General features: G+C 57.3%; 116 protein-coding genes (2 of these 116 cut by a window edge). 55 read left to right on the top strand and 61 right to left on the bottom strand.

The features are described from left to right. Window positions 1-284 carry the 5' end (the start) of a DUF2865 domain-containing protein gene (locus tag FHS21_RS11940; protein ID WP_183661958.1) on the bottom strand. 928 nt of this gene lie to the left of the window's left edge, so the window shows 284 of its 1212 coding nt (coding positions 1-284); it begins with the start codon at window positions 282-284; its stop codon lies off the left edge, out of view. A gap of 492 nt (window positions 285-776) precedes the next feature. Between FHS21_RS11940 and FHS21_RS11935 the strand changes: the two genes are divergently transcribed. The 6 genes from FHS21_RS11935 to FHS21_RS11910 all read left to right on the top strand — a co-directional run bounded on the left by FHS21_RS11935 (window position 777) and on the right by FHS21_RS11910 (window position 6025). Continuing rightward, complete coding sequence (locus FHS21_RS11935) at window positions 777-1151, top strand: SH3 domain-containing protein (RefSeq protein ID WP_246410986.1); 375 nt, start codon at window positions 777-779, stop codon at window positions 1149-1151. A gap of 163 nt (window positions 1152-1314) precedes the next feature. Beyond that, complete coding sequence (locus FHS21_RS11930) at window positions 1315-1689, top strand: YciI family protein (protein WP_112529135.1); 375 nt, start codon at window positions 1315-1317, stop codon at window positions 1687-1689. Then, on the top strand, window positions 1686-2927 hold the full coding sequence (locus FHS21_RS11925; protein ID WP_183661957.1) for an RNA polymerase sigma factor: 1242 nt from the start codon (window positions 1686-1688) through the stop codon (window positions 2925-2927). Before FHS21_RS11930 ends, FHS21_RS11925 begins: the two co-directional genes overlap by 4 nt. A gap of 104 nt (window positions 2928-3031) precedes the next feature. After that, window positions 3032-3463 (top strand): YybH family protein, encoded by a 432-nt coding sequence (locus FHS21_RS11920; protein ID WP_112529131.1) that lies wholly within the window; start codon window positions 3032-3034, stop codon window positions 3461-3463. A 264-nt stretch (window positions 3464-3727) separates the two neighbouring features. Continuing rightward, a complete protein-coding gene (locus FHS21_RS11915) occupies window positions 3728-4873 on the top strand; it encodes an alpha-D-ribose 1-methylphosphonate 5-triphosphate diphosphatase (protein ID WP_112529129.1) in 1146 nt (381 codons plus the stop codon). Between the two features lie 12 nt (window positions 4874-4885). Further along, window positions 4886-6025: an alpha-D-ribose 1-methylphosphonate 5-triphosphate diphosphatase gene (locus tag FHS21_RS11910; RefSeq protein WP_112529127.1), complete on the top strand. Its 1140-nt coding sequence runs from the start codon at window positions 4886-4888 to the stop codon at window positions 6023-6025. 13 nt (window positions 6026-6038) lie between these two features. Here FHS21_RS11910 and FHS21_RS11905 read toward each other — a convergent pair whose 3' ends face one another. From FHS21_RS11905 to FHS21_RS11875, 7 genes are all read right to left on the bottom strand, one after another. After that, a complete protein-coding gene (locus tag FHS21_RS11905; RefSeq protein WP_183661956.1) occupies window positions 6039-6659 on the bottom strand; it encodes a DapH/DapD/GlmU-related protein in 621 nt (206 codons plus the stop codon). A gap of 93 nt (window positions 6660-6752) precedes the next feature. Next, window positions 6753-8381 (bottom strand): MFS transporter, encoded by a 1629-nt coding sequence (locus tag FHS21_RS11900; RefSeq protein WP_112529123.1) that lies wholly within the window; start codon window positions 8379-8381, stop codon window positions 6753-6755. A 589-nt stretch (window positions 8382-8970) separates the two neighbouring features. Next, on the bottom strand, window positions 8971-9786 hold the full coding sequence (locus FHS21_RS11895; RefSeq protein WP_183661955.1) for a formylmethanofuran dehydrogenase subunit C: 816 nt from the start codon (window positions 9784-9786) through the stop codon (window positions 8971-8973). After that, complete coding sequence (fhcD, locus tag FHS21_RS11890) at window positions 9783-10691, bottom strand: formylmethanofuran--tetrahydromethanopterin N-formyltransferase (RefSeq protein WP_112529178.1); 909 nt, start codon at window positions 10689-10691, stop codon at window positions 9783-9785. The genes FHS21_RS11895 and fhcD overlap by 4 nt, the downstream gene beginning before the upstream one ends. Window positions 10692-10696: 5 nt before the next feature. Beyond that, complete coding sequence (locus FHS21_RS11885; protein ID WP_183661954.1) at window positions 10697-12325, bottom strand: formylmethanofuran dehydrogenase subunit A; 1629 nt, start codon at window positions 12323-12325, stop codon at window positions 10697-10699. Next, the gene (locus FHS21_RS11880; RefSeq protein ID WP_112529117.1) at window positions 12319-13413 is read right to left on the bottom strand and encodes a molybdopterin-binding domain-containing protein; all 1095 of its coding nucleotides are present in this window, start codon (window positions 13411-13413) and stop codon (window positions 12319-12321) included. Before FHS21_RS11880 ends, FHS21_RS11885 begins: the two co-directional genes overlap by 7 nt. Before the next feature lie 228 nt (window positions 13414-13641). Continuing rightward, on the bottom strand, window positions 13642-14031 hold the full coding sequence (locus tag FHS21_RS11875) for a 4a-hydroxytetrahydrobiopterin dehydratase (RefSeq protein WP_112529115.1): 390 nt from the start codon (window positions 14029-14031) through the stop codon (window positions 13642-13644). Window positions 14032-14131: 100 nt separating this feature from the next. On the opposite strand from FHS21_RS11875, the gene FHS21_RS11870 reads away from it, so the two are divergent. The 7 genes from FHS21_RS11870 (at window position 14132) to fae (ending at window position 20565) form a co-directional block, all read left to right on the top strand. Then, the gene (locus FHS21_RS11870) at window positions 14132-15097 is read left to right on the top strand and encodes a beta-ribofuranosylaminobenzene 5'-phosphate synthase family protein (RefSeq protein ID WP_112529113.1); all 966 of its coding nucleotides are present in this window, start codon (window positions 14132-14134) and stop codon (window positions 15095-15097) included. A gap of 34 nt (window positions 15098-15131) precedes the next feature. Then, window positions 15132-16028, top strand: a complete 897-nt coding sequence (locus tag FHS21_RS11865) for an NAD(P)-dependent methylenetetrahydromethanopterin dehydrogenase (RefSeq protein ID WP_112529111.1) — start codon at window positions 15132-15134, stop codon at window positions 16026-16028. Beyond that, window positions 15994-17133 (top strand): ATP-grasp domain-containing protein, encoded by a 1140-nt coding sequence (locus FHS21_RS11860; protein ID WP_162701899.1) that lies wholly within the window; start codon window positions 15994-15996, stop codon window positions 17131-17133. The genes FHS21_RS11865 and FHS21_RS11860 overlap by 35 nt, the downstream gene beginning before the upstream one ends. Then, window positions 17130-18083 (top strand): methenyltetrahydromethanopterin cyclohydrolase, encoded by a 954-nt coding sequence (gene mch / locus FHS21_RS11855; protein ID WP_112529109.1) that lies wholly within the window; start codon window positions 17130-17132, stop codon window positions 18081-18083. Before FHS21_RS11860 ends, mch begins: the two co-directional genes overlap by 4 nt. A gap of 47 nt (window positions 18084-18130) precedes the next feature. Beyond that, window positions 18131-19045, top strand: a complete 915-nt coding sequence (locus tag FHS21_RS11850; protein WP_112529107.1) for an ATP-grasp domain-containing protein — start codon at window positions 18131-18133, stop codon at window positions 19043-19045. Continuing rightward, window positions 19042-19905 (top strand): triphosphoribosyl-dephospho-CoA synthase, encoded by an 864-nt coding sequence (locus FHS21_RS11845; protein ID WP_112529105.1) that lies wholly within the window; start codon window positions 19042-19044, stop codon window positions 19903-19905. The genes FHS21_RS11850 and FHS21_RS11845 overlap by 4 nt, the downstream gene beginning before the upstream one ends. A 153-nt stretch (window positions 19906-20058) precedes the next feature. Further along, entirely contained in the window at window positions 20059-20565 is a 507-nt protein-coding gene (gene fae, locus FHS21_RS11840; RefSeq protein WP_112529174.1) for a formaldehyde-activating enzyme, read from the top strand. A gap of 120 nt (window positions 20566-20685) precedes the next feature. Here fae and FHS21_RS11835 read toward each other — a convergent pair whose 3' ends face one another. Beyond that, window positions 20686-21393: a HisA/HisF-related TIM barrel protein gene (locus FHS21_RS11835; RefSeq protein ID WP_162701898.1), complete on the bottom strand. Its 708-nt coding sequence runs from the start codon at window positions 21391-21393 to the stop codon at window positions 20686-20688. 27 nt (window positions 21394-21420) lie between these two features. Here FHS21_RS11835 and FHS21_RS11830 point away from each other — a divergent pair, with 27 nt between their 5' ends. Then, window positions 21421-22485 (top strand): hydantoinase/oxoprolinase family protein, encoded by a 1065-nt coding sequence (locus FHS21_RS11830; RefSeq protein WP_112529170.1) that lies wholly within the window; start codon window positions 21421-21423, stop codon window positions 22483-22485. 125 nt (window positions 22486-22610) lie between these two features. On the opposite strand, the gene FHS21_RS11825 is transcribed toward FHS21_RS11830, so the two are convergent. The 5 genes from FHS21_RS11825 to FHS21_RS11805 are packed head-to-tail and all read right to left on the bottom strand — an operon-like array spanning window position 22611 to window position 26958. Continuing rightward, entirely contained in the window at window positions 22611-23216 is a 606-nt protein-coding gene (locus tag FHS21_RS11825) for a DUF447 domain-containing protein (RefSeq protein ID WP_112529103.1), read from the bottom strand. Beyond that, entirely contained in the window at window positions 23213-24613 is a 1401-nt protein-coding gene (locus tag FHS21_RS11820; protein WP_112529101.1) for a DUF6513 domain-containing protein, read from the bottom strand. Before FHS21_RS11820 ends, FHS21_RS11825 begins: the two co-directional genes overlap by 4 nt. Next, entirely contained in the window at window positions 24606-25157 is a 552-nt protein-coding gene (locus tag FHS21_RS11815; RefSeq protein WP_112529099.1) for a flavoprotein, read from the bottom strand. Before FHS21_RS11815 ends, FHS21_RS11820 begins: the two co-directional genes overlap by 8 nt. Next, window positions 25154-25789 (bottom strand): amino acid kinase family protein, encoded by a 636-nt coding sequence (locus FHS21_RS11810; RefSeq protein ID WP_112529097.1) that lies wholly within the window; start codon window positions 25787-25789, stop codon window positions 25154-25156. Before FHS21_RS11810 ends, FHS21_RS11815 begins: the two co-directional genes overlap by 4 nt. Beyond that, window positions 25786-26958 (bottom strand): (5-formylfuran-3-yl)methyl phosphate synthase, encoded by a 1173-nt coding sequence (locus FHS21_RS11805; RefSeq protein WP_112551384.1) that lies wholly within the window; start codon window positions 26956-26958, stop codon window positions 25786-25788. The genes FHS21_RS11810 and FHS21_RS11805 overlap by 4 nt, the downstream gene beginning before the upstream one ends. A gap of 274 nt (window positions 26959-27232) precedes the next feature. Between FHS21_RS11805 and pedA1 the strand changes: the two genes are divergently transcribed. The 6 genes from pedA1 to FHS21_RS11775 are packed head-to-tail and all read left to right on the top strand — an operon-like array spanning window position 27233 to window position 32224. Beyond that, entirely contained in the window at window positions 27233-28351 is a 1119-nt protein-coding gene (gene pedA1 / locus FHS21_RS11800; protein WP_512699168.1) for a lanthanide ABC transporter ABC transporter substrate-binding protein PedA1, read from the top strand. A 24-nt stretch (window positions 28352-28375) separates the two neighbouring features. After that, window positions 28376-29353, top strand: a complete 978-nt coding sequence (locus FHS21_RS11795) for a YVTN family beta-propeller repeat protein (protein ID WP_162701897.1) — start codon at window positions 28376-28378, stop codon at window positions 29351-29353. A gap of 30 nt (window positions 29354-29383) precedes the next feature. Further along, window positions 29384-29884 carry a cupredoxin domain-containing protein gene (locus FHS21_RS11790; protein WP_112529091.1) on the top strand — a complete coding sequence of 167 codons (501 nt, stop codon included), beginning with the start codon at window positions 29384-29386 and terminating at the stop codon, window positions 29882-29884. 53 nt (window positions 29885-29937) lie between these two features. Next, window positions 29938-30744: a lanthanide ABC transporter ATP-binding protein PedB/LutE gene (gene pedB, locus FHS21_RS11785; protein ID WP_224506305.1), complete on the top strand. Its 807-nt coding sequence runs from the start codon at window positions 29938-29940 to the stop codon at window positions 30742-30744. Continuing rightward, window positions 30741-31595, top strand: coding sequence for a lanthanide ABC transporter permease protein PedC (gene pedC, locus FHS21_RS11780; protein ID WP_112529089.1), 855 nt, complete (start codon window positions 30741-30743; stop codon window positions 31593-31595). Before pedB ends, pedC begins: the two co-directional genes overlap by 4 nt. Then, entirely contained in the window at window positions 31592-32224 is a 633-nt protein-coding gene (locus FHS21_RS11775; protein WP_112529087.1) for a hypothetical protein, read from the top strand. Before pedC ends, FHS21_RS11775 begins: the two co-directional genes overlap by 4 nt. A 150-nt stretch (window positions 32225-32374) precedes the next feature. On the opposite strand, the gene pqqE is transcribed toward FHS21_RS11775, so the two are convergent. From pqqE to FHS21_RS11735, 9 genes are all read right to left on the bottom strand, one after another. Further along, entirely contained in the window at window positions 32375-33508 is a 1134-nt protein-coding gene (gene pqqE / locus FHS21_RS11770) for a pyrroloquinoline quinone biosynthesis protein PqqE (protein WP_112529085.1), read from the bottom strand. Continuing rightward, on the bottom strand, window positions 33505-33804 hold the full coding sequence (gene pqqD / locus FHS21_RS11765; protein ID WP_183661952.1) for a pyrroloquinoline quinone biosynthesis peptide chaperone PqqD: 300 nt from the start codon (window positions 33802-33804) through the stop codon (window positions 33505-33507). Before pqqD ends, pqqE begins: the two co-directional genes overlap by 4 nt. After that, window positions 33801-34556, bottom strand: coding sequence for a pyrroloquinoline-quinone synthase PqqC (gene pqqC, locus FHS21_RS11760; protein WP_112529081.1), 756 nt, complete (start codon window positions 34554-34556; stop codon window positions 33801-33803). Before pqqC ends, pqqD begins: the two co-directional genes overlap by 4 nt. After that, window positions 34553-35488, bottom strand: coding sequence for a pyrroloquinoline quinone biosynthesis protein PqqB (gene pqqB, locus FHS21_RS11755; RefSeq protein WP_112529079.1), 936 nt, complete (start codon window positions 35486-35488; stop codon window positions 34553-34555). Before pqqB ends, pqqC begins: the two co-directional genes overlap by 4 nt. 97 nt (window positions 35489-35585) lie before the next feature. After that, window positions 35586-35681, bottom strand: a complete 96-nt coding sequence (locus FHS21_RS31810) for a pyrroloquinoline quinone precursor peptide PqqA (protein ID WP_100002498.1) — start codon at window positions 35679-35681, stop codon at window positions 35586-35588. 75 nt (window positions 35682-35756) lie between these two features. Then, entirely contained in the window at window positions 35757-36278 is a 522-nt protein-coding gene (locus FHS21_RS11750) for a PQQ-dependent catabolism-associated CXXCW motif protein (RefSeq protein WP_246410985.1), read from the bottom strand. Between the two features lie 50 nt (window positions 36279-36328). Further along, the gene (locus tag FHS21_RS11745) at window positions 36329-37192 is read right to left on the bottom strand and encodes a substrate-binding domain-containing protein (protein WP_376772097.1); all 864 of its coding nucleotides are present in this window, start codon (window positions 37190-37192) and stop codon (window positions 36329-36331) included. Next, window positions 37193-37717: a c-type cytochrome, methanol metabolism-related gene (locus FHS21_RS11740; RefSeq protein ID WP_112529075.1), complete on the bottom strand. Its 525-nt coding sequence runs from the start codon at window positions 37715-37717 to the stop codon at window positions 37193-37195. It abuts the gene before it with no gap. 176 nt (window positions 37718-37893) lie between these two features. Next, entirely contained in the window at window positions 37894-39669 is a 1776-nt protein-coding gene (locus FHS21_RS11735; protein ID WP_162701903.1) for a methanol/ethanol family PQQ-dependent dehydrogenase, read from the bottom strand. Window positions 39670-40169: 500 nt separating this feature from the next. On the opposite strand from FHS21_RS11735, the gene FHS21_RS11730 reads away from it, so the two are divergent. Further along, window positions 40170-40520 carry a hypothetical protein gene (locus tag FHS21_RS11730; RefSeq protein WP_112529071.1) on the top strand — a complete coding sequence of 117 codons (351 nt, stop codon included), beginning with the start codon at window positions 40170-40172 and terminating at the stop codon, window positions 40518-40520. Between the two features lie 156 nt (window positions 40521-40676). Here FHS21_RS11730 and FHS21_RS11725 read toward each other — a convergent pair whose 3' ends face one another. The 5 genes from FHS21_RS11725 to FHS21_RS11705 form a co-directional block, all read right to left on the bottom strand. Continuing rightward, window positions 40677-41531 carry a quinoprotein dehydrogenase-associated SoxYZ-like carrier gene (locus FHS21_RS11725; RefSeq protein ID WP_112551383.1) on the bottom strand — a complete coding sequence of 285 codons (855 nt, stop codon included), beginning with the start codon at window positions 41529-41531 and terminating at the stop codon, window positions 40677-40679. Window positions 41532-41611: 80 nt separating this feature from the next. After that, on the bottom strand, window positions 41612-42571 hold the full coding sequence (locus FHS21_RS11720; RefSeq protein ID WP_112529067.1) for a quinoprotein relay system zinc metallohydrolase 2: 960 nt from the start codon (window positions 42569-42571) through the stop codon (window positions 41612-41614). After that, window positions 42568-43326, bottom strand: a complete 759-nt coding sequence (locus FHS21_RS11715) for an ABC transporter ATP-binding protein (protein WP_112529065.1) — start codon at window positions 43324-43326, stop codon at window positions 42568-42570. The genes FHS21_RS11720 and FHS21_RS11715 overlap by 4 nt, the downstream gene beginning before the upstream one ends. Beyond that, a complete protein-coding gene (locus FHS21_RS11710) occupies window positions 43286-44020 on the bottom strand; it encodes an ABC transporter permease (RefSeq protein WP_112529161.1) in 735 nt (244 codons plus the stop codon). The genes FHS21_RS11715 and FHS21_RS11710 overlap by 41 nt, the downstream gene beginning before the upstream one ends. Window positions 44021-44104: 84 nt before the next feature. Further along, window positions 44105-45088 carry an ABC transporter substrate-binding protein gene (locus FHS21_RS11705; RefSeq protein ID WP_312879865.1) on the bottom strand — a complete coding sequence of 328 codons (984 nt, stop codon included), beginning with the start codon at window positions 45086-45088 and terminating at the stop codon, window positions 44105-44107. A 564-nt stretch (window positions 45089-45652) separates the two neighbouring features. On the opposite strand from FHS21_RS11705, the gene FHS21_RS11700 reads away from it, so the two are divergent. After that, a complete protein-coding gene (locus FHS21_RS11700) occupies window positions 45653-46039 on the top strand; it encodes a c-type cytochrome (RefSeq protein ID WP_112529061.1) in 387 nt (128 codons plus the stop codon). 45 nt (window positions 46040-46084) lie between these two features. On the opposite strand, the gene FHS21_RS11695 is transcribed toward FHS21_RS11700, so the two are convergent. The 9 genes from FHS21_RS11695 to FHS21_RS11655 are packed head-to-tail and all read right to left on the bottom strand — an operon-like array spanning window position 46085 to window position 55257. Continuing rightward, entirely contained in the window at window positions 46085-46642 is a 558-nt protein-coding gene (locus tag FHS21_RS11695; RefSeq protein WP_112529059.1) for a thioredoxin family protein, read from the bottom strand. A gap of 16 nt (window positions 46643-46658) precedes the next feature. After that, window positions 46659-47348 (bottom strand): ribulose-phosphate 3-epimerase, encoded by a 690-nt coding sequence (gene rpe, locus FHS21_RS11690; protein ID WP_112529057.1) that lies wholly within the window; start codon window positions 47346-47348, stop codon window positions 46659-46661. Then, window positions 47345-48283: a CbbX protein gene (gene cbbX, locus FHS21_RS11685; protein ID WP_112529055.1), complete on the bottom strand. Its 939-nt coding sequence runs from the start codon at window positions 48281-48283 to the stop codon at window positions 47345-47347. Before cbbX ends, rpe begins: the two co-directional genes overlap by 4 nt. Continuing rightward, window positions 48276-48695: a ribulose bisphosphate carboxylase small subunit gene (locus FHS21_RS11680; RefSeq protein ID WP_112529053.1), complete on the bottom strand. Its 420-nt coding sequence runs from the start codon at window positions 48693-48695 to the stop codon at window positions 48276-48278. The genes cbbX and FHS21_RS11680 overlap by 8 nt, the downstream gene beginning before the upstream one ends. 10 nt (window positions 48696-48705) lie before the next feature. Then, window positions 48706-50166 carry a form I ribulose bisphosphate carboxylase large subunit gene (locus tag FHS21_RS11675; RefSeq protein WP_112529051.1) on the bottom strand — a complete coding sequence of 487 codons (1461 nt, stop codon included), beginning with the start codon at window positions 50164-50166 and terminating at the stop codon, window positions 48706-48708. A 30-nt stretch (window positions 50167-50196) separates the two neighbouring features. Then, window positions 50197-51276, bottom strand: a complete 1080-nt coding sequence (fba, locus tag FHS21_RS11670; RefSeq protein ID WP_112529049.1) for a class II fructose-bisphosphate aldolase — start codon at window positions 51274-51276, stop codon at window positions 50197-50199. A gap of 19 nt (window positions 51277-51295) precedes the next feature. Then, the gene (gene tkt / locus FHS21_RS11665) at window positions 51296-53308 is read right to left on the bottom strand and encodes a transketolase (RefSeq protein ID WP_112529047.1); all 2013 of its coding nucleotides are present in this window, start codon (window positions 53306-53308) and stop codon (window positions 51296-51298) included. Between the two features lie 11 nt (window positions 53309-53319). Then, window positions 53320-54192: a phosphoribulokinase gene (locus FHS21_RS11660; protein WP_112529045.1), complete on the bottom strand. Its 873-nt coding sequence runs from the start codon at window positions 54190-54192 to the stop codon at window positions 53320-53322. A 15-nt stretch (window positions 54193-54207) separates the two neighbouring features. Beyond that, on the bottom strand, window positions 54208-55257 hold the full coding sequence (locus FHS21_RS11655) for a class 1 fructose-bisphosphatase (RefSeq protein WP_112529043.1): 1050 nt from the start codon (window positions 55255-55257) through the stop codon (window positions 54208-54210). Window positions 55258-55373: 116 nt separating this feature from the next. Here FHS21_RS11655 and FHS21_RS11650 point away from each other — a divergent pair, with 116 nt between their 5' ends. From FHS21_RS11650 to FHS21_RS11610, 9 genes are all read left to right on the top strand, one after another. Beyond that, window positions 55374-56312: a LysR family transcriptional regulator gene (locus tag FHS21_RS11650; RefSeq protein WP_112529041.1), complete on the top strand. Its 939-nt coding sequence runs from the start codon at window positions 55374-55376 to the stop codon at window positions 56310-56312. Window positions 56313-56444: 132 nt separating this feature from the next. Continuing rightward, window positions 56445-56966 carry a FecR domain-containing protein gene (locus tag FHS21_RS11645; protein WP_376772100.1) on the top strand — a complete coding sequence of 174 codons (522 nt, stop codon included), beginning with the start codon at window positions 56445-56447 and terminating at the stop codon, window positions 56964-56966. A gap of 6 nt (window positions 56967-56972) precedes the next feature. After that, a complete protein-coding gene (locus FHS21_RS11640; RefSeq protein ID WP_112529037.1) occupies window positions 56973-58838 on the top strand; it encodes a CHASE2 domain-containing protein in 1866 nt (621 codons plus the stop codon). Window positions 58839-58908: 70 nt separating this feature from the next. Beyond that, on the top strand, window positions 58909-59262 hold the full coding sequence (locus tag FHS21_RS11635) for a DUF1428 domain-containing protein (RefSeq protein WP_112529035.1): 354 nt from the start codon (window positions 58909-58911) through the stop codon (window positions 59260-59262). A gap of 222 nt (window positions 59263-59484) precedes the next feature. Beyond that, complete coding sequence (locus FHS21_RS11630; protein ID WP_112529033.1) at window positions 59485-60303, top strand: cytochrome c oxidase subunit II; 819 nt, start codon at window positions 59485-59487, stop codon at window positions 60301-60303. A gap of 49 nt (window positions 60304-60352) precedes the next feature. After that, window positions 60353-62131 (top strand): cytochrome c oxidase subunit I, encoded by a 1779-nt coding sequence (gene ctaD, locus FHS21_RS11625; protein ID WP_112529031.1) that lies wholly within the window; start codon window positions 60353-60355, stop codon window positions 62129-62131. After that, window positions 62128-62832, top strand: coding sequence for a cytochrome c oxidase subunit 3 (locus FHS21_RS11620; protein WP_112529029.1), 705 nt, complete (start codon window positions 62128-62130; stop codon window positions 62830-62832). Before ctaD ends, FHS21_RS11620 begins: the two co-directional genes overlap by 4 nt. A 10-nt stretch (window positions 62833-62842) precedes the next feature. Further along, a complete protein-coding gene (locus FHS21_RS11615; RefSeq protein WP_112529027.1) occupies window positions 62843-63565 on the top strand; it encodes a heme-copper oxidase subunit III family protein in 723 nt (240 codons plus the stop codon). Window positions 63566-63576: 11 nt separating this feature from the next. After that, on the top strand, window positions 63577-63924 hold the full coding sequence (locus tag FHS21_RS11610; protein ID WP_112529025.1) for a cytochrome C oxidase subunit IV family protein: 348 nt from the start codon (window positions 63577-63579) through the stop codon (window positions 63922-63924). A gap of 52 nt (window positions 63925-63976) precedes the next feature. On the opposite strand, the gene FHS21_RS11605 is transcribed toward FHS21_RS11610, so the two are convergent. After that, window positions 63977-64819 carry a DUF2189 domain-containing protein gene (locus tag FHS21_RS11605; RefSeq protein WP_112529023.1) on the bottom strand — a complete coding sequence of 281 codons (843 nt, stop codon included), beginning with the start codon at window positions 64817-64819 and terminating at the stop codon, window positions 63977-63979. Window positions 64820-64980: 161 nt separating this feature from the next. Continuing rightward, complete coding sequence (otsB, locus tag FHS21_RS11600; protein ID WP_112529021.1) at window positions 64981-65751, bottom strand: trehalose-phosphatase; 771 nt, start codon at window positions 65749-65751, stop codon at window positions 64981-64983. A 151-nt stretch (window positions 65752-65902) separates the two neighbouring features. Here otsB and FHS21_RS11595 point away from each other — a divergent pair, with 151 nt between their 5' ends. Next, window positions 65903-67303: an alpha,alpha-trehalose-phosphate synthase (UDP-forming) gene (locus tag FHS21_RS11595; RefSeq protein WP_112529157.1), complete on the top strand. Its 1401-nt coding sequence runs from the start codon at window positions 65903-65905 to the stop codon at window positions 67301-67303. Window positions 67304-67308: 5 nt separating this feature from the next. Further along, complete coding sequence (gene treY, locus FHS21_RS11590) at window positions 67309-69963, top strand: malto-oligosyltrehalose synthase (RefSeq protein ID WP_210283491.1); 2655 nt, start codon at window positions 67309-67311, stop codon at window positions 69961-69963. 3 nt (window positions 69964-69966) lie between these two features. Here treY and FHS21_RS11585 read toward each other — a convergent pair whose 3' ends face one another. Then, window positions 69967-71712: a cation:proton antiporter domain-containing protein gene (locus tag FHS21_RS11585; RefSeq protein ID WP_112529017.1), complete on the bottom strand. Its 1746-nt coding sequence runs from the start codon at window positions 71710-71712 to the stop codon at window positions 69967-69969. Window positions 71713-72086: 374 nt separating this feature from the next. Here FHS21_RS11585 and FHS21_RS11580 point away from each other — a divergent pair, with 374 nt between their 5' ends. From FHS21_RS11580 to FHS21_RS11545, 8 genes are all read left to right on the top strand, one after another. Beyond that, window positions 72087-72836: a GntR family transcriptional regulator gene (locus FHS21_RS11580; protein WP_183661945.1), complete on the top strand. Its 750-nt coding sequence runs from the start codon at window positions 72087-72089 to the stop codon at window positions 72834-72836. Between the two features lie 70 nt (window positions 72837-72906). Continuing rightward, window positions 72907-74445 carry a putative N-acetylmannosamine-6-phosphate 2-epimerase gene (locus FHS21_RS11575; protein WP_112529013.1) on the top strand — a complete coding sequence of 513 codons (1539 nt, stop codon included), beginning with the start codon at window positions 72907-72909 and terminating at the stop codon, window positions 74443-74445. 3 nt (window positions 74446-74448) lie between these two features. Continuing rightward, the gene (locus tag FHS21_RS11570) at window positions 74449-75774 is read left to right on the top strand and encodes an ABC transporter substrate-binding protein (protein WP_183661943.1); all 1326 of its coding nucleotides are present in this window, start codon (window positions 74449-74451) and stop codon (window positions 75772-75774) included. Between the two features lie 231 nt (window positions 75775-76005). Then, window positions 76006-76881, top strand: coding sequence for a carbohydrate ABC transporter permease (locus tag FHS21_RS11565; RefSeq protein WP_112529009.1), 876 nt, complete (start codon window positions 76006-76008; stop codon window positions 76879-76881). Beyond that, complete coding sequence (locus tag FHS21_RS11560) at window positions 76878-77699, top strand: carbohydrate ABC transporter permease (protein ID WP_112529007.1); 822 nt, start codon at window positions 76878-76880, stop codon at window positions 77697-77699. The genes FHS21_RS11565 and FHS21_RS11560 overlap by 4 nt, the downstream gene beginning before the upstream one ends. Before the next feature lie 259 nt (window positions 77700-77958). After that, on the top strand, window positions 77959-79131 hold the full coding sequence (pobA, locus tag FHS21_RS11555) for a 4-hydroxybenzoate 3-monooxygenase (RefSeq protein WP_112529005.1): 1173 nt from the start codon (window positions 77959-77961) through the stop codon (window positions 79129-79131). A gap of 109 nt (window positions 79132-79240) precedes the next feature. Then, window positions 79241-80350 (top strand): calcium:cation antiporter, encoded by a 1110-nt coding sequence (locus FHS21_RS11550; protein WP_112529003.1) that lies wholly within the window; start codon window positions 79241-79243, stop codon window positions 80348-80350. A gap of 112 nt (window positions 80351-80462) precedes the next feature. Further along, window positions 80463-80879, top strand: coding sequence for a hypothetical protein (locus FHS21_RS11545; protein ID WP_112529001.1), 417 nt, complete (start codon window positions 80463-80465; stop codon window positions 80877-80879). 43 nt (window positions 80880-80922) lie between these two features. Here FHS21_RS11545 and FHS21_RS11540 read toward each other — a convergent pair whose 3' ends face one another. The 6 genes from FHS21_RS11540 to FHS21_RS11515 all read right to left on the bottom strand — a co-directional run bounded on the left by FHS21_RS11540 (window position 80923) and on the right by FHS21_RS11515 (window position 86275). After that, window positions 80923-81711, bottom strand: a complete 789-nt coding sequence (locus tag FHS21_RS11540; RefSeq protein WP_112528999.1) for a DUF481 domain-containing protein — start codon at window positions 81709-81711, stop codon at window positions 80923-80925. A 26-nt stretch (window positions 81712-81737) separates the two neighbouring features. Beyond that, window positions 81738-82667, bottom strand: coding sequence for a DUF2950 domain-containing protein (locus FHS21_RS11535; protein WP_183661941.1), 930 nt, complete (start codon window positions 82665-82667; stop codon window positions 81738-81740). A gap of 42 nt (window positions 82668-82709) precedes the next feature. Next, window positions 82710-84185, bottom strand: coding sequence for a DUF3300 domain-containing protein (locus FHS21_RS11530; RefSeq protein WP_112528995.1), 1476 nt, complete (start codon window positions 84183-84185; stop codon window positions 82710-82712). Between the two features lie 76 nt (window positions 84186-84261). Next, a complete protein-coding gene (locus FHS21_RS11525) occupies window positions 84262-84567 on the bottom strand; it encodes a hypothetical protein (RefSeq protein ID WP_246410984.1) in 306 nt (101 codons plus the stop codon). Window positions 84568-84617: 50 nt separating this feature from the next. After that, a complete protein-coding gene (locus FHS21_RS11520; protein WP_112528993.1) occupies window positions 84618-85307 on the bottom strand; it encodes a L,D-transpeptidase in 690 nt (229 codons plus the stop codon). Continuing rightward, window positions 85304-86275, bottom strand: a complete 972-nt coding sequence (locus FHS21_RS11515; protein ID WP_246410983.1) for an ABC transporter substrate-binding protein — start codon at window positions 86273-86275, stop codon at window positions 85304-85306. The genes FHS21_RS11520 and FHS21_RS11515 overlap by 4 nt, the downstream gene beginning before the upstream one ends. Before the next feature lie 136 nt (window positions 86276-86411). Between FHS21_RS11515 and FHS21_RS11510 the strand changes: the two genes are divergently transcribed. The 4 genes from FHS21_RS11510 to FHS21_RS11495 all read left to right on the top strand — a co-directional run bounded on the left by FHS21_RS11510 (window position 86412) and on the right by FHS21_RS11495 (window position 89242). Continuing rightward, window positions 86412-87044, top strand: a complete 633-nt coding sequence (locus FHS21_RS11510; RefSeq protein ID WP_112529153.1) for a response regulator — start codon at window positions 86412-86414, stop codon at window positions 87042-87044. Window positions 87045-87118: 74 nt separating this feature from the next. Beyond that, on the top strand, window positions 87119-88402 hold the full coding sequence (locus FHS21_RS11505) for an alpha/beta hydrolase (protein ID WP_112529151.1): 1284 nt from the start codon (window positions 87119-87121) through the stop codon (window positions 88400-88402). Between the two features lie 7 nt (window positions 88403-88409). Beyond that, window positions 88410-88916, top strand: a complete 507-nt coding sequence (locus FHS21_RS11500; RefSeq protein ID WP_112528989.1) for a hypothetical protein — start codon at window positions 88410-88412, stop codon at window positions 88914-88916. Next, window positions 88868-89242 (top strand): hypothetical protein, encoded by a 375-nt coding sequence (locus tag FHS21_RS11495; RefSeq protein WP_112528987.1) that lies wholly within the window; start codon window positions 88868-88870, stop codon window positions 89240-89242. The genes FHS21_RS11500 and FHS21_RS11495 overlap by 49 nt, the downstream gene beginning before the upstream one ends. A gap of 34 nt (window positions 89243-89276) precedes the next feature. Here FHS21_RS11495 and FHS21_RS11490 read toward each other — a convergent pair whose 3' ends face one another. Further along, entirely contained in the window at window positions 89277-89531 is a 255-nt protein-coding gene (locus FHS21_RS11490) for a hypothetical protein (protein ID WP_112528985.1), read from the bottom strand. A 313-nt stretch (window positions 89532-89844) separates the two neighbouring features. Between FHS21_RS11490 and FHS21_RS11485 the strand changes: the two genes are divergently transcribed. Then, complete coding sequence (locus tag FHS21_RS11485; RefSeq protein WP_112528983.1) at window positions 89845-90129, top strand: hypothetical protein; 285 nt, start codon at window positions 89845-89847, stop codon at window positions 90127-90129. Between the two features lie 34 nt (window positions 90130-90163). Here the strand turns inward: FHS21_RS11485 and FHS21_RS11480 are convergent, their stop codons facing one another. Together FHS21_RS11480 and FHS21_RS11475 are read right to left on the bottom strand one after the other, a co-directional pair. Then, window positions 90164-91906 (bottom strand): tetratricopeptide repeat protein, encoded by a 1743-nt coding sequence (locus FHS21_RS11480; RefSeq protein ID WP_112528981.1) that lies wholly within the window; start codon window positions 91904-91906, stop codon window positions 90164-90166. A gap of 152 nt (window positions 91907-92058) precedes the next feature. Continuing rightward, window positions 92059-92289, bottom strand: a complete 231-nt coding sequence (locus FHS21_RS11475; RefSeq protein ID WP_376772095.1) for a hypothetical protein — start codon at window positions 92287-92289, stop codon at window positions 92059-92061. A 310-nt stretch (window positions 92290-92599) separates the two neighbouring features. Between FHS21_RS11475 and FHS21_RS11470 the strand changes: the two genes are divergently transcribed. The 5 genes from FHS21_RS11470 (at window position 92600) to FHS21_RS11450 (ending at window position 96988) form a co-directional block, all read left to right on the top strand. Beyond that, window positions 92600-93112 carry a YidH family protein gene (locus FHS21_RS11470; protein ID WP_312879864.1) on the top strand — a complete coding sequence of 171 codons (513 nt, stop codon included), beginning with the start codon at window positions 92600-92602 and terminating at the stop codon, window positions 93110-93112. Window positions 93113-93141: 29 nt separating this feature from the next. Then, the gene (locus FHS21_RS11465; RefSeq protein ID WP_112528977.1) at window positions 93142-94725 is read left to right on the top strand and encodes an arylsulfatase; all 1584 of its coding nucleotides are present in this window, start codon (window positions 93142-93144) and stop codon (window positions 94723-94725) included. Window positions 94726-94791: 66 nt separating this feature from the next. Continuing rightward, on the top strand, window positions 94792-95658 hold the full coding sequence (locus tag FHS21_RS11460) for a bile acid:sodium symporter family protein (RefSeq protein ID WP_183661938.1): 867 nt from the start codon (window positions 94792-94794) through the stop codon (window positions 95656-95658). After that, entirely contained in the window at window positions 95655-96626 is a 972-nt protein-coding gene (locus tag FHS21_RS11455; protein ID WP_246410981.1) for a formylglycine-generating enzyme family protein, read from the top strand. The genes FHS21_RS11460 and FHS21_RS11455 overlap by 4 nt, the downstream gene beginning before the upstream one ends. A gap of 8 nt (window positions 96627-96634) precedes the next feature. Beyond that, window positions 96635-96988 (top strand): DUF1622 domain-containing protein, encoded by a 354-nt coding sequence (locus tag FHS21_RS11450; RefSeq protein WP_112528973.1) that lies wholly within the window; start codon window positions 96635-96637, stop codon window positions 96986-96988. Here the strand turns inward: FHS21_RS11450 and FHS21_RS11445 are convergent. The 4 genes from FHS21_RS11445 to FHS21_RS11430 form a co-directional block, all read right to left on the bottom strand. After that, window positions 96985-98697 (bottom strand): cache domain-containing sensor histidine kinase, encoded by a 1713-nt coding sequence (locus FHS21_RS11445; protein WP_158482173.1) that lies wholly within the window; start codon window positions 98695-98697, stop codon window positions 96985-96987. The genes FHS21_RS11450 and FHS21_RS11445 overlap by 4 nt on opposite strands. A 202-nt stretch (window positions 98698-98899) precedes the next feature. Then, window positions 98900-99661 (bottom strand): bestrophin-like domain, encoded by a 762-nt coding sequence (locus FHS21_RS11440; RefSeq protein ID WP_183661936.1) that lies wholly within the window; start codon window positions 99659-99661, stop codon window positions 98900-98902. A 40-nt stretch (window positions 99662-99701) separates the two neighbouring features. Then, complete coding sequence (locus FHS21_RS11435) at window positions 99702-102848, bottom strand: efflux RND transporter permease subunit (RefSeq protein WP_112528967.1); 3147 nt, start codon at window positions 102846-102848, stop codon at window positions 99702-99704. Further along, complete coding sequence (locus FHS21_RS11430) at window positions 102845-104047, bottom strand: efflux RND transporter periplasmic adaptor subunit (protein ID WP_112551379.1); 1203 nt, start codon at window positions 104045-104047, stop codon at window positions 102845-102847. Before FHS21_RS11430 ends, FHS21_RS11435 begins: the two co-directional genes overlap by 4 nt. Window positions 104048-104145: 98 nt before the next feature. Here FHS21_RS11430 and FHS21_RS31315 point away from each other — a divergent pair, with 98 nt between their 5' ends. After that, window positions 104146-104361: a cysteine rich repeat-containing protein gene (locus FHS21_RS31315; protein WP_112528963.1), complete on the top strand. Its 216-nt coding sequence runs from the start codon at window positions 104146-104148 to the stop codon at window positions 104359-104361. Between the two features lie 16 nt (window positions 104362-104377). Here FHS21_RS31315 and FHS21_RS11420 read toward each other — a convergent pair whose 3' ends face one another. The 8 genes from FHS21_RS11420 to FHS21_RS11385 form a co-directional block, all read right to left on the bottom strand. Then, window positions 104378-105307, bottom strand: a complete 930-nt coding sequence (locus FHS21_RS11420; RefSeq protein ID WP_112528961.1) for a dihydrodipicolinate synthase family protein — start codon at window positions 105305-105307, stop codon at window positions 104378-104380. Between the two features lie 9 nt (window positions 105308-105316). Continuing rightward, entirely contained in the window at window positions 105317-106273 is a 957-nt protein-coding gene (locus FHS21_RS11415) for an ABC transporter ATP-binding protein (protein WP_112528959.1), read from the bottom strand. Continuing rightward, window positions 106270-107292 carry an ABC transporter ATP-binding protein gene (locus FHS21_RS11410; RefSeq protein ID WP_112528957.1) on the bottom strand — a complete coding sequence of 341 codons (1023 nt, stop codon included), beginning with the start codon at window positions 107290-107292 and terminating at the stop codon, window positions 106270-106272. The genes FHS21_RS11415 and FHS21_RS11410 overlap by 4 nt, the downstream gene beginning before the upstream one ends. 8 nt (window positions 107293-107300) lie before the next feature. Further along, complete coding sequence (locus FHS21_RS11405; RefSeq protein WP_112528955.1) at window positions 107301-108218, bottom strand: dihydrodipicolinate synthase family protein; 918 nt, start codon at window positions 108216-108218, stop codon at window positions 107301-107303. An 18-nt stretch (window positions 108219-108236) separates the two neighbouring features. Further along, on the bottom strand, window positions 108237-109112 hold the full coding sequence (locus tag FHS21_RS11400) for an ABC transporter permease (RefSeq protein ID WP_112528953.1): 876 nt from the start codon (window positions 109110-109112) through the stop codon (window positions 108237-108239). Window position 109113: 1 nt separating this feature from the next. Then, window positions 109114-110073 carry an ABC transporter permease gene (locus tag FHS21_RS11395; protein ID WP_112528951.1) on the bottom strand — a complete coding sequence of 320 codons (960 nt, stop codon included), beginning with the start codon at window positions 110071-110073 and terminating at the stop codon, window positions 109114-109116. Window positions 110074-110135: 62 nt separating this feature from the next. Continuing rightward, window positions 110136-111716, bottom strand: a complete 1581-nt coding sequence (locus tag FHS21_RS11390) for an ABC transporter substrate-binding protein (RefSeq protein ID WP_112528949.1) — start codon at window positions 111714-111716, stop codon at window positions 110136-110138. Next, window positions 111713-112444 carry a FadR/GntR family transcriptional regulator gene (locus FHS21_RS11385; RefSeq protein ID WP_112528947.1) on the bottom strand — a complete coding sequence of 244 codons (732 nt, stop codon included), beginning with the start codon at window positions 112442-112444 and terminating at the stop codon, window positions 111713-111715. Before FHS21_RS11385 ends, FHS21_RS11390 begins: the two co-directional genes overlap by 4 nt. A 225-nt stretch (window positions 112445-112669) precedes the next feature. On the opposite strand from FHS21_RS11385, the gene FHS21_RS11380 reads away from it, so the two are divergent. The 3 genes in view from FHS21_RS11380 to FHS21_RS11370 are tightly spaced (at most 14 nt apart) and all read left to right on the top strand, a layout consistent with a single transcriptional unit that may run on beyond the window. Then, window positions 112670-113737: an ABC transporter ATP-binding protein gene (locus tag FHS21_RS11380; protein ID WP_112528945.1), complete on the top strand. Its 1068-nt coding sequence runs from the start codon at window positions 112670-112672 to the stop codon at window positions 113735-113737. A gap of 14 nt (window positions 113738-113751) precedes the next feature. Next, window positions 113752-114798 carry an extracellular solute-binding protein gene (locus FHS21_RS11375; protein ID WP_112528943.1) on the top strand — a complete coding sequence of 349 codons (1047 nt, stop codon included), beginning with the start codon at window positions 113752-113754 and terminating at the stop codon, window positions 114796-114798. 6 nt (window positions 114799-114804) lie between these two features. Continuing rightward, window positions 114805-114900 carry the 5' portion of an ABC transporter permease gene (locus FHS21_RS11370; RefSeq protein ID WP_112529145.1) on the top strand. Its footprint extends 1638 nt past the window's final position, so the window shows 96 of its 1734 coding nt (coding positions 1-96); the start codon lies at window positions 114805-114807; its stop codon lies off the right edge, out of view.

Below are 114900 nucleotides of genomic sequence, written 5' to 3'. Positions count from 1 at the left end.
TAGCGCTTGCACAGTTCAGGATCCCCACGGGAAAACAGGAAACCTCCGCAGCCTTCCCTGCCTGCTTTCGCCCGCATCTGTTGGAGCTGTAGCGCTTGTCGCTGCACCAGAGGGCTGTTCTTCTGTGAAACACTTCTGCCGCTTGAGGCGGCCGCCAATTGCTGCTGCAAGGTCGCGCATGCCGTAGCGGCGGCGTGGGCGGTTGTGAGGGATGTCGGAACAAGCGCCGATATCAACCCGGTCGCAACTAAAAGTTGAAAGAAAGGAAACAGCCGCGTTGCCATCTGCAGCTCCTGAGATGCCGCCAACTTTGAAGAAAGCTTGATCGCGTTAAATGTCGGAAAAAACGAATGCTTGGCGGAGTTGCCAGATCGCAATACTCCCGAATTTGGCGAAGCTTCCTATTTGAGAATAACTCATTCTTGCACTCAACGTAATCCCAATTATTTATTTATCGTATTAATATTAATGACGGTTTTGTGAAGTACGGAAATTTCTTGCGCCAGTAACTTGTCTAACCATCAACCACTCTCTCAGAATTCATTCGTCAAGTTCTACTCTTTGAGACCCGTGAAATCGGACCCCATTACGTAATGGATAGCTGGCTATGATTCACGCGCACTCTTTACATTTTTTGATATAACGAGAAATTCTCGGAGAATTCATTTGAGACATGCGGTAACCTTTACCATTATCTGAGAAGCCTCTCGACAACACTTCGGGAATCGCATTTGTTGCTGGTTGAGGGTGAGTGATGCAAAACGGGAAGTGACCCAATGTCTAACAAGCTTTTATCAGCCATTTTGATTAGTATCGGGCTGTTTGCTTGGCCAGCATCGGCCTTGGCCGACGTCGGCTATACAACCGGAAATGTTAATCTGCGCACCGGACCAGGAACCCGTTACGCTCGTGTCGGGACCTTATCTGAAGGGACGCGCATCAATGTTCTGGGGTGTCAGCCGAGTTGGTGCCACGTCGCAACTCAAGGCGTCCGTGGATGGCTTTCTGCCAACTATGTCCAGCGGACAAGGGTTATCGTACAACGCCCAGTGGTCATTCGCCCTACTGTCGTTGTAAGACCCCCATATCATTATGGTCATGGTTATCGCCTCGTCCGAAACCGAATCGTCCGCGGCCCAACTGCAAAATAGCACCCGGATTCCCTTGCAGGTAATTGTGTGACGGAATGGCGGGATGGCCCCTTGGTGCTGGTCCCGCCATGGTGCTGCAACCATTTCCGAGAATGCATAATTTTCTAGACCCGATGTCGGGATTGGCCATAGTGGATCGTCTTCAAATGAGAAGGAACGATCCATGCTTTACGCCATACTTTGCTATAACCCCGAAGACGTTGTCAGTTCCTGGACCAAGGAAGAAGATGACGCCGTTATGGCGCGCCTCGCAGTCGTCCAGGAAAAGCTTACCAAGCAGGGACGTCTTGGCCCTGTCGCAAGGCTTCTTCCGACGACTGCTGCGACCACCCTTCGCAAAGGTCGCGAGGACCCTATTGTCATAGATGGCCCATTTGCTGAAACAAAAGAGCAACTTCTCGGGTTTTACATTGTCGATTGTCAATCGCTGGACGAGGCACTTGAAACGGCGCGAGACCTTGCGCGCGCAAACCCGGGCACTGGCTCCTACGAGATAAGGCCGGTCGGTATCTTCAGGCCAGGATCGAGTTTTCCATGAACGACACGAACTGGATCGATGCAACCCTCGTTGCGGCCCGCCCGCAGGCAGTTGGTGCATTGCTTCGCTACTTCCGCAATCTCGATACGGCGGAAGAGGCATTTCAGGAGGCCTGCCTTCGCGCGCTGAAAAGCTGGGGAAAGAACGGTCCGCCGCGAGATCCCACTGCGTGGTTGATCTTTGTAGGGCGCAACAGTGCGATCGACGTCGTCCGGCGGCAGGTAAAGCAACAGCTTCTGCAACCCGAGGAGCTTCTGTCGGACCTGGAAGATGCGGAAACCGCTATCGTCGAGAAGATAGACGGTTCCGACTATCGCGACGATATTCTGCGCCTGCTGTTCATTTGCTGTCATCCGGATCTTCCCCCAACGCAGCAAATCCCCTTGGCGCTTCGGATCGTGTCAGGCCTGTCTGTCCGGCAGATCGCCCGCGCCTTTCTCGTCGGCGAGAGTGCAATGGAGCAGCGGATAACACGCGCAAAGAGTCGTATTGGAGCTGGCGAAATACCATTCGAAACGCCTGGGCCGATCGAACGGGTCGAACGGCTCGCAGCAGTCGCAGCCATGGTCTACCTGATCTTCAACGAAGGCTATTCGACAGGTAGCACCGAGGCACAAGCACGATCGCCACTATGTGACGAAGCAATCCGCCTTGCGCGATTGCTCCTGCGAATCTTCCCGACTGAGCCGGAGATTATGGGATTGACTGCACTTCTCCTGCTGCAAAGTGCCCGTTCTGGCGCCCGCTTCGATAAGGACGGCTCCGTGATACTGCTGGAGAACCAGGATCGTGATCTCTGGAACCGCAGCATGATCAATGAGGGGTTAGCACTGATCGACAAGGCAATGCGCCACAGAGCGCCCGGTGCCTATCAGATTCAGGCGGCAATCGCTGCGCTGCATGCACGGGCCAAGCGCGCAGAGGATACGGATTGGGCCGAGATCGATCTGCTTTATGCAGCACTCGAGAGGCTGACACCCTCACCCGTAATCACACTCAATCGTGCCGTTGCCGTCGCGAAGGTGCGAGGTCCCGCCGAAGCATTGGCGCTGATCGAGCCTCTGGAGGACAGGCTCTCCGGTTATTTTCATTTCTTCGGTGTCAAAGGTGGCCTGCTGATGAAGATAGGCCGCACCAGCGAAGCTCGCGAGGCGTTTAATCGCGCAATCTCTCTCGCCAATACGGCTGCAGAAGCCGCCCACATCCGAATGCATCTTGATCGGCTTGCGCAAGACTGACTCCACCAACTGAACTGATTCTATCAACTGAATTGATTTCGCAGCCGTGTCGGATCGGCGGTTGTTCATTCGTCCTTTGTTTAGAGGTAACGAAGGAGAACAAAATGACCACTCACGACGAGAAAAACGCAGTCGCAACTGTAATAGAGGACTGGTCGAAAGCAATCGGGAACAAGAATGCCGCGCAAGTCTTGTCTCATCTTGCCGATGATGTTGTACAGTTCTCGCTCGCTCCACCACTGCGATATCAGGGCAAGGAGGCCGAAGACCTGCAAGGCTGGTTCGATACGTGGGAAGGACCAATCGGCATTGAATCGCGCGACATGGCGATTACAGCCGGCAACGATATTGCTTTCGCAACGAGTCTCGTCCACATGACGGGCCGGAAAACCGACGGCGAGAAGCCGGACCTCTGGTTTCGCCAGACGGTTGGTTTGATTAAACAGGACGGCACATGGAAAATCGCGCATGAACACGCCTCCGTGCCCTTCTACATGGATGGAAGTTTCAGGGCTGCCGTCGATCTGAAGCTATAGTCCCACCCGTATTACCCGGGAGTTCGCGCGATACAGGAAGTCCATTCCTGTATCGCGCGAACTCACCTGTGCTTAAGCAATACTTCGCCCGTAGTTTCGGTGACTTTGTCACGTCCCTGTCATGAAAAGCGGGATAAGAACCACATCGGATTCCCCCAAAGACGCATTGTCACAAGGACGCAATCTTTAGATCGCCAACTTTGATTGGCGCGTGCGGCGTCATTGCCGCCATTCCTGGCTACCGCATTTCGAAGGAAGCACACGATGAACGAATTGATTCTTACGGGCGCCCGCGTCGTTCTTGACGATGCAATCATCAATGGTTCGGTGCAAATCGTCGACGGCACGATAGCCAGCATAGACATGGAACGTTCGGCCGTGCCGGGTTCGATTGACGTCGCCGGCGATTATATTCTGCCTGGTCTCGTCGATGCCCACACCGATCACCTTGAAAAACATGTGTTTCCTCGCGCTCACGTCAAATGGGATATGCTGCGGGCGGTCATGGCACATGATGCTCAAATCATCGGCGGCGGTGTCACAACGGTTTTTGATTCGCTGTGCGTCGGCGCCACCATCAAGAATCCCGAACGCCGCGAGATACTTGGACCGATGATCGACGCGCTCGAATATGCCGGAGCAAAGGGCATGATGCGGGCTGAGCATCTTGTGCATCTACGTTGCGAGATCACCGACAACATGACGCCGGCGCTGATTGCTGAAAACATCGACCGGGACATTGTGCGTGTGATCTCGATCATGGAGCACATTCCGGGTAAACGTCAAAGCCATGATGTATCGAACTATCTCGACCGGCGAATGAAGGAAACAGGCAAGGATCGAGCGGCTGTCGAAGAAGAAACGCGGGAGTTGCTGGAAAGCCTCGAAGCAAGTTCAAGTGAAGTGCGGCACCTTGTCGTCGAATTTGCCAAGACGCGCGGTCTGCCCATGTTCAGTCATGACGATCTGACTGTCGAGCATATCCGCATGGCGCATGCCGAAGGGGTGCGTGTGGCGGAATTCCCGGTCAGCATCGAGGCTGCGCGTGAGGCGCGGGCCCAATCCATGTTGATTGTGGCGGGTGCACCGAATGTGCTGCGTGGCGGGTCACAGTCGGGCAACGTGGCCGTAACAGAACTGCTTGCCGAGGGACTGGTAGACATCCTGACCTCGGATTATGTGCCGCGTTCCATGCTGGATTGCGCCTTTTTGCTGGCAAACCGGCCGGAATTCGACACTGACCTGCCTTCGGCTGTCCGCATGATGACCAGCGTTCCGGCGCGGGTTTGCGGTCTTGACGACCGCGGTGAAATCCTTCCGGGCTTGCGCGCAGACCTTATTCGGGTACACCTAGCGGAGAATATCCCCGTCATCCGCTCGGTGTGGCGGCAAGGGCTGCTCGTCAACTAAAATGGAAAAATCATGACCGAAATGCTCGTCACCAACGCCCGGCTGGTTCTGGCGGATAGCATCCTTGACGGGGCCATAGGCGTTCGAGATGGCCTGATCCAGGACATCGGAGAAGGGCCAAGCTCCATTGCCGATGCCGTTGATTTTGAAGGCGATTTTCTCATTCCCGGCTTCGTCGAGCTCCACACGGACAACCTCGAAAAGCATCTGCAGCCCCGCCCCGGGGTCATGTGGCCCTCAAGTGCCGCATCGGTGGTTGCGCACGATGTGCAGATTGCCGGCGCTGGAATTACCACAGTATTCGATGCTGTCGCAGTCGGCGAATATTCTGCCGCAAGTGCACGCCGCCAGATGATCACAACTACAGTGGAAACTGTTGCTAATCCGCGTGTAAGAGAAGTACTTCGCAGCGAGCATCTGCTGCATTTGCGCTGCGAGCTGGCGGATCCGGCTGTGCTCGATATTTACAAGCCGATTGCGGACAATCCTTACGTCAAGCTCGTCTCATTGATGGATCATACACCCGGTCAGCGGCAATGGGCAGATCTTGCCAAATGGCGGCAATTCAATCGCGACAAGAAGTGGACCGATCTCGAATTCGACCAGATGGTCGCAGATCGAATCGCGGCGCAATCTCAATATGTTAACCGCTATCGAACCGCCGTGATCGACCTTGCTCGCGAGCACGGCAGCGTGCTGGCCAGCCACGATGACACAACGCCGGAGCACGTCGACGAAGCCATGAACGACGGCATCTCCATTTCCGAGTTTCCGACAAGTATAGATGCTGCAGCCCATGCCCACCGGCACGGTATGAAAGTCGTCATGGGTGCACCGAATGTGGTTCGTGGCGGGTCGCATTCAGGCAATGTCTCGGCAATCGATCTGGTGCAACAGGATCTTCTTGACGGGCTCTCTTCCGACTATGTTCCCTCGAGCCTGATGCAATCGGTGTTTTTGCTCAATCAGAGTGCCGGAATCGATCTTGCCAAGGCGGTATCGTTCGTTTCAGCCAATCCAGCCCGTATGGTGGGTCTGGATGACCGTGGCGTTATTGAGATAGGCAAACGGGCCGATTTCAGCAGAGTCCGACTGATAGATGGCGTCCCGGTCATACTAAGCGTATGGCGAGAAGGAAGGCGCGTCTCCTGACGCGCCAGTATTCTCAAGTACTATACTTCTCGACAAAGGCCTCGGCGCTCAGGGCACGCATATCGGGAAGCGTTTCTCCAAGCTTTTCGTGACTCCAGTCCCACCAAGCGAGAGAGATCAACTTTTCCGCAAGTATTTCCGGATGGCGGCGCTTGATGAATTTTGCCGGCACGCCAGCAACAATCTTATATGGCTCGACATCCTTGGTTACCACCGCGGAAGAACCAACGACGGCCCCATCTCCGATGGTAATACCCGGCATGATAACTGCTCCGTGACCGATCCACACATCGTTGCCAATAATCACCTTGTGATCGCGACGCCATTGAAAGAATTCATCGTCGTCGCCAAGATCAAAACCAAACTGGCGTGAGCGATAACTGTAATGATGCTGACTGGCGCGCCACGTTGCATGGTTTCCCGGATTGATGCGGGTAAATGCCGCGATGGAACAGAACTTGCCGATCTTCGCGTAAATAATCGAGCCATCATGCACGATGTAGCTGTAGTCGCCGAACTCCGTTTCGGCGATGGCCGTGCGCGCGCCAACCTCGGTATATTGCCCCAGCGTGCTATCCCGCACGGTAGCCGTCGGGTGAATTGTCGGGGCAATCCCCAGCATCTTTTCGCTCATCTTCAACGCCTCTTGTTTGCATATGAATCGTTTGGCGGCTTTCTAAGCCCCGCATGCAACAACAATATGAATGTATTGAGCAATTTAACGTTATCAGGACAGATCAATCGGTGTTTTGTGCGCGGCGATATCGTGCGGCAGGATGGTTTGGCGCTCGATCATGCGATGCACGCGCGGTTCCGACAGACCGCGATGCAACGCGCGGATCCGGTCGCCGATGGCGGCGTCAGCCTGGGTTCGCCGCTGGTTGTGACGCACATACTCGACCCAGGTCGGCGTGTGGTAACTTTCGGTCCAGATTTCAGGGTTCTCCAGATCGCGCATCAGCGCCCAATGCCCTGCCCCATCGCGAATGCGGACCCGCCGCCGCGCCGCCATAACCTCAAGGAAATCAGGGACATCGTCCTCGGCGATAACATAATTTATCATGATAACGATGGGGCCGCTGCGCGGTTTCAGGTCGAGTTTCAGCAGCGGCTCGCTGAACCGATTGAGCGGATCGAGATTGAGCGTTTTAAACTCAGGCAAAGCATAGCGCAGGCCAATTGCCGCGCCGAACAACATGACTATACTTGAAGCGAGCAGTGCCCTGTCTGCGCCATACTCGCCCGCTGCAACACCCCATAGCCAGCTGCCGCCGGCGATGCCGCCAAAGGTAGTCGTCTGATAAAGCGACAAGGCGCGACCGACGACCCAGCGCGGCGTCGAGAGCTGGACCGTCACGTTGAACAGCGAAAGCGCAAGCACCCAGCATGCACCGGAAAGCAGCAATGCGACATTGGTCGGCCAGACATTGCTGCTGACTGCGGTGAGACCGGCACTCACTGCGAAGCCAATAAAAGCAATGCGAACAATGGCTTCGCTCGACAAATATTCCCGCAGACGCGCGCTGATCAATGCACCGGCGATCGCGCCGATGCCGAAGGAGCCGAGCATGACGCCGTAAACCAGCGGGCCGCCATGAACGAGATCACGCGCCACCAATGGTAAAAGAGCGAGAACGGCGCTGGCGGAGAGGCCGAAAATGAAGCTGCGAAAAATCACTTTTCCGATGTTCGGGGACATCGCGACGTAGCGCAAACCGGCGGAAATCGCCCGCCCCAAAGTCTCGCGCGGCAAGGGATTGGCGTCGTATTTCGGCTGCCAGCGGAACAATGCATAAATCAATGGCAAATAACTTATAGTATTGACTGCGAACGCCGCCGCGGCGCCCGCTATAGCCACAATCACACCGCCGATAGCCGGGCCAACGCTGCGGGTAATATTGAAGCCCATGCTGTTCAATGCGACCGCATTCGGCAAATCATCGCGCGGTACCATATCCCCCACCGACGCCTGCCATGAAGGGTTGTTCAGCGCCGTTCCGCACCCGATCAAGAAAGTGAAGCAAAGCAGCAACCATGGCGTGATCAGGTTGAAGTGAGAAAACAAGGTTAGAAAAACCGATACGCCGAGCATGAAACACTGCGCGACAAGCATCACCCGGCGACGGTTGAAATTGTCGGCAAGAGCGCCGGATACCAACGAAAACAACATGATAGGCAGTGCCGTCGAAGCCTGAACCAGCGCGACCATATCGACTGAATCGGAGATGGTTGTCATCATCCAGGCCGCGCCGACTGACTGGATCAGGGAACCGAAATTGGAGGAAAGACTCGCGAGCCAGACAGTTCTGAAAATATCATGTCTGAATGGCGCGAGTGGCGATGCCCGGTCTGTCACCTCGTCAACTTTCTTCTTTGGAAGACATTGAGCGTTACTATCCCGTTATAAGCGAGACTCCACCGATTGCCAGCCGTCGAATTCCTCCCTCCCGCCGATTTGCGGGTTTCTCACAACTTCATACAATTAGATTAAACGCGCCGGTTGAGATTCTTGCAGCAGATTCGAGGTTTCTTGTATGAGATTCCGGCATTCGTGCATGAGAATCGCAAGAAGACGCGCGATATCTGCCCCCAAAAACACCTTTCAAAACCTCGAGAATGGCAGTTTCCAGCAATCCGGCGGCAGATTAATTGAACGAGCGTTTCTTTAATTTTTTTATTGGGGTCTGCAGGCCAATTTTTACGTGGCGGGTGGGCTTGGCAACACCGCCATGTGCGTGGTTCGCCCTTCGACAGGCTCAGGATGCTCACCATGAGGGAGGTGGGTTGGTTGCAAGTATCCTGAAAGGATGGAGATACCTCAAACGTGTCGATACCTAAAGGTGTCGATACCTAAACGTTGGCGATTGTCATTGCTATCAACTCACCTCCCTCATGGTGAGCCTGTCGAACCACGCACTGCTCCACTACCAATCGAGATTGCTTTTTTACCTGCCGCGCCGGAACAGAATCTCGCCCTTGCCGGACACGGCAACGTCGCCGCCAAATTTGCCCGGTGTTGTTCCGAGCAGCGGCTTGTCCATGATTTTCTCCTGGATAAGAAACTGGTCGAACACGCCCGAAAAAGCGATGTCGGTTTCACCGCAGTCAACAAAGGTCGGGGCAAGATTTTCCGGACGGCGGTCCAGGAACAGGGAGCCGCGTTTCATCAGGTAGCCTGGCATCGCACCGACGCGGCCGGCGACGACAATCGACCCGGCGATCATGCGGTAGCCGGCATAGTCACCACAACCTTTGAGGATGGCAATGATACCGCGACGCAGTCTCTCACCTGCATAATTCCCGGCCTTGCCGCGAACGATCAGCAAGCCGCCTTCCATGCCGGTGATTTCACCAGCGAGCGGCCCGCCGAGATAGTCTCCGGCATTGCCCTTGATCTCAAGCCGGCCATCGACCATACCCGAACCCGCATGGTTGCCGGCGCTACCGTCAATGAGCAGAGAACCGCCGGACATTTTCCTGCCCGCCTCAAGACCGACATCGCCAGTGACGCGAATGGCACCACCGCTCAACCCGGTACCGACCTTGTCGAAGCGCGCGCTGCCACCCTCGAAAACGATGCTCTGCGCATCTTTGCCTGTGACCTTGAACATATCGCCCACCAGGGCGGGATCGCGGGTAGTTCCGATACGCAGCTTGGCGATCTGCACATCCGTCAACCCGGCCAGCCCGGCCGGTGTCAAGGCCGACAGGTCGAGGCGTTCTTCCGGTTCGGCAAGCAGCGAGAAGGTCAGCGCTTTCATGGCAGCAGATCCTTCAGGTGGTAGTGGAACTTGCCGAGCTTGCCGCCATAATTACCGGCGCTGATCCGAACCGCACCTCGCTTGGGGCCAAGTTCGATGACCGCCTTCAGACCTGCGCGCATGGCAGCCGTCACAGCGTCGTTGTTCTCGCCATCGATGACGATCTCCAGCACTGCATTAACCTCCGGCGTTAGCGCAGAGTTGACGAGGCCGCGCAGGGTCGGCGCAAAAGCATCATTGGTCGAGGCCATCATGCCCTTATACTTGCCGCCGACTTTCGAGCCCGACCGGACGACACCTCCCGGGAACGGCATGATCGCGCCGGGAACTTTTTCAATGGCGGCTACGGCGCGTTCCGCTGCGCGCAGGGCCTTGGCGTTATCGGCAGCAAGGAGCAGAAGATTGCCGCCGCCAACGGCAAGCTTGGTCAGCCCCGTTGTCGCCTCGCACAGGAACTCGCCATCCATCACCGGCACACGCCAATAGTGCTTGCCGCCAAACTTCTTCGATATCTGCCAACCGTCGCCGAAGTAGCGCAGCGCATTGCCGAGATCGAGCGGCGCCGTTCCTTCAAGATCGGCAAAGCAGGCGCTACCGGGCGATGTCAGCACACATTGGCCGAGGCGGTTTTTCAACTGCTTCTGCAACTCGTCCGTGCCCATGGCAAAAATCATGACACGGCAACCCGGCCGGCCATCCGGGGTTTTCGATGCCGGCAGATCCCTGTCGATTGCCGCCTCGCAGCCGCAGCCGATGACCGAGGTGGCATAGCCAGTCATGGTGATGGCGGCTTGCCGCGCCCATTTCAATGTGGGCGCCGTGATGATGATCGCAGTGGCGCGCATGCCGAAGGCTTCGGCAAAAGTATCGTCGATAACGACGCCATTGCGGTTCAGTTGATGCATCTCGTTCATGAAACCACCTCCGCAAACGGGTCCGGACGCTGGATAGCGGAATCCGGGAAGGTGAACCAGTCGAGCGAGAGTCCATAGCGCTCTTCGTGGTAGGCTTGCATGCGCTTCACCATCGCCTTGTCCGGTGGCGGATTGAGCCGCAGGGTCTTGCCCCAGCGATAATGGGTGACCTTGCCGTTCTTGACGACGAGATCGCCATTCTTGAAAACCAGCGCCGCTTCGCGGAACATTTTTGCGATGTCCCTACCCTTGCGATAGACCGCTATATCGGCAATGCCCCCTGCCCCGAGGTGACCGCGATCCTTGAGGCCGAGGAGCTTGGCGGGAGCTGCGCGGGTCATGATGGCGATCTCTTCCAGCGTATATTCGCGGCGCACCGAGGCGAGCGTCGTCAGCCCGAGCGCCGTTGCATTGAGCTCCGTGGATTTCGCATCGCGGGCATTGCTGCTCATCAAAAGTTCGAAGAGTTCCGGATAGGCGGTGAAGGGCGCACCGTTCGGATGATCGGTGGTGAAGTACACGCGCCATGGATCGGTGATGAGCAGGAAAAGCTCGAGGCCTACCGCCCATTGCAGCGAGCCGTAATAGTCCTGCTTGTAGCGATAGGGCACGATGCCGCCGCCGCCATTGCCGTCGCCATCCAGAATCACGGTCTTTTTCGGGCTGGCATTACCGATCGCGGAAAACTGCCGCATCACGTCCGACGAGATGGTCACCGTCTGGCCGAACATCACCTGGCCAATGTCGATTGTGACATCCGGATTAGCGTTGACGGCTTCCGCCAGCCGCGCCGCTTCCGACGAGAATTTACGCTTGCCCTCGGTGCCATAGCCATAGAACTGCAGATGGGCGAGATGCAGCGGCACACCTTCCGTGGCGGCGATTGTTGCGGCGGCCGTATCGGCACTGCCGGCAATGCCGAGATTATTGGCGTGCACATGCAAGGGATGCGGAACGTCAAGCCGCGTCACCGATGCCTGCAGCGACTTGACGATCTTGCGCGAGCTGACGCCATATTCCGGCACGGTATCATCGAGCGAGAACGAGCGGACATTCTCCTTGAAGGCCGCCGCCGCACCGGCATTGATGACCTTTACACCGAGGGCGCGGGTCGATCCGATGACCCAGGCGACATAATCGTCGAGCATCGCCTTGGATTTGCTATCGCGGAGGAGCGACAGGGTAAAATCATCATTGCCGAGGATCGCAAGCGTCGCCTTGTCGATGATCGGGATGTCGGCGAGTTCGAGATGCGTATGCAAAGCGGTATACGGCGCCATCGCCGGCTCGACAACGGTCGTGAAGCCCATCTGCGCGTAGAGCGTGCCAGTCTGGAAGGTCGACCAGCCGGCATTCGACAGTGGCGTATTGGCCGGGCGCGGCAGGTGCGAGCGGTGATGTTCGGGCAAGAGCAGACGCGCGGTGTTCACATTGCCGCCGCCGATATGCGAATGGATATCGATGGCTCCAGCCATGACGATGCAGCCGGAGACATCGTGCGTCTCATCCGCCGTCGCACCCTTCGGCGCATCGACGAGCAGGCCGTCCCTGATCCAGACGTCGCGCTTTGCGGTTGCGCCGTTGACGGGATCGACGACCTCTCCGCCGGTAAGACGGATCAGCATGGCAGAGCCTTCTTGCCCGGAAGAGCTTCCGCGAGTTGACCTATGATGCTCGAGACGCTCGGCAGTTGCGAAGGCTGGGCGGCCTGCACCGCCCTGAATGTGCCGGTCCGGCTTGAGTACGAAACGCCATCATGATCAATGCCGGCCTTGCCGACGGAAATCGTGATTTTGGCGCCCGACGTTGGAGCATTGGTTTTGCTCAGCGATATCAGCGGGATCTTTCCCCCCCGAGGGGGAGTTTCGCCGCCTCTCGTCGACATCCAGACATGAAGGTCCGCTTCCTTGTCGCGGATCATGCGCTGGATGTCCCATCGCCCGGGGTCATAGCTTGGGAGGCTATTCGAGAAACCTGTTCGGGGCGGAAAGCCCGTCATCCATAGCGAGGTGAGCGCGGTGCCCCACGCGTCGTCATCGGCGGGCAGAAACACACTGCTGGCGCGGCCGGTCTTGTTGAGGTCGGCGATCAAGCCCTGCAGCATGACGAGGCCGGCGGTTTCGCCCGACGTGCCCGAGAAGACGAACACCGGGAATTGCGCCGTGGTCAGGGCCTTCTTGAAACGGTCGATATTGGTCAAGGAGGCAGCAATGCGCTGGCCCTGCAGCCCGGCGCGAAGCACGCCAAGCGCGGCAGGAAGGGACAGAACCTCTCCGCGCAGTGATATCGCTTTCAACTTGCGGGCGAGCTTGCCAGCTTCGGCCGTTTCGGTTCCATCGATATGGAACCAGCTGCGCTTTTGCCTGTCGCCGAGATCCGGCTGCGAATCCGCCCAGGCCCGCAGGAGTTCGTGATGGGCGACGGGAATTTCGCCGACGATGACGATCAGGCTCGAACGGCGGCGCGCTTCTCCCGGCGTCGTGAACATGCCGCCGTGATCGGTGAACAACGCAACCTCTTTGGCAAGCAAATCGCCTGCGGCATGATCGTAAGCGCCACCTAACCTTTCGGCGAGCGCTATGGCACTGCGCGTACCATGCACATCCGCATCGAGGGTGAAAACTGGACAGCGGCTGGACGCCAGAAGCTTTGCAGCATTCCGAACAGCATCCGTCAAAGGTACCGGCTGGCTGCCAATCCATGCAACCGACATATTCCGCAACTTTCTGGTGCCTGCCTGAACTTAGCGACCTTTTTTTCGAATGTGAACCCCAGGAATGCGCCGATATTCACGCCATGACGGTCTGCAAACGGCATTTTCTGCGATCCGGTGCTCACGTACCTTCAAGTACGCTTCGCTCCGGTTCTCGAAAACCACCGTTTTCGCCTCGTCAGGATCGCGAATCTCGTCACATCCCGTCGGTGTGTAAAATATTTGAGATCAATCGTCGTACTTAACGTAGGCGAAGCGCTGGTCGGTTTGCGGCGTTCCTTCCAGCGATCCCGCCTCCTTGCCCGGTTGCCAGTGAACGACACTCTCGATTTTTTCTGCGAGCTCGAAATCCTTGTCGGTAATGCCCTTGGCAGCATGGTTCTGAAGCAGGACCTCGACCCATGCGTAGGAGGCCTTCAGATCCGGATGATGCCAGGCGGCTTCGGCGAGGTGGCCAACGGTGTTGATCACCATCAGGGTCGACTTCCAGCCATGGGTCTTGTACTTGCGGCGAATCCAGCCGTTCTCATAGCGCCAGTGCGGCAAATCCGCCTTGAGCTTTTCGTTGATTTCGCTTTCGGAATATACCTTTTCCTTGGGCTTCTTCTCGTCGGTCATGGCCGATACTCCACTTCTTCATTCATGATGCTTGCACCTCGGTCGAAAGACGATATCATAGTGCAGGGCCCGATTTTTGAGATTGTGTAAAGAATAGCAAATGTCGGAATCCGTCACCATTAAAGTCCCGGCGCGCCTTCATCTCGGCTTTCTCGATATACCGCGTTCTGGCAGCGACCGCTTCGGCAGCGTCGGCTTGCCTGTGCAGGATATCGCGACAGTCCTGACGATTTCCCGTTCGGCCGAGACACAGGTTCAAGGTGACGAACAGGCGCGCATCGAACAGCATGCCCTGACACTGTGCAATCATCTCGGCATCAAGGCGCAACACCGTATCAATGTGCAGCGAGCGATCCCGCGGCATATAGGCCTCGGTTCCGGCACACAGATCGCGCTGGCTGTCGCGGCTGCCATCCGCACGCTGCATGGTCTGCCGCTCGACGCTGTCAACGACGCAGTCCTGCTCGGACGCGGCTCTCGTTCCGGCATCGGTATTGCTGCATTCGAAGAAGGTGGCGTGATCGTCGATGCGGGCAAAGGCGCTGGCAGCGCGGCACCCACCGTCATTTCGCGCATACCTTTTCCCGAAGCCTGGCGCATCATCCTCGTCTTCGATGCCTCGACGCAAGGCATCCATGGCGAGGCCGAGATCGAAGCCTTCCGGACATTACCGCCGTTCCCGGTCGAAACCTCGGCTGCAATCTGCCGCCATGTGCTGATGGGTATCATGCCGGCGCTGTTCGAACAGGATCTCTCATCGTTCGGCCGCGCTGTGGAAGCGATCCAGGCCGAGATCGGCAACTATTTTGCACCGGCGCAGGGCGGCGTCTTCACCAGCAAGCATGTCGAAGCCGCCATACGGCAGCTGGCACAGGCAGGTGCTGTGGGTATCGGCCAGAGCTCATGGGGACCGACGGGTTTCGCCTTTGCCGCCTCGCAGACGGAGGCGACGCGCATTGTCGATGCGATCGGTGGGCGGTCGCCCGGCACCACCATCCAGATCGTTGCCGGCCGAAACGCGGGTGCGGATATCACGCACACCACATTAAACTTCGCAACAGCTTAAGTTCAGGGCCCATTATCAACAAGGAGCGGAAACAGTGAGCCGCAAAACCATCCTTCACATGCTGACACCACTTCGGCAAATGAGCCCGTTCGACGTCAATATGGCGCTCGATGCAGGCTACGACGCCGTAGTCCCCTATACGGATGTCACCCTTGCCGATGTCGGCAATCTCGTCCAGGACGCGATTTTTTCGCGCCCGCCGGATGCGGGTGTTGCGACAGGCATTTTCCTTGCGGGCAAGGATGCGCCGACGGCGCTCGACATGCTCGATGCGGCGAAGAAAGCCATGGTGCCACCCTTTGAAATATCGGTTTTCGCCGATCCGGCAGGCTCGTTCACCACGGCGGCGGCGATGGTCGCCAAGGTCGAAAAGGCGCTGATAAAGCACCATGACCGCGAATTGAACGGAACCTCGGTGGCAGTCTTCGGCGCGACGGGTGTCGTCGGCTATTGCACAGCGGTCATCGCGGCCGAACAGGGTGCGCGGGTGACGATCGTGGGGCACGATGGCATTGAGCGCGTGCAGGAGATTGCGGCATCGATCAAGCAGCGGTTTGGCGTAACAGTCGAGCCTGCCGACGGCTCGACGGAAGCGAAAAAGGCTGCAATCGTGGAGGGCACGGAAGTCGTGCTGGCGGCGGCAAAGGCCGGCATTCAGGTGATTTCGCGAGCGCAGCTCGGCTCTGCGGGCGGGCTTCTCGTCGCCGCTGATGTGAATGCCGTCCCGCCGGCGGGTATCGAGGGCTTGAAAGTCAATGCCAATGGCGAGCCGCTCGATGCGACACAGGCCGTCGGCATTGGTCCACTCTCCATCGGCAACGTCAAATACAAGACGCAAGCCGGTTTGTTCGAACAGATGATCAAGGCGAAAAAGCCGGTCATCTTTGATTTTCGGGATGCATTCACCCTTGCTCGCGACCTCGCCAAATAATCCCGCGATCCTGATCGCCGCGATTTCCGGACGCTCTCTGGCAGCGGCAGCGCGGCGTGCGGGTTTCCGGCCACTGGTCGCCGACCTTTTCAACGATGCCGATACGCTGGCACTGGCGGAGCGCGCATTGAAACTTTCCGGCAGCCTGCAGAGCGGGATCGACGAGGAGCGGATCACCCGGGCGCTGGCTGAACTTGCAGGCGACGACCAGCCGGTGGCTGTGATCTATGGCTCAGGCTTCGAGCGCAGGCCAGAGATGATCGAGGCGATTTCATGCCAGTTCCAGATCGCGGGTAATACTGCGAAAACGGTCCGCCTGGTGAAGGATCCGGCCGGACTGGCGCGACTATGTTCCGAGCTCTTGATACCGCATCCCGATATTCGCTTCGATGCTCCGGAACATCCGCAAGACTGGCTGACCAAGCTCGCCGGCGGTGCAGGTGGGTCGCATGTAAAGCCCGCCAATGGCAATGCGTCCGGATACGAACATTATTTCCAGCGCTTCATTCCGGGCAGGAACCTTTCCGCGCTCTTTCTCGCCGACAGGCAGGAGGCGCACATTGTGGGCTTCAGCCGGCAATGGTCGTCTCCTTCGGAGCACACGCCATTTCGCTATGGCGGCGCGGTGCGACTGCGGCGCTACGACAAAAACAAGGCAGCCCGGATCGAGGAATGGCTGACGGCTTTGACGAAGCGCACCAACCTTGCCGGCCTCAACAGCGCGGATTTTATCGATGGCGATGCCGGCCTGCATCTGATCGAGATCAATCCGCGCCCGGGCGCGACACTTGATATTTTCGATAGCGACCAGACCCCGCTGCTGCGCGAACACTTACGCGCCGTCATGGGATCCAACGTAACCTTGCCCGCCTATAGGGGCTCGACCGCTTCGGCGATCGCTTACACGGCGAAAGCAATCAGCGCCTTTCCGAAAATCGATTGGCCGGCGCTGACGGCGGATCATCAGATGTCAGGAACAACACTTGAAGCAGGCGACCCTGTCTGCACGGTTTTTGCCACGGCTCCTTCCGCTGCAGCAGCGATGCGCGCCGTGAAGAGCCGCGTCAAGGAGCTCGCAGTTAACTGGAGGGGGGATTTTCCATGAGGGACGGTCATGCCTATCTGAACAGAAACGCGCAACGCATAGCCGACAGCATGATCGAGGATGCGGACCGGCTCGGCGTCAGTCACAGTCGCGGAAGCCTCGGCGAGCATTTGATCGATGCGGGCGCAAACAGTCCAGGCGGCATCGAAGCCGCCCTGCGTATCGTCGAAATCTGCCTCGGCGGGCTTGGAACCGTTTCGGCAGGGCTGAGCGCGGGCAAGTGGCCCTATTCTGTCAATGTCCGCTCGTCGCAACCGGTTCTCGCCTGCCTTGCCAGCCAGTATGCCGGGTGGAATCTCTCGCACGAAAAGTACTTCGCCATGGGTTCCGGTCCCGTGCGTGCGCTGGCACGGGTGGAGCCGCTTTTCGAGGAAATCGCCTACCGCGAACCCGAGGCTCAATCATCCGTGATCGTGCTTGAGACCTCGACCCCGCCGCCGGCTGCAATCATCGACAAAGTTTCGAAGGCGACAGGGCTTGCGCCTGACAGGCTGACTTTCATCTATGCTCCGACGCAAAGCCTGACGGGCGCAGTGCAGATTGTCGGGCGCGTGCTCGAAGTCGCGCTGCACAAGGCGCACGACCTCAAATTCCCGCTGGCCGATATTGTCGATGGTGCAGGCCGCGCGCCGATCCCCGCGCCGCATCCTGACTTCCTGCAAGCCATGGGCCGGACCAATGATGCCATCATCTACGGCGGAACCGTCCAGCTGTTCGTCAAGGGCAGCGCTGAAGCGGCGCGCAACCTGGCGGAGCAACTGCCGAGCCATACGTCTCGCGACCACGGCCAGCCATTTGCCGATATTTTCAAGAAGTTCAAAGGGGATTTCTATGCCATCGATCCGCGTCTGTTCAGCCCCGCCGAGGTGATCGTTACAGCGATCGAAACCGGTGATACGTTCCGTCACGGCGGAATTCACGACGCAATGCTGGAACAATCCCTGGGCTGAGAGCCCGCACCGAAACTCTACTGCAAAACGGGCTCTGAGACGCAGACATGACAGATACGATACTGATCCTTTCGGACCGGCCCGACCGCCAGGTGAAACATCTGCGCGCCTCATTACGAAAGCTCGGGTTCAACGTCCTGGCGCTGCCGCTGGTGGATATCGGCTTCGACAGCCGCTATCCCTCCGGCATTGCGATCCCGCGCTTGAACGGAGCCCTGCCCGCAGCAGTGATCGTGCGGTCGATTTCGTCGGGCACATTCGAGGCGATCACCCGCCGTCTCGGCATCCTGCATGCTTTTGCGCATCTTGGCGTTCCCGTATGGAACTCGGCCAAGGCCATCGAGCGCTGCGTCGATAAATCCACCACCACGTTCCTGCTGGCACAGGCAGGACTGCCGACACCGGAAACCTTTGCTGTGGAAAGCGTCGCCAATGCCCGGTTGGTTGCGGCCCGCGAGCTCGTGCACGGTCCACTGGTGTTGAAGCCGCTGTTCGGCTCGCAAGGGAAAGGCATTCGCCTGATCCGTAGCATCGAGGACCTGCCGGAGCCGGAAGAAGTCGATGATGTCTATTATCTGCAGCGTTTTGTGGCGCGCCCTGGACCCCCTTACTGTGACTATCGCGTTTTCACTTGCGATGGCGAAGTGTTGGGCATGATGGCGCGGCGGGCTGAAGGCTGGATCACCAATATTGCCAAAGGGGCGAAGGCGGAGGCTGTCGAAGGGCCGTTGCGCGCCAAGCTGGAAAGCCTTGCGCTTGCGGCTTCCGCAGCCATCGGCACCGACTTCGCCGGCATCGACATCATTCCGGCAGCCGACGGCAAATTGCTTGTTCTCGAGGTCAACAGCATGCCCGCCTGGACCGGGCTGCAATCCGTCGTCCCTGTGCGCATCGCCGATTGCATCGCCAACGCCCTGGCGGCTTGGATCGAGGACGAACTCGACGAGAGACCGGCCGCGTGACCGCGACGCGCGAACAGATAAGGCGCGCCTATATCGATGCCTGTTATCGGGAGATCGACGCACTGAAGCCCGGCAATGTGCATCGTTTTGCCGACGGTCACCGCATGAGTGCCGAGCAGTTTTTCGAAAGCGCGCAGGCTTCATCGCAGGCGGTAACGGACCCCGCCCTTTCCACCGGACAACGCATTCTTGGCGCGGTCAGGGAGACTCGCCGCAAGGTCGGAACCAACACCAATCTCGGTATCCTGCTTCTATGTGTTCCCTTGGCCAAAGCGGCGGCAAATGGCGGGCCAGACCTTGAACGCGACCTTGTCACGATCCTTCAAAAACTGGACGTTGAGGATGCGCGCGATGTCTTTTCGGCGATCATGCTGGCGCAGCCCGGTGGCCTCGGCTCCGCGCCCAAACATGATGTCTCGACTGTCCCGGAGGTGTCACTGCTGGAAGCGATGGGCGAAGCTGCGGATCGCGACATGATTGCCCGGCAATATGTCAGCGGATTTGCCGACATTTTTGACGGTGGTCTCAAGGCTTACAATGCTGCTGCAGATCGGGGCGAGCACGCGATGTGGCCAGTCGTTTTTACCTATCTGTTTTTCCTTTCGGCATTTCCCGACAGCCATATTGTCCGCAAGCACGGCAGTGCATTTGCTGGAAAAACACAAAAGCAAGCGCAACAAATTCTGACGCAGGTCGAAGTTCTTAACGATGGCAAAGAGCGCGAAAAATTGCTTCTTGCTTTCGACGCCCAATTGAAAGCCGACAACATCAATCCCGGAACCTCGGCGGACCTGACAGTCGCGACGCTTTTTGCATTTGGACTCAACTCTCTCTTGCATAATGGCGAGGTAAATGCTTGAATTTCCCCAGCGGATTTCGTCCGCTGCTATCTGGCCAACCGACCCCGCTCGAAGGGTGCTGTGAACAAGGATAGCTGTCCATCGAGAGTCGTGTCTCGAGGTACGGCGTCTTTGGACAAACCATTGGGAAAACGGTTTAGGAGGAAATTGGCCGTGGCAAAAATCAATAAGGTTATGGTTGGCGAATCGCTGATTGGCGATGGAAATGAAGTCGCGCACATCGATCTTCTGATCGGACCGCGTGGCAGCGCTGTCGAGACGGCATTCTGCAATGCACTGACGAACAACAAGGACGGGTTCACTTCCCTTCTTGCGGTTATTGCGCCGAATATGGCGTGCAAGCCGAATACGATTTTGTTCAACAAGGTTACGATCAAGGGCGCCAAACAGGCGGTCCAGATGTTCGGACCTGCGCAGCATGCAGTGGCTAAAGCGGTTCAGGACAGTGTTGCCGATGGCACCATTCCAGCGGACGAGGCTGACGATCTGTTCATCTGCGTCGGCGTCTTCATCCATTGGGAAGCAGAAGACGACGCGAAGATCCAGGACTTCAACTATCGTGCAACCAAGGAAGCGCTTCAGCGCGCAGTGACGGGCAAGCCGACTGCCGCCGAAGCAACCGCGCAGCGCGATTCAGTCAAGCATCCATTCAGCGCTTAGACACGAGACAACCCCGCACAGAGCAAACCCTCTGTGGAACCGGAGGGTCTGTTGCGCCGGTTGGCAAAAAGTCTGGGCTTCTAGACATGAAGAAGGGGGACACCCCCTTCTTCCACTGCTTCATCCCCGATTTTCATTCTGCATCAGAGACGAGACCGTCTCGGGTGTCAGCGCACCGCTATGCAGCGCCGTTGCCACGAGTGCCGCCGAGATGCCTATAGCTTGCAATCGTTCAAGATCATGCACATTGCGCACCCCGCCGGCGGCGATCACCGCACGATGTCCGGCACGGCGCTTGATCTCTGTCAGGCGCTCGAAATCGGGACCAGAATTGGCCCCGATGCGGCCAAGCGTCATGACGATAATGCGCGATGGCCAGTTGTTTGCGTTTTCAAGAATCGATCGGGGACCAAGGAACGCGTCGCCCCGGAAATCCAGCGAGAGAACCAGGCGCGCGTTGGAGTGGCAGGCCTCCAGCAACGACGAATCAATTTGGGATTCGGAGCCAAGGACGGGCCAGATGCCGTCTGTCGCAAGCGCGATTTCCAGTTGCTCCCGATCGTTAAAACCGGCGTCTAGCCAGATATCCGAGTTCGACACCAATGGCTGCAATTGGTCCAGGGAACTTGCCCGGCGGCGCTCTATCGCATCGAGATCGGCGACATAGAAAGCCGAAAAGGGATAGACTTTGCGCAAGCCAGTCGCGACATCGAGTATATCGGCGGTTGGGCTAAGCGGGGTTTCGATGGGCCGGTAGGAATCGCGATCGCCCAGGCGCGCGCGCACCACGAGACCATCTTTTATGTCGAGTACCGGAATGATATGCACGGGTATGATCCAAGGAATGATGCGCCCATGAAATCCCGATTTGCCAACGAAGGAAAGGCTCTTGTTACCGGCTGGGATATCGGCGGCGCTCATCTCAAGATGGCGCAGTGCCTGGATGGCGAGATCGTCTCGGCGAAAATCTTCAAGACATCGCTCTGGCTCGGGCTGGAGCAGACGCGTGAGGCATTGCGAGAGATCGCTCCGCTGCGGGGCGAAGGCAATATCAATGTCTTCACCATGACCGGCGAATTGTCCGATACATTCGCCTCGCGCGACGCGGGAATTGCCGGCTTGCTGGACTTTATCGAGGAAGAATTCGGCGTTGAGAACACACTGATCTATGCGGGTCGATCTGGGTTCTGCGATGTGCGTGCAGCGCGCAGCCTTGGCAGCGATATCGCCTCTGCCAACTGGCACGCCACCGCAAGCCTGAGTGCGAAGCTGACGGGCACCGGTCTGTTCGTCGATATGGGTTCAACGACCACCGACATTCTTGCGTTCAAGGATGGCGTGCTGGTCAATGACGGATATTCCGATGCCGAGCGGCTCTTGACCGGTGAGCTGGTCTATACGGGTTTTGCCCGTTCCGCGCTGATCGGCATCGCCGCACTGGTACCGGTGCGCGGACACATGACGCCGTTGATGAACGAATATTTTGCCAATACTGCTGATCTCGGCCGCATTCTCGGCACGCTGGACGAGGCGGATGACAAATATCCTTCGGCGGACCGGCTGCCAAAGACCGTCGCGGGTTCCATTCAACGCATAGCGCGTATGGTCGGGCGCGACAGTGGCGACCTTGAAGAGCACGAATGGCTCGATATTGCGCGCTGGTTCAGCGAACATCAGCTGCGCATGATCCACGATGGGGCTTTTCGCGTTGCGCGCAAGCTGGATCACGCTGCGCCGGTCATAGGAGCGGGCATCGGGCGGGCGCAAATCATGCAATTGGCGAAACGCATGGATCGCCCTTACATCGATTTCGGGTCGTTGATTCCTGCCGTCGGGGATGCTCGCGACGACGCCAGCAAGGCAGCGCCTGCAGCGGCCGTCGCGTTGCTTGAGTACCTGGATCACCAAACTGGCGCGTAGGCCTGCGAGACCCTTGTCACGGCGCATTTTACGCAGCGCTGCGATTTTCACATCCCAATGGGTCCTCGGGTCAAGCCCGAGGATGACGGAGAGAGAGGTGCGTTTCAGCCAGAACCCGAAACGTCCTAAATCTGACCATGATGATGCACGGCTTCCTTGCCTTTCGCATCCGCTGCATCCTGGTGATCCTTGACCTTTTCCATCAGCCAGGACCATGCCTGATGTTCATCCGGCCCGGCAGTTTTTTCCATCGCGATACTGAGATAGGCGATCTCGGCCTCCACCTTTTCCGCTGGCAGCATGGAAAGGCGGCTGACGAGGATTGCAAGTTCAAGCACGGCAGCCTTGGCACGGTTGAGCCCGGTAAACGGCGCGTGCGTGGCCTCGGAAACCACCTTGCAGAAATGGCGCGGGCGTATGGCATCTTCATCGATGGAGACGACCTTGAGCACCGCATGACTGAGTGCTGCCTCCAATCGGGGCACCGGGCAGTTCTTCACTGCAACGGTGCGCCAATCTTTGCGGCCGGTCAGGCAACCGGCGAAGATCAGCATGTCGTCGGTATAATTGGCGATCGCGAACGGAATGGCGGCGAGATTTTCAAGCGTTTTCGACGGGCGGAAAGGCGCGATCACCCAGCCATCCTCGTGCTGGATGATTCCGAGCGGTGCAATGTGCGCAACGCCTTTATCATCGACTGTAGTGACGATGGTTTCCTTGATGTAGGTCACTGCGTCCTGTCCTTTTTCGCTTTCAAAGTGTGCCCTGCCTCCGCCAACCGCAATCGGTCCTGTTGCTTGCCAGGAGCAGCCGCGCCCCAGGAAAGCGGTTCATCCTGCGCGTAGCGCTTGCCCAGCTTCCAGGCGATTTCCGCCTTGGTCAGTTCCGCACCCAGATAGAAGGCGTGCGCGCCGTCATTCTCAACGCCGAGACCCGGGAAAAGTTCAAATGCGTCCTGAGCGATCCTGTGGCCCTGGCCGTTGAAGATGTGCACGCCATCCGGGGCGGTCATGATGCGGAAATTTGCATCGCGCACGTCGGCAGCGAGCGCGGCAATATCCTCGACGCTGTTCGGGTAAGGCTTGCGGTCGTGCACCTGCAGCAGACCGGCATCGTAGCCGCGCGGCAGGGCATGATCCTGCCTTGCAGCAAACATGGTGCGGCGCGCGCTATCGTGCTCCTCGACTGTGCGGATCGTATGCGGGCTGACATTGACGACAAGCACATTGCCGATCGACAGCTCGGAGCAGATTCCCGCCATCAGGGCGGTGACACCGGAACTGTCGGCGTCAGTGAGTTCGGTGAGATTGCCGGTGCCCATCATCATCGGGATATCCGGCCAGCGGCGGCGCGCTTCTAGAAAGCGCCCGAGCGAGGCGGAAAAACCGAAATGGATCGGGTCGAGAACAGGATCGGCGATGAAGGCGATGTTCGCAGCTTGCGCTGCTTGGATGGCGCGGCCCAGCGAATCGAGATCGCCGGGGTTCGAAGGAATGAGAACAGGCGTGACGCCATATTTGATGGCGAGACCGATAGTATGTTCGGTGAGGCTCAGGAGATAGTCCGCACCGGCCGCAGCGCCGGTTTCGAGCTCTTCGAGATTGGCTGAATCGACACTGACGTTGAGCCCCTGACCTTTCATGGCGCGAACGGCATCGGCCAGGTGCGGAAACGGGGTTTCCGGCAGGCAGCCGAGGTCGATGACATCGGCACCGGCAGCGGCAAGATGTGTTGCACGCTGCATAAGCGCATCGAGCGACAGCGCCGAAGCATCGACGATTTCGGCAAAGATGCGCATGTCATGCTTGGAAAGATCGATGGGCTTGCCGACACGCCCGAGAAAGACCGGGAGATCGGCGACTTCATCGGGACCACGGACGAATGGAATGCCGAAACGCTGGCTCAAACTGTCGAGATCTCCGCGGTAGCGGCCGGGCAGGATGATGCGATCGGCGGATACCGGCAGCTTCAGACGGCGCGCAATGATATCCTCGGTCATCAGCGCCGCGACCTTCACGCCGATATCGACGATCTCGTAGGTAAACGCTGTCTTACCTAGATCGGCGAGGATCCGCTCCAGCCGTGCACGGGCAAGATGCCCGGTCAGGAACAGCAACCGCTCAGCCATCGCCGGAGATCACCTTTTGGCGAGCGGTAATCGTTTCTATGAGTTCGGCCAGCGACTCGACGACCCTGGTTCGTTCATAGGTCTTGAGCTTTGCGGTGTTTTCCAGGTCGATCGGGCGCGGATAGACCTTGACCATGCCGCTCGGCGCCATGGTTTCAAGTTCGGGCGCCGTGTCGCAGGCAAAGACGATGGACGGCACGAGGCACTTTCCCGCCTGCGCATAGACATTGGTGGGGAGCGAATCCGAAATACCGGCGACGCACTTTGCCACCGTGTTGGATGTGGCCGGCGCTATCACGGCGGTGTGGTAGACGCCGGTATAAAACCCGCCAATGGGCACGGAACTTGCCGTCTTGTCGTGCAGGACACGCGTCGTTTCGGGAAAATCCAGCTTGAGCTTGTACATGCGCAGGACTTCGTTCGCCGCCTTCGAGACGAAAACATCGCAGTGCTCGAGTGTGCGGATCAGCTCGAAACTTTCCACAAAGAAATGGCCCGAACCGGTCAACGCCCAGGCCCAGCGCGGCGTATGCAGTCTCGTCATTGCGCACCCATGGCTTCAGTCTGTCTGTGCCGCATGATCCTGCGTCCGGGGATGGATGCCAAGGGCAAATCGAGCGTATCGAGCATCGCGGGACCAGCGACATGAAGGTTCGCGCCCTTGCCCAGCATGTCCGGCAGCATGCTGTCGACAATGCCGGCGGCGGCAAGTTCCCGCACAGTTGCGTAATGGGTGTATTCGTCGGTCTGCTTGACCAGCAGCAGGTCGTCCGCGTGCAATTGCCGGGCCAACCAGACACTTAAACTATCCGACGTGATTTGCCATGAACACGGTATATCCACCGCACGCAAGGTCATCGATGATGGTAGCCAGACTGGTGTCAGGCCGGCTTTGAACGCATCTTCAATCTCGACTGTCGACCGTGCCACCCGCAATTGCGGATGCCGCTCGGCGATGGCGATGCCGAACTGGTCCATGGCGAGGATGGCCATCGCATGCGCCGCATCGTCCGAATATCCAAGACTCTTCTGTGAGCTCCGCACCTGATCGGCGAAAGGACCGCCGCCCGGCACGATGACCAGCGGAAAGGATGCGCTCGCCAGAAGATCGATCCAGCGCTGCATTTCCGCATGGCCCGCCGTGCTGCCTCCGAGCTTGACGACGATGGGCTTCATGAGGATTTCCGGCCTCCGTGCACATGGATCGGCCGGGGTTTGGCCGATGAATTCTTCACATCGTTTTTCCGCTCGATCTCTACACCGACACCGCCGGGTCCAAGCTCCAGCTTTTCGGCCCGCACGACAACGCGGGTCACGCGCGGATTTTCCAGAACGAAAGCCGCAACCTGTTCAGCCAGCGTTTCGGCAAGCTCGATATGGCCGCGCGCGACGATGGCGCGAATGCCGTCCATGATGAGATCGTAGGAAACGACATGGCGCATGTCTTCCGGATTGCGCGTCACCCGTAGAACATCGGCCGACACATCGAAACGGACCTTCTGCGCCTTGCCATGCTCGAAACTATAGGCGCCAATATGGACGGGCAAAACGAAATCACGGACGAATATCTTGTCGGTACCAAGCCCGGCCTCGGCAGGATCCGGGAAGTAGCCGCGCGCGGCGAGCAACTTGTAGTCGACGCCGGGAGGGGCGCTTGTCTCAAGAGCCTCCGGGATCAGGCCGCGAATCTTCGCTGTTGCCTGCGCATCGATCGGCGCAGTGCGATCGAGACCTGAACACAGCGCACCGCGGAAACCGAGAAAATCCGGGGCATAGGCCAACAGACGCGGGATATCCGGCGCTTCGAGCGATCCGGCAACGCCGACCCTCAATTCGTGCGACTGGCCATCCTTGATGAATTTGCCGATCTGGTCAGGTGTCATGTGGTCCAGCAACCGGCCTTTCGACTTGTCTGCTGTATCAATCATCACGCCATGAAAACCGGAGGAAGACAGCTCCTCGAACAGATTTTCGCCGTACGTATCGCGGTAGTCGGCAAAGAGCACCGCGATCAATTTTTTGTGTGACGCAAGCGGCTTCAGCGCTTCCAAACAGCCGGCTAAATTGCCTGACGCGAAGAGCCCGATCTTGATATAGTCCACGCCGGTTGCGGCGAATTCCTCAACCTTTGTGCGAACGACTTCAGGTTGCATGGGAAGATCGCCGCAAGCGGCACTGACGGGCCGCCTTCCCGCAATAAAATCGATAACTTCCATAAGCTTGGACGGTGCAACCGCGCCAAGTGCACCGTTCGCCGGATCCTTCAGATCGATGATATCCGCACCATTCTGGAAGACGATTTCCGCCTCGAGAACATCTTGAACGCTCGCCAGCATTTGTGTCATCAGAGCAACCCCCGAAGCAGCTTGTGAATCTTGCCTGGTGTCAAAGAAAAGTTGACACCGAGGGTTGAGATTATGGCGGGGTTGTTTAAAAACACTACGGGCACCTCTGTTCTTAAGCGACCGCCATCACGTGAATGGCGGCAGTCTGAATGGTATGATCATGAAGAGTACGGTGCCAAACACTCTCTCAGTTTTATTCGGCTTTTTTTTGCTCTTCGTCAACGTGTCCGCGGTACCAGCGCAGCAGGCTGCGACGAATAAACCTGCAAAACCAGTGGTTGAAACGCGCATTGGCTATCTTCGCGCCTACGAACCGCAACTGGCACTATCCGTACTCGATATACCGCCCCGGGACGAGGGCGTGGCCGGCGCCAATGTCGCCATCAACGACAATAATACGACCGGCAAGTTTCTGGGCCAGAGTTTTGCGCTGGATGTAACCGAGACGAAGTTCGACGCTGATGTGGTGCCCGTGTTCAAGGAAATGCTCGCCCGCGGCGACAAGTTCATCCTGACCGACATTTCCGCCAAGCAATTGCTGTCGATTGCCGATCTTGCCAAGGATAGCGGCGTCCTTCTTTTCAATGTCGGCGCTACGGATGACAGTCTGCGCGAGGAGGAATGCCGCTCGAACGTCTTCCACACGGCACCGACGCGAAGCATGCTCGCCGACGGACTGGCGCAATACCTCGTCTGGAAACAATGGCGCAAATGGGTGCTGCTCTATGGCTCGCACGATCGCGACAAGCTCTACGCCGATGCTATCCGCCGCGCGGCCACACGTTTCGGCGCAACGATCGTCGAAGAGCGGCTTTACGAGGACAAGGGCACGGCGCGCAGGACCGATACAGGCGTCATCCAGGTGCAAAAACAGATGCCGGTATTCACCCAGAACCTGCCGGAACACGATGTGGTCATCGTCGCCGACGAGAGCGAGGTTTTCGGCAGCTACGTGCCTTACCGGACCTGGACGCCCCGGCCGGTAGCGGGAACGGCCGGACTGGTTCCCTCAAGCTGGCACCCCGCCAGCGAACAATGGGGCGGATCACAGATTCAGAACCGTTTCGACAAGGCAACGGGCCGGCGGATGCTTTCGAAGGACATGCAGGCTTGGACTGCAGTGCGAATATTGGGAGAGGCAATCACGCGGTCAAAGGGAAACGACCCCAAACAGGTCGAGACTTTCATCAAGGCGGACGACTTTTCAATAGCGGCCTTCAAGGGGCAAAAACTCAGTTTCCGCAACTGGAACTGGCAGCTGCGCCAGCCGATTCTGATCGGCGATGGTCACGGCGTCGTGTCCACATCACCGCAGGAGGGTTTCCTGCATCAGTTCTCGGAACTCGATACGCTGGGCGTGGACAGGCCGGAAACCAAGTGCAAGCTTAATTAAGAACAATGTATTGGGAGGACAAAGATGCGACGACGACACATGTGCCTGCTCGCTGCAACCGTAGCGCTGCCATTTCTTGCACAGCCGGCCTGGGCCAATCTGGTCTATGTCTCGAATGAGAAAGACAACACGGTAACCGTGGTCGATTCGAAGACAATGGAGGTGGTCAAAACGATCAACGTCGGGCAACGGCCACGCGGCATCACCATCTCGCCCGACGGGAAGATCATCTATGTCTGCGCCAGCGACGACGATACGGTCGAGATGATCGATACCGCCACGAACGAGGTCGTGGGATCGCTGCCGTCAGGGCCCGACCCCGAACTTTTCGTGCTGTCGCCCGATGGGCAGACGCTCTATGTCGCCAATGAGGACGACAATCTCGTCACGGTGATAGACGTCAATACGAAGGGTGTCGTGGCGGAAATTCCGGTGGGCGTCGAGCCGGAAGGCATGGGTGTGAGCCCGGACGGCAAGACCATCGTCAACACCTCCGAAACCACGAGCATGGCGCATTTCATCGACACGTCGACGCATGAAATCACCGACAATGTGCTCGTGGATTCGCGCCCGCGCTTTGCGGAGTTCAAGCCTGACGGTTCCGAGGTCTGGGTATCCGCTGAAATCGGCGGCACCGTATCGGTCATCGACAACAAGACCCGCGCGGTGACCCACAAGATCACCTTCGAAATCCAGGGTTTGCGCTCGGAACAGATTCAGCCTGTGGGCATTCGCATCACCGCCGATGGCAAGAAGGCTTATGTGGCGCTCGGACCTGCAAACCGGGTCGCCGTGGTCAACACGGAAACTTACGAAGTCGAGAAATACGTCCTTGTCGGACAACGGGTCTGGCAGCTCGCATTCATGCCGGACGGCAAGCAGATCATCAGCACGAACGGGTTGTCGAACGACATCACATTCATCGACACGGAAACCGATGAGCCGATCAAATCCGTTACCGTGGGGCAATTGCCTTGGGGCGTCGCGATATCGCCGAATTGAAAGCATTACTGAAAAACTAGGGAGGACTACATGACAACATACAAGACGCTCGCGCTGGCAGCAGTTCTCAGCATCGGGCTGGCTCAATCCTTTGCGTTTGCCCAGGCTGACGACGACGATGACGACGCCAAGGCAGCGCCGGAGCCGAAGGCGGCAATGCAGGCAAAGCCGCCGGCGATCACACGCGGCAGCAAGAACGTGCCGGAGCTTATTCTTGGGTCCAAGGACGATGAATTCACCGTCAACCAGAAGGATTTCGAACTGGTTGCCGGACAGGGTTATCGCTGGAAGATCACGTCCGCGGCCGGACTTGAATACAAATTCGTCACTGATCTTTTCCGCAATGTCTGGATGAACCAGATCGTCATCAACGATCTCGAAGTGCATATGGATGGCGGGCCGGCCTGGCTCGAATTCGACTCGCCGGGGACGATCAATGTACAGTTTACGGCTGTGCGGCCCGGCAAATACACCTGGTCCGTGCCAGACCTTGCAGACAAGGGAATGAAGGGTACGATCACCATCAAATAGCCGTCAGTTTGCGGCAAGGTCGTCGTCGCATAAGGTACCAAGGGTGGAGCTTGATGGGTACAAATGCCGGACTGAGGAACATCAATGACAAATCAATGCCGGAAGCAAATCTTCCGGCGCTTGATCTCGCATCGGTGAGTTACGCCTATGGCAAACGCCAGGCGCTGGAAAACGTCACGTTTTCCATAGCACCCGGGCGCTTTGCCGTGCTGCTCGGCCTGAATGGTGCCGGCAAGACGACGCTGTTCTCCCTTATCAGCCATCTGTTCGCAACAAGGCATGGCCGCATCCATGTGTTCGGCCATGACATCGACCGGCGGCCAGGTGACGCGCTGCGGCGGCTCGGCATTGTTTTCCAGGCACGCACGCTCGATCTCGATCTTTCGGTGCATCAGAACCTCTCCTACCATGCATCGCTGCATGGCATCCGCTCACGCGAAGCCAACCGGCGCATTCACGATCTGATGCAGTCCATCGACATGAGCGACCGGCTCCATGAAAAAGCCCGCAGCCTCTCGGGCGGGCAAATCCGGCGCGTGGAGATTGTCCGCGCGCTGTTGCACGAACCCTCGCTGTTGCTGCTCGATGAAGCGACCGTTGGCCTCGATATCAAATCTCGCGCCACCATCCTTGCCGATATCCGCAAGCTGGTAGAGGAGAAGGGGATCAGCGTCCTGTGGGCGACGCATCTGATCGATGAGGTCAGTCATGCGGATCAGGTCATTGTCCTCAACCAGGGCAAGCTCGTCGCCAACGGTCCGGTGCATGACGTGGTCAAGAACGCCGGGGCTGAGACGATCAACGAGGCGTTCTCGCGGCTTACCGGGATATATGCACTGAATGCGGGGAACCGGCTATGACGGACATTGCCAGCCACGCGCCGATCGGACGGAGCCGCTTCAGTTTGATGAACTATCTGGTTTGCCTGAAGGGTATTCTCATCCGCGAAGGCCTGCGCTATCTCAACCAGCGCGAGCGTTTCATCTCGTCGCTGGTGCGGCCACTGCTGTGGCTGTTCATCTTTGCGGCAGGCTTCCGGCAGGTTCTCGGCGTTTCGATTATCCCGCCTTATCAGACCTATGTGCTTTACGAGGTCTACATCACGCCGGGCCTGTGCGGCATGATCCTCCTGTTCAGCGGCATGCAATCATCTCTTTCCATGGTCTACGACCGGGAAATGGGCAATATGCGCACGCTGCTCGTCAGTCCGTTTCCGCGCTGGTTCCTGCTGGTGTCGAAGCTCTTGGCCGGCGTCGCCGTGTCCATCATTCAGGTCTACGCCTTCCTGTTCATCGCCTGGTTCTGGGGCGTCAAGGCGCCGCCGTCTGGATATCTGCTGACGCTGCCGGCACTGTTCCTGTCGGGCATGATGCTGGGCGCGCTTGGAATGCTTTTGTCATCCCTGATCAAGCAGCTGGAAAACTTCGCCGGCATCATGAATTTCGTGATCTTCCCGATGTATTTTGCCTCTTCGGCGCTTTACCCGTTGTGGCGCGTACAGGAGGCAAGTCCCCTGCTCTACAAGATCTGCCTGCTGAATCCATTTACCTATGCGGTCGAACTGGTGCGCTTTGCTTTTTACGGACAGATCGAGTGGACCTCGCTGGCCGTCGTCTGCGGGTTCACCATCGTTTTCATTGCGGGCGCAATCATCGCCTACGACCCCTCGCGCGGTCTCGTCATCAAGAAACAAGAGGGAGGCAATAATTGAAACGGTCAGAGGTATTCTTCGCGGCGTCGGCTGGCCTTGTCCTGCTGGCTTCCGGCAACGCAGCTATTGCCGCGGCGAACAATGATCCGAGTTGGCCTTGCGTCCAGCGCAAGGTACCGGAACTTTCGATCGGTCAGGTGTGGAACGGCCCGGACATTCCAGAGGCGGCGAAAAACTGGGATAGCGATCCAAAAATCGATGATCTCGTTGGCGAAGTCGCGGCGCGGCGCAACCCGCTCGACGCGGCACAAAAACAGATCGTCGAGTTTGCCGGCGGACTGCCGAAAGAACAGCTCAACGACAAGATGTTCATGCTGTTCCAAGGTGTATTCGACACCCTGAACCGCGAGCGTGAGCAGGTGATCTCCGGTATCTCGCGCTACGCCGACAAGCAACGCGACATGGCGGAGGATCTGCGCAAGGAAGCCTCGACGGTAGACGCGATGCGCGCCAAACCCGATGCCGACCCGGAGGAATTGGACAGGGCGAATGAAAGGCTGACCTGGGAAACCCGCATATTCGAGGAACGGGTCCAATCGCTGACCTATGTCTGCGAAGTGCCGACGATTATCGAGCAACGCCTATACGGGCTGTCTAAGACGATCCAGCAATCGATCGTCAAACCTTGATTGTAGCTTGCCGCAGAAGGTGCTGTGCGTGGTTCGACAAGCTCACCATGAGGGAGGTGGTGGATTGCAATACTCACCAACGGTGCAGATTCTGGCTCCCTGCAATCATTGACATCCCTCATGGTGAGCTTGTCGAACCACGCACAGCGCCTAAGCTGACGTTGGGTCGAGTTCGACGGACCTACCGATGCGGCGATAGGTGAAGGCGTCCGGTGTTGTGTCGGCCGTCTTTGTGCTGATGGCCTCGTTGATCAGCGCACCCATGCGGGCATGCAGCGGTGATTTGATGCAGGCCGGGTCCGTAGCAGAAGCATCGCCGGCGATTGCCATGGCCTGACAACGGCAACCGCCCCAATCGATCTCCTGACGCTCGCAACTGCGGCAGGGCTCCTGCATCCAGCTTGTTCCGCGAAACGCATTGAATGCCGAGGATTCATGCCAGATACGGCTGAGGCTCCAGTCGCCGAAACGCTCGAAATGCAGAGACTTGATCGTGCCGGCAGCATGGCATGGAAGCACGGTTCCATCGGGCGCCACCATAAAGGCATCGCGCGCCCAGCCGCCCATGCAGGGTTTCGGATAGATGGCGAAATAATCAGGCGTGACGAAGTCTATCGTCATGATGCCGCGCAGACGTTCCTGCGCCTCCTCGACGATCTGCACCTGCCGCTCGACCGCTTCGCGTTCCGGCATGAGCGCCTTGCGATTGAGCAGAGCCCAGCCAGCATATTGCACATTGGCGATTTCCAGCCGCTCGGCGCCAAGGGAGAGCGCGAGTTCGATGAAATCCGGCACTTCTTCCATGTTGTGGCGATGGATCGGCGCATTGATCGTCAAGGGCAGACCTGCCGCACGGACGCGGCGTGCCGTTTCGAGCTTCTTTTCATGGGCGCCGCGCGAATTGCCGATCTTCTCGGTGGTGGCAGCAAACGCGCCCTGGAAACTCAGCTGAATATGATCAAGCCCGGCCTCGGCCCAGGCTTCAATCCGGCCATCGGCGATGCCAACGCCCGCCGTGATGAGATTGGTATAGACGCCGCGCCGCGCCAGACAGGCAATAAGCTCCCCGAGGTCGGCACGAAGCGTCGGCTCGCCGCCGGAAAGATGTATCTGCAGAACGCCAAGGTCCGCCGCCTGCTCGAACAGCGAGAGCCAGCCTGCCGTATCCATTTCCCGGTTGGCTTTCAACAGCTCGACCGGATTGGAGCAATAGGCGCACTGCAGCGGGCAGCGATGCGTCAATTCCGCCAGCATGCCGATCGGGGGTAGGACAGGTTCGTTCATAACGTCACCAGAAACTTGTCGGACCACTCCTGCAGAAAGCCGGTCACATCCGGCGCGATCTCGGCTTCATCCGCTGCATAGTGGTCCGCGAGCAATGCAGTCATCTGCGCAACGGTGTGGCGGCCGTCACACAGCCTCAAAATATCGAGGCTCACTTCATTCGGCCAGAACACCCGTTCCGGCGACAGCAGCGCCCATGCCTCGCGCACCGTATCATACTGCAGCCGTGCATGAGACTTTAATATGGGTCGCGATTGCATGGAAACAACCGCACGGACGCGACTTGCCCCAGTCATGCCGCCTCCGGATCGAAAGCGCCGGGCGGGATATTGCCCTTTTCGCCGTAGGCATGAGCTAACGCATCGAGCATTGCCCAGAGAATATCGCATTTGAAAATGAGCGCGTCGATGACGGCCTGCTGCTTTTCCGGCGTATCGGCATGTTTCATCACATAGGCCAAGGCGAAATCGGAATCACGTGACGCCTGCGTCGGCCGCTTGTCAAAATAGGCCAGGATATCAGGCGTCACATAATCATATTTCGCCAGCATGGCCGGAACGCGCTCGCTGATGATAACGGGCGAGAAAAGCTCGGTGAGTGACGACGCAACGGCCTCAAGCAGCGTGCGGTTGGTGCAGAAGGAAAGATAGGCGCCAACGGCAAATCGCGTGCCCGGCAGCGCCAGCTTTTCGCTTTTGACATCATCTGCATCGAGGCCAAGACCCGTAGCAAGCTTCAGCCAGCGCGCGATGCCACCACTCCAGCCGTCGTCGCCATCATGATCTTCGATCCGCTTGCGCCATTCGGCACGAAATTCGGGATCCTCGGCTCGAGCAATGATCATCGCGTCCTTGCGCGGAATGACCGACTGATAGCAATAGCGATTGAGCGCCCAGGCCTGCATCTGGCCCTTGGTCAAAGTGCCGTTGACCATCTGATGGTGGTAAGGGTGACGGTTATGATAGCGCTCCGCACCGACCTCGCGCAGAACCTTTTCCAGATCAGCCGGTGACAATCCGTCTCGCGCCGCATTGCCGAATTTGCTCAAAGCCTGACCTCCATGCCGTCAAATGCTATTTTCCAGCCCGCTGCGACAACCGCCGCATGTTCAGGCGATGCCGCGTCGAGAATGGGGTTGGTATTGTTGATGTGCACGTAGATTCGTTTCCTGATGCCAAGATCCGCCAGCGCCGCCAGCGAACCGCCCTCGCCCGAAATGTACATATGGCCCATGCGTGCGCCTGTTTTTGTACCTACGCCTGCCGTGATCATCTCGTCATCGGTATAGACGGTGCCATCGAAGAACAGGCAATCGGCACCTGACAAGCGTTCTCTAAGGGGGGCGTCGATACCGGCGCAGCCCGGAATATAGAAGGCCGTCGCACCATCATTCGATGCGATGCGCAAGCCGATCGTATCGCCTTCCTTTGTGCCAAACCCTTCACTCGCCTTCGATTTGTCCTCGAGGAACAGTGCAACCTTGCCCGGCACAGCAAAAGTTTCGACGGTAATGCCGACAGGATTTCCCTGTGCGTCAAGAATATCCGTGCTCTTACCCACCGGGAGTTCACGCCTGTGGACGATTTCCCGATCAAGAACGTTGAAGATTGAATTGGATTCGAGCACGTCGAGAACCCGCCGTGTCGCATAAATCGTGAACGGTTCGCGCTCACGCAGGCTGAGCAGCCCGGCAATATGATCGACATCGGCGTTGGTCAGAATGACGGCGCGGATGGGCGTTGATCGCAGCGGTCCATCGGCTCGCGGCTGCAGTTCAGGCGTGACGGCAATCTGCTGTCGAATGTCGGGCGATGCATTGAACAACACCCAATCGTGCCCGTTCGCGCTGGCGGCGAGGCTGGACTGGGTTCTCGCACGGAAATTGGCTTCGCCATCCCGTGCTCCACGGCTCAATCGATAATTGCAATTCCACTGGGGAAACCCGCCTCCTGCTGCGGAGCCGATGACTGTCAATCGCATGCGGGCACAAACCCTCTCCTTCCGGAGACGAGGCTCCGGCCGAAACCACAAGGTGCCGCCCTACGCGATCAGATCGCGCAGGGCGATGGGTCAGATCTTACTTTTTTGCCTTGAGTTCTGCAGGCAGGTAACGTGAAAGTTCCATACCGGCAGCAACCTGACACATGGTAGGCTTTGTCCATGTTTTCTTCATGCTTTCCTCCTTCTGCTCAAAGATCAAATACTGATCTTTCTCCTTATCATACGCCGTTATGGCGCAAGATTGAAATTAAAAGGGCTCATTTTTCTGTGTTGGCTGCTTCGCCGCGGTCCAGCCATCCGTGCCGAGAGGATACCAAAGTACCGATTTGTATCCCCATTCAACAGCTCGTTTGGCCGCATTCCATGACATCCAGCAGTTGGCCATACAGTAAAAAAGCACCTTTCGTTTCGTGTCGTCGCCCAACCGGGACTTCAGCCCTTTGCGAAAATAGGCTTCCGTCTCCTTGTTTATGATTCCATAACCCACATTTGCGAGCCATATGCTCCCGGGGATATCCTCCCGGACTTTTTCCCTCCAGATGGTCCCGGCCGGAAGATTTGCCGGCTTGGGATCGTGAGGAAGGACATCGACGAACACCGCCGATTTGTCTTTCCACAGGGCAATGGTTTCATCGGTGGTGACCACCTTTGCCCCCTTCAGGGTGGCAGGAACCGGCGCCCTGTAATTTTCTGTCCTGTAGTCCGCCGGCTCCGGAGCCGTTTCACCCGCAAAAGCCGTCGTCACCAGTACGGTAAGTAAAACGGCCAACGCACAGGAACAGTTCCGCACCGTCTTTTCACCTCGCTTCATCCATCACGCTACTGCGTGATCGGCTTGTTATTCTCGTCGACCAGGGGCACCTGGAAATCGAGCAGGATCTTGTTGATCTCACTCTGGTTCTCCCGGATGACCTTGTTCAATGTGCGCTTCCACTCCTGATCAGATGGGCGCACACCCATCGTGATCCGGTATGCCATATGCCCGGTCTTCTCCTTGATCAGGGGAACCACCGTCAGGTTCGGATCGATCTCTTTGGCATAATAACCTGCCATCGGCCCCCAAAGGATCGCAACGTCGATCACACCGCTTCTGAGTTCCTTGATCATGACTTCCGCCATCGAAGGCGCGAGCCTCGTATCGACCATCAAAGGATACGGGTGGACATTGCGCATGTAGCCGGCCTTGGCGAGGTTTGCTGACGGCGGTGTTCCGGCAACAACACCGATTTTCTTGTCGGCTAATTTGCTGTCCTCGATCGTATCCACACCATCAAGGCCGCTGTCTTTCTTGTAGATCATCACATAAGTCGAGCGGTAATAGGCATTGGTATTCTGGACGAGTTCGTCGCCCTGCGCGTATCCCATGATAATGTCGCAGCGATTGGCCCGCAGCGTGCTGCGGACGAAGCCCGTCGCCATCGGGAACCATGTGTAGGCCACCGATTTGCGACCGGTCTTGGCAGCCACAAGTTCCGCCAGCTTGTTTTCGAACCCTTTGCCGCTCTCGTCGGAGAAAGGCATGTTGGAGGGGTCCGAACAGACACGAAGCACATCGGGATCGACCAACTCACCAGCGGCTCCTATACCTGCACCTTGTGCAAAGGCACCGGATGGCACGGCAAGTGCCGCCGCCATAACGCCACCGGCTATCCATTTCATCAGTGGTCGTGCAATTCGCATCATTTATCCACCCATGCAGGAGTCTTCTGCCTCTGTGGCTGCAGGCGGCTTGTCCTCATGCTTCGCGGGCCGCCCTCGCGGCAGATCACCCACGGCGCGTGCGCGCAAATAGACATAGAGGTCGTCCATATAGCAGTAGACGTTCTTGTTGTTGCCAAACGCCGGCATGACGTTTTCCTTGCCAGCGCTGAGGTTCTTGCGGCCCTCAGCGACAATCGAAAGAAAATCAGAATAACTCATTGTCTTCAACGAATTTGCCAAAGCCGGTGCGAAGGACGATCCAGCACCATCAGCACCATGACAGACAAAACAATCCGAATTGAACCGGCGAAAGCCGCTGTAGGTGTACCAATCGACCGTACCGTCCGCCCCTATCTTGAACGTGGGAGTTCCGTCCTTGTCGGCATATTTGCCGTTTTCGTCAGAGGCAACAGCTGCTGCGGCTTTGTCATCGGCGTAAGCGCTGCCGAGACCCGCTACAAGCGCAAGACCGGCAGTAACGGCAAGCAATGTCATTCGAATAGGCATACAAGAACCTCGCATTCAACTCGTCAATTTGGGTCGGCACCTTGCGGCGCCGCCTGGACGGTTGGTTTAATCATCGACATGGGTCAGGTGACACGGGGAGCCCGGCCTGGTTGAAACCGGGCACCCATTGTTCAAAGCCTGCATCCGCGGGCTCACTGTGTCAGCTTCGTTCCCGATTACTCAGGAACAGCGAAAACGGTCAACTGACCGCCCAAGGCCGTGTAGTCGGAAAGAGCGGCATAACCGCCAACCGCACCAAGGCCTTCATTCGGCTTCGTCAAGCCAGCGGCAAGACCGATACCAGCCCATCCGCCAACACCGGACAGAACGGCAACATATTGTTTGCCCTTATGTTCGTATGTGGTGACGTTACCGATGATGCCGGACGGTGTCTTGAACTTGTAAAGTTCCTTGCCGTCCTTATCGACCGCCTTCAGATAGCCTTCGAGTGTTCCGTAGAAGACAACATCGCCATCGGTGGCCAAAGCGCCTGACCAGACAGAGAACTGCTCGGGCTTGGACCAGACGATCTCACCCTTCGCCGCATCCCATGCGATGAAGTTACCCATGCCGCCATGGCTGTTCGGAGCTGGATACATGGACAGTGTCGCGCCGACGTAAGGCTGACCGGCGGTGTAACTGACCTTATAGGGCTCGTAATCCATGCAGACATGGTTCGTTGGAACATAGAAAAGCTTGGTCTTTGGCGAATAGGCAGCCGGCTGTTGATCTTTCGTACCAAGAGCCGCCGGGCAGATGCCCTGCGCATTGACGTCCTCTTTTGATGTTGAGTACTTCGCTACGAGCTTCGGACGGCCATAGGTCTTGCTGTCCTTGTCCATGTCGATTTCGGACGCCCAGTTGACTGCCGGATCATATTTCTTTGCGACCAGGAGTTCACCGGTTGCACGATCCATCGTATAGGCAAAGCCGTTACGATCGAAGTGCACGAGGACATCACGCGGCTTGCCATCGACTTCGATGCCATCCGCCAGGATCATTTCATTGATACCATCATAATCCCACTCGTCATGCGGGGTCATCTGGTAGAGCCATTTCGCCATGCCTGTATCGGCATCGCGCGCCATGATGGTCATGGACCATTTGTTGTCACCCGGGCGCTGACTTGGGTTCCAGGTAGATGGATTGCCGGTACCGTAATAGATCAGGTTCAGCTTGGGATCGTACGAATACCAACCCCAGGTCGTTCCACCACCGACTTTCCACTGATCACCTTCCCAGGTCTTGGTGCTGGAGTCTTTTCCGACTGGCTTGCCAAGCTCCATAGTCTTTTCCGGATCGACCAAGGTCTCCTTGTCGGAACCCATCGAATAGGCACGCCAGGCCTCCTTGCCATCCTTGATATTGTAAGCAGTCAGATGACCGCGAACACCGAACTCACCACCGGAAATACCGACAATGACCTTGTCTTTCACGACCATTGGTGCGGACGTTCCAGACTCGCCCTTGCTGCCGTCTACCGCCTCGGCGTTTTTCACGGACCAATCGGGCTTACCTGTCTTTGCATCGAGGGCAACGAGCGTTGCGTCGGCCTGATAAAGGAATATCTTGCCGTCGCCGTAGGCTACGCCGCGATTAACGGTATCGCAGCACATGATGGGAATGACGTTTGCGTCCTGCTTGGGTTCATACTTCCAGAGGATTTTGCCATCATTGTTCAGGTCAAGCGCAAAGACGGTGTTCGGATAAGGCGCATGGACATACATCACATCGCCAACGATGAGCGGGCCTCCTTCATGGCCGCGCAGCACACCAGTCGAAAACGTCCAGGCGACCTGAAGGTTTTTGACATTGTCCGCAGTAATCTTATTGAGTTTCGAGTAGCGCGTATTAGCGTAATCACCGGTCTGGATAGCCCAGTTCTTCGAATCAGAAATTACAGCCTGAAGATCGTCATTGGCCAGAGCACCCCCCGCCAATGAGAACGTCATGGCCGTTGTAGCCAATGCAATTCCAATTAAATTCTTGTGTACACGCATTATGAGTCCTCCCTAAGTTCACATTTATGAACTATCGGACGAAGCCGTTTTTCAGTGCGGGTTCGCTCCATTAGCTCACGCAAATGGGGAAGTATTTCCGGCAGCGTGTCACGACAAAGCCAGGCGCGCAGAGGGCACCGTTACTGCCCACCTCGCTTGGCCTACGAAGACTGTCACCACTCCCTTGACGGTAACGTCCTTGAAGCCGGAAACAAGTTGACGATAGGAGAAAGAATTGCATTAGGCAAGCCGGATTATCAAATTATATTTGCTGCACTGCAGTGTACTTTTGCTGCATCGCAGTAAGTAGCCGATTTAGTTATCGTATTCTGCCAGACGACCTTGTCACATAATTTGATACTTATAGAAGGGATTCTGATTGCGGTTTGTTATTGTTATTTGCTATCTACTTGGAAAATGTATATTTACCGCCCGAAAAATGCGAGGATGCCATGACGATGTCGAAGATCACGCAAATTGCCCTGTTAGCAAGTGCAGCAATTGTTCTTTCCTTGCCGGCAAACGCTGCGTCAGATTACCCCACTTCGACCCTCGCAGAATACGTCTATGGCTGCATGAAAGCCAACGGTGAGAACCGCGATATGCTTCAGCGCTGTTCCTGTTCGATAGACGTGATTGCATCCGTCGTGACCTACCCTCATTACGAAGCCGCCGAGACCTACAAACAGATGGGGCTGGTGTCCGGAGAGAATGGTGCTCTGTTCCGCGAAAGTGCTCCGGCGAAAGCTTCGATCACCGAATTGAAGCGGGCTCAGGCGGAAGCCGACGTCCGCTGCTTCTGAAGACCTCGATAATTCATCTTGATGGCCATCTAGGGCAGCTTTCTCGACTTCCGGTGCTCACGAACGAGAAAGTTCGCTGCGCTCCGGCTCCTCGAAAACCACCCTACCTGACTCATCAAAATGAATTCTGGAAGGTCTTCACGGCCGCGTTTTCGATCACAGGCTGGACGATTCCAGCGGCCATTCGTCCTGGAATTTCTTGCCTTCGGTATCTGCAGCCTCGACTTTCACATCCTCGCCCGGCTTCGCATCGAATTCGAAGCGGAAATTCGGGTCTTCGGAGATCGAGATTCCGCCGTCCATCGACATGATAAGCCGGTCACCCTGCGACACCGTCAGGCCCTGGATGAAGTGCGCCGGAATATAATAGCGCGTGAGCTGATCCATCTGCAGCCCTGAATTGTTGGGGTGACGAATCATCAACTGCATTTCGGTTGCGCGGGTCATCGGCTCGTTGCCAGGCGTCTTGGATGTAAAGACGCGAAGCTTCATCTTCCCGAGCGAAGCCAGCGATTCGTCCTGATTTTTCATCGCCGGTGCGGAGCAGCCGCCGGATGCCTTGACGAAGGTCTGCGTCATATGAAGTTTCCCATCTTCGGTTTCCGCGATAGCGCGAACATAGGAATAGGCATTGACCCGCAGGCGCGTCGCCAGATGGGTGACGCCTGCATCCTTGCCGAACTGGAATACTGCAGCGACGGGCGACGGATTTTCATCGACGATGAGGGTGACGGCCTTGATCCGGCCAGTCGAGGCATCGGTTTTGAAATGCAGATCGATGGGTACGATTGCTGCGTCCTCGGCGCGTTTCGGCGCATCGATCGTGATAATGCCACCAGCATCGCCGATCGGCTTTTGGCCGAACACGTCGCCCTTCAAGCCATCCCACGTTTTGGTATCCGGAACGCTCGCGCTTTGCGCGCTGGCGGCAAACGGCATCGCCGCTCCAACGAGCGCGAGAATGACAAACGCAACCACCCGGCTGCGCAGTCGTATCGGCTTTATCATCATGTTCTGCCTCCACCAAGAAATTTGGCGGTGCCCGGCCGCGAATGAGTATATCACCTCGTCCAACGAAGTTGCAAACGGGTTCATTCCCATTCGAGCTCGGCAAAGGCGGCCGTGGCGTTGCGCACATTATATTCGTCGAAGAGGCGCCAGTTGTTCCGCTCGCTTTCCGCCGCTGTTTTGACCGCCTCCGCCATGGGTACGCCATCGGCGATTGCCTTGCGAATATCGCGGGCGAGCGCATCGAAGTAGCGCTGCTCCTGCTCAAGCGCCTGCGGCCACGCCGACGGAACGGGGCCATGTCCCGGTACTGCGAATTCTGCCTTGATACCTTTGAGCTCCTCCAGCTGTGCGATCCAGCCAAGCAGCGATCCATCCATCGTCGGAAGATGCTTGATGAAACACAGATCGCCGGTGAAGAATGTGCCCGACTGTTCGTCGAAAATTGTCAAATCGTTGTCCGTATGGGCAGGTTTCCAGGCTTTCAATGTAAGTTTGCGGTTACCGAGATCGAGCTGCTCCTCGCCGGTGATGAGCTTCGTCGGCGGGATAATCCTGATGTCCACCATCAGCTCACTGCCCATGGCGTCACGATAGCTCTGCAGATAATAATCCCCGCGGGCGGTCAACGCGCGCGGCAGATTGTGATGCCCGACAACAATCGCTCCCGTTTCCCCGAATGCGGCATTTCCGAAGATATGATCGGGGTGCATATGCGTGTTGATCAGATAGCGGATCGGTTTGTTGGTCCTGGCGCGAATGGCTGCGAGGAGTTCCCTCCCCTCGGCAACACTGCCGCCGCTGTCGATCACGGCGACCGCTTCGTCACCAATGATGAAGCTGACATTGCATATCTCGCCCTCGTTCTTCGCGGTCATCATCTCTGGCCTGCCTGCGAAGGCAAATATCCCGCCGGTAATCTCCTTGACAGGCAAAGGCTCGACCGGGCTCGACTGCGCCCGCGCCAGACGGACATGCGAAATGCCGCAACAGGCGAAAAAGACACCATTTTTAAGAACGCTGCGCCTCGTCGACTGGCTCATGGCGCGTTCCGCACCTCCGCGAATTTTTCATTGAACGAACGCAACAGATCCGCCTTCACCTGCTCATTGCGATAATTGCGCGGCAGGCGGATATCGAACGTGCCGATGACATGGGCGGGACGTTCGGAAAGCACTATGATACGGTCGGCGAGCATGATCGCCTCCTGCAGATTATGCGTCACCATCAACGCGGTCGTCGGGCGCTCGAACCACACGGAGAGCAGCATATGCCGGAGTTGCTGCGCTGTGGACTCATCCAGCGAGACAAATGGTTCATCAAGCAAAAGTATATCCGGCTCGATCGCCAGCGCGCGCGCTATCGCCGCCCGGCGTGCCAGCCCCAGCGAAAGTTCTGCCGGATAGAAATTTCGCATCTTCGACAGGCCGAGCGTGCTGAACAAGCTATCGAGATTGGTGTCGCGCACGGGCTTGGGCATGGCGAGCCGCACATTCTGCTCGACCGTGCGCCACGGCAGAAGCATCGGCTCCTGAAACACCACCCCGATCCGCGCATCCGCCAATCCGGGCAACTGGATCGACCCGCGATAGTCGCTATCGAGACCGAGTAAAATGCGCAGTGTGGTGGTCTTCCCGCAACCTGACGGTCCAAGGATACAGGCGAACTCGTTTTGCTCGACCTCGAAGCGCAGATCGCGCAGCACTTCAATCGTCGCGCCATTTGATGAGCGGAACGATTTTTCTTCGATATTGACCCTAAGCCGCGCTGCGACGCCAGCGAGTTGATGTGTGTTCAAGCGGTTGCACCACGACGAGTTCGATGAAGAGCATGACGGCAACAAAGGCCAGTGTATAGGCCAGTATCGCCGCGACATCGAAGAGTTGAAAAAACAGATTGATCTGAAAACCGACACCGTTGGAGCGCCCAAGCAACTCGACCACGAGCACAATTTTCCAGATCAGCGAAATGCCGGAACGCGATGCGGCGGCAATATAGGGCTGCAGCTGGGGTATCAGTATATGCCGCAAGCGATCGAGTGCATTGAAGCGGTACACCCGCGCCATTTCCGCGTAGCGCGGATCGAGCGCCCTCGTTCCTTCGCGCATTGTGACGACCACATTGGGGATCTTGTTGAGCGCTACGGCGCCGATCGCTGCGGCTTCATTGAGCCCGAACCAGATATAGGCGAGGACGATGATGACCAGCGCCGGTATGTTGAGGAAGAGAATAACCCAGGGATTGAAGAACTGGTCTGCGCGGCGATGGCTGCCAAGCAGGACCCCGATGACCGAGCCGATAAGCATCGCGAGGACGAAGGAGGCGGCGACGCGGCACAAGGTGATGCCGAGATTATAGGGCAGATCGCCACTCGCGGTTTCGCTGATAAAGGTTTGCAGAACCAGCAAAGGCGCCGGGAAGGAGCGGCTGGGCCAGATCGTCGCCCCGACATGCCATGCAACGACCAACGCGCCAAACGACAGCAACACCATTAGCGGCGAGCTCCATTGCCGCTTTGAAGCCGCAGCGGAAACGAGCTTGCCCGTTTGCTGCTGTTCGCTCGATGCAAGAGCCAATTAGTCTGCCCTCCAGAATGTGCCCGGTGCCAAAGTTTTTCCGGGGCCGACAAGCCGTTCGCCGCCAAGATCCGCAAGGATAGCATAGAGCTTTGTCGCGTCGGCCTGTTCGTCCTCAATTGGCCGGTCGGGAATACCTTCACGATACCGGTCACGCAGCACATCCAGTTCATGGCCTTCGGCTTTCACCACCGGCGCCAAACGTTGCCATTCCGCATCGGAACTGCCGAGCAGAGCCTTCGCATCTCTGCTGGCCTTGACGAAACCCGCAATTGCATCCGGATTGGCGTCGGCCCATTTGTCGTGAAAGATGTAACCGATGGCCGAAACGTCACCTGTAGCGCCGAGAGCCTTTGCAGCATCGCTGGTGCTGACCAGGCGGTGAAACCCATTGGCTTCAAGCCTTGCGCAAAAATTCCAGAAGTTCAGCACGGCATCCAGTTCGCCTTGCTGCGCCTTTTCGGCAAGCAGCGGCGGCGTGCCGTAGACAATTTCGCTTTGCGCCGGCAGATCGAGTGAGAACTGGTGTTTGGCATAGCCCTGCATGAGCAGCCAGCTCTTGTCCAGCGGCCCGCCTGCGACTCCGATCTTCTTGCCCTTGAGATCCGCCAGACTTTTGATCGGCGAGCCATCGGGAACCATCAAAGCGCCGACTGAACTCGAATAGGGCACGAAAGTCAGGTCTTCGCCCGATGCACGCTGCCGCGACACCCAGAGCCAGTCCGTGACAATGATATCAACATCCCCGGCCATCATTGCGACATTGGTTGCATCTTCACTGGCGAAGAAGCGGACATCGACATTCACGCCATATTTTTCGTCGAGCTTATGCTGCTTGATCGTGTCCAGTTCCCAATTGACAGTCCCGAATTTCAGGACGCCAACACGAACGGTCTCGGCAGCCGGGCTTGCCTGCGTGCCAAAACTAAGAGCGAGCGCCAACAAAATACAGAAGCGGAAAAGGCGTTGATGCAGTCCTGCCACGATGTCCTCCCAGACAGATCGACCTAGAGCTCAAGGTCCTTCGACGGGTAATCGCATTTCCACCGAACGACCTTGAGCTTTGGATGTTCCCCAGACCATTTTGCAATTTCTGTCGGCGCGAGAAACATGCAATTGTTCAGGCCGCCCCTGTTTTCAAAATGCAGGCGCTCCTCCCGACAACTCGTCGGGGTGGATATGAGACAGATGGTCAAAACGAGATCAACAACATCCATACAGGCTCCTCCCAATCCTCTGACACGTCCTACCCTCATAGCGCCGAAATCTCAGGAGTCCTGACAGGCCAGAAGGTCGTAGTGCGGATTTCTCAAGGTGCCCGATGAGAAATATTTCGCCACAAATTACGGGTGTCATCTCTTGGCGTCAATCGCAACGCGCTGAGAAAACACGATCGTGAAGCTGCGGCGTTATATCCTGGTCAAGCAATTGACTTATCAGGCGCTGAAGGTACCTTCTGGAAGTGTTCTAAAAACAGGGGGCGCCAATGCATGGAAAATTGGCGCCGGTCTTCGTCCAGGGCACCCTTGGCGAAAATGAGGAGATGCCATGCGTTATTCTACCGTTCTGATTGGACTATCAGTTGCGATTCTGTCTGTTGCCGGAGCCCGGGCCCAAGACGCCGGCGACGCCACAGCAGGAGCGACAGTTTTCAAGAAATGTGCAGTCTGTCACGTGGCCGATACCGACAAGAACAAGGTCGGACCGTCATTGTTTAAAGTAATGGGCAGAACTGCGGGAACCCATCCAGGCTTCAGCTATTCACCTGCCATGAAGGCCGCAGGCGCGGCCGGACTTGTCTGGGATACAGCCAGCCTCCGTGATTATCTGCACGATCCGAAGGCCAAGGTCAAAGGCACGAAAATGGCCTTTCCTGGTCTGAAGGATGACAAGGAAATCACCGATCTTGAAGCCTATCTGAATCAATATAAATAGCCGGATCGCCGCCGGTCGATCTGACCGGCGGCCCCCACAACGCTATTAGGCAATCTCACGCCATTTGATCGAACAGCCAACCGAGGCGATCTGCTCGCGCGGCCCCTGCCCCGTATCGGCAACTTGCTTCATCGCTTCGAACAGGTCGCGGCGGATATCTGGCGCCGCCGCTTCCTTGCGCGACGCATCGAGGCGTCCTCGATATTGTAACTCACCTGTGCCATTGAACCCAAAGAAATCGGGTGTGCAGACCGCCCCGTATGTACGCGCTGCGCTCTGGTCTGCATCATGCAGATATTGGAATGGAAAGTCGTTCTCGCGAGCAAAACCCTTCATGTTTTCAAACGAATCGGCGGGATAGGCACTTGCGTCATTGGCATTGATGGCGACGAAGCCTATGCCGAGTTCCTTGAGATCCCGCACATCGCGGACGATGCGCTGGATAACCGCTTTCACATAAGGACAATGGTTGCAGATGAAAGCAACGACGAGCCCCTTGTCACCTGCCTGCGCCAGAATGGAATGCTGTCGGCCATCGATACCGATCAAGCTCGCATCGACGGCTTTCCAGCCAAAATCACAAAGAGGTGGTATCGCCGCCATTGTCTTTCTCCTCCGCTCAAGCTGCCGCCCGGTGCCTCGCATGGTCGGCAGCATGACGGATTGCAGCGATATTGTCAGCATAGGCCGCCTTGCCGTTTCCCTTGAAAACAGCAGATCCCGCAACGAGCACATTTGCCCCTGCCGCTGCAACGAGCGGTGCCGTTTCGGGCGTCACGCCGCCGTCGATTTCGATATGAATCGGGCGGTTGCCGATCATCGCCTTCACGCGCCGCACCTTGTCGACAACCGAGGGGATGAACGCCTGTCCGCCGAAACCCGGATTGACTGTCATCAAGAGCACCAGATCGAGCCGGTCCAGCACATATTCGATGACGCTTTCCGGCGTCGAAGGGTTGAGCGACACACCCGCCTTCTTGCCGAGACTGCGAATGGCCTGCAGCGAACGATCAAGATGCGGGCCGGCTTCCGCATGCACCGTGATGAAATCGCAGCCCGCCTCGGCAAAGGCGCCAAGATAGGCATCCGTCGGGGCGATCATAAGATGACAATCGAATATCGCCGACGTCCGGTTGCGGATGGATTTGATGATCTGCGGCCCGAACGTGATGTTGGGAACGAAATGCCCATCCATCACGTCGAGATGCACCCAGTCGGCACCCGCCGCCATGACGTCTTCGACTTCCTGGCCGAGCCGGGAAAAATCTGCCGAAAGCACGGACGGCGCAATGAGTACGTTCCTGTTCATGGCGTTTTCTCCTCTCCTGACGATGCGGAAAACACACGGCTGACCCTGATATCGTCCGCAGTAATCGTTGATAGCGCCGCCGCATCTGTCGGCCCGTTGGATGCCTCGAACAGCCGGTTGGCGTGGCGCAGTCTCGCCCTGTCCAGCGCATTGCGAATGGAGCGGGCATTGGCAAAGTGCGGCTGCTGGCGGCGCCGTTCGATATAGTCGGCCATGATAGCGCGGCCTTCCGCATCGAATGTATAATTCTGCTTCGACAGCATCGTTTCGGAAATGCTCAGCAACTCGTCGGAGCTGTAGTCCGGAAAATCGATGTGATGGGCGATGCGCGAACGGAAGCCCGGATTGCTCTCGAAGAATTTGTCCATGCGATCAGCATAGCCCGCAAGAATCACCACGAGATCATCACGCTGGTTTTCCATCACCTGCAACAATATCTCGATCGCTTCCTGTCCGTAGTCGCGTTCGTTCTCCTGCCGGTGCAGATAATAGGCCTCGTCAATGAACAATACGCCGCCCATGGCTTTCTTCAGGATCTCCTTGGTCTTCGGGGCAGTATGCCCGATATATTGTCCGACCAGATCGTCTCGTGTGACAGAGACGAGATGGCCCTTGCGGATATAGCCGAGGCGATGCAACAGGTCCGCCATGCGCATTGCAACCGTGGTCTTGCCGGTGCCGGGATTGCCGCTGAAACTCATGTGCAATGTCGGCGTTTCATGCGCGAGGCCCATGCGCCGGCGTGCCCGCTCGACCAGCAGCAATGCTGCAGTCTCCTTGATCCGCTGCTTGACCGGCTTAAGGCCGATCAAGTCGCGGTCGAGTTCGTCCAGCACCTCCTTGACGCCGGATTCGACATATTCGGCGCGCAGATCGATGGCAGACGGTACCTCCACAGGAGACCCCTCGAGTTGCGTGATGCTGGCATCAGCCATAGCGCTGCCCCGCTGGCTTGTCCGTTGCATAGGACCTCGTCGTGTAACGAACGACGCGGCCCTCGCCTTCCTGGCGGGCAAGGTGGAAGCCTGGCTCTTCCGGCGGGCGGTTGACGAGGAATGACAGCTTGACCGATTCCCAGCCATGGGTGTTGTCGAAGGCGACAAGGCGAATGTAATAATCGCCATAGACCTTGCGGCATTCCTTCAGCTCCATCATCAGGGCGGCCGCATCCGGGTTGTCGAACATCGGATGTCCCCACATGTCCCAGTAGGTGTTGCGCGGGTGCGGGTCATCGGTGAATTCGAGACTGACAGCCCAGCCGTTGTCGATGCAATATTGCACCTGCTTGGCGATCTGCTCATCGGTCAGATCAGGCAGGAACGAGAATGCCCCTTGAGTGATACGCATGTCGTTTCTCCTATTCTGCTGCTGTTGCCGTCGGAACGAAATCCGGCGAGTCGGTTGAGGTATAGTTGAAGGAAACGTCCTTCCAGACTTCGAGCGCCTGCTGTAGAGGCTGGCAGGTGCGTGCTGCCATACGCAGGATCTCCGGTCCTTCGTTGACGATGTCGCGGCCTTCGTTGCGTGCTAGCACCATGCATTCGAGTGCAACGCGGTTGGCCGTCGCACCGGCTGCGATGCCCAGCGGGTGGCCAATGGTGCCGCCGCCGAACTGCAGAACAACGTCCTCGCCCAGAAGGTCGAGCAACTGGTGCATCTGGCCGGCGTGGATACCGCCCGAAGCCACAGGCATCATCTTGTTGAGCGAGGCCCAATGCTGATCGAAGAACACGCCGTTCTCGAGCCGCATCGGGTTGAAGTCCTCACGGCAGATGTCGTAGTAGCCGCGCGTGGTAGCGGGGTCACCCTCCAGCTTGCCGACGACAGTACCCGCGTGGATATGATCCACACCCGCAAGACGCATCCACTTGGCGATGACGCGGAACGACACGCCATGCGACTTCTGCCGGGTGTAGGTTGAGTGGCCGGCGCGATGCAGATGCAGGATCATATCGTTGCGCCGCGCCCACTTGGCCATGGACTGGATCGCCGTGTAACCGATGACCAGATCAATCATGACGATGTTCGACCCGAGCTCCTTGGCGAAATCGGCACGCTCATACATATCTTCCATCGTTGCCGCGGTGACGTTGAGGTAGCTGCCCTTGATCTCGCCGGTTGCCGCCTGTGCCTTATTGACGGCCTCCATGCAGTAGAGGAAGCGCTCACGCCAGTGCATGAAGGGCTGCGAGTTGATGTTCTCGTCATCCTTGGTGAAATCCAGACCGCCCTTCAGCGCCTCGTAGACCACACGGCCATAGTTGCGGCCAGACAGACCGAGCTTGGGCTTTACCGTTGCGCCAAGCAGCGGGCGGCCAAACTTGTCGAGACGTTCACGCTCGACAACGATACCTGTTGGCGGGCCCTGGAACGTCTTCACATAGGCTACCGGCAGGCGCATGTCCTCAAGCCGCAAAGCCTTCAAAGGCTTGAAGCCAAAGACGTTGCCGATGATCGATGCCGTCAGGTTCGAGATGGAGCCCGGCTCGAACAGGTCGAGATCATAGGCAATGTAGGCGAAATACTGGCCTTCGCCGTTCGGAACCGGATCGACGCGGTACGCCTTGGCACGGTACTTCTCCGTTGCGGTCAGCCGGTCCGTCCACACGACGGTCCAGGTGGCAGTCGACGATTCACCGGCAACGGCAGCGGCGGCCTCGATCGGATCGACGCCATCCTGCGGCGTGATGCGAAACAGCGCGATGATGTCGGTGTCCTTTGGTTCGTAGTCAGGCTCCCAGTAGCCCATCTTCTTGTATTCCATGACACCGGACCTGTAGCGGTCCTGTCCCGTGACCGTTTCTGACTTGTTCGACATGGTGAGGTCCTTTCCTTGGTAATTTTGATTTCAAGCAGCCTTGGCTGCAGCGATTTGCGGATCGAGTTTGCCGGCGGCATAGCGTTTGGCCATTTCATCGAGCCCGATGACCTTGATCCGCGATGCGTTGCCCGCCGTGCCGAACCGCTCGAAGCGGTCACGGCAAAGATCGCGCATGGCATCCATGGCCGGTTTGAGGAATTTGCGTGGATCGAACTCCGCGGGGTTTTCCGTCGCGATCCGGCGAAACTGACCGCTCATGGCCATGCGGCAGTCCGTGTCAATATTGACCTTGCGTACACCGTGGCGGATACCGCGCTCGATCTCCTCGACCGGGACCCCATAGGTTTGCGGCATCTCGCCGCCGAAGCGGTTGATGATGTCCTGCAGGGGCTGTGGCACCGACGACGAGCCATGCATCACGAGATGCGTGTTCGGCAGCTTGCGGTGGATTTCCTCGATGACTCCCATCGCCAGGATGTCGCCATCGGGTGCGCGGGTGAACTTGTAGGCGCCGTGCGACGTGCCGCAGGCGATGGCCAGCGCATCGACCTTGGTGCGCAGCACGAAATCCACTGCCTGATCCGGATCGGTCAAGAGCTGGTCATGACTGAGCACGCCGCTCGCACCATGACCGTCTTCAGCCTCGGCTTCACCGCTTTCGAGCGAACCAAGCACGCCGAGCTCACCTTCGACCGAAACGCCGACCCAATGGGCGATGGTGGTGACCCGCTTCGTGATCTCGACATTGTATTCGTATGAGGCTGGCGTTGCCGCATCCGCCTCAAGCGAGCCGTCCATCATGACCGAAGTAAATCCATGCCGGACCGCGGTCAGGCAAGTCGCCTCGTCATTGCCGTGATCCTGATGCATGCAGATCGGAATGGATGGATAGATATCCGCCAACGCATCGATCATCCGCGCCAGCATCAAATCCTTGGCATAGGAGCGTGCACCGCGCGACGCCTGCAGAATAACCGGCGCATCGCAGGCTGCCGCAGCTTCCATCACGGCAAGTCCCTGCTCCATATTGTTGATGTTGAACGCGGGCACGCCGTAACCATACTCGGCAGCATGATCGAGCAATTGTCGCAAGGTAATCCGGGCCATGATCAATACTCCTTTCAGTTCAGTTGATGAGCTTGCGCGCCGTGGCGACAATGTTTTCAGGCGTGATATTGAAGTGACGGTAGAGATCCGGCGCCGGGGCGCTGGCGCCAAAGCCCTGCATGCCGATGAAGGCACCCTTCTCACCGATCCAGCGATCCCAGCCGAGGCGCGCGGCAGCCTCGATTCCGATGCGGGGCGCCGCAGCCAGAACCGAGCGGCGATAGGCCGGGGTTTGCGCTTCGAACAACTCCCAGGACGGCATCGAGACAACGGCGGCCGGGATCTTGTACTGTCCGCGCAGCATATCGGCGGCAGTACAGGCGATCTCGACTTCCGAACCAGTCGCCATCAGCGTAATTGCGCGCGGTTCCGCTGTTTCGCGCAGGACATAGGCGCCGCGGCTGGACCGGTTTTCTTCCGCATGAGCGTGACGCAGCATCGCGAGATTCTGGCGTGACAGGACGATGACGCTCGGCCGGTCGGAATATTTCAGTGCGAGCTCCCAGCACTCGGCGGTTTCGATGATGTCAGCAGGACGGAACACGTTTATGCCGGGTGTTGCCCGCAGCATCGCCAGATGTTCGATCGGCTGATGGGTCGGACCATCCTCGCCGAGACCAATCGAGTCATGGGTCATGACGTAGATGACCTGCTGGCCCATCAGCGCCGAGAGACGCATCGCACCACGCGCATAATCGGCGAAGGCCAGGAACGTGCCGCCATAGGGAATGAAGCCGCCATGCAGGGCAAGGCCGTTCATCGCCGCCGCCATGCCATGTTCGCGGATGCCGTAATGGATATAGCGGCCGGAGAAACTTTGCGGTGTAACGTCGCGCATGCCCGGCGTAACGGTCAGGTTCGAGTGGGTCAGGTCAGCCGAACCGCCGATCGTCAGATCGGTTGCATTGTTGATGACGCCAAGCACCATTTCCGAAGCCTTGCGTGTCGCGACCTTGGTTGCCTTTTCGACATGTTCGCGGCGGAATGCGCCAAGCTCTTCAAACAGGCTCGCCGGCAACTGCTTCAGAACGGCTTGCCTGAGGTCGTCCCCATGCGGTGATGCCGCCATTCGTACACACCATTCGCGTCGCTCGTCGGCTCCACGACGGGCCGCATCACGCCAGGTCTCGATGATTTCTTCGGGAACCTCGAATGGCTGATGCGGCCAGTCGATTGCCTGACGCACTGCCGCGATTTCGCTGTCGCCGAGCGGAGCACCGTGGGTCTTCTCGGTTCCCTGCAAATTCGGCGCGCCCTTGCCGATGATGGTGCGGCACGAGACCAGCGACGGCCGGTCAGAAGACCTGGCGCGGGCAATGGCATCGGCGATTTCTTCGTAGTCGTGGCCGTCGATCTCCTGAACATCGAAACCTGCCGCCTCGAACCGCATCAACTGATCCATGGATGTCGAGAGAGACGTAGGCCCGTCGATCGAGATTGAGTTGTTGTCCCAGAAGACAATGAGCTTCGACAGTCTCAGATGACCGGCAAGGTCGATCGCTTCGTGACTTATGCCCTCCTGCAGGCAACCATCTCCTGCGATCACATAAGTATGGTGATCGACGATATCCTCGCCGAACCGCTGGACAAGCAAACGCTCGGCCAGCGCCATACCGACGGCGGTCGCAATGCCTTGTCCGAGCGGGCCCGTCGTCATCTCAATGCCCTGCGCATGACCATATTCCGGGTGACCGGCCGTCTTGGCGCCAAGCTGGCGGAAACGCTGCAGTTCCTCGATCGGCATGTCGGGATAGCCGATTAGATAGTGCAGCGCGTATTGCAGCGTCGAGCCGTGCCCGGCCGACAAAACGAACCTGTCACGGTCCGGCCACTGCGGATGCAATGGATCGAGCTTGATGAAGCGGTTGAAGAGAACCGTTGCGACGTCGGCCATGCCCATCGGCATGCCGGGGTGCCCGGAGTTGGCCTTCTGGACGCTGTCCATAACCAGCGCCCGAATTGCGTTTGCCATATCGCGTTCCGAGACGGTTTCGGTTTCCGGCATTTCTTGAAGCAAAGCTTGCGTATTCATCGCTATCTCCTTCACGAGGCGCGGTTTTTGCGTTCGATCAACTGCATGATCAGCGGCGTCAGGATAAGTTGCATGGCGAGATCCAGCTTGTTGCCGGGGACGACGATCGAATTGGCCCGCGACATGAAGGAATCGTGGATCATCGACAGCAGATAGGGGAAATCGATCCCTCGCGGCCGGGCAAAACGGATCACCAGCATCGACTCGTCCGGTGTCGGGATCCACCGCGCAATGAAAGGGTTCGACGTATCGACAATCGGTACACGCTGGAAATTGATGTCGGTCAGCGTGAATTGCGGCGTGATGTAACGCACGTAATCCGGCATGCGGCGCAGGATCACATCCATGACCGCTTCGGTGGAATAGCCCCGGGTCGAACGATCACGATGGATCTTCTGGATCCATTCGAGATTGATCACCGGAACGACGCCGATTTTCAGATCCGCGTGACGGGCAAGGTTGACGCCCTCCGCTACAGCGCAGCCATGCAAGCCCTCATAGAAGAGCAAGGTGCTCGGCGGAAAATCGCGCCATTCGGTGAATGTGCCTGCAGGTGCGTCGTATTGCGCGGCTTCCTCTTCGTCATGGATATAGGTACGCGTTTGGCCCGTACCCCGGCGGCCGTATTCCTCGAAAACCTCATCGAGCTTGTTCAACTCGTTGGCATCGACGTGGAAATGCGTGAAATTGGGGTTACCCTTGGCCTCTTCCTCCGCAACCTTTGCCTTCATGGCATTGCGGTCATACCGGTGGAATGCGTCGCCCTCGATGAAAGCGGCCTCGATATGTTCGCGGCGGAAAATCTGCTCGAAGATGCGCTTCACGGAGGTCGTTCCCGCGCCTGACGAGCCGGTGATCGATATGATGGGGTGCTTTGCCGACATGATTTCTTCCTCCACTCAAACCCTGAACAGGCCACGCTTGCTGAACAGCGGCGCGCGTTCGCCGATGTTGCTGGGCTCGGTGTGATACCGGCTGATACGGGCTACTTCCCTTGCCGAACCGAAGATGAACGGCACACGCTGATGCATGGTCTTCGGTGTCAGATCGAGTATGCGGCTTGCCGTGTTGGTCGCAGCGCCGCCCGCCTGCTCGATGAGAAAGGCAATGGGATTGGCCTCGTAAACGAGACGTATGCGGCCGTCGCCATAGCCCTTGCGCCTGTCCCCCGGATAAAGAAACACGCCGCTGCGCATGAGGATCCGGTAGGTTTCCGCGACCAGGGACGCGATCCAGCGCATGTTGAAATCACGCTCGCGCGGTCCTTCGCTACCCTTGAGACAGTCATCGACATAGAGCTGCACCGCCTCGTCCCAATGCCGGTAATTGGCGGCATTGATGGCGAATTCATAGGCGCGGTCAGGAATAACGATACTGGCATAGGCCTGAACAAAGGTCCCGAGCCGCGCCGAAAACACGAACACATGCGTGCCGCTGCCAAGCGTGAGTACCAAGGCAAGTTGCGGCCCATAAATGAAGAAACCGGCAGCGAGCTGGCGATCGCCTTTCTGGAAAAAAGACGCGCCAGGCTCGCTGTCCGGCTGGCCTGCCACCGGGAGGATGGAGAAGATGGTCCCTATCGAGACATTGGTGTCGATGTTGGATGAGCCATCCAGCGGATCGATCGCCAGCGCCAATGGAGCGCTTGTGTCGAGCAAGGCTGGATGCGCGAGTTCCTCGGAGCCATAAAGTGCTACAGGCGCTTGACGCATGGCCTCGAGGAACATGTCGTCGGCGAAGATATCGAGGTCCTTCTGCGCATCGCCATCGGCATTCTTGCTGCCTTGGCTGCTGGCGAAGGCCTTGCCGAGAGCGCCCTGGTTGATCGTGTTGCGGATCTTGACCGCAGTCAGGGACAGCTGGCGCACGACCAGCGAGACGGAAGCGCGCAGCGTATCGCCGCTCTCCGCATAGGATCCAAGAAAGGCATCTAGTGTTGCCGTGGTCATGGTAGTCCTCCCTGTCCGATTATCTCCGCATCGGACTTTGGACATGGAACCACGCAGACCACACTTAGTAAAATTTATTATATTTACGTATTCGATAAATTCTATTAACTGGCAGGATGCGCAATTTGAATTTGAAACAACTGCGGGCGATTCAGGCGATTATGCAGCACGGCACGATCGCCGCCGCAGCCAATGCGTTGGGCCTGACGCCTCCGGCGGTAACGATCCAGCTCAAACTTCTTGAAGAAGACGCCAACATCATCCTTTTCGATCGCACAAATGAGGGCCTGCGGCCCACCGCCGCCGGGCTGGCCTTTCTCGATGCTGCGCAAATGGTCGATGAACGGCTGCGCCTGCTCGAAGACGAGATCGATGCGATAAAGGGATTGCGCATCGGCAGCCTGACGCTGGGAGTCGTATCGACGGCAAAGTATTTCGCGCCGCAACTGATGGCGATTTTTCGCAAGGAACACCCGGATATCGCCATAAAGCTCGCCATCGGCAACCGCGCCGAGACGATTGCCGGGCTGAAAAGCCATGCGGTCGATCTCGCCTTGATGGGCCGACCGCCAAAGGACGTTCCCCTGCGTTCGGCGGTTTTCGGGGATCATCCGTTGGTGATGATCGCCGCTCCCGACCATCCGCTCGCCAAATGCCGCGATATCACCAAGGAACGCATCGCACAGGAGCATTTCCTTATCCGCGAGCCCGGTTCGGGCACGCGGATATCGCTGGAGATTTTCCTGAGCGAACTGCCGGGCCGGCTTGATGATCTCGGCACGGAAATGTCGTCAAACGAGACGATCAAGCAGGCGGTGATGGCCGGGCTCGGCATCGCCTTTATTTCCGCACACACGATCGCACTGGAACTCGATGTGGGCAGGCTGGTGATGCTCGACGTGATCGGCATGCCAATCCGCCGCCAGTGGTTTTCCGTCGTACGCACCGACCGGACCATGTCACCGGCCATGCGCGCATTCCAGGATTTCCTCAGCCGTAAAGGCGCGCAATGCCTTCCGGCAATCGACCGGCTATACCCGGCAACGGAGAATTAACCCGATTTAGTGAAGCCGATACCGAAGAGAAAACCTTATCAGCGCTTTGAAATGCCCTCCGGAGGTTCTATATTGCAGGTGAAACCGCGCCTATTCTGGTGCCGGTGAACAGGGGCAATCTCCATGGACTCAATGGCGGGAATTTTTCGCGCAGCGGTGGCCATTGGCTTTGTTTTTATGGTCGGCACAGAAATTGCCTCGGCACAATCCACCAATTCTGGATGCGCGCTGACGCAGGTCGGCGGGACCGGAAGGCAGATATTGAAATGCCGTGGCGGCCTCACTATTACCGCTGAGCGCGGCGCACGGTATACGTTGTTGGACCGCAGCCGTGACGGCATCGTCGATGCGGTTCGCGCCCGTAGCAAGGCGATATTGCTCGATGCCCCGAAATCACCATCCGGGTTCGTGGTCGACACGCCGCAGGCCATCGCAGCAGTTCGGGGCACGAAATGGGCTGTCGATGTCAGCGCGGGCAAGACGGCAGTTTTCGTTGTCCGGGGCGCGGTCAGCGTCCGGCGGCAAGCCGCGCCCGCGGCTGTAGTGCTCGGACCCGGTGAAGGCGTTGATGTCGACGGAAGCAGCAGCGCCCTTGTTGTGAAGCGGTGGCCCCAACCGCGCGTCAACGCATTGATGGCGCGTCTCGGTCAATAATCACCCATGTCCAGTCGTGCACGGCAGATACTGGTCGCACTGATCCTTGCGGGCATATGGGGCGCAGGGCTCGGCCTGATGCACATCAGGGGAAACACCTGGTTTCTGGAACGCGTCGAGGCAACCTTCGCCGATCTGCGCACCAATATCCGTGGCAAAAAGCCGGCACCGGATGCTGTCACAATTATAGCCATTGACGACCCGACAGTGACGCTGGTCGGGAGTTATCCTGTTCCCCGCTCGACGCTCGCTGCTCTCATCGACGCAATTGCCGAGCTCAAACCAAAAGTCATTGCGCTGGATTTGCTTCTGGTGGATCGCGGTCAGGAAGATGGCGACCGGAAGCTCGCGGCTTCACTCGGGAAAGCCACGACACTTTTGGCGGGAGCGGCCGTTTTCGCAAGTGGCAAGCAATTGACAGAGACTGCGCACGACGACGCACTTGATCGCATTCCGGATGCTGTCAGCTTGTTGCTGCCGCAGCAGGAATTTGCCGATATCTCGCCGGTGGGCATTGTGAACGTCGCAACCGATCAATCCGGAACGCCGCGATTTATCCCGATGCTGTTCAAGAAGGGAGAGGAGGTCCAGCCTTCTTTTCCACTGCGTGCCGTTGCGCTTGCCGCCGGAGTCGACCCTGTATTCGAGCCCGGCGGCATCGCACTGGGTGAACGCCACATTCGCACCGATATCGGCCAATCGTTTCCTCTGACCTTCTATGGGCCGAGGGGTACGATAAAAACGATCAGCGCCGCTGCCGTGCTCGATGGTCAGCTTGAGGCCAAGGACGTTACCGGCAAGATTGTCGTGCTGGGAACGACGGTAACCGGCGGCGGCGACGTTTTCCCGACACCATTCGATCAGGTACTTCCCGGCGTGGAGGTCATTTCAACGGCGATAGCTCAACTTGTAGCGGGCGATGCCACGGTCCGCGATCGTCATATCCGGCTTATCGATGCAGGCTTTGCTGTCGGCCTGCCGCTCATTCTCGTGGGACTGCTAGCGTGGCGGCGCAGTATTATTGGCCTTGCCGCAATAGTCGCGGTGGTCTGCGCATGGCTCGTCATCAATATGGTCGCTTTTGCAAACGGCATCTGGCTCAGCGCCGCAATTCCTATTGCGGCCGCAGTCCCCCCGCTCCTTCTATTCGGAGCAAGCCAGCTTTTGCTCGATCGCCGCCGCGCGCAGCATTTTGCGAGGCAAAGCGCGATGCTGCAAAGCGTGCAGGCGCCGGGACTTGGAAAATGGCTGGCAAGAAACCCCGATTTTCTGGCCGAGCCCGTTCGCCAGGACGCCGCCGTGGTTTTCATCGACCTTTCCGGATTTACCGGCCTCAGCGAGGTTCTTGGACCTAACGCCACGCGCGAATTATTGAACGGGTTTTACAAGCTCGTCGATGAGGAAGTCGCGGCCTGTAACGGAACCATTACGAGCTTCATGGGTGACGGCGCGATGATCCTTTTCGGCCTGCCGGAACCGACCCCGCAAGACGCGGCCAATGCCACACTCTGCTGCGTACGGCTGTCGAACAGAACGAAACTGTGGCTCGCCTCGCTTCCCGCTTCGACCGCTTCGCGCATCGGGTTCAAACTCGGTGCACATTTCGGCACAGTGGTTGCTTCGCGGCTCGGCGGCGGCGATCGCCAGCAGATCACCGCGACCGGGGATACGGTCAACGTCGCCAGCCGGCTCATGGAAGTGGCCAAGAAAAACCACGCGGAACTCGCGCTTACGACCGATATCCTGCACATCGCGGGCCCGGACAGCGAACCGTACAAGACTGGCGTTCTGAGCGGGCCGCTCGAAACGCAAATACGCGGCCGCTCCGGCTCGGTTACGATTTGGCTGTGGCGCAGCGACGACAAAATTTGAAAGACGATGTAGGATTTCCGCTTGCGCCGACGTCCTGTGGTCGTACGAGCTAATCAAGTGGAGGTTTTCTATGTCCTATGTCGATGGTTTCTTACTTGCCGTTCCGAAAGCGAAGCTGGAAGCCTATAAGGAACTCGCCAGTAAGGCGGGAGAGGTCTGGAAAGACCACGGCGCGCTGGCCTTTGTCGAATGCGTCGCCGATGATGTACCCTATGGTGAACTTACTTCCTTCCCGCGTGCGGTGCACGCAAAAGACGACGAGACCGTCGTCTTTTCCTGGATCGTTTATGAATCGCGCGAAAAGCGTGATGCCATCAATGCCAAGGTGATGGCGGACCCTCGCCTGAAAGGCGACGCGGCCAACATGCCCTTCGACGGCAAGCGTATGATCTTCGGCGGATTTGCGCCTATCGTGGAGTTGTAGAAGTAACGCTTACTGGATCAATATCCCAACTCGGGCGCCGCGCCGGCGATGACGGCGCGGCGACGAAAAGATAGTAATTTCCAGCGACTTTCCGATATTCTGTGCACCGATACTTTCGATGAGACGACTACCTGTATTTCTCGTTTCTGAAATGCTAGGGTGAGGTTCTACGGATTGCGAGTTCATGTCCACAGCCGATTCCGGCAGGGAGGGGACAATAGAATGGCTGTAGTCTTAATTCTTGCTTTTGTTGCAGTTGCGTCAGTCTTGTTTCATCTTTTGAGTCCCTGGTGGTGGACGCCGATCGCGTCCAATTGGCAATACATCGATAATACAATCATCATTACTTTCTGGATCACCGGTTTCGTGTTTGTCGCGGTGGTATTGTTCGTCGCTTATTGCGTCTTGCGTTTCCGCCACAAGCCAGGAAACCGGGCGCACTATGAGCCGGAAAACAGGAAGCTTGAATTCTGGCTCGCCACGGTGACCACCATAGGCGTTGTCGCTATGCTTGCGCCCGGTTTGTTCGTATGGGACCGTTTCGTCAATGTGCCCAGCGATGCGACCGAAGTCGAAGTCGTGGGTCAACAGTGGCTCTGGAGCTTCCGGTTGCCTGGAGCCAATGGCAAGCTCGGAACGTCGGAAACACGCGACATCACTGCGGAAAATCCGCTCGGCGTGAACAAGAACGACAGCGCAGGGCTCGACGACATCATCATTCAAGGCGGCGAGCTACATCTTCCGATAGGAAAGCCTGTGAAGATGGTGCTGCGCTCGATCGATGTCCTGCATGATTTCTACGTGCCGGAATTCCGGGCGAAAATGGACATGGTGCCCGGCATGGTCACCTATTTCTGGATTACCCCGACAAGAACGGGCACGTTCGAAGTCCTTTGTGCCGAGCTTTGTGGGGTCGGGCACCCGCAAATGCGTGGAACGGTGGTGGTCGATAACGAGGCCGACTATCAAACCTGGCTGCAGCAGCAGCAGACATTCACACAGATGATGGCAGCATCCGGAGAACCACAGACGGCACAGTGAAAACGGCACCGCTCTTCGGGAGAAAGAGCGAACACAGGGAGGGCAATAGATGGTCAATATTCCATCCAGCATCAACGATCCCATTCCGGCAGCGGAAGTCGAAGATGTGGAGCTTTATCACCCGCATAGCTGGTGGACGACCTACGTCTTCAGCCAAGACGCCAAAGTCATCGCCATCCAGTATTCGTTGACAGCCATTTCGATTGGCCTCGTTGCGCTTGTCCTTTCCTGGCTGATGCGGCTGCAACTTGCTTTCCCCGGCGTTTTCACCTTCATCGATGCCGACCGCTACTACCAGTTCATCACCATGCATGGCATGATCATGGTGATTTATCTCCTGACTGCGCTCTTCCTGGGTGGTTTCGGCAATTACCTGATCCCGCTGATGCTTGGAGCACGGGACATGGTGTTTCCCTACGCAAATATGCTGAGCTACTGGATTTACCTTCTTGCCGTGCTCGTTCTTGTCGCGGGCTTTTTCGTACCGGGCGGACCAACGGGTGCGGGCTGGACGCTTTATCCACCGCAAGCGGTGCTTTCCGGCACGCCGGGCGGGCAGGATTGGGGCATCATCCTGATGCTGAGTTCGCTGATCCTGTTCATCATCGGCTTCACCATGGGCGGATTGAACTATGTCGTCACAGTCCTGCAAGGACGCGCGCGCGGCATGACATTGATGCGCATGCCCTTGACGATCTGGGGCATTTTCACTGCGACGGTCATGGCGCTGCTCGCCTTCCCTGCCCTCTTCGTCGCCTCTGTCATGATGCTGTTCGACCGCGTCCTCGGCACCAGCTTCTTCATGCCCGCAATCGTCGAGATGGGCACGCAGCTGCAACATGGAGGCGGAAGTCCAATCCTCTTCCAGCATCTGTTCTGGTTCTTTGGCCATCCGGAAGTTTATATCGTTGCCTTGCCCGCCTTTGGTATCGTATCGGACCTCATCAGCGTCCATGCCCGCAAGAATATCTTCGGGTACCGAATGATGGTCTGGGCGATTGTCATCATCGGTGCGCTGAGCTTCGTCGTCTGGGCCCACCACATGTATGTCAGCGGCATGAATCCCAACTTCGGGTTCTTCTTTGCCACGACAACCTTGATCATCGCGGTTCCCACCGCCATCAAGGTCTACAACTGGGTGCTCACACTATGGCGCGGCGATATCCACCTGACGATACCAATGCTGTTCGCGCTCGGCTTCATCGTTACATTCGTCAATGGCGGGTTGACGGGCCTGTTTCTCGGCAATGTCGTCGTGGACGTTCCGCTTTCCGATACGATGTTCGTCGTTGCACATTTTCACATGGTGATGGGCGTGGCGCCAATCATGGTGATCTTCGGGGCGATCTACCACTGGTATCCGAAGATCACCGGGCGAATGCTGGATGAAACCATGGGGCGGATTCACTTCTGGGTGACGTTCCTCGGCGCCTATCTGATCTTCTTCCCGATGCATTATCTCGGTTTGCTGGGGGCTCCGCGTCGCTACTACGAACTCGGCGAATCCGTGGTCAATCCGCCATCGGCGCATGATTTGAATATCTTCATCACACTGATGGCGCTGACAGTCGGTGCCGCACAAGTCCTGTTCCTTTTCAATGCTGCCTGGAGCCTTCGCAGGGGCAAGGACGCCGGGGGAAATCCCTGGCGCGCAACCACGCTCGAATGGCAGACGCCGACGACACCGCCGCCGCATGGAAATTTCGGCAAGGAACTGCCGGTCGTCTATCGCTGGGCCTATGATTACAGTGTTCCCGGCGCTCCCGAGGATTTCATTCCACAGAATGAGCCAGATCCTGAAAACCGGTCGCGAGAACACGCGTCATGAGCGCAATCCTGATCTTTCTGGCGGGGTTGGCATCGATCATCATCTGGTGGATGGCGCAACAGCGGCTGACGTCCAAACCATGGCTCGAGTCCGCACGAGCCAGTGACATTTTTCCGATTACGCGGTCATCGATACCGACTGTAAAAATCGGGCTCGGTGTATTTCTTGCCGTGGTCGGCGCGTTGTTCACGCTTTTCATCAGCGCCTACTTCATGCGCATGGGACTGCAGGATTGGTGGGCCATTCCCCTGCCCGGCGTTCTCTGGGTCAATACGGCTGCGCTCGTTGTGAGCAGCGTTGCTCTGGAGATGGCAAAATCCTCGGCACAGCAAAACGATGCCTACGCCATGAAAATCGCGCTTCTGGCAAGTTTCGTAACCGCCATCGGCTTCCTGGCCGGGCAGTTGTTCGCCTGGCGCGAGCTGGTGTCTGAGGGCTATGTCCTCGCCGATAATCCCGCCAACAGCTTTTTCTATCTGATTACGGGAATGCACGGATTGCACATTCTCGGTGGCCTCCTGGTGCTCAGCCGGACGACGTTCAACGTATGGCAGGGCGAACCGCCGAAAGAGGCGCGGCTCAGCATCGAACTGTGTGCCATGTACTGGCATTTCATGCTCATCGTCTGGCTGGTCATTTTTGCGCTGTTCGCAGGCTGGGCCAATGATTTCGTCGATATCTGCCGGCAACTGTTGACCTGAGGATGTGACAATGACCGACGTCGTGGAAACCGAAACCAGAATATCCCAACCGAGGCCTGACGGCTTGCGCGGCTTCGCTTCCGACTGGGCTTCCGACCAGCGAACATTCAAGAATGTTTCCTGGGGGAAGGCCATGATGTGGATCTTCCTTCTCAGCGATACGTTCGTCTTCGGTTGTTTCCTGCTGGCCTATATGAGCGCCCGCATGTCGACGACTGTTCCCTGGCCCAATCCTAGCGAGGTTTTTGCGCTGAATATCGGCGGAACGGAAGTTCCCCTGATTCTGATCGCCATCATGACGTTCGTTCTCATCAGCAGCAGCGGTACGATGGCTATGGCGGTCAATTTCGGTTACCGGCGCGACCGCCGCAAGACGGCGCTATTGATGCTGCTGACCGCATTTTTCGGCGCAACATTTGTAGGAATGCAGGCTTTCGAATGGACCAAGTTGATCTCCGAAGGCGTTCGTCCGTGGGGAAATCCGTGGGGCGCTCCACAGTTTGGTTCAACTTTTTTCATGATCACCGGCTTTCACGGCACACACGTTACAATCGGTGTCATCTTCCTGCTCATCATAGCCCGGAAGGTCTGGCGCGGCGATTTCGACACGGAGAAACGCGGCTTCTTCACCAGTCGGAAGGGCCATTATGAAATCGTCGAAATCACTGGCCTCTATTGGCACTTCGTCGATCTGGTCTGGGTTTTTATCTTCGCTTTCTTCTATTTGTGGTGAGGGAGCCAATCATGACACAACAGGCAACGCAACCGGCAGCTCAGACGGACCATCAAGAGCACCCGATCAAGCTCTATCTCGTCGTCTGGGGTATGCTCTTCGTCCTGAGTCTATTCTCTTACATGGTGGACTACGTCGGACTTCATGGTTATCTACGATGGTCGCTTATCCTGCTGTTCATGATCCTCAAGGCCGGGTTGATCGTCGCGATTTTCATGCATATGGCATGGGAAAGGCTGGCCCTCATCTATGCCATCATACTGCCACCGCTCCTCGTGCTGGTGTTCGTGGCAATGATGGTTTCGGAATCCCACTACGTCCTGTTGAGCCGGATGACCTTCTTCGGCACCGGACCGTAAAAACAAAAAAGGCGGCACCCTTCGGCACCGCCCTTTAGCACACTCGCTTAACTTATCGCCGGGCGCGTGGTTTCGCTGCCTTCTGGACTTCCACGCTCGGGAGCGGTGCGACGACCTTGCGGTAAAGATGCCATGTCGCATGACCGAGTACCGGGATGAAGATCGCCAGGCCGACGAAGAGCGTCAAGAAGCCGACGAAGAGCAACGCGGCCACAATCAAGCCCCATAATAGCATCGGTATCGGATTGGCAAGCACGGCCTTGATTGATGTTACGACTGCCGCCAACGCGCCCACGTCCCTATCGAGAAGAAGCGGAAAGGTGATGACGCTGGTGCATAGAACAACAACGGAAAAGACAAATCCAATCGCGTTGCCGAGGATGATCATCCGCCAGCCCTCGGATGTGTTGAACACCTGGTTCAGGAAGGCACTGATAGACTCCGGCGCTGCGGGACCGAAAAGGCTCACGTAAAGCGCCTGGGCGGTGAGCAGCCATACGATGAAGATCGCAAAGAGCAATATACCGACGGCAAAGATCGATGGCATGGCAGGCGACCGCCTGACCTCAAGTGCGTGCTGCCATGATGTATCCAGACCGAGTTCGCGCCTGCGGCTGATCTCATAAAGACCGAGCGCTGCAAACGGACCGATCAACGCGAAACCCGACATCAGCGGAAACAGTATCGGCAGCGCGTTGGCTCCCGACGACCAGCGCGCCAATACCAGACCGGCGACAGGATAGATCAGGCATAGGAAAACATAGTGTGAGGGCTTTTCCCAAAAATCGTCGAGCCCTTGACGAAGCGCAGCAAAAACATCTGCCACACTGATTTTACGCACCTCAGGATAGGCGCTGGTATCATTTGCGCCAGCTATCACATGAAATTGTGCCATGAGCAATTCTCCCAATCTCGTTTCGAGCGGGAAAGGCACCATTGGTACCATGCTAAAGGCGGTACCAATGGACCTAAACCTGCACAAGACAAAACATACGCGAATCGGAAAAATTAAGCCAGAGACAATAGCCCGCTGGTTGGCGGCTCAGCCGGGCAGAATCATTGTTGAGCCACCATCGTTGCGATCCATGATCTAACAGTATCTGCAGAGTCCAGCTTGAATTCGGCAACGCTCTCGAAAGGCGGATCGCCCACCCTCACCGAGCGTCCCCCTGTTTCGTTGGCAAAGCGGAACATGGTCTCGTCGGTCAGGTCATCGCCCATCACGAGGAGCTTCCGCCCCGCATAGGGTGCGGTCTCCATGAAATGCGCGACCGCCATGCCTTTGTTGGTTCCGGCAGGTCCAATTTCGATGACCATCTTGCCGTCCTGGCGCTTCCACCCATAGCCGAGATCCTTGACCAGGCCGTCGACTGCATGCGTGGCCGCAATGGCTGCTTCCGGCACCTGCCGGTAGTGCACGGCGAGCCCCAAGCCCTTGTCTTCGATCACCATACCCGGCCATCGGCTCGCAAATTTCTGCAACACCATGCGCGGGCGGTCGAGCGCTGCTGCCTCCATCCCCTTCCTGAGAATTTTTGCATTTTCCCTGCGGATTTCCGCGCCATGAAGCCCGGCGACCGTGAAGAGATAGGGTGCAAACATCGCATCGACTGCAGCAATGGAACGGCCGGTCACAAGCGCCATGGCACCATCTACCTTTTGCGACAGCTTCATGAGTTGAAGCGGTAACTCTGGGGGAATGACGATGCTTTCAGGCGTTGCCGCAAGATCAATCAGCGTGCCGTCAATGTCTATGAAAAGCGCCCAACCCACCAGATCGTCTGGCAGTGGGTGGTTTGCATAATCAACCGCCGTACTGGGCTGCATATCTCTTTCCTTTTGCTCGAACTCTCATGATTGAAGAACTCAACCGGCCCGAAATCGTTCAATGAAAGTTGACTTGCTGCAGCTTTTTTTCCGGAACCATCATGTCTTTGAAGAGTTGGTTAGAGTCCTGACTGCATGCAAGGGACATTTTATGGGACGGCTAGTCGTAATCTCAAATCGCACGGCGAATTTGGGAAAGAACACTCAAATTGGCGGACTCGCTGTCGGTATCGTGGACGCGCTCAAAGCTCAGGGCGGCCTTTGGGCCGGCTGGGACGGGAGTGTCGTCGACGCCGAAGAAGCCGCAAAAACCAAGATCCAGACGCATGGCAATGTCACGAGCCTGACCACCCCACTGACGAGCGAGGAACACGAAAAATACTACCTCGGCTTCGCCAACAAAGTGCTTTGGCCCGCCTTTCATTATCGCCTTGACCTGATGGATTATCGCATGGAGTTTGTGGATTGCTATTCTGCGACCAATGCGAAGTTCGCGGAGATGATCAGTCCGCATCTGCGGGATGACGACGTTATCTGGGTGCACGACTACCATCTGATACCCATGGCTGCTGAGCTCCGCAAACGGGGACACAAGAACAGGATCGGATTTTTCCTGCACATCCCGTTCCCCTCTGCCGACATCTTCTCCGCCGTCCCTCGCCACGAATGGCTGCGATATTGCCTGCTGCAGTTTGATCTCATCGGCTTCCAGACGATCAATGACGTCCATAATTTTCATCGCTATCTGAAAGAACATTCCGATGCGGCAATCATTTCGCCGGAACTTGTCCGCGTCAACGATCGCACAATCCATATCGGGCATTTCCCCATCGGCATCGATGTTAAGCAGTTTGCGAAAGTGTCGGCTAGAACCGACGATACGATCGAACTCGAACGCATGCGCCGTACCGTTCTGAAGCGCTTCCAGGTCATTTCTGCGGATCGCCTCGACTATTCGAAAGGCCTGCCGCACCGCATGAAAGCCTTTAGAAAATTTCTGGAGATTTGTCCGGAATATCAGGGGCATGCGGACTACCTGCAGATTGCCTCGCCATCCAGGGAAGATGTCACCGCCTATTCCGATATCAAGGCCGAACTCGAGCAGCTTGCCGGCGCGGTCAATGGCAGATTCGCGGATTTTAACTGGGCGCCTGTCCAATACATCAATAGGAACATTCCAAGGGAAAAGCTGGCCCCTCTGTTTCGGGCAAGTCTGGTCGGGCTGGTAACGCCGTTGCGTGACGGAATGAACCTTGTGGCCAAAGAATACATCGCTGCTCAGGACAACAAGGATCCAGGCATCCTCATCCTCTCCAAGTTCGCCGGTGCAGCCGAGGAACTGAGCGAGGCGCTCATTGTCAATCCTTACGATATCAGTGAGGTTGCGCACGCTTTGAAGACGGCTGTCACAATGCCGCTGGAAGAGCGGCAACTGCGCCATCGCAAGCTTCTGAAACGCGTCATCGATCACGATGCGCAATGGTGGCAGCGGGAATATCTCCATGCGCTGCAACATGGCGATCAGCACTCTGCCAATGAACGGGTTGCGTGAAGACTATGGCCTTACCAAATTCCGCCTATCGCATTCAATTGAGGGACGGATTGTCCTTCAATGACACCGCTGCGATCGTGCCGTACCTGAATAATCTCGGCATCGACACGCTTACCATTTCTCCAATTTTCAGCTCGATCGATGTCGGCCGAGGCAAGAAATCCTATAACCCGACGAAGCTGGACAGGGACGCCGGAGGTGAAGACGGCTTCGTCGCCCTTGATTCTGCACTTCGCAAGTTCGGTATGGGCCTCATCGTCGATATCAATCCAAATCAGCTGCCGGCTACGCACCACAATCCCTGGTGGTTTGATGTTCTCGAATGGGGATCAAAGAGCCGCTACGCCGATCATTTCGACGTGGACTGGAAGAAACGTCTCGCGCTGCCTGTTCTGCAGCGCCCGTTGATCGAAGAAGTCCAGGCCGAGACGCTGCAGCTCAAATTCGATGCGAATAAATTTGCGCTCGGCATCTCTTACGGCGAGGTGTTTTATCCGCTGTATCCAAAATCCTATGAAACTATCCTTCGCGGGGTCGACAACCCTCTCTCGAATAACTTTCTGGATGCAGTAAGCGAGGCCGACCCGCAACGATCGGACGAATTTCATGTCCAGTTGCGGGAACTCTACGACACCAGCGAACTCGCTCATCGTCTCGTGCTTGCGTCGCGACTGAAAGATATCTCTCAGGACATCTCGATGCTCGAAGACGTGCTTTCGGCGCAAAAGTGGCGTCTGGTGACACGTCAGAAGGCTCGCCGCCGGATGAACTACCGCCACTCGTTCGAATCCATGCACTCTGTCGGTGTCCAAGTCGAAAAGACACAACCATTCAAGGACTTTCACGAGGTTCCACTCGATCTGCTCGAGATCAGCCAAGTCATCGGTTTTCGTGTGAACCAGATCGACGGTCTCGCCGATCCTGAAACATATTCGCAGGAATTGCGCCGGCACGCCGGTGAAAAAGCCTATCTGGTCGCCGACAAGATTCTCCTGGACGGCGAACCTTATCCCGCTTCTTGGCATGTCGATGGAACCGCAGGCTACGAGTTCATTTCAGTGACCGCGAACCTTATGGTGGATCATGCAAAGCTGGCTGCGCTCGAACAACTCTACAGCAGCAATATTGGTGCGCAAAGTACGCTTCACTATCGGATTGCAAAGTCAGCTGTACTGCACAGCAGATTCGCTGCGGAACTACAGGCTCTGGTCGACCTGCTCATCGTGATAGAACCAAATGCAGCCGACGAGCTTGAGCTGAGGCGCGCGGTAAGCGATCTCGTAATCGAACTCCCCGTTTTCCGGACCTATTCGAATGAGGCGGGAATCCTTGGATCCTATCGATCCATTCTCCAGTCCACCATTTCCGATATTTTGGCACGTCCCGACGCTGCCGATCCCGCTCCGCTGAAATTCGTACAGCGCATATTGGAAGCGGCGAATGATCCTGACGGAAAAATCGGCCAATTCATTGTGCGATTCCAGCAATTGACTGCCGCTGTCATGGCACAGGCAATAGAACAATCGTACCAATATGGCCGTGGGCCAATCGCGCTTGACGAAGTGATATTGCGCTCGAGTGATGCCGGGGATTCGGTACAGCTTTTCCACGAAAAGATGCTGCGCAAAGCCACGGTCGCGCCTAAAGGCATGCTGGCGACAACGTTTTCCTACACCACCAAATTCGGCGAGGATGCGAGAATGCGGCTACTCGCTCTGTCCGAAGCGCCGGAAATCTGGTGCGAGGCGGTGGCACGCTGGCGCAAGCTCCATGCGGGCAATGTGGCGACGATCGAGGAAACGCTGGCGCCGGATCCCCAGACTGAATGGCTGATCTATCAAACCCTTGCTGCGATCTGGCCTTTGACGCTGCAGATCGACGATGAAAACAGCCTGCAGGCCGTCCGTAACGATCTTTGCGCATTCATCCAGAAAGCGATCAGCGAAATTCAAAGAGATTCCTTCTGGACGGAAATAAACAAGCCCTATGAGTTGGCCGTGATGGACTATATCGATCAGCTTTTCGCCGACCGTTCTTTCCTTCTGGACTTCGCGAAGACGATGCGGCCGTTCTGGATAGCCGGGGCGCTCAATAGTTTTTCGCAAACCGTCCTCAAGGCAACTGCTCCCGGCGTTCCTGTCATCTACAATGGAGCGGAATCCTGGGATTTCGCCGTGTCGAACATTCCGGCATCGAATGACATAGATTTCGATGCGCTTACTGCCCGGCTTTCCTATGCAGATCAGTGCCCCTTGAACATTCTCCTGGAGGATTGGCATACGGGTGCCGTCAAACAGCGGCTTGTCGCCGCCCATCTTCGGGCGCGAAAGCGCAAGCCTGAACTGTTCATCGGCGGCCAATACATTCCTCTGAAGGTCACCGGCAAGAAGCGAAAAAACGTTATCGCTTTTCTGCGCAGGCACGAATCCGACTATTGTCTGGTCGCCGTGCCCCGCCAACCCTTCGAAGCGGTGAAACGGTTTCACGAACCCTTCATGCCGATACCCGCCTGGGGCGACACCGCTGTGCATATTCCAGCGGAAATCAGTGGCAAGGAATTTCAGGATATCATGACGGGAAATCGAATGACCTTGACGGACAAGTGCCTCATGGCCGATGCGATGCGGGGATTTTCCACGCTGTCGCTGATGTCGGATTAGCAATTACGTCGCATCGAGAGACTTCTTGCGCTTCCTGCGTGAAACGTTCATCGCTTTTCTCTCTTTGGCCATATCGCTGACTGCGGCTCGAAGTGCGGGATGCTTCGACATGAAAACATTGAAATCCCGACGTTCGAGAACCAGGAACTGACAAAAATCGACAGCGATGACATCCGCGGTCCTGCGCCCACCGCTCAAAAGTGCCATTTCGCCAAAGAAGGAACCGGCCTGGAGACGAACCGGGTCGTCCTCCAGTTGAACCTCTACCGCTCCCGATGAAATGAAATACATGCCGTCGCCGCGATCGCCGATGCGGATGACGCGTTCGCCCGGCGATGCCACCTTTGGCCGAAACAACAGGAGAAGCTCTTCCTGAGAATTTTCGTCAACCTGGGCAAACATCGGGAAAGTTCCGATCAGCTGCTGCATTTCCAGTTGGTGCTGCCTGTTTCTATCTTCGCTGATCTTCCGGATACGGTCTAGCTCGCGGGAAAGTGCGTCATGCTTGCTCTTTCCGTACTGTTCAAACAGGGATGGCCACTTTCGATGAACGGCCTTTTGCAGCCAGTCGCCACCGAGCAGAACGAGTGGATTGACGATGATCGACAGGATGGCGCCGGCGAGTATCAGATCCTGTCCCTCACGCGGCAAAAGGCCAAGCGAAACACCGAGACTAGCCAAAATGAAAGAAAACTCACCGATCTGCGCCAGACCGGCAGCGACTGACAGGCCCATCGCGATCGGAAAGCGTAAGAGAACGACGATCAGGAACCCAATCAACGATTTACCAAAGATGATCAGCGCCAGCACGGCAGCAACCGCAAGTGGGTCGCGGATGATGACATAGGGGTCGAAAAGCATCCCGACCGAAACGAAAAACAGTACGGCGAACGCATTTTGCAGAGGCAGGGAGTCGGCCGCGGCACGATGGCTGAGATGCGACTCGCTCATGACGACGCCTGCGACAAACGCCCCGAGCGCAAAGGATACGCCGAAAATCTCCGCCGAGCCAAAGGCGATGCCGAGGGCAACGGCGAGAACGGAAAGCGTGAACAGTTCCGGTGAGCCGGTGCGGGCAACCAATGTGAGAATCCACGGAACGACCTTGGGCCCGAAATATATCGCCATCACCGTAAAAGCGCCGACCTTGAGCAGGGTTATGCCGATGGTCAATGTGATGGCAAGGCCACCAGCCTCTCCAGCTGCTACGTCCGCATTACCGCCCAAAACCCCCGAAAATGCTGGCAACAGCACCAAGGCAAGAACCATCGCCAGATCTTCGACGATGAGCCAGCCGACGGTCACGCGGCCATTTACGGAGTCGACCTGATTGTGCTCTTCAAGCGCCTTGAGCAGGACCACGGTGCTGGCGACGGAAAGACTAAGACCAAAGACGATACCCGCACCAAGACCCCAGCCCCACAACGAACAAAGGCCGATGCCGAGCAGGGTAGCAAGCAGGATACGCCCCAGCGCTCCGGGGACAGCAACACCTCGAACCGCCAACAGATCGGAGGCGGAAAAATGCAGGCCCACACCGAACATCAAAAGAATAACGCCCATTTCCGCGAGCTGCGAGGCAAGCCCGCTATCGGCGACGATGCCCGGTGTGTACGGCCCCATCATGATGCCGGCGACGAGATAGCCGACGAGCGGTGGCAAGCGCAGACGATCGGCCAGATAGCCGAAGACCGCGGCAAACACGAAGCCGATAGCAACCGTCGCTAAGAGTGAGACCTCTTGATGCACGTCTCTCTTTCCATGAATTTTGCAGGCTCTCGAAGCAGGATTTCACAAAAGGTCGATCCGCAGGAAATTGCAATAGATCGTTCGATTATGTTTGAACCCCCGCAGTTACAACTGGTCACACGTAAATTTCAATCCTGCGTAGCGAAAACCGTTCCGGATTCAAGGATTCTTGTGCAAGAATCGGATGTTCCCGTGCGAAAATGACCCTATTTCATATAAGAGCTCCGCAGAAATGAGAAACTGCTACGCAAAATCAATTGCTCCGCCCTCTTCATCTCCGGAATCGCCGATGCAATAATACCAGTTGGATTTCCAAAAAAATAATGCGAGGGTGAAAATCCAGCCCTTGGGAAGACCGCTGGCAAGGAGAAATCATGGAACGCCAGCAGCTGTTAGCAGAGATCCGGTCACGGATCGATGCGTTCGAAACGGGAATTCCCCTGCACAAGAAATTGAAGATGGCGCTGCAGGATCTCATCATCAGCAATCGCATAAAACGGGGGTCTACTCTTCCAGGCGAGCGGGCCGTGGCGGAGGCTCTTTCGCTTTCGCGTGTGACGGTCAGGAAGGCCCTGGAACTCCTTATCCAGGATGGCCATTTGCGGCGGAGGCATGGGGCGAAGACTGAAGTGAGCGTTCCCGTCGAGAAATCGCTTTCGACCCTTGCCAGCTTTTCCGAGGATATGGTTGCACGGGGGCTTGAACCCGGATGTATCTGGATTTCCAAGGAAATAAGCCGACCATCCCCGGCCGAAGCGATGGCGCTCGCCTTGCCGCCAAATGCCGATATCATTCGCTTGAAACGGATACGCACTGCTGACGGAGAGCCCGCCGCCTACGAGACTGCAGTCGTTCCGGCAAAGTTTCTGCCATCACCCGAACTCGTTGGCGACTCCCTATACGAGGCACTGGCAAAGCGCAATGCGCTGCCCCAGCGGGCCATACAACGGCTGCGTTCGAGGCCTGCTTCGGTGCGTGACAGCGAGCTCTTGAAATGTGCGGTTGGCGCACCGCTGCTCATCATTGAACGGCGTTGTTTCCTTGCCGACGACCAGCCCGTGGAATTTACCGAAACAAGGTATCGAGGCGATCTCTACGATTTCGTTACGGAGCTAAGCCGCTAATACCAGTTTTTGACTGGTTGCAATCTGGTATGAACTGGATATCGTTCTCGCCATAAGCGAGGATTTTGAAGTGAAAATCGGGGATCTCGAACGCAGCCTTATCGTCTCCTGCCAGCCGGTTCCGGACGGCCCGATGGATCGTGCCGACATGGTCACGGCGTTTGCCTTGGCGGCGATCTCGGGAGGTGCAAACGCACTCAGGATCGAATCCGTGGAATATGTGCGAGCGGTCCGTCAGAAGACGGACGCGCCGATCATCGGCATCGTTAAAAAAGATCTCGAAACGTCGCCCGTCCGCATCACGCCCGGCGTGGCCGACGCGGTGGCGCTAATCGATGCCGGCGCACAGATTGTCGCATTCGACGCAACATCGCGCCCGCGGCGCGATACCGTTGCGGACATCATTGCGGCCATTCACGCCAAAGGCGCTTTGGCGATGGCGGACTGTTCGTCGGTCGAGGATGGTCGCGCCGCGCTGGCTGCAGGTGCCGATTGTGTCGGGTCGACGCTGTCCGGCTATACCGGCGGACCGGTCCCCGATGCGCCAGATTTCGAGCTGATCGCCGGGCTGCGGAAACTGACCCCTTATGTGATTGCGGAGGGCCGCATCAGGACTCCCGAGCAGGCGGCGGAGGCACTCCGCCGGGGCGCGTTCGGCATTGTCGTCGGCTCCGCCATCACCCGCACCGAGCATGTCACCTCGTGGTTCAAGCAGGCAATCGATGCCGGGTTTGCACGCAGAGCCAACCAAGCCGTGCTTGCGATCGATATCGGCGGGACCAAGACGATGGCGTGTCTGGTGAAAGAAGGCAAAGTCATCGAGGAGGTCCAATTTGCTACCGACCACAATCTCGGTCCCGATGGCTGGATCGACGCTATCGCCACCAAGGTGTCCAACTGGCGCGGCTCCTATGGGCGGGTTGCTGCCGCCGTTACAGGGATTGTCGTCGACGGAAATTGGCAAGCGCTCAATCCGGCAACGCTCAATCTGCCGCAAGACTATCCGCTCATTGACAGGTTGCGCGGTACGTTCGGCGTTGATGCAATTGCAGTCAACGATGCGCAATGTGCGGCCTGGGGCGAGCACCGGTTTGGCGCCGGCGCACAGAAAGACATGGTGTTCCTCACGATCTCGACCGGCATTGGCGGCGGGATCGTCATTAACGGCCGGCTGTTGCAAGGAACCGCCGGTCATTTCGGGTTGTTTCAGGGCTACTTCGAATGCTCGCACCGACCGCTCGAAGACAGCATTTCCGGCCACTGGATGCATGCGGAAGCCTGCAAGGCGGGCTATGAGCTGGAAGCGCCTGTCATCTTCGCTGCAGCGAGGTCCGGCGCGCCATGGGCATCGCATATTATCGCAATTTCCGCCCGCAGACTCGCTATACTCTGCCAGAACATACAGCTGGCGCTTGATCCGAAATGCATCGTCATTGGCGGCGGGATCGGGCTTGCAGAAGGCTATATCGATCAGGTTCGGGGCGCATTTACATTTCCCAAAATATCGCTGCGTCCAACCCTTGTGAGTGCCGGTCTCGGCCGGCACGCGGGGGTAATCGGGGCGGCCGACCTTGCCATTGCACAATCCAACTCAATTATTGGAGGCTAGAACATGCTTAAATTTACAAAAATCACTTTATCGGCTCTCGCACTGATTACCGCATCCCTTGGTGCCGCCAACGCCGCGGTTACCGTTCTGGGCTGGCCGGGCGGTTCGGAAGAAACCGCGTTGCGCGCCGTTGCTGAAGCTTACAACGCGCAAAGCGGCGTTGCCGACGCGGATAAAGTCGAACTGCTTTTCTATAGCCGCGATGGCTTCTACGACAAACTGCAGGCTGACATGGCGGCGGGGTCGAGCGCCTTCGACATCAATCTTCTCGCGACATATTCCATCGGCCGCTACGCCTCCTACATGGAGCCGGTCGACCTTGGCCCGGATGCGGCCAAGGTATTTGGCGAGTCAGTGCTGAAAACCATGCAGTTCGATGGCAAGCAATATGGTGTCCCAACCGATCTCTCCTTGCATTTCATGTATTATCGCAAGGACCTCATCGACGCCCTGCTCGCCGACCCGGCAGCCAAGACCAAATATGCCGAGATCAGCGAGAAATATTTCGGCAAGCCCCTGGAGCCGAAAGCGCCCGACAGCTGGACGTGGGATGACTGGGCGGCGACCGCACTCTATTTCGCAAAGTCCGTAAATCCCGAAAGCCCGGTTCGCTACGGCACGGTGCTGCAGATGAAGAACCTCCTCTTCAACATCATGGTGTGGCAATCCGTGGCCCGTGCCAATGGCGGCGACTGGATGGATGCTTCGGGTAATATCACCATCGACTCTCCGGCCTACCGGACGGCGCTGGAACTTTACAAGAAGCTCTATGATGCGGGTGCCTCGCCGAAGGATTCGCTGTCCTATGAATATGCTGAAACGAATGCCGCGTTCGGTTCCGGTCAGGTGGCGACGGCGTTGCAGTGGAATGCTGCAGCCGGCGAACTCACCGATCCCGCCAAATCTCCAGCGGTTGCCGAGAATGTCGGTATCGTTGCGCCCCCAGCTGGTTCGGCAGGCCGCGCTGACCACATCCATGGCCTCGGGCTCGGCATCAACAAGAACGCCAAGAACAAGCCAGGTGCCGCCAAGTTCCTGCAATGGCTGGCGACCGAGGACGCTGCCCTGCTTTATGCGCGCAGCGGCGGTTCGCCTGCGCTCCTGCCCGATGTTGCGGCAAAGATTGCCAAGGAGCGGCCGGATCTCGTTACGCTCGGTCAATACGCCGGCGCCTATGGCTATGTCATGACCGGCGCTACATCGGCCAATGCCTTCCCGGTTTACGAACTGCAGGCGAAGGAATTCACCGGCTACTGGTCGGGGCAGGAAACGCTGGACGAAGCGCTTGCAAACACGAAGGCTGGGATGGAGAAACTGCTGAAGCCTTAAGCCTCCCGCCGATTTATCTCTCCCCTTGTGGGAGAGAAAGGATTTTCTTGGATTTAGCCTCTTTGCTAAATCCTTAGAAAAGCCAAGTGAGGGGATTTGGAGAGCATCAGCATCCCCTCTCTTGCGATTTCTAGCACTTAGCAAGAGCTAAGATGCTGAAATCGCTTTCTCCCCCACAAAGGCGGGAGATAAAGAACGCATCTTGTTCCAGACCATTTGCAAAGGAAAAACATGGTCGATTTGGACCACAAAGGCTGGAGAGTTTTTGCGAGCCCGCTGGTCGGCTTTCTCCTGTTGTTTCTCGGATTTCCGATCCTGATCGATCTCGTCTACAGCCTTTCCCGCGTCAGTTTCACAAATTTGCGCAGCCCGGAAATCGTCGGTTTCGGAAACTACGGCGAGGTGCTCGGCGATGCACAATTCTGGAGGGCCAGCTGGTTTTCGCTGCGCTTCGGCGTGATCACGGCAGTTCTGGAATGTGTGCTCGGTCTCGGGCTTGCCGTGTTCCTGTCGCCTCTGATCGAGAAGCGCTCATGGCTCATGGCGCCGCTGATGTTGCCGTTGATGGTTGCGCCGGCGATGATCGGGCTGATGTACCGGCTCGTGCTGCACGAGTTCGTCGGCCCTGTTCCGTACTATTTGTATTTATGGTTTGGCGATAGCCCGTCATTCCTCAATGCGGAAAATGCCTTCTGGACCCTTGTCGTCGTCGAGACATTGCAGTGGACACCCTTCGCGCTGCTGCTCTTCTATACCGCCTATCGGACCATTCCGAACGACGTGCGCGAAGCCTCGGCCATCGACGGTGCTTCCGCTCGCCAAATCCTTACCGCGATTGAATTGCCCCTGATGCGGCCAACGCTCATCTTCACTTTTTTCATCCGGTTTATCGACGGATTTCGCGTGTTCGACAATGTCTATACGTTGACCGGCAGTGGTCCCGGCGGCTCGACCACATCGCTGCCGATCTACATCTACGAGGCCTTCTTCAAGCAAGGCGCCATCGGCAAGGCAATCGCCGCTTCCGTCATCCTGTTCCTGGCATCGTTCGTTGGTTTGTACGCGCTGACATGGCTATCGCGCCGCGGGAAAGGCGCTGCGTCATGATCAAACTCGCGCGCTGGATCGTCTATGCCGTGGCCGCTCTTGCCCTGAATTTTCCAGTTGTCGTCACCTTGCTAACCTCTTTCAAGAGCGGCAAGGAAATATCGGTCAATCCCGGATTCTGGATTTCGAGCCCTACCCTCGAAAACTATGCGACGGTTTTGCAGGTGAGCGACCGGTTGAACATTTTTGCCTATCTCTTCAACAGCCTGGCGGCGTCCCTGATCGGCACGGTGCTCGCCATGATCCTTACTTTTCCGGCAGCCTATGCCATTGCGCGCGGCAAATATGGCCGCAAGGTCCTGATGCCGCTGATCGTCAATCTGCGAGCAGTGCCGCTCATCATCTTTGCGATCCCACTCTACATGATGTTCCAGTTTGCCGGTCTGCTCGATACACAGCTTGGCCTCGGACTGATCCTGACCATAGTCAATTTGCCGCTTTCGTTGATCGTATTCGTCAACGCGATTGCGGAAGTTCCCATCGAGATCGACGAGGCGGCAAAGCTGGACGGTATGAGCAAATGGGGAATCATGAAGGGGATGATGTTGCCGGTCTGCCGCCCCGCGCTCGCCACAGTCTTCATATTCGGGTTCATCACAGCGTGGAACGAATTCCTGTTCGGACTGATGCTGACGTCAAACAGGGCTGTTCCGATGACAGTCGGCGCTTCTTTCTTCTTTGCGGCGAGCGGCGGCGGCATTCAATGGGGCGCGGCATCGGCCGTCATGATCGTCGGCGCGTTGCCGCCGATGCTCATTGGCATCATCATGTACCGACAAATCAGCGGTTCCATGACGGCAGGTGCGGTGAAAGGCTAAGGCTTCCGGTTGTTTGCAATGCTGCTGTGCGTGGTTCGACAAGCTCACCATGAGGGAGAATTGTGGGTTGCAGTGATATTCGGCCCACCCAAGAGTATAGCACCAACGAGGAACATCTCGACTCCCTGCAATCAATTCACCTCCCTCATGGTGAGCCCCGTCGAACCACGCACGTCTATTGTGCAAACTTAATTCACGAAATCTCCCTTGCTGTGTGAGCCTCGCCGGTACAGACTTGAGCCAAAAATGCGGGGGGATCATGCGTACCCAGATCGTCATCATCGGCTCGGGACCGTCCGGCCTGCTGCTTGGACAGCTCTTGAGCGATGCTGGTATCAGCAACATAGTCCTCGACCGCGTCGGCAAGGAATATATCCTCGGCCGCGTCCGCGCGGGAGTTCTCGAGGAAGGCACAGTCGAACTGATCGACAGGGCGAAATCCGGGACGAGGATGCACGTCGAGGGGTTACCGCATGACGGCTTTTCTCTTGTCTTCGACGGACGCGATCATCGCATCGACCTGACTGGCCTTACCGGCGGCAAGCGCGTCATGGTCTACGGCCAGACGGAGCTCACCCGCGACCTGATGGAACGGCGCGAAAAGAGCGGCGGCGAGAGCATTTATGATGCAAGCAACGTTCAGCCGCATGATTTCGATGGCAATTCGCCCTATGTCACTTATGAAAAAGATGGCATCACCCATCGTATCGACTGCGATTTCATTGCCGGGTGCGATGGTTTTCATGGTGTCAGCCGCAAATCCATCCCGGAGAGGTCGCTGCGCATTTTTGAGAAAGTCTATCCCTTCGGTTGGCTCGGCATCCTTGCCGATGTGCCGCCGGTCAATCACGAACTGATCTATGCCAATCATCCGCGCGGCTTTGCGCTATGCTCCATGCGCTCCGCAACCCGCAGCCGCTACTATGTTCAATGTGCACTCGACCAGAAGATCGAGGACTGGAGCGACGATCGCTTCTGGGACGAGCTGCGGCGCCGCCTGCCTCCCCACCATGCGGACGCGGTGATAACTGGACCTTCGTTCGAAAAGTCGATCGCGCCTCTGCGCTCCTTCGTTGCGGAACCCATGCGCTTCGGGCGCCTCTTCCTCGTCGGCGATGCGGCGCATATTGTGCCCCCGACGGGAGCCAAGGGGCTTAATCTGGCGGCAAGTGACGTCCATTATCTTTTCTCCGGACTTGCCGAATATTATCGCGATAGTTCGGATAGCGGCATCAACGCCTATTCGGCGCGGGCGCTTTCACGCGTCTGGAAAGCGGTGCGTTTTTCCTGGTGGATGACAACAATGATGCATCGTTTTCCGGACACGGGGGAATTCGACCAGAAGATTCAGGAGACCGAACTCGACTATCTCACGCATTCCCGCGCCGCCTCTACGGTGCTGGCGGAAAACTATGTCGGTCTGCCTTACTGAATGCGATTTTAGAGCCTTTCATGTATGAAGGGGCTAGCCCGATAGGTTTGTGGTTGGGCGAAACCTGGAGCGGTAGTATGGCAACTCTTTCACCCCGGGATTCGCGCCCATGATCTCCCATCACCTACCGGCTTCGTCATATGTGGTACCGCTCGGAGCGCTGGCGCTTGCCATTGCTGTGCAGCTCTTTGGTGTTCCGGGAGGCCCTGGACATGCATGGGTAACAGTTCTCGTTTCGCTTATCACTCTCGCCATTTTGCTCGTCACCGTATTCGTCGTCCTTGAGCATGCGGAAGCTCTGGCATTCCGTCTTGGCCAGCCCTACGGAACGCTGCTGCTTACCTTCGCCGTCACGACGGTTGAGGTTTCGATCATCGTCTCGATGATGCTGCATGGCGCAAACAACCCGACACTGGCGCGCGAGTCCGTCTTCTCAACGGTGATGATCGTCTGCGCAGGTGTCGTCGGTCTGTGTCTTACGCTTGGCGCGTGGCAACATCGCCAGCAGGATCTGAAACGGCAGGGAACAAGTGCGATCCTTTCGGTTCTGACCGCCTTGACGGTACTGACGCTCGTTCTGCCCAACTACACACTTTCGACGGATCCGGGCAGCTTTTCCCCTGTCCAGCTCATCTTCGTCAGCTTCTGTTCGGTACTGCTTTATGCGAGTTTCGTGTTCGCACAGACGGTGCGTCAGCGCGAAGATTTTCTTGACGAAAGCGCCGCTTATACCGGTGTTCATGCGGGAAATACATCCAGGCGAGCGCTCTACGCCAACGCGCTTTTCCTGGTGATAGGACTGGTTGGCATTGTCCTGCTCGCGGAACAGGTCGCCGTCGGCATCGAGGATGGTCTCGCTGCACTGAACGTCGCGCAGAGCGATTCCATCGTCGGCGCATTTATCGCGACACTGGTCCTTCTGCCTGAAGGTTTGGCCGCCATTCGTGCCGCGCTTAACAATGAATTGCAGCGCAGCCTTAACATTGCGCTCGGTTCGGCCCTGGCGACAATCGGGCTGACCATTCCAGCAGTCGGCATGGCAAGCCTTATCACTGGGCGAGAACTCACGCTCGGCCTTTCGTCGGGCGATACGGTACTTCTGGCGCTGATCCTTTCGATCAGCATCCACAGTTTCGGAACGGGACGCACTACTGTGCTGACCGGCATGGTGCATCTGGTCGTCTTTATCGCCTTCGTGCTTTTGCTTGCAGTTCCCTAAGACACGAGGCGCATTTACCGTATCGTAGCCGTATATTTGCCGCCGCTGCATTCCCAGCGCCGGGACGAACATCTATCGTTGTCGAGGTGAAACGGATCCCGGAGCAAACTCGATGAAAAGCAAATTCAGTAAAGTCATATTGGCGGGCGGTGTCCTCGGTCTCTGCCTGACAACGAGCGTCACGGCGGCAACGATCAAGGATCTGCAGGGCGCATGGACCATGAACGGAACCAAGTGCGAGGACACATTCAAGAAGGTCGGCAAGACGGTCGAGTTCAAGGACCGGACGGCTTCGACTTCAACGGGATTGCTGATCAGCGGCAGCAAGGTCACAGGGCCAAACGCCGTGTGCACGACAAAGAGCGTGAAGAAACAGAAAGACCGGCTGTCGGCGACGTTGTCCTGCACCGATTCAATGATCGAAAGCGATATGACCCAGACGTTCAAGATCGTCGACGCGAACACGTTTCAGAGGTTCGACCCCTTCGGCGATAATATGTATGTCACCTACAAGAAGTGCGACATGTGATGTTCGAGCCTTGCCGCCCGCGCGGGGCGGGCTGGCTTGGCTGTCAGAAATGCAAAACGACGCCGAAGATCGGTCCCTGCTCGACGACATTCATGACAAAACCGTCATTGCTATAGTCGACGCCAAGCGCCCGGTAGCCGGCTACGGCTGAAACCTTTTCGTTGAAACTGTAGCCAATGCCACCGGCAACATCCCAGTCGACATCGGCACCACCGCCGCCAACAAGACCCCAGCCGGTAAAATAGACCTTGTCGGTGATCGAATATTTGGCACGAATGCCGCCGAGGCCATCGACCCAGGTCGCGCTGTCTTCACGTTTCACACCATCGAGAATGCCGCCGCTAAACGCAATCTCGGTGCTGGCATTCCAGACCCTCAACCCGGCGACAAGATCGAGGTTGCCTCTTTCGCTCTGCAGCACGGAATACCCGGCGCCGACGAGCCCGGCAAAGGTTTCGGAGGTCACGCTGACATTGTCCGCGATAATCCCTCGCGGCGTGCCCCGGCCACTGGAGATCTTCGTATACATGATATCGGTGAAAATGCTGTAGCGATCATAGCGCGCCTCGCCAATGGCCATGGCGGCAAAATCGAGCTCTTTGAGGATGTCGCCAAATTTCATGTCCATGTGCACTGTCGGCAGGCCGAACAGACCCGTATCGCCGGACATGCCCGCCGCCCAGAAATAGGGGCTAACCGCAAAGGTCCAACCGTCCTTTTCGATTTGCTTGAGTTCCGGCGCCATCGGCGAAGTAATGTCGGCCGCAGAGACCGGGCTTGCAAACAGCAAGCCAGCCGCAAGCGCCGATGCCAAAGTATTAAAAAGTTTCATCGCTGTCCCCCTTTTGAACGTCGCGATCAGTCGTCAACCGAATCCCATGTTTGATCCGGATTGAATGACCTTATCTCTTTAACCATCTTGTCGGTAGCCGGTCCGAGATCCTTTTCGTAAATGGTCCCATGATGACTGACGACGAAAGTCTTGATTCCGGTTTCGCCATATATTGCCGGCCAGGCGATCAAGGCATGTCCGGCGATCATGTTGCCATTGATGACAAAATCATACTTGCCGCCGGCAATGTTGCTGCCCTGGCCTTTGAGTATCCGGTAGCGATAGCCGAAATAGCCGCGGTCTGACTTCGCGCTGGCTTCGATCTTGGCATCATCTCCGAAACTCCCGGCAGGACTTTCCTCGCCGCCGTCCGATTTCCAGTAGAGCCCGTCGTGCTTTCCTTCTTCACTGATGAGCTTCTGAGCAAATTCGAGCACGCCATCACCATCGTGATCCTCCTGCGCGTAGGCAGTCTGCGCGGCGATGTAGCTACGGCACGTCTGGATGGCCGCGGTTTCGTTCTCGCCGATCCGCCGCGCCAGAATCTCCTCGAGCCCCTTGTTCGTATCGAACTGCCAGCCGGCATCCTGCTTGACCAAGGGAAACGGAAATGGCCAGGCAAGATTTCCGAGAATGACTTCCTTGCTGCCATCTTTCCGGTCTTTCAGTTCGGCGCGTTCCGTGGAGGCCTTCTGGAGGTCGGTCAAACGATCGTCGAAGTCATCTGATTTCTTGGCCGCTTCGGCATTCAGGCCAAGAACCTTGGCCAAAGCGTCGACATCCTTGGCACCGAGATCCTTCTTCAGAGCATCAAGTGCCTCCCCCGGTTCCTTGAAAGTTTCCGACTTTGCGCCAACGAAGCGTTGAAGCGAAGGCTCCGCCGCAATCAAAGGGGACGTTGCCGCCATCGAAAGGAATGCGGAAGCGACGAGTAATTTCAAAATCGAGCGATACATTTTCGTAATCCCTTCAAAAGGAATGGTGATGGCTTCGACAGGTCAGCGACGGCCACGGCCTCCGCCACCTCGACCTCCGCCGCCTCTGCCGCCGCCGCCGCGTTGCACCCTGGGGCCGCCACCGCCCCTGGCGCGCTGTCCGCCACCCTGGACTCTGGCACCACCACCAGCCTGGGCTCTGGGACGTCCACCGCCGCCACCCAGGCTGGCATTGCCGCGCTGCGAGGAGGCGCGAGCATCCCGACCAGAGCCATAATTGCCGAGGGAGCTTGGCTGCCTCGGACGGTTATCGACGCGTCCGCCTGCCGGCTGTTGCCGAGGGCGGTCGGGGCGGCTTGCATTGGGCCTGTCTCGATTCGGGCGGTTAGCCCCTGCGCCTTGTCCGATGTTACGGTTACCCGCGCCTGCACCTTGCCCGATATCGCGATTGGCCGGACGATTTGCACCTTGACCAGGGCGATTGCCGGCGAAATTGCCGCCATCCCTTTGCCTCAGTTGGTTCTGCACATCGCGGCGTACATCGCTGCTCTGGATTCTCGATCCGATTGCAGCCCCCGCGAGTCCGGCACCTGCGGCTCCCGCGAGTCCGCCAAGGTTGCCGAGCTGCCCGCCGTTTTCCCTTAGATCGAGCCGGTTTCCCCTGTTCTCGCGAATATTGTTCGTGATGGAATCCTGGTCGAAATTGAATTTGCTGCTGTCGAAATTGAGGTTGTTGATATTGTTCCTGTCAAAATTGAAATCGTTGCGATTGATATCGTCGATGTTGATGTCGACATCGTCCCCTCCCCATGAGTGCCAATTATCCCAGTCGATTGCAGCGCCGAAAACTGCTCCGGTGACAAATCCACTCCAATAAGGCGCGTAGGGGTAATAGTACGAAGGATAAGGATCGCCATAAACGATCGGGGCCGTCGCAACATAGGTCGGGCTGGTCAAGATGACGGGATCATAGGTCGGAACGTACGTCACTTCCTTTTTGGCAGGACGGATGATGACGTTGTCATCGTCGTTTGTCTCTACGACAACCTTGTCATTTGACTTGATTGTACCATTGTCCACTGCCTTGTCGCGGAGTTCCTGTATCGCCACAAGCACGTCTTTCTGCTGACTGACGACCGCCTCGCCCAGTTGCTGCGTCCATTCGAGATCGTCGTTCATCATCGTCAGAACTGTTGGATAGTTGAGAAGCGATATCACGCTTCCGTCCCATGATGGATCGGGTTTCGCATCAGGCTTTGCTTTCGCCTGATCCTGAAACCGCGCCGCCTGGACGATCTGAAGAGGGTTGAGCGCGGCCGAAAGCACAAGGGCCACAAGGTCGTCGGGATAGAGCGCGATGCGCGCGGTCAGCGTTTGCAGCTCTGCCGCAGTCAGCAGTGCAGGCGCCGGTGCCACGGGTGCGGCCGGCGCTGTTGCGGCGGGCGCAGGCTGCGTCTGCGTCCAAGCCTGCATGCCCGGCCCGCACATCAGCAGCGCTGCCGAAGCGACCACGGCAATCGTTTTTTGGTGCAATGACATAGCGGCTCTCCTCAAATTCCACGTTCTGACGACGTGCGGCACCCGGGTAATTGCTTGCAGTCGGTTCGTTAGGGCATCAAACCTTCTCCACAGACAGGACGGCTCCGGTGGAGTCGATCAGGCAAGTCGAACGCTGGCCCTTGGAGTCGAGGATGATCTGATATTTACCGCCATCCACCGCCGCCGAACTCACGGGAAGGACCGTCGCGCTATCGCCGCCAAACTTTGTCGCCGAAGCGCTGGCGCAGGCCAGTTGCAAATCGGCTGGTGCCGTCTGCGCCGTGTTTCTTGCCATGTTTTCGGGTGTGGGGCTGTTGTCCGACACACATCCTGCCAGCGCCAATATACCACTCGCAACCATAATGAAGTTGATATTTTTCAAATGTCCTCGACCTGATTTGCAAAGCATCGTTTTCCCCCTGACTTTGCTACTCAAACACCTTTGTAGAGTGATGCGCCCTGCATGAGCACGATCACTTTCGCTCCGACCTGGATCTGTGAAGCCAGATCGACAATGTCTTCATTGTTCATTCTGATGCAGCCCGACGACACATTGAGCCCGATAGACCAGGGCTCGGGCGTGCCGTGGATGCGATAGATCGTGTCCTGATCACCCTCATAGAGATAAAGCGCGCGTGCTCCGAGCGGATTGTCGGGACCGCCGGGCATTCCCCCTGCAAACTTCACGGCATTCGGGTCACGTGCCACCATCTCGGCTGGCGGCGTCCAGGTTGGCCATTCGGCTATGCGCCCGACGCGCACTATACCCGCCCATCCGAAACCGTCGCGGCCGACGCCGATTCCATATCGGACGGCTTGACCACCACCTTTGACGAGATAAAGGAAATGCTGGTTGCCATCGATGATGATGGTTCCCGGTTTTTCAGCGGTCCGGAACGGAACTACCTGCTTGCGAAATGCCTCGGGCACCTGACCGTTCGCCGCGTAATATTTGCGGGCTTTCTTGCTGTCATAGGCGATCCAGGTCCGGGTCTTCGTATCGTAAATCTGCGTCTTCGGAACCTGCGCCAATCCCGCCGCGATACCGCCGACGAGTAATCCTGCTACAGCCAGAAAAGCAGCCGATTTCATGCCAAGAAACGATGCGGAACTTCTTTTCATTTCGCCGTCCCCTTCAACCATTTTTGCACCCGGTCCGCATGTTTTCCGACCCATGCCTTGGCGTAGTCGGCTGGCGGCTGCCGGTCGACTTCGACCGCATAGCTCATCTCGGTGATTTCGTCGGGCGTGAAATCGATGTTTTCAAGGAACTTGGTCACTTCCGGACTCTTCGTAGCCAATGCCTTCGAATAGGCGATGTGGAAGCGCGCGGCATCCCAGGCGACGGGTGCATTCGATTTGGCCAGCCAATCAGGATCGTCCGCAGGCAGGATTACATGCCACTTGGACGCGTCGTGGGCGGGCTCATCAAGCTTGACGATGTCATGCAGCTTGAAGACGACATGGGGGCTGTAGCACGCAAATATGATCGGCTTATCTGTCGCCTCGGCCGCATCGACCGCCGCCATGCCCATTTCTTCCGGCATTTCGAGAAGCCGCATTGTCTTGGCATAACCATAACTGTTGGCCCGAATACGTTCGATGACTGTGGATGACCACGTCTCGGCGCCAATCCACATCTCTCCCTGGCCATCGCCGTCCGTGTCGAAGGCTGCGGTCTTTTTCGGATCGAGAAGATCGGCGATCGCATGGATGCCCGTCTTGTCGACTGTCTGCTTGGTCGTGCAAATGCCCTGCCAGGCGGGAACGCCGAAATCCGCGAGCTGGACTTTATCGCCGTATTTCTCCACCAGCGAATTGAGGTTCGGCAGCCAGACCTCCGGATGGACATCGACCTCACCGGAAGCAAGCCCGGCGAAAGCGGTCATCGTCCCCATCTCCTCGACGTCGACGCTCTTATGCATATTCACTTCGAGAGTTGTTTTGATGATGTTCGCGGTAACCTGGCCCGACGGCCAATTCGGCATGGCGACAACCAGATCGGCTGCAATTGAAGTCGCGGGAAACGTCATCCAAACTGACAGGACCAATCCCGCAAATTGACCGAGCCTCGTTAATCGTTGCCTCATCTGCCACGCTCCCACATGATATGATCGGCATTAGCAAGCATCGACTGCATTATCGTAAGTACGTAACTGTTAATTTTTGCCGGAAGAGCGTTTCCGGTGTAGAACTTAAAGGGTCCATTTGGACGCGTGGGGTGGTATGACACGAATTCTGATCGCGGATGACCATGAGATCGTCCGGCAAGGCGTGAAAGCGATCCTGTCGAAGCGGGATCGCTGGGAAATCGTCGGCGAAGCAGCCGACGGGCGGGACGCTGTCGGACAGGCACGACTGACCGAACCGGAAATCGCAATTCTCGACTACGCCTTGCCGTTCATCAATGGTGTGGAAGCGGCGCGACAAATCCGGCTGCACAGTCCGAAGACCGAGGTCCTGATATTTACCCAGCACGACAATGAAGCTCTGCTGCGCAACATTCTTGAAGCGGGCGTACGCGGCTATTTGCTGAAATCCGATGCCACGCAATATCTCATCCAGGCAGTGGAAGCATTGGAGCACCGCCAGCCGTTCTTTACCAAGACGGTGTCTGACATGCTCGTGTCATCCTATCTCGCTAAATCCGATGCTACGTCGAGTATTCTCACCTCGCGCGAAACAGCAGTGGTCAAACTGATTGCCGAGGGCCATAGCAACAAGGAGACGGCAGCGGTGCTTGGCCTCAGCGAGAAGACCGTCGAAAGCCACCGTGCGGCTGCAATGCGGAAACTGGATGCCAAATCCACCGCGGCCCTTGTTCGATATGCCATAAGAAACCGGTTGATCGAGGCTTGACGATGGTTTCGCGCAAAATGGCCAAGCACTACCACCACTCACCCGCCGCAATTTTCTCGAGTGAAAGCATCGACATGAACCATACCTCCGAAGCAGCTCAGCTGCCGCGGCCATCCCGCAGTCGCCTGGCCGCACTGCCGGTGCTTGGGCTCTTGCTGACGCTCGCATTGGCTGGTTGCGCCGGGCATGCCAAAGGCGTAATGGCTCCGGTGGCCGTGACGGGTGCAACGGGTGGTTCAACGGTCGACATGCTCGTCGTTACCAGCCGCGTCCCCTCGCACGATCCGGCGACGTTGTTTACAGGGGAGCGCAGCCCGACGCCTTATTTGACGGATATCACCGTATCGATCCCTTCCGATGCCAAGCGCAAAGCGGGAACAGTCCAGTGGCCGAAAAAGGTACCGCCGAATCCGGAAACGGACTTTGCCGTGACAAAAGTGCAGCAACTGCATTCCCCCGAAGAGGGACGCGCCTGGTTCCGCCAGCATGTCGTTAATGGGCATGCGATGGTCTTTGTCCATGGTTTCAACAACCGCTACGAAGATTCGGTTTTCCGCTTCGCCCAGATCATCCACGATTCCAAGGCGCAGGTAACGCCAATCCTGTTCACCTGGCCCTCGAGGGCACGCGTCTTCGACTATAATTACGACAAGGAGAGCACCAACTTCTCGCGTACTGCGTTGGAACAGGGACTGCAAACGCTTGCCAAGGACAAGGACGTCAAGGAAATCACGGTCATGGCTCACTCGATGGGAACATGGCTCGCCATGGAATCGCTGCGGCAGATGGCAATACGCGACGGCCGGGTGCAGCCCAAGATAAAGAATGTGATTCTTGCTTCGCCCGATATCGATGTCGATGTCTTCGCAAGACAATGGAACGAGCTTGGCAAGGACAAGCCGAAAATCACCATCTTCGTGTCACAGGACGACAGGGCCTTGAAGGTGTCGCGGTTGATCTCGGGCGATGTCGATCGTCTTGGTGCGATCAATCCGGCGGCGGAGCCTTACAAGACCAAGCTGGAAGCTGCCGGAATAACCGTCGTGGATCTGACCAAGGTCAAAACCGATGACGGACTGCGCCACGGCAAATTCGCCGAGAGTCCGGAGATCGTCCAGCTCATCGGACAGCGGCTCGTGACGGGACAGACGCTTACCGATTCAGACGTTTCCTTCGCTGACGGCGTGACGGCGGTCGTGGCCGGAAGCGTCGGTACCGTGGGCAAAGTTGCAGCGACGACCGTGACCGCGCCGCTCACCGTGCTCGAGGGCAATAAGATCGAATATAGACGCCCTAAATCCGACAGGGTGAACGAGACCCTGAACAGCAAGTCACCCACGCCCGAGCTCAGCTACTAGGCGGACAATGGCGATCGACCAGGACAACGATCCGGCCTTCCTCGTGTTTCGCGGAGGGCCGTTTTACAACTTGCAGCTGAAAACAAATCTGCTCGACGGAACCCATCTCAAGCCCCTGCCGCGCGCGTTGATATTCTCGTCCTGGGCTATGACAATCAACAATGAGGGACGATCCCTCAGTCTTGCGGCATGGTGGTCTATCATCATCAGCAACACGCTTTTCTGGTTTCTGCTCTTGCGTGCGGTATTGCGGCACATCGTGTGGGCGCTATTGCTGCGCGATTTTTCAAGGCTCCGGACAAGGCTTGTGGCAACGCATCCGGACAGCCATGCCGGTCTGAGTTTCGTCGGCCGTTATCCCAATGGCTATATTCTGTTCACCGTCGCGGTAAGTAGCGTCGTCGCTGGCACTTTGACACACCAGTCTTGCACGGGACAGTTACAGCAACCGCATTTGGATCCATTATGGGTCTTTGGCTCGCCGTTATATTCGCCTATTTCGGCATACCGCTGATCGGCTTTGCCCGTGTGCTCGGAAAGCTTAAGCGACAGACTTTACTCGCAGCATCCGCACGGGCAACCGACTATCAGCGGCAATCCGAGCGTAACACGCTTGGCAAGAACGTTATCGGCGATGGCGAAAAAACCATCAAAGGCGATGATATACAGGATCCAGGCAAGCTCTACGATGCAGCGAAAAAGCTCTCACCGATGCTGGTGACGCGATCGACGCTTGTGCCCGTCTCCGCCGCTGCCCTGCTCCCATTCTTGGCGATCGGTCTGACGCAGCTGCCGATGAAGGAGCTGGCTCCGATTCTGAAGCGTCTGTTGCTGCTTTAGAGCAGGTCTATCTAGCCTCCCTTGGCTCCGACGCTTACGGCATTGGCATTTTTTCCAGCGCCGTGCCAAACTCGACGGCTGTACCATATTGCTTGCCTTTGTCGATGAAGTAGATCGTCTTGCTGTATGGGACGAGAACCCGCACAATCCGCCGCTGCATCATGCCATCAAGGTCGAGCAGATGTTGGTGAACTAGGCTCTTTTCTGCTGAGTGAGCTTCCACTGCCAGAATACAGGAGATTAGCGCGACGAGCCGGAAAAGCGCGCGAACAAGAGACAACTTGGGCATTCTCGCAAAACTCCTGCTCCGGCAGCGAAAGTCCACAGTTCCATCGACTATATGGGGGCCCGAGCGTGTCCGTAACTGCCCGACTTCGCGGTGGGTGCAAGGGAGAGCGAATTCGTCAATCGCCGGTCCCGCCCGGGCGGGGCAAGGGGAAGGGAGGCAACCCCGTGCCCTTGGCGATGCTGGTCCAAAATAGCGCCGGCAGCAACGATGTTACAGTAACATCGTTGCAAGAAATCCGGCCTCGACGCATCTTTGTTGCCTGAAGGCGTTTCTCGCGCCGATTCCGGCAAAAATACTGAAACAGGCTTACCGCATGAAACGCATACTGCCAGCTCTTTTGTTCCTGCTCTGCGCCTCCGAGATTACCGCAGCCGAGCCGCTGCAATCGCGCATGCTCCAGCGGCAAACGGCCCGCGCCATCCGCAATGCGGGGTTCTGGTGCGACAGGATCACCGATGCTAGGATCGACAAGGCTCGATCTGCTGGCGGCGCCACGATCGTGCAGGTGACCTGCGATGATAAAACGACGTTCGCGCAATACAGTCTGACCATGAACGCCGACAACAGCAAGGTAACGAAAATCGAACCTTGGAAGTGAACCCTCCAGGTTTCGTAGCCAAGAGACGCTACTTTTAGTTGGATGCGTCAGCCACCGGAGCAGGCAGGACAAAACCTGCCTTCGTCAAACCGGCTCCAAGCTGGTCGACGATCTCCCGCGAATAGTGGCGGGCCGCCATATCGGAACGGAACGATGCGGGGAAGTGCTTGCGCTTGGCGTTGAGACGTTTTGCTGCTTCGTTTATATCTGCGGCATTCTTCATCTGGCCCGCTGCCGCAAGTTCGAGAATGTTGGCAATATAGTTTTCCGATCTGCCCATCTGCTGCACGCGAAGCAGCGCTTCCGCAAACTCTCCGCGCCGGTAAGCATCAAGCGCAAGCGTGAGCCCGGCATCGCTGGGCGCGGCGCCATCGACCATCCCGGCTTTGACTGCCATTCCCGCACCTTCCGCCCATCGGCCTACGGCGAATAGCATAGCTCCTAGCCGGGCCGGGATGAGGCCATTGCCGGGATTGAGCCCCATTGCACGATATCCGGACACGAACGCCGCTTCCGTCTGACCATTGCGGAATTGTGCCAGCATTTGAGCATATCCGGCGCGGTCGGACATAGGGGCGAGTGAAACGGCTCTATTTGCCAGCGTCAGTGCCTGCACAGTCAATTCGGTCGGCGCTTCAGGCGCGTCCAGCTCAAGATTGACGATTGCGAGTTCGGCGTTGATGTCTGGATTGTTCGGTGCGTCCAGCAGCGATGTACCGAGGCAAGTTTGCACCTCTTGTAACAGGCCGGTATCGAGCTGTTCGAGAGCCACGGCAGACCGCAGGACGCAGCCATTGCCAAACGTCGGCGACCTCAGTTCACGCGTCAACTCCAGGCTGTTGATGACGCCGCGTGTGCCGGCGAACCGGTTTGCGAGGTCCGTAATCAGTTCGTAGCGAACGTCGATACCCGGCCTGTCGACCTCGACGCGCTCGACTCCAGAACGCAGGGCTTCTCCAGCCGCGGGATTGACAACCTGCCACCACACCGCACGGACGTGGTCGTCAGGGTGATATTTGAGGATCACATGATAGCGAGTATCCATTCGACTTTGGGAACCGAACAGGGACCCGGCTGCCGATCGGATCCCGCCCGTTTCCGACGCCATGTCTCCTGCCGCAAGCTTGAGCGTCTGATACTGCGACAGGGCCGTCATCAGGTAATCATGGATCAGTCCAGCCTCGATGTCCGTCTGGTCACCGGCCAACTTCATCTCGATGGCAACATTTGGCTTTTCCGAATAAACAGGACCCTTTCCAGAAAGAAACCACAGGAAACCGCAAGCGGCCGCTACAAGTCCTGCAAGAACGAGCCGTCGATCGAAGACCCTGCTCTTCCAGCCGGAATTTGTACTCCCGATTTCGGGTGCATCAAGAAGGTCGGACTCGTCGAGAGTTTCAGTCTGGGGTGGGGCCTTGGTAAAAACAGGAATATAGCGTCCGCGCGGCAGCTCGATGCGGACGCTGCCTTCTTCGGCGTGAGCCTCATAATATTGGGCAAGAGAGGCGCGAAGCCGTGTCGCTTCTATGCGGACAATTGGATCCGTGGTGGGATCAAAGCTGCAGGGGCGACCAAACACATCGACCGCGATCGTATAGGCCTTCACCGCAGCAGCACGACCCTCGAACATTTCGCTGGCTACAAATCGCAGGAAATTCCTGTTGCGATCGGTCGAGTGAAACTGGGGATCGGACAAGAGCCTGTCCAATTCCTGCTTCGCCTCCTGTTCGGTGACCTCTTCGGTTTCCGTTGCGTCGATATTGACGTCAACTTCCATGGCAGACCCCCGTGCTTCAGCCTGGAACAGAATTGAACGGAACAGGCCAAGAAGCCATAGGGTGAATACCCCAGGTTGCACCGGAATTATACTGAGACACTTAGTTTAAATAGGATTAATCAGGAAACAAAGAGCTACGTCAGATTGATTGGTCAAGGTATTTTGCTGCGCGCCGCAATGCAAATATCAATAACTTCGTTTTCGATATCGGAACACAAGGTCTCGTACTCCACCAACAGTCTGTCGTCCGAGGAGCCATTTCGTCGCAAGCGGTCAAGGGTTGAACTTGCTTCGTCGAACGCGTCGCAGAGGCTTACCAAAGTTGAATTCCGGGTGCTGAGCATCTGCAGCTGCCCGCGCATTGCGGGCAGCTTGAGCATCAATTTCCAGAGTCCCCTTTGGGATGAAGCCGTTGACATTGCCGATGCTGAACCTCCGCTTCCGTCGTAAACTAATCCATTCGAGCTATATGCCGCCAAAAGGCAGGCGAACCGGCAATTGTGCAGAACACCCGGTTTCTTTCCGACGATAGTGCATAATTGATGCTCACCGCGGGAGTACGTTACGGTAAAAACCGCGGGGACAGGTCCTAAGGGACGGAAAATATTCTGATCAGGTTCGACGTGGAGGTATGGCCTCGTCTCTTCTGGCCCCGCCTTTGTTACCGTTACGTACTTACAAACGGACACTCCAGTGGCGAACGTGTACGCGACGAACAAGGCCAATGACCTTCATGGACATGCGAATTCAAAATCCCCGTCCGATGCGATTTCGGTGGACTTGTCCGCACGGCGTACTGGAATGTCGTTCCAGCGAACCCGCATGAGCGCCGACCGCACCTTGATGTCGGTGATCCGCACGTCCCTCTCACTGATAGGCTTTGGATTTACAATATTCCAGTTCTTCGAGAAGCTGCGCGATGCCGGCACACTCACTCATGCCGGGGCGCCACGCAGTTTCGGACTGGCGCTTGTCCTTCTCGGCATATGCATGCTTGTGATCGGCATCATCTATCACACGCAGTTCATGCTCGAACTTCGACGTACCCGGGAGGAAATGGTGGCGGATGGCATCATTCACGGGGAGAGCCGCTATCCGGTTTCGTACACACTTGTGACGGCAGTAATCCTGCTTCTTATCGGTCTCTTCGCTGTCGCAAGCATGGTCTTTGATATCGGCCCATTTCAGGACGGAACGGGCAGCTGATTCCTAGAGTAATCGTTCAAAGAGGAGTTATGAAGTTGGCTAAGGATAAAAAGAGCGGCAAACCAAAGAAGGGTGGAGGTCAACCCAATATTCTCGTTATTTGGGGTGACGATATCGGCATCTCCAATCTGAGCTGCTACAGCCGCGGCTTGATGGGATATCAGACGCCCAATATCGATCGCCTCGCCAAAGAAGGCATGATGTTCACCGACAGCTATGGCGAACAGTCGTGCACGGCCGGAAGGTCTTCCTTCATCACGGGCCAGAGCGCCTACCGGACCGGCCTGTCCAAGGTGGGCATTCCTGGCGCAACCGCCGGGCTTCAACCCGAGATCGTGACGATCGCGGACCTGTTGAAAAACCAGGGTTATGCGACAGGACAGTTCGGCAAGAACCACCTGGGAGATCTCAACAAGTTCCTGCCGACGGTCCACGGTTTCGATGAATTCTTTGGCAATCTGTACCACCTCAACGCCGAGGAAGAGCCTGAAATGTACGACTATTTTCCGGAAAAAGACTTTCCGGGCTTTCGGGAAAACATCGGCCCTCGCGGCGTAATTCATTCCTGGGCACAGGATAAGGACGACCCGACGGAGCAAAAGCGCTGGGGCAAGGTAGGCAAGCAAAAGATCAAGGACACCGGACCGCTGACCACCAAGCGTATGGAAACCTGCGATGAAGAATTCGTCGATGCCGCCAAGGATTTCATCAAGCGGCAGAACAGCGCCGGCAAGCCATTCTTCGTCTGGCTCAACACCACGCACATGCATCTGTTTACGCACACGAAAAAATCGAGCCTCGGACAGGCCGGGCGTTGGCAGTCTCCCTATCATGATACGATGATCGATCACGACAAGAACGTCGGCGATATGCTCGACTATCTCGATGAGCTTGGTATCGCCGGAGATACGTTCGTCATGTATTCGACCGACAACGGTCCCCACATGAACTCGTGGCCGGATGGAGGCATGACGCCATTTCGCAGCGAGAAGAACTCCAACTGGGAAGGTGCCTTCCGTGTTCCGATGCTTGTGCGTTGGCCAGGGAAGATCAAGGCCGGGTCGGTATCGAACGAAATCGTCCAGCACCATGATTGGTTGCCGACCTTCCTTGCCATGGCAGGCGATCCCGACGTGATGGACAAGCTCAAAAAGGGCTATACCGCCAACGGCAAGCCATTCAAGAACCATATCGACGGGTATGATCTGCTACCGTACCTCACGGGTGAAGAGGCTAGCAGTCCACGCAAGCTCTTCGTCTATTTCAGTGACGACGGCGATGTTCTCGGCATCCGCTACGACAATTGGAAAGTCGTGTTCATGGAACAGCGCTGTCAGGGCACGATGCGGATTTGGGCGGAGCCATTTACGCCGCTGCGGCTGCCGAAGCTATTCAACCTCAGGACTGATCCCTACGAGCGGGCGGATGTGACGTCCAACAGCTACTATGAGTGGCAGCTGTATCACACTTATATTTTGTTTGGCGCCTACACGATAGCGGACAAGTTCGCAGCAACCTTCAAGGATTTCCCGCCCAGTCAGAAGGCGGCAAGCTTCACCATAGACGACGCGCTCGCGAAGATGGCCGAAGCAAGCAGTGGCAAGTTCAATTAGAGATTGTCACGGGCGGCTTTCGCAAGACAGCCGCCCGCCACCCGTCAATCGGCGAGGGAAAGAGACATGACGCTGGCGCAGATCATCGGATTCGCGATCAATGCGAGTATGTTTCTCATTGTCTTCGCACTTGGGTTGCGTGCGACCTTCGATGACGTGACGTATCTGTTCCGCAGACCAAGTCTTTTCGTCCGTTCAATTCTCTCCATGAATATTTTCATGCTCGCGGTTGCGGTGCTGTTGTCGTTGCTGTTCAATCTCCACCCGGCCATCAAGATCGCGCTTGTTACGCTTGCCATTTCTCCGGTTCCGCCGGTGCTGCCGGGAAAGCAGGAGAAGGCCGGTGGCTCGGCCTCCTACACAATCGGCCTGCTGGTAGCGACGGCACTGGTTTCGATTGTGCTCGTTCCCCTCGCCATCAGTCCCCTCGGGAGTTCGTTCAACATCGATATGCACGAACCCGCAAGCGCTATCGCTTCTGTCGTGCTGATCTCCATAATCGTTCCGTTGGTAGCGGGCGTCATCATCCGCCACTTTGCGCCTGACCTTGCAAGCCGCATCGAACGCCCGATCTCCCGTTTTGCAACGTTGCTTTTGATCGTCGCAGTCGTACCCGTCCTGTTCATCGCCTCGCATGCCATCTGGGCGTTGGTCGGAAACGGAATTGTCATCATGCTCGTGCTGTTCACGCTTATTGGCGTTGCCCTCGGTCACTTCCTTGGTGGTCCAAATCCGGATGACCGTACGGTCCTCGCGCTCGCTACGGGAACGCGGCATCCTGGCGTTGCGCTAGCAATCTCTAGCCTGAATTTTCCCGACGAGAAGGCCGTCATGGCGGTCGTGCTTTACCATCTTGTCATTGGTGCTATCGTCTCGATACCCTACGTGAGATGGCGCACTCGCATTCATGCGCTCCGTCCGGAGATGAAATGATGCTCGACCAACCGGAACGAACCCAAACCAAGACCGCTCCTTTCGACAACATGGTGTGGATTCCCGGCGGCGAATTTCGCATGGGTTCGGACAACCACTACCCCGAGGAAGCCCCTGCGCACAGGGTCCGGGTCAATGGTTTCTGGATGGACAAGTTTACGGTGACCAACCTAGACTTTGCCCGTTTTGTCGAGGCGACCGGTTATGTGACGCTGGCTGAAAGACCGGCCAACCCAGAAGACTATCCGGGGGCTTTGCCGGAAATGCTGGCGCCGTCCTCGACGATGTTCAAGAAACCCTCGTGTCCAGTCGACATGAGCAATCATTTCAATTGGTGGGTCTATGTACGCGGCGCCAATTGGCGCAACCCGCGGGGTCCCGCCAGCACAATCAAGAAACTCTCCGATCATCCCGTCGTCCATGTCGCCTATGAGGATGTCGAAGCCTATTGCCTCTGGGCGGGCAAGGAATTGCCCACCGAAGCGGAATGGGAATTCGCCGCCTGCGGTGGACTGGACGGGGCCGAATATGTCTGGGGGGATGAGTTTACCCCGGACGGCAAGCACATGGCCAATACCTGGCAGGGCAATTTTCCTTATCGGAACACGCTCGACGACGGATACGAGTATACGTCTCCGGTGGGGTCATTTCCGGCCAATGGCTATGGTCTTTACGATATGGCAGGCAATGTCTGGGAATGGACGACTGACTGGTACCGTGAGCACGGCAAGATAACGAGCCCCTGTTGTACAGCGGACAATCCGCGTGGCGGCACGCTTGAGGAAAGCTTCGATCCGCGTCAACCCTCTATAAAGGTCGCGCGAAGGGTGACCAAGGGCGGCTCGCATCTTTGCGCACCGAACTACTGCCGGCGCTACAGACCGGCGGCGCGCATGTCGCAGCCCGTCGATACCTCGATCTCGCATCTCGGCTTCCGCTGTATCGTCCGGCCCGGTAGCGAAGGATAAGACGCGCGATGCTCAGGGACCTGTTGATCCAGCTTACGGAACCAATCGTCTCGATCATCGACATCTTCGCATTGATAATCATCGCGATCGGCACGGTGGATGCATTTATCAACGGCACCAGGGTGATGTTTTCGCACCCGGAAGGGCATCATGCGGTCCGGCACGTGTGGATGCGCTATTCGCGCTGGCTGGTGGCGGGACTGACATTCCAGCTTGCAGCCGACATCCTCGAAACCTCAGTCACTCCGGCCTGGGACGACATCGGCCGCATTGCGGCGATCGCAGTGGTCCGTACTTTCCTCAACTTCTTTTTAGAGCGCGATCAACGCGACATCGGGGAACTTCAGCGTACTTCCGACTAGCCGCGCACTTTCACCGAAATCGTAGTGCCTTTTTTTCCAGTCGAAATATCGATCGTACCGTCGAGCGGGCGAAGCCGCGCCTCCATTCCGGAAAGACCAACGCCGACATTCCTGCGCTTTCGCCTTTCGATACCGACACCATCATCCTTGACGGTGAGCGACAGGATCGTATCGGGCTCGCTCCCCTGCCGGATCAGCCTGATCGTTGCCTTGGCGGCGTGGGAATGACGGTAGATATTGGTCAGCGCTTCCTGCACGATTCGAAAAATCGTGAGTTCGACACCCGGTGGGGGTCGTTTTGCCGCCAATACGGGATCGACCCTCAGTTCGATTTCCAGTCCGCTGCGCTCCTCAAAACCCACGACGAGTAGCTCAAGGGCATTTGGAAGGCCGGATTCGTCAAGCATCGGAGGATGCAACAGATAGGACAGTGTCCGAAGCTCCTCATTGCTTTGCGAAATGAGTTTTGATGTGCGCGCCAGCGCCCGCGACGTTTCACCGTCATTATCGGGCAGGAGGGATTTCACGTTCGCCAATTCCATCGCCGCGCCGATCAGGTGTTGACCCGTGGAATCGTGAAGGTCCCTGGCAATGGAACGGCGCTCCTCGTCCTGTGAAACCAGTAGGCGTTCGCTGACTTCGCGCAGCGACTCGTTCGAATACATCAATGCAATCGAACGGCGTCGTGCCAGCCAGGCCGTCACGAGAAACGCCGCAAGGGCGATGGCCAGAACCGTACCATAGACGCGTACCGACTGCCGCCAGCCAGCAAGCAGCGCATTCTCGTCAATACCGTAGGTTACGTAGAATGGGAAACCTTCGACCTTCCGGTAGGCCACCAGCCGGTCAATGCCTTCCGAGGAAGAAACGTGGTGCATCTCACCCGACACTGGATTCTCGGCTGTCGCCTGCCGAAACCAATCAGGTACGATTGCGCCGCCTTCCCAGAACGGGACGTTCACCACGACTTCCCCGTTGCCGCGCAGGAATTGAGCAGCATCCGATGGAGAAGCCGCTCCATCGAACAGTCTGGTGAAATATTCGATCGGCATCGTGATCAGTATCAAGCCGTCGAACTTCCCATCTGGCTGGCGTAGAGCCTTGCTCATAGTCAAGGAAGGTTGCCCGTATACGCGGCCAATCAACGGGTCGCCTATAAATGTGACATCCGATGGATGATTCCGATGATAGCGGAAATAATCCCGGTCGTTCACATCAAGCGAACTGTTGCGATAGCCTTCGCTGGTAGAAACGAGTTTGCCGTCGCGGTCTACAAGGGCAATAACGCCCGAGTGCTTCAGAAATTGCTTCTGGGTAGCCAAAAATCGAACCAAACGCTCGGAGGAAGCAATTTCCGGCCATGACATCGGTTCAACCTCGGACGAAATACCCTGAAGCACCATGTCGTTCGCCTCGAGTATCTTGCTGACATAGGCTTCGAGCAGGGCGGTCTTCTGGCGCAACTGGATTTTCGATTGCGAGACCATGCGGTCCCGGCTCTCGACAACACCGACGACGAACACCGTTATGATGACGCCAACACTCATGAGCAACAAGAGGCCATAAGGCAAAAGCGGGAGTGCAGGGGCGTTCATCGGCACGTCGGGCGACAACGCTTTTCCGTCCGGAAGCATAAGGCCAAGACGCCGCAAAAATGCCGGGATGGCAGCGATACCCCAGCGATCCGCGGATCGACGCAGGATTTTCACCGCCTGCTCCCGATGCGGCGCTTCAATATGCGCGGTATGGTTTTGATTCCCTGCCCGATCATCGTCCCCGAGTGAGAGTGGCTTTTCCCTCACATGCTACGCTGTTGTTTTCAAACATCCTATCACAAAACAGGTCTTAGCTCGCGGCTGCAGGGAAAATTTGATCCGCCATTGTGCGTTGCTTGCAGAGGGAGGCCGGCTTTCATCTCCCTAGATGCTCAAGCGCGGTCCGCAGCGGAGCATCGGACACCTGAATAATGCCGAGGTATGGGTGAGCCATGTCGATAATCAGAAATATTGCTCCTCCGACCGAGAGAGCGCACACGAACAACATGCCAATGACCGTGGCGTTGGCCGGTGCCAAAAGCCCGAACGTGAAAAAGAGCAACGCAAGCCAGAAGACAAGGATTACAAGGAAAGCCTGGGGCAAACCTTCGCCTCCTTTCTCGAGGAGTAACCAATGGGCCTCCGCAATTTCTCCGCTTATCGCAATGGCACGCGACTGGAGCTGGCGTTTGGCGTCGGTTTCGGGAGAAAGGGCTCGCAATTGATCCTGAACAGGCTCGACCCCTAGGTCGCTTTTGCGCGCGTCCGGCGTCGTATCATCGTGATCCTCGTCGACCCACGCGTCCTGCAGCCGCAAGCTGACCAGTTCGGCAAGCAGACGCCGCGCCTCTTTGGTTTCGGGGCCGTAATGCGCCATGACCCGGTCAAGCAGAACCACGCGCGCCACCGATGTTCTCAGCTCCGCCTCGGCGTCATCGAATGCCGTCTTTGCCGATGCGATCAGGAACCCGACCGCGAGCGCTGACAATGTTCCGACCACTGCCGTAGCAAGCTTGATTGCCTCTTTTGAATCCGTACTCAGGTGATGCTTTGGCAGGCGGTCACGAATAAATATTCCCGCCACCACAGCAAACGACAGGCAGACGAATGCGACACCGCCGATTGCAAGCGCACTCATAGTTGGGATGTCGCTGATGGGGTGCGCATAGGTCGTAAACTCAAGTGTCCAAGACCTTTGCTTCCGCCGGACGCTTGCGCGTGGCACGCCACTCTTCAAAGCGCTGCATGACTACGAAGAAAGAAGGAACGAAGAGGACAGCAAGACAGGTCGAGGCGATCATGCCACTGAAGACCGTGATGCCGATGGACTTGCGGGCACTTGCGCCAGCTCCGGTCGCAAATACCAGCGGTGCCACGCCGAGGATGAAGGCAAATGACGTCATCAGGATCGGCCGGAAGCGAGCCCGTGCCGCGCCCGTCGCTGAATCGATGATCGATTGCCCGGACGCACGCAACTCACGCGCCATTTCGACGATGAGGATGGCATTCTTGGCCGACAACGCAAGGAGCAGAATAAGGCCGATCTGCACGTAGAGATTGATAGCGACATGCAGTCCGAGGAAAATGGAAACAGGGCCGATTAATGACAGCGGCGCAGCAAGCAGCACCGATACCGGGGCAATCCAGCTTTCATATTGCCCGGCGAGCACCAGATAGACCAGCAACAGCGCAAGAGCGAAGACCATGATCATCTGGTTGCCGACCAGCTTCTCCTGGTACGACAGCGCCGTCCATTCGTAGCTCGTGCCATTCGGCAGAGTGGCGGTCGCGATCTCTTCCATAAGGTTCATCGCCTCGCCCGACGAAAATGTCGCCGCTGGTACGCCGACGATCGAGGCCGAAGGATAGAGATTATAGAGGCTGATCAAAGAGGGGCCGACGCTCGGTATGATGGTCAACACCGTTCCGAGCGAGATCATGTCGCCATTATTGTTGCGCACAGTCAGGTTGTTGATGCTGTCCGGCGTCAGGCGGAATTGTGCATCCCCCTGGACATAAATCTGGAACACCCGGCCGAACTTGTTGAATTGAGCGACATAGCTAGAGCCGAGATAGCTTGCGAGGGTATCGAAAACCAGATCGGTCGTCAGCTGGAGAGACTCGATCTTCTCGCGATCGATTTCCACGGTATATTGCGGCGCATTGGCCTGAAAAGGTGCATTGATGCTTTGAATACCCGACTGGGATTCAGCCGCTTTCACTATGGCATTGGTCAGGCTCTGCAGTTTGGCGAGATCAAAACTGCCGTCGCGTAGTTCAGTCTGCATGGTGAACCCGCCGGCATTGCCGATACCCTGGATCGGCGGTGGCGGAAGAACGAGTACCCTGCCCTCGCCCACGCCTTTGAGTTTCGCGTTCAGCGTTTTGTAGAGGGAAGCCAGGTCCTCGCCAGGGCCGCGCTTGCTCCAGTCATCGAGCATGATGTAGGCAAGACCGGCATTGGCGAGTGCGGAATTATTGTCGAGGGCAGAAATGCCGGCAATGGTGATGACCTGGGAGACGCCCGGCGTTTCCTTCGCGACCTTCCCCAGTTCCTCCAGTGACTTTTCCGTGCGGCCAAGGGCAGCGCCATCCGGCAATTGCACCGCAGCCAGAAGATAACCCTGATCCTCGATGGGCAGGAAGCCGGTTGGCGCACGCGACATGCCGTAACCGGCGGCGGCGACGATAAGCAGTGCGATCACCGCCATGAGGCCGCTGCGCGCTACCATCGAACCGATCACACGGACATAGCCGTTTTCGAGGCGCTGGTAGACTGCATTGAACCCGCGAAAAAAGAAGTTGCGTTGTTCCGGCGGAACCGGGGGCCGCAACCACATGGCGCACTGCGTCGGCTTCAACGTTGCGGCGTTGATGGCGCTGATGAACGCAGTGGCTGCAATAACGAGAGCAAACTGCGAAAATATCTGGCCGGTGATACCTGGCAGAAATGCAGCGGGCAGAAACACAGCCATGAGAACGAGCGTGATGCCGACGATCGGCCCGAATAGCATATCCATCGCGCTAATGGCCGCGTCATGGCCGGACATGCCGCGCTCCATATTGTGCGAGGCGCTCTCGACCACGACGATTGCGTCGTCGACGACGATGCCGATCGCCAGCACGATGGCGAACAGGGTCGAGAGGTTGACGGAAAATCCCATCGCAGCCATCGCTGCGAAAGCGCCGATGATGGTCACCGGCACGGTCGTCGCGGGCACCAGCATGGCGCGCCAGTCCTGCAGGAAGACGAGAATGACGATCAGTACCAGAAGCGCCGCTTCGAACAAGGTCTTGTAGACCTCGCCGATTGCCTGGCTGACGAAGGTAGTCGTGTCGAATGGAATGGAATAAGCAACGCCCTGCGGAAACCCGGCAGCGAGCGTCTTCATTTTGGCGCTTACGCTCTTGGCCACGTCAAGTGCATTGGCGCCCGGAGACAGGAAGATCGCGAGGCCCGCGGAATCCGCCCCATCGAGCCGGAACACCTGACTATAGGTCTGCGCACCGAGCTCAACGCGGCCGATATCGCGCACGCGCGTCATGCCGCCATTGGCGTCGGTCTTGACGATGACCGCACCAAACGCGTCTGGATCATTGAGGCGGCTTTCGACATTGATCGTATACTGGAAGGATTGGTTCTCCGGCGCAGGCGGCATGCCCACCTGACCGGCGGTCACCTGCTCGCTCTGCTGCTGCAGCGACTGGATGACGTCCTGCGCCGTCAGGCCGCGCGCCTGCATCTTGTCAGGATCGAGCCAGATACGCATCGAATATTGACCCGCCCCAAATACCGTAACATTGCCAACGCCGGGGATTCGGGCGATTTCATCTTTCAAAGCGATCGTTGCGTAATTGCTGAGGTAGAGACTGTCGTGGCTGTTGTCCGGCGAGGTCAACGTGACGATCTCGAGGATCGACGTCGACTTCTTTTGAACATTGACGCCCTGAACCTGCACCGATTGCGGCAACGAGGCCAACGCGGCAGAGACACGGTTTTGTACGAGCACCTGTGCCGCGTCGAGATCGGTGCCGATGGCGAAAGTGACTGTAAGCGCGTAGCTGCCGTCAGAGGCTGCGTAAGACTGCATGTAGAGCATGTCCTCGACGCCGTTGACCTGCTGCTCGATCGGCAATGCGACCGTATCGATCAGCGTGCGGGCGCTGGCTCCGGGATAGCGGGTCGTGACCTGTACGGTTGGCGGCACGACATTCGGATATTGCGCGACCGGCAGCGAATAAAGCGAAACAAAGCCGATGACGACCATGAGGATGGCGATCACATTGGCCAGTACGGGCCGTTCTATGAAGAACTTCGAGATCATTGCGCCGCGCCATTCGCCGCAACGGCGCTAAGATCCTTCAACTGCGGCTCTATCTTCTGGCCGGGTATGGCCGACAGCAAGCCCGAGACGACAATGCGATCTTCTGGCTTGACGCCGGTTGTCACGACACGCAATTCGCCAACCAACTGACCGATCTCGACCTTGCGCTGTTCAACAACATCATCCTTGCCGGCAACGAGGACATAGCGCCCGCTCTGATCATTGCCAATGGCGCGATCCGGCACCAGCAGCATTCCCGGTTCTTCGAACAAGGGAACGCGGACGCGGACGAAATAGCCAGGCAGCAATTGCCGATCGGCATTGGGCAGGACGGCACGGACTGCCAGCATGCCGGTCGACGCGGTTATAGTGGGCGCGACGTAGTCCAGCGTACCCACATGCGGGAAACCGGTTTCGCTTTGCGTACCGACTTCGGCGGGAACCTTTTTCAAATCCTGCGCGGTCATCCCGCGTTTCGCCATGGCAGCGCGGATACGCAGCACGTCCTTCTCACTGACGTTGAAATTGACATAGATGGGATTGAGCTGGACAATCGTTGCAAGCGCCGTGGTCGACGCGATAACGAGTTCGCCTATTGACACCAGCCGCGCGGTGGCGACGCCGTCGAACGGCGCTTTCACCTGCGTGTAGCTTAAATTGAGCTGGGTCTGTCTGACGTTGGATCCCGCCTGTTGCTGAATGGCCAGGTCGGCTTCACGTTGCGCCTCCGCCTTCTGCAGATCTTGCTGTGTAGCGAAGGTTTTGGCCACGAGCGCTGCCTGACGTTCGTATTCCGCCTGCGATAGCTTTACAGACGCGTCGGCTGATGCCTTTGCGGCGTTCGCCTGGTCTAACGCTAGCTGGTAAGACTCGGGCTCGATGACGAAAAGTACGGTACCGGCTTTTACCGCATCCCCGTCATTGTACTCGATTTCCTCGATGAAGCCTTGTACCCGTGCAACCAGCGCAGTCTGGTTAACTGCTGCGGTAGTACCAGTCGCCTCGAGATAGGGCGTGACGTTCTGATTTACCGGAAGCGCCACATCGACCTTAGGCGGCGGTGGCGGAACGTAGGAGTTCTCTTGATTACAGCCAGCTAATGCCAGCCCGAATAATGTGATGCAGGCAAAGCCTACCCTCCGGCGAGCGCCCAAAGAGCGTTCAATTTGCCGTGTGTGCAATCCACTTATTCCGGCCATTATATCCCCCAATTGGCCTTTGCAGAAAACGCATGATCGATGCTACGTTATTCCGTATCTGAGAGATAGCTCTCCATAAAAAATTGTAGGGGGTTGTGATGCGGATGATTTTGACCGTCATTGGAATTGGGATGTTTTGCAGCTCGGCCATGGCGCAGACTGCTGCCGAACGTGCGGCATGCATGGCGGACTTTCAGAAATACTGTACCGGCGTCATGCCTGGTGGCGGGCGGGTTATCGAATGTCTAGCCAAGCAGTTGGACAAACTCACACCCGAATGTAAAAAAGTCGTCCAGTCGCACGCTCCGAAATAAACGGGTCAGCTGCTCATCAAATCATGATGTCGGTCAGTTCCTGCTCCGCGACAGCGCGCAGGCGTTGGGCTTCGTCTTCGCCGATCCAGCGATACGGAAAGCGTAAGCGCGTGCCCACAGGTCCCCAATTGCCAATCGCGCACAGCAATTTATCCAGCGCAGCATTTGAATAGCCGGACTTTTGCCTGAACGGAACGATGTGCTGATCCATGAATTTGCAGATCCGCTGTTCGGTTTCGATGGCAGCGTCCATATCGGTTTGCATAAGGTCGGTCCAGCGCTGCGCGCCGCGTGGACTAAGACAGGCGACGTTGGAAAACGCACCTGCAGCGACCCCTTCCCTGATGCCCGTCGCGAGGTGATGCCCCGGTACGAAAAGCGCGACGCCAGGCAGATGCTCGCGCGACTCGGCGTACCAAGTTGAGTCACCGTCTGCCAGCTTCACGCCGATCACGCCCGGCGTTTCAGCCAATATCGCACCGAGTTCCTTTGGCGAAAGGACGCGTTTTGCATGCGGTGGGTTGTAGAGGATAAGTGGAATGCCGTTGGCAATCCCAGACGCCCTGTTGAGGTAGTCGATTGCCTCTTCGTCCGTCAGCGGCCACCAATCCGGCAAGATGACCTGAATGGCAGCGGGACCCAGTGTAGCTGCGCGCCGCACACGATTCAGCATGATCGTTGGATCGGGCTGACAAGCGCCGATGACGAAGGGCATGCCCGCTTTTCGGCAGCGCTCGGCCAGCATTAGCTGGATGCGATCGAACTCTTCCTCAGTCTGGTTGTGGAATTCGCCGGCGGTTCCGTTGGAGTAGATACCATCGACCTTCGCGTCGATCAGGATGTCGATTTCAGCGCCAAGTTTGCTGAATTCGATGCTGTCGTCCGCCTCGATGGGTAGGAGTAGACTGGCCCAATTCCCCTTGATCGCATGTTCCGCTGATTTCACACTGAGCTCCTAGTTCAAATCATCGCGGATACAAGCCTTGAATTGGCCGGGCGAAACTTCGCGCAATTCCGGTATCGTATGGGCGCAGGCCTCCATCGCCACCGGGCAACGTGTCCGGAATACACAGCCACTCGGCGGATTGGCCGGGCTTGGAATATCACCCTTCAGGATTTGCCGGTTGCGGGGCGCATCCGGATCCGGCGACGGAATCGCGGAAAGCAAGGCACGCGTGTAGGGATGTTGCGGCCGCGCATAAAGATCGGCGCTTGAGGCAATCTCCATGATCCGGCCAAGATAGAGCACGATGACCCGGTCGCAAATATATTCGACAACCGCGAGATCATGCGAGATGAACAGCATGGTCAAGCCGAGCCGTTGCTGCAGATCGCGCAGGAGATTGATGACCTGCGCCTGGATCGACACATCCAACGCAGAAACAGGCTCGTCCGCGACAATGAATTCCGGTGCAAGCGTCAGCGCGCGGGCAATACCAATGCGCTGACGCTGCCCGCCGGAAAACTCATGTGCATAGCGGTTGACGGCTTCGGCAGGAAGATCGACCTGCGCGAGAGCGTTTCGTGCCCGGTCCATGCGTTCCTTGCGGGTGCCGATTCCCTGGATATTCAGGCCTTCGGTCAAAATCTCGCCAATAGTCATGCGGGGCGACAGGCTGGCAAACGGATCCTGGAATATATACTGCATACGGGGCCGCGTCCGTCGCATCTGCGCGGCCGAAAGTGTGGTCAGTTCTGTACCATCGAATTTTACGCTACCCGAAGAAGGCTCGACCAGACGCAGAACCGAACGGCCGATCGTTGTCTTGCCGCTGCCTGATTCACCGACCAGTCCAACCACCTCCCCCTTGGCGATATCGAAGGAGATGCCTTCCAGAATATTGAGTTTCGTGCCGCGGGAAACGTAGTGTTTGGCCAGATCGCGGACGGTGAGGAATGGCGCAGCGCTCATCGGCCCACCTCCTGCCATCGTATGCAGCGGCTCCGGTGCATAGCATTGACCTTTGCGAGCGGTGGCACCGCCACCCTGCAGGCATCGATCGCATAGCTGCAGCGCGGCGAAAATGCGCATCCATCCGGCATGTCCGCCAAACTCGGGACAACACCCGGAATAGCCGCCAGCTTGTCCCCGGTCTGCTTCATGCGTGTTGCCTCACCAAGCCGCGGCATCGACGCCAGAAGTCCGAGGGTATAGGGATGGCGCGGATTGCGGAAAACCTCACCGACAGGCCCCTCCTCCACGATGCGCCCGGCATACATGACCGCGACGCGATGGGCGATCTCAGCCACCACACCGAGGTTGTGCGTGACGAAAAGCATGCCCATACCGCGTTCACGTTGCAGCTTGATCAGAAGATCGAGTATTTGCGCCTGGATGGTCACGTCAAGCGCCGTCGTCGGTTCGTCGGCAATCAGCAATGTCGGATCGCAGGCAAGCGCCATGGCGATTGTCGCGCGTTGCCGCATGCCGCCCGAAAGCTCGTGCGGATACTGTCCTGCCCGGCGTCTCGCATCGGGGATGCCTACCTGATCGAGAAGTCCGACGGCCGAATTCATTGCTGATTTCCGGTCGGCATTGCGATGGATGCGAATTGGCTCAGCGATCTGGTCACCCACCGTGAACACCGGGTTGAGACTGGACATTGGCTCCTGGAACACCATGCCGATGTCATCGCCGCGGATTCTCCGCATCTGTTCTTCATCCAGCGTGACGAGGTCGCGGACAGCGCCGTCCTTGCTCTTGAAATGGATACTCCCGGCGGCAATCGCCCCGACATTGCGGGTCAACAGGCCCATGACCGACAGGCTGGTCACGGATTTGCCGGAACCGGATTCGCCGACAAGCGCAACGGTTTCGCCGGCAGCGACCGATAGGTCGATACCATCGACTGCGGTAATCTCGCCGCCGCGGGTGCGGAAGATTGTCCGCAGCCCGCGAATGTCGAGAATGGGATCCACGCGCTCGTCCATATCCCGTCTCAGCCGAGCAGCCCGGTAGAGCGCAGGATCGCGTCAATCCTGGCGGATTCTGCAGCATCGAGTGCCTGTCTGGGTCTCGGCATGACGTTCGTATCAATGATGCCAAGGCTGCGCATGGCGGTCTTGAAACCGCCCACGCCCGACGCGCCACCGCTGACGCGGCTTTGCGCCACCCAGACGATCTCGAACAGGCGGCAGAGCCGTTCCTGCTCCTTGCGCGCCGCTGCCCAATCACCGCGCTGCGCCGCATCCCAGAGGCGGACGTAGCCGTGCGGATCCACATTGGCGAGACCCGGGACGACGCCATGCGCGCCCATCGACAACGCATTGTCGACGACGATCTCGGAACCGGTCATCAGGAAGATGTCCTCGTGCTCGGCGAGATCCAGCAAGGCGTAACGGAAATTGCCATCATCGCCGCTTGAATCCTTGAGGCCGATAATGGTGCCTTCCTTGGCCAGCGTCGTCACTGTCGATCGAGCCAGTTTGGCATGGACGCAGACAGGGATATCATAGGCGACAAGCGGAATGTCGACGGCATCCTTGATATAGCGGAAATGGTCGATGATCTCGGGCTGGCTGGTGACAGTATAATACGGTGCCGTCACGACGACGGCGGCTGCACCTGCAGCCTTGGCGACCTTGGCATGGCCAATGACATTGTCGGTCGTTGCATCGAGAACGCCTGCAATGACCGGCACGCGGCCATTGACGATCTTGACCGAGTGTTCGAGAATTTCCTGCCTGGTCTTTTCGTTGTGGAACACCACTTCGCTGGTAGACCCGAGCACGAATACACCGTGGCAGCCTGCGCCGAGCAGATGTTCGAGCACGCGCGTGTAGGACGGATAGTCTACCGTGAAATCCGGATTGAGAGGTGTTACGACGGGAGGAACAACACCATGAAATTTGGTCATTTTCGCTTTCTTTCTTTGTCAATTCAGTTCGGCGCGAGGATCAAAGGCATCCCTTAGACCATCGCCAATGAAGTTGATTGCAAGGACGGCAAGAACCAGCGCCCCACCGGGGAACAGCCATTGCCAGGGAAATTGTTCGAGAACGGCCGTCGAGCGCGCTGCGTTGAGCATGTTGCCCCAGCTGGCGGCGGGCGGCGCAATACCCAGACCGAGGAATGACAGTCCGGCCTCAAGAAGGATCGCATTGGCAATCTGCAGCGTCGCATAGACAACAAGGATATCGATGGAGTTCGGCAAGCCATGCCGGAACAGCAGATGTCCGAGCCCTGCTCCCATGCCGCGCGATGCCAGAACGAAATCCCGTTCCCGGAGTTCAAGCAGCCTCGAGCGGATCATGCGCGACAGGAGTGGCCATGACAGCAGCGAAATGACGAGCACCGTCGGCCAGATGCCCGTACCGGCAATCGACGCCAGCACCAGCAGGAAAATCACCGGCGGCAGGGTCATCACCAGATCGACGAAACGCATGGTGACAGCATCGGCCCAGCGACCGGCAAGCGCCGATATCGCACCAACCAGAAACCCGATGATCGCCGAGATGATTGTCGAGGCTACAGCGACCAGCAAGGAAATGCGGCCGCCTTCCAGCACCCGGACAAAGACATCTCGGCCGACACCATCGGTGCCGAACCAATGGGTCGCTGTCGGTCCGCTGTTCATGGCGAGCAGGTCGATGTCGTTCGGCTTGAATGTCCACCACAAAGGATAGGACAGGATCATCGCGAGCATCGGCAGAATGATGCAAACACCGAACAGCGCGGCCTTGTTGTGGGCGAAGCGGTGCAATGCTCGCGCCATAGGGCCGGGACTGTGGGAGGGGGTGCGTGCAAGCATCTCAACCCACCTTGATACGCGGGTCGATGACCGCATAGGTGATGTCGGTCAGAAGATTGACGACGATCACACAGGCCCCGATAATCAGCGTCGCGCCCATGATGACCGGATAGTCACGCGTCTCGACAGCATTCACCAGCAACAGACCCATGCCCGGCCAATTGAATACACTTTCGATGAAGATCGCGCCGCCGATCGCGAGACCGATTGTCGAGCCGATGACCGTCACCACGGGCAGCAGGGCATTACGCAACGCATGCTTGGCAATGACCCAGAATTCCTTGACGCCCTTCGCCCGCGCCGTACGCACATAGTCCTGATTGAGAACTTCAAGCAGTGACGAGCGCATGTAGCGCATGATCAGGGCAGCCTGGGCGATTGAAAGAAGCGCCGCGGGTAAGATCAGATGATGGAGCAAGTCTCCGATAGAAAATTCCGCACCCGGTGTCAGCATGCCGCCTGACGGAGCCCATCCCAGGCGAACGGCGAATACATAGAGGCCGATCAGCGCGCTCAGAAATGCCGGGCTCGAAATGCCGATCAGCGCAAACACCGAGAATGAGAGGTCCACCGGCGAGTTCCGCCGCACCGCGCTGATAACACCAGTGACGATCCCCACGATAATCGCGATGACCAATGCCGATCCCATCAACAGAACTGTGGGACCGATACGCGACAACACCAGATCCAGCACCGGCTGATCCTGACGCTTGATCGAGAAGCCGAGATTCCCCGAAATGGCCTGTTGCAGCCACGCCAGATATTGAACTGGCAAGGGCTTGTCGAGCCCAAGCTGGCTCCGCAGTTCGGAAAGCTGCTCTGGCGACATAGGAATGTTCGGATCGATATACGCATCGATCGGATCGCCGGGGGTGAGACGCAGCAAGATGAAGATCAGCACGCTCAAGGCAAGGAGCATGCCTACTCCTATCAGCAAACGTCGAAGACTGTATTGAAGCATTTTCGTTCCGTTTTGCCGGGGTGGCCAGCGCCACCCCTCGAACCGTGATCAGGCGCGGGCGACTATTCGCCGAGTGACCATTTTTCCGGATGAGCCTGATAGGGGCCACCACCCGGCGCCGGTGTCCAGATGAAATCCTTGACCTTTGATGACACGACGCCATAGCGGTTCGCCACCCACAGGGTTGCCCAGGGCAAGTCGGTATTCATGACCTTGCAGACATCCTGATAGCGGCCGTCACGTTTGGCGGCATCGGGTTCTGCGAGAGCGGTATCCAGCGCCTTGTTGAGTTCCGGCATACGCGCGCGTACCACATTGGGGCCTGCTGGCGGGATCTGCTTTTCATTAAGACCAACATTGATACTGCCCGCATCAGGCCCGTTCTGAAGACCGGCATAGACCAGCTGGAACTGCGCGACATCCGGCTTCGGATTCAAGACGATGCTGTTGTAAGTCGGTGTATCGACGGCGCGCGGCACGACATTAATTCCCACTTGCGAAAGCATGGCTTGCACGGCGGCGAGCACATTGGTGGCGAGAGGGGTGGTGTAATAGGTCAGAAGGGTAATCGGCTTGTCGCCATTGATTTGCGACCATCCGGCTTCATCCAGAAGTTGCTTCGCCTTTTCCGGATCGTAGGCGTAAGGGTCAATACCCTGCGGGATCAGCTGGTCCGCGACATAGGCGCAATTTGCCGGCTTGGCAGCACCCGCATAAAGGCTCTTGATGATGGCATCGCGGTTGATCGCATACATTACCGCCTTGCGAACGCGCGGATCTTTCCAGATCGGCGACTCATGATTGAAGCCAAGATAGTTGACGACGAAGCTGTCGCCTTCAAGGACTTTGAATGCTTCATCGCCCTTGAACGTCGAGACATCGTTCGAGTCCACATATGTGAACTGGATTTCCCCGGCGCGCAGAGCGGCGATGGCGGCTGCCGGATTGGCGAAGTATCGGTTGATCACCCGCTCAAGTGCGGGTTTGCCGCCGCGATAGTCGGTATTGGCGCCAAGTTCCACATATTGATCGGTGACGTATTTGGTGAACTTGAAAGGGCCGGTCCCGATTGGCGAAGTCGACCACCAGGCGTTTTTGGCGAGTTGATCTGCCGGTATCGATGACAATGCATGTTCGGGCAGCATCATCACCTTGGTCATCGTGTCGAGAGTACTCGCGCTTGGGGCGCTCAGCTTGACGATCAGGGTGCGGTCATCCGGAGCTTCGACGGACGAGACTGCTTTCAACCTGGCGGCAAGGACGGACCCCGATTTCGCGTCCATAGCCAGACCCATGGTAAACTTCGCGTCCTTGGAGGTGAACGGCTTGCCGTCGTGCCATTTGGCGTCCGCAAGCTTGAATGTATATGTCATTTGATCCGGACTGACTTCGTAGCTGTCCGCCAGCACACCGACGACTTTCTGCAGTTTCTCATCATAGGTAACGAGCGGTTCGAAATAGACGCTGAGCCAAGTAAATCCGGCTGTGGCCGCCAGCGGATTGAAGTTTCCCTGGAAACCTCCCGGTCCGACATCGAATCCGCCAGACAGCGTTGCAGCTTGCGCAGCGACAGGCGCTGACGTTACGCCTCCGATCAGCGCGGCAGACAGTGCCAGCGCCGAAGCCATCATTCGTAGTTTCATGGTATCCTCCCATTTGTCGTATTGGTCTTGTTGTGTTCAATCACCCGAGCGATCCCCTCGTAGTGACTGTCGAGGCGGTTGCGCGCGTCTTCGAGATTTCTCGCCTCGACTGCGTCGACGATCGCCTCATGATCACGCCATGTCGCCATCGGATCTGTATTTTCCAGATTGACGAAATCGGACGCCTTGTAGAACGCGAGCCAGAACACCTCGATAAGCCGCACCAGCGTCTCATTTTCCTGACAGCGGAAAAGCAGCCGGTGGAAAAGCCTGTCTTCGTCGACAAATGCTTCATTGCGCTCGGCATGGACGCGCATGCGGGCCACGACCTGCCGCAGCTCCTGGATATCTTCGTCAGTGATTTTCTGCAGCGTTTTGGCGATCAGGCCGACTTCGAGCGTCCTGCGAATCTCGAGCACTTCCTCGATCTGACGCAGCGCACCACCCAAGCCATAGGCAAGATTGTCAAGCAGCGGCTCGAAGGAGAATGCCTTGACGAAGACGCCGACACCACGCCGCGACTCCAGAACACCAACCGACTCCAATGCCTTGATGCCTTCGCGCAGCGAGTTCCGGCTGACGCCGAGCTGGCTGGCAAGTTCACCTTCGGGCGGCATCGGCGCCCCTGCTTCCAGGCCATTTTCGTTGATGTAAGCCCGCAAGCTTTCTTGCACGGACACATGCAGCAAAGGCGCGCGGTGCAGAGGCTTGAGGGATTTGAACGCCATTATGCGGATTCCAGTCTCGGTGATGGTACAGTTTGGACTAGATAGCCACTTGTAGGATATCTGTCAACAGGACAGCACTAGCCCTACAAAAACTCTTACAACTCAATGTGAAGAAGTTGAAAATAGTAATCTGTTGACAGTCTTCAATTTGCTCCGTACGTTTCCATGAAGCCAATATCAGCGGAAAACCGACCTGTCGGGTTCCGTGAACACTCGGGAGGTGGAATGGCATTCCTGGAATTAGACGGCCTGACCAAGAGCTATGGTACGCTCACGGTTGTCAAAGGCGTCAATCTATCCGTCGACAAAGGCAAACTCGTCTGCCTTCTTGGGCCCTCGGGCTGCGGCAAGACAACAACGCTGAGGCTTATCGCAGGCTTCGTTCCAGCCAATGCGGGCGAGATACGCGTCGGCGGAAAGACCATATCTTCAGCTCATTCGACCGTTCCGCCCGAGGGGCGCAACATGTCGATGATCTTCCAAAGTTACGCGCTATGGCCGCACATGACGGTCTTCGAGAATGTGGCTTACGGCCTGAAGCTGCGGCGTCTTCCACAATCGGAAGTGACCAAGAGCGTCCGGACTATCCTCTCGGCCACGCAACTCCTTCCGCTGGAAAATCGCTATCCGGGCGAACTCTCCGGCGGTCAGCAGCAGCGGGTATCGCTGGCGCGAGCACTTGTCATCAAGCCTGAAATCCTTTTGCTTGATGAGCCACTTTCAAACCTCGACGCCAATCTGCGCGAGGAGATGCGCTTTGAGATCCGCCGGCTTCACGACGAGTTTCGCTACACGACGGTCTATGTGACGCATGATCAGGCGGAAGCCATGACCACCGCCGACATGATCGTCGTCATGAATGACGGCCGTATCGAGCAAGCAGGTTCGCCGGAAGATATCTATGAACGTCCGGAGACTGAATTTGTCGCCCGCTTCATTGGTGGCACAAATATTCTCAGCGGCACCCGCGGCGATAAAGATAGCGTTGTTGGCGAAGGCGGGCTTGTGCTCCGATGCGGCAGCGGCAGCACCGCGGCTTCCGGAAAAACAGCCGTTTCGGTTCGGCATCATGACATCGAACTGTCGTCGGCCAAGCCCAAGAGCGCCGACACGAATGTGACGATCGGCACAGTCACGCGGCAAATCTATCTCGGTTCACACCGGGACTATCTCGTTTCAATCGCTGGTGGAGAAACGGTGCGTACAGTCGCGCCAGTCAATGTTGCGATCCCGGTTGGCCAAGAAGTATGGCTGCATTTCCCACCAGAGAAATGCCGGGCACTCGCACAATAAGGGAGGAACTATGCATGTGGAAGAAAGCTCTATCTGCCGCACTCTTGGCTACGGGACTGGCGGCCTCGCCCGCCGCCTGGGCTGAAGCACCGGCACCCTATCAGATTACCCCGGAACTCGTGGCAGCCGCCAAGGCTGAAGGCAAGGTGGTATTCTATACTGCTACCGACGTCGCGGTCGCCGAAAAGCTCGCCGAACACTTCAAATCCAAGTACCCGGGCATAGCAGTACAGGTAGAGCGCGCCGGATCCGAACGCGTCTTCCAGCGCATCGGCCAGGAATACTCGACCGGCATCTATAACGCAGACGTGATCGAGACTTCCGATGCAGTGCATTTCGAATATTTCAAGCGCCAGGGCTGGCTTGAACCTATGGTGCCGCAAGAAGTGGCCGACAAATGGCCTGCCGACGAGCGCGATCCCGACGGTAACTTCGCCGCCTACCGCGCACATCTGTCCGTCATCGCCTATCGTACGGATCTGATGAAGGATGCCGACGCTCCGAAGACGTGGGAAGATCTGCTTGATCCCCGTTTCAAGGACAAGATGGTCAAAGCTCACCCCGGTTATAGCGGTACGGTAATGACCTCGACATTCGTGCTGAGCCAGCTTCTTGGCTGGGACTATTTCGAAAAACTCGGCAAGCAAAACATAATGCAGGTGCAATCTTCGACCGAGCCTCCGAAGAAACTCGCTCAAGGCGAACGGGCACTCGAAGTCGATGGCAATGAATACAACGTCTTCCGTCTCATCGACGAGGGAAAACCCATCAAGATCGTTTACCCGGACGAAGGCACGCCGCTTGCCGTCGGTAATGCAGCGGTTCTGAAACAGGCCCCCAACCCGAATGCCGCCAAGCTGTTCTACGCATTCCTCTTCTCGCTCGATGCGCAGCAGCTCAACAGTGATTTCGGCGGGCTGAGATCATTCCACCCGGACGTCAAGGAAAAGGCGGATCGCACGCCTTTGTCGAAGATCAAGATTCTGCATTCGGATCCTGAGAAACTCGAGCCCGAGATTCCCACCATCAAAGCCAACTATGAAAAGTATTTCGGGACATAATTGATCATGACCAGTGACATTCAGGTTCAAGCTTTGCCGGTTCAAGGTCGGCGCCGAGGCATCGATTTTTCATGGCCGACCTTCGCTCTGTTGACGCTTGTC

Source organism: Phyllobacterium trifolii (genome assembly GCF_014192095.1).
Classification (GTDB): Bacteria; Pseudomonadota; Alphaproteobacteria; order Rhizobiales; family Rhizobiaceae; genus Phyllobacterium; species Phyllobacterium trifolii.
Note: the sequence above shows the minus strand (reverse complement) of the source record. Positions and strands in the feature narration are given on the sequence as shown.

Bases quoted from the DNA above. Each gene is read 5' to 3' on its own strand.
- FHS21_RS11935 (WP_246410986.1), top strand. From the start codon at position 777: ATGTCTAACAAGCTTTTATCAGCCATTTTGATTAGTATCGGGCTGTTT.
- FHS21_RS11630 (WP_112529033.1), top strand. From the start codon at position 59,485: ATGGCTGTAGTCTTAATTCTTGCTTTTGTTGCAGTTGCGTCAGTCTTG.
- FHS21_RS11550 (WP_112529003.1), top strand. From the start codon at position 79,241: ATGATCTCCCATCACCTACCGGCTTCGTCATATGTGGTACCGCTCGGA.
- FHS21_RS11545 (WP_112529001.1), top strand. From the start codon at position 80,463: ATGAAAAGCAAATTCAGTAAAGTCATATTGGCGGGCGGTGTCCTCGGT.
- fhcD (WP_112529178.1), bottom strand. From the start codon at position 10,691: ATGCATCAACTGAACCGCAATGGCGTCGTTATCGACGATACTTTTGCC.
- FHS21_RS11535 (WP_183661941.1), bottom strand. From the start codon at position 82,667: ATGTATCGCTCGATTTTGAAATTACTCGTCGCTTCCGCATTCCTTTCG.
- treY (WP_210283491.1), top strand. From the start codon at position 67,309: ATGGCCTTACCAAATTCCGCCTATCGCATTCAATTGAGGGACGGATTG.
- FHS21_RS11495 (WP_112528987.1), top strand. From the start codon at position 88,868: ATGGGTCTTTGGCTCGCCGTTATATTCGCCTATTTCGGCATACCGCTG.
- FHS21_RS11870 (WP_112529113.1), top strand. From the start codon at position 14,132: ATGTCGGAATCCGTCACCATTAAAGTCCCGGCGCGCCTTCATCTCGGC.
- FHS21_RS11440 (WP_183661936.1), bottom strand. From the start codon at position 99,661: ATGAGTGCGCTTGCAATCGGCGGTGTCGCATTCGTCTGCCTGTCGTTT.
- FHS21_RS11490 (WP_112528985.1), bottom strand. From the start codon at position 89,531: ATGCCCAAGTTGTCTCTTGTTCGCGCGCTTTTCCGGCTCGTCGCGCTA.
- FHS21_RS11850 (WP_112529107.1), top strand. From the start codon at position 18,131: ATGACAGATACGATACTGATCCTTTCGGACCGGCCCGACCGCCAGGTG.
- FHS21_RS31810 (WP_100002498.1), bottom strand. From the start codon at position 35,681: ATGAAGAAAACATGGACAAAGCCTACCATGTGTCAGGTTGCTGCCGGT.
- FHS21_RS11395 (WP_112528951.1), bottom strand. From the start codon at position 110,073: ATGCTTCAATACAGTCTTCGACGTTTGCTGATAGGAGTAGGCATGCTC.
- FHS21_RS11880 (WP_112529117.1), bottom strand. From the start codon at position 13,413: ATGTCGGTTGCATGGATTGGCAGCCAGCCGGTACCTTTGACGGATGCT.
- FHS21_RS11435 (WP_112528967.1), bottom strand. From the start codon at position 102,848: ATGATCTCGAAGTTCTTCATAGAACGGCCCGTACTGGCCAATGTGATC.
- FHS21_RS11520 (WP_112528993.1), bottom strand. From the start codon at position 85,307: ATGAAAAGAAGTTCCGCATCGTTTCTTGGCATGAAATCGGCTGCTTTT.
- FHS21_RS11660 (WP_112529045.1), bottom strand. From the start codon at position 54,192: ATGTCGGCAAAGCACCCCATCATATCGATCACCGGCTCGTCAGGCGCG.
- FHS21_RS11815 (WP_112529099.1), bottom strand. From the start codon at position 25,157: ATGACGAGACTGCATACGCCGCGCTGGGCCTGGGCGTTGACCGGTTCG.
- FHS21_RS11915 (WP_112529129.1), top strand. From the start codon at position 3,728: ATGAACGAATTGATTCTTACGGGCGCCCGCGTCGTTCTTGACGATGCA.
- FHS21_RS11925 (WP_183661957.1), top strand. From the start codon at position 1,686: ATGAACGACACGAACTGGATCGATGCAACCCTCGTTGCGGCCCGCCCG.
- pqqB (WP_112529079.1), bottom strand. From the start codon at position 35,488: ATGCGATTGACAGTCATCGGCTCCGCAGCAGGAGGCGGGTTTCCCCAG.
- FHS21_RS11385 (WP_112528947.1), bottom strand. From the start codon at position 112,444: ATGGCGTTCAAATCCCTCAAGCCTCTGCACCGCGCGCCTTTGCTGCAT.
- FHS21_RS11565 (WP_112529009.1), top strand. From the start codon at position 76,006: ATGGTCGATTTGGACCACAAAGGCTGGAGAGTTTTTGCGAGCCCGCTG.
- FHS21_RS11640 (WP_112529037.1), top strand. From the start codon at position 56,973: ATGTCCAGTCGTGCACGGCAGATACTGGTCGCACTGATCCTTGCGGGC.
- FHS21_RS11515 (WP_246410983.1), bottom strand. From the start codon at position 86,275: ATGAGGCAACGATTAACGAGGCTCGGTCAATTTGCGGGATTGGTCCTG.
- FHS21_RS11740 (WP_112529075.1), bottom strand. From the start codon at position 37,717: ATGCCTATTCGAATGACATTGCTTGCCGTTACTGCCGGTCTTGCGCTT.
- FHS21_RS11375 (WP_112528943.1), top strand. From the start codon at position 113,752: ATGTGGAAGAAAGCTCTATCTGCCGCACTCTTGGCTACGGGACTGGCG.
- FHS21_RS11430 (WP_112551379.1), bottom strand. From the start codon at position 104,047: ATGGCCGGAATAAGTGGATTGCACACACGGCAAATTGAACGCTCTTTG.
- pqqE (WP_112529085.1), bottom strand. From the start codon at position 33,508: ATGAACGAACCTGTCCTACCCCCGATCGGCATGCTGGCGGAATTGACG.
- FHS21_RS11510 (WP_112529153.1), top strand. From the start codon at position 86,412: ATGACACGAATTCTGATCGCGGATGACCATGAGATCGTCCGGCAAGGC.
- FHS21_RS11455 (WP_246410981.1), top strand. From the start codon at position 95,655: ATGATGCTCGACCAACCGGAACGAACCCAAACCAAGACCGCTCCTTTC.
- FHS21_RS11700 (WP_112529061.1), top strand. From the start codon at position 45,653: ATGCGTTATTCTACCGTTCTGATTGGACTATCAGTTGCGATTCTGTCT.
- FHS21_RS11450 (WP_112528973.1), top strand. From the start codon at position 96,635: ATGCTCAGGGACCTGTTGATCCAGCTTACGGAACCAATCGTCTCGATC.
- FHS21_RS11830 (WP_112529170.1), top strand. From the start codon at position 21,421: ATGAAATCCCGATTTGCCAACGAAGGAAAGGCTCTTGTTACCGGCTGG.
- mch (WP_112529109.1), top strand. From the start codon at position 17,130: ATGAGGGACGGTCATGCCTATCTGAACAGAAACGCGCAACGCATAGCC.
- FHS21_RS11580 (WP_183661945.1), top strand. From the start codon at position 72,087: ATGGAACGCCAGCAGCTGTTAGCAGAGATCCGGTCACGGATCGATGCG.
- FHS21_RS11605 (WP_112529023.1), bottom strand. From the start codon at position 64,819: ATGGCACAATTTCATGTGATAGCTGGCGCAAATGATACCAGCGCCTAT.
- pqqD (WP_183661952.1), bottom strand. From the start codon at position 33,804: ATGACTGGGGCAAGTCGCGTCCGTGCGGTTGTTTCCATGCAATCGCGA.
- FHS21_RS11530 (WP_112528995.1), bottom strand. From the start codon at position 84,185: ATGTCATTGCACCAAAAAACGATTGCCGTGGTCGCTTCGGCAGCGCTG.
- FHS21_RS11570 (WP_183661943.1), top strand. From the start codon at position 74,449: ATGCTTAAATTTACAAAAATCACTTTATCGGCTCTCGCACTGATTACC.
- FHS21_RS11610 (WP_112529025.1), top strand. From the start codon at position 63,577: ATGACACAACAGGCAACGCAACCGGCAGCTCAGACGGACCATCAAGAG.
- cbbX (WP_112529055.1), bottom strand. From the start codon at position 48,283: ATGGCTGATGCCAGCATCACGCAACTCGAGGGGTCTCCTGTGGAGGTA.
- FHS21_RS11560 (WP_112529007.1), top strand. From the start codon at position 76,878: ATGATCAAACTCGCGCGCTGGATCGTCTATGCCGTGGCCGCTCTTGCC.
- FHS21_RS11635 (WP_112529035.1), top strand. From the start codon at position 58,909: ATGTCCTATGTCGATGGTTTCTTACTTGCCGTTCCGAAAGCGAAGCTG.
- FHS21_RS11645 (WP_376772100.1), top strand. From the start codon at position 56,445: ATGGCGGGAATTTTTCGCGCAGCGGTGGCCATTGGCTTTGTTTTTATG.
- FHS21_RS11465 (WP_112528977.1), top strand. From the start codon at position 93,142: ATGAAGTTGGCTAAGGATAAAAAGAGCGGCAAACCAAAGAAGGGTGGA.
- FHS21_RS11885 (WP_183661954.1), bottom strand. From the start codon at position 12,325: ATGCTGATCCGTCTTACCGGCGGAGAGGTCGTCGATCCCGTCAACGGC.
- FHS21_RS11735 (WP_162701903.1), bottom strand. From the start codon at position 39,669: ATGACGTTCTCATTGGCGGGGGGTGCTCTGGCCAATGACGATCTTCAG.
- FHS21_RS11650 (WP_112529041.1), top strand. From the start codon at position 55,374: ATGCGCAATTTGAATTTGAAACAACTGCGGGCGATTCAGGCGATTATG.
- FHS21_RS11905 (WP_183661956.1), bottom strand. From the start codon at position 6,659: ATGAGCGAAAAGATGCTGGGGATTGCCCCGACAATTCACCCGACGGCT.
- otsB (WP_112529021.1), bottom strand. From the start codon at position 65,751: ATGCAGCCCAGTACGGCGGTTGATTATGCAAACCACCCACTGCCAGAC.
- ctaD (WP_112529031.1), top strand. From the start codon at position 60,353: ATGGTCAATATTCCATCCAGCATCAACGATCCCATTCCGGCAGCGGAA.
- FHS21_RS11730 (WP_112529071.1), top strand. From the start codon at position 40,170: ATGACGATGTCGAAGATCACGCAAATTGCCCTGTTAGCAAGTGCAGCA.
- FHS21_RS11390 (WP_112528949.1), bottom strand. From the start codon at position 111,716: ATGAAACTACGAATGATGGCTTCGGCGCTGGCACTGTCTGCCGCGCTG.
- FHS21_RS11500 (WP_112528989.1), top strand. From the start codon at position 88,410: ATGGCGATCGACCAGGACAACGATCCGGCCTTCCTCGTGTTTCGCGGA.
- FHS21_RS11910 (WP_112529127.1), top strand. From the start codon at position 4,886: ATGACCGAAATGCTCGTCACCAACGCCCGGCTGGTTCTGGCGGATAGC.
- FHS21_RS11410 (WP_112528957.1), bottom strand. From the start codon at position 107,292: ATGGACGAGCGCGTGGATCCCATTCTCGACATTCGCGGGCTGCGGACA.
- FHS21_RS11790 (WP_112529091.1), top strand. From the start codon at position 29,384: ATGACAACATACAAGACGCTCGCGCTGGCAGCAGTTCTCAGCATCGGG.
- FHS21_RS11595 (WP_112529157.1), top strand. From the start codon at position 65,903: ATGGGACGGCTAGTCGTAATCTCAAATCGCACGGCGAATTTGGGAAAG.
- FHS21_RS11695 (WP_112529059.1), bottom strand. From the start codon at position 46,642: ATGGCGGCGATACCACCTCTTTGTGATTTTGGCTGGAAAGCCGTCGAT.
- FHS21_RS11400 (WP_112528953.1), bottom strand. From the start codon at position 109,112: ATGCTTGCACGCACCCCCTCCCACAGTCCCGGCCCTATGGCGCGAGCA.
- FHS21_RS11405 (WP_112528955.1), bottom strand. From the start codon at position 108,218: ATGACCAAATTTCATGGTGTTGTTCCTCCCGTCGTAACACCTCTCAAT.
- FHS21_RS11380 (WP_112528945.1), top strand. From the start codon at position 112,670: ATGGCATTCCTGGAATTAGACGGCCTGACCAAGAGCTATGGTACGCTC.
- FHS21_RS11485 (WP_112528983.1), top strand. From the start codon at position 89,845: ATGAAACGCATACTGCCAGCTCTTTTGTTCCTGCTCTGCGCCTCCGAG.
- pobA (WP_112529005.1), top strand. From the start codon at position 77,959: ATGCGTACCCAGATCGTCATCATCGGCTCGGGACCGTCCGGCCTGCTG.
- FHS21_RS11505 (WP_112529151.1), top strand. From the start codon at position 87,119: ATGAACCATACCTCCGAAGCAGCTCAGCTGCCGCGGCCATCCCGCAGT.
- tkt (WP_112529047.1), bottom strand. From the start codon at position 53,308: ATGAATACGCAAGCTTTGCTTCAAGAAATGCCGGAAACCGAAACCGTC.
- FHS21_RS11460 (WP_183661938.1), top strand. From the start codon at position 94,792: ATGACGCTGGCGCAGATCATCGGATTCGCGATCAATGCGAGTATGTTT.
- pedB (WP_224506305.1), top strand. From the start codon at position 29,938: ATGGGTACAAATGCCGGACTGAGGAACATCAATGACAAATCAATGCCG.
- FHS21_RS11725 (WP_112551383.1), bottom strand. From the start codon at position 41,531: ATGATGATAAAGCCGATACGACTGCGCAGCCGGGTGGTTGCGTTTGTC.
- FHS21_RS11745 (WP_376772097.1), bottom strand. From the start codon at position 37,192: ATGATGCGAATTGCACGACCACTGATGAAATGGATAGCCGGTGGCGTT.
- FHS21_RS11920 (WP_112529131.1), top strand. From the start codon at position 3,032: ATGACCACTCACGACGAGAAAAACGCAGTCGCAACTGTAATAGAGGAC.
- FHS21_RS31315 (WP_112528963.1), top strand. From the start codon at position 104,146: ATGCGGATGATTTTGACCGTCATTGGAATTGGGATGTTTTGCAGCTCG.
- pedC (WP_112529089.1), top strand. From the start codon at position 30,741: ATGACGGACATTGCCAGCCACGCGCCGATCGGACGGAGCCGCTTCAGT.
- FHS21_RS11710 (WP_112529161.1), bottom strand. From the start codon at position 44,020: ATGGTGTTGCTGTCGTTTGGCGCGTTGGTCGTTGCATGGCATGTCGGG.
- FHS21_RS11655 (WP_112529043.1), bottom strand. From the start codon at position 55,257: ATGACCACGGCAACACTAGATGCCTTTCTTGGATCCTATGCGGAGAGC.
- FHS21_RS11930 (WP_112529135.1), top strand. From the start codon at position 1,315: ATGCTTTACGCCATACTTTGCTATAACCCCGAAGACGTTGTCAGTTCC.
- FHS21_RS11415 (WP_112528959.1), bottom strand. From the start codon at position 106,273: ATGAGCGCTGCGCCATTCCTCACCGTCCGCGATCTGGCCAAACACTAC.
- FHS21_RS11895 (WP_183661955.1), bottom strand. From the start codon at position 9,786: ATGAAAGCGCTGACCTTCTCGCTGCTTGCCGAACCGGAAGAACGCCTC.
- FHS21_RS11615 (WP_112529027.1), top strand. From the start codon at position 62,843: ATGACCGACGTCGTGGAAACCGAAACCAGAATATCCCAACCGAGGCCT.
- rpe (WP_112529057.1), bottom strand. From the start codon at position 47,348: ATGAACAGGAACGTACTCATTGCGCCGTCCGTGCTTTCGGCAGATTTT.
- FHS21_RS11860 (WP_162701899.1), top strand. From the start codon at position 15,994: ATGCATTCACCCTTGCTCGCGACCTCGCCAAATAATCCCGCGATCCTG.
- FHS21_RS11675 (WP_112529051.1), bottom strand. From the start codon at position 50,166: ATGTCGAACAAGTCAGAAACGGTCACGGGACAGGACCGCTACAGGTCC.
- FHS21_RS11680 (WP_112529053.1), bottom strand. From the start codon at position 48,695: ATGCGTATCACTCAAGGGGCATTCTCGTTCCTGCCTGATCTGACCGAT.
- fba (WP_112529049.1), bottom strand. From the start codon at position 51,276: ATGGCCCGGATTACCTTGCGACAATTGCTCGATCATGCTGCCGAGTAT.
- FHS21_RS11820 (WP_112529101.1), bottom strand. From the start codon at position 24,613: ATGGCTGAGCGGTTGCTGTTCCTGACCGGGCATCTTGCCCGTGCACGG.
- FHS21_RS11620 (WP_112529029.1), top strand. From the start codon at position 62,128: ATGAGCGCAATCCTGATCTTTCTGGCGGGGTTGGCATCGATCATCATC.
- FHS21_RS11540 (WP_112528999.1), bottom strand. From the start codon at position 81,711: ATGAAACTTTTTAATACTTTGGCATCGGCGCTTGCGGCTGGCTTGCTG.
- FHS21_RS11480 (WP_112528981.1), bottom strand. From the start codon at position 91,906: ATGGAAGTTGACGTCAATATCGACGCAACGGAAACCGAAGAGGTCACC.
- FHS21_RS11720 (WP_112529067.1), bottom strand. From the start codon at position 42,571: ATGAGCCAGTCGACGAGGCGCAGCGTTCTTAAAAATGGTGTCTTTTTC.
- FHS21_RS11875 (WP_112529115.1), bottom strand. From the start codon at position 14,031: ATGACCGACGAGAAGAAGCCCAAGGAAAAGGTATATTCCGAAAGCGAA.
- FHS21_RS11810 (WP_112529097.1), bottom strand. From the start codon at position 25,789: ATGAAGCCCATCGTCGTCAAGCTCGGAGGCAGCACGGCGGGCCATGCG.
- FHS21_RS11805 (WP_112551384.1), bottom strand. From the start codon at position 26,958: ATGACACAAATGCTGGCGAGCGTTCAAGATGTTCTCGAGGCGGAAATC.
- FHS21_RS11795 (WP_162701897.1), top strand. From the start codon at position 28,376: ATGCGACGACGACACATGTGCCTGCTCGCTGCAACCGTAGCGCTGCCA.